Raw genomic sequence first — 109,383 nt, 5'->3', positions numbered from 1 at the left:
ATGGCCCCAGACGCGGTGTTCGCGTCCACGTTCACCAGGATTGTTCGCGGTCCGACCCGCTGAGCCGGCACCGGCAACGTTCCCTCACGGAACCACCGATACGCGGTCTGCGGATGCACACCCTGCGCCCTCGCCCACTCCGTCAGATTCACACCCTGAGAACGACACTCACTCATACGTGGTTACGCTCACTCCCTCAACTCTGAGGAACAGCAGGTGGATACCCCCAGCAGCTCCCCGAACGCCTCACTCCCCCGCGCCGTCACCTTCACCGCACGCCCCGAGCCGACCCGCCGCACCCATCCCCGCTCCAGGGCCGTCGCGCACAGCGCCGCGCCGAGGGCCCCGGCGAGGTGGGGCCGGCGCTCGGTCCAGTCCAGGCAGGTGCGTACGAGGGGCCGCCGGGTGCCCGCGGGCTGCCGGTAGTCCAGGGCGTCGGCCAGCCAGGCCCGGCCCGCCGGGGTCACAGCGATCCCGGAGTCCGTGTCGACCAGGCCGCGCGCCGTCATCGCGTCCGCCAGGGCCACGCCGAGCCGGCCCGCCAGATGGTCGTAGCAGGTCCGCGCCCGGGCCTCGGCGTCCTGGCGCACGGAGGCGCGCAGGTTGCCGGGGTAAGGCGTGCCGGGGTCGTACGCGGCCAGGGCCTCGGTCAGGGCGGCGGCCTCCGGGCCGGCCAGCCGGACATAGCGGTGGCGGCCCTGGCGCTCCTCGGCCAGCAGGCCGCCGGCGACGAGGCGGGAGAGCTGCTCGCTGGCGGTGGACGCGCTGACGCCCGCGTGCCGGGCCAGCTCACCGGCCGTCCAGGCGCGTCCGTCGAGCAGCGCCCGGCAGAAGGCGGCCCGGGTGCGGTCGGCGAAGAGAGCGGCCGTCTCGGCGAGAGGGGACATGCCCTCATGGTGCCGCAGGCACGGTTCGGCGGCCGCCGAAGTGTTCCGGCCCTAGCGTCGGAGCCATGAGTCACGCGACGTCACACGAGTTCAGCCGGTACGCCGAGGTACGGGCGGCGCTCGCCGACCCCGCGCTCGTCCCGGGGCCACCGGACCCCTGCGACGGGCCGCCCGGCGCGAGCGTCGCCTGGCTGCGGGCCACCGTGGCCAGGTTCGCCTCCGGCGAGCCGCACCGGCGGCGCCGCGCCCTGGTGGAAGCCGAACTCGCCCGCCTGGACCCCGCCGAACTGCACCGGGCGGCGACGACGGCCGGCCGGGGAAGCGGCCTGCGCACGCGCGTGGTGTGCGGCCTCGCCGCCGCCCTGGACATGCCGGAGCCCGAACGGATCGCCCAGGACGTGGCCGTGGTGGCGGATGCCTACTTCGGGGACGCGGGAGCGGCGCACGGCGCAGGCTGCGCCGGCTCCGGGGACGCCCCCTCCGCCGGCCGGACCGCCGCCGCGCCCGCCGATCAGGCCGTGGCCCGGCTCGTGGCGCTGCTGACGCCGGGCACGACGGACGAAGCCGGTCCGGAGGCCGTCGCCAACCGCATCGGGCTGCTGGTCCAGGCGTGTGCCGCGACGGCCACGCTGGTCGAGGCCGTCACGGCGGCCGGGCCGGGCGTACCGACGGCCCGGGTGCTGCGGGAGGACCCGCCGGTGCGCACCATGCGGCGCGTCGCCGCGCGCGCCACCCGGGTCGCCGGGCGGGAGATCGCCGAGGGCGATGTGGTGCTGCTGGACCTGGTGGCCGCCCAGCACGGCCGCCCCGTGCCGCTCACCTTCGGCGCACCGCCCCGGGTCTGCCCCGGCAGGGCGCACGCCCTGGCCCTGGCCGATGGACTGCTCGGGCGCCCGCTGACCCCGTTCGCCCGGCTCCACCACCGGGGCGGCGCGCTGCTGCTGCCCAACGCCTGGGACCACGCCTCCGCCGCCGCCCTGGTCGCGGAGGGGTTCGAGGCGGTCGGCACCACGAGTCTCGGCGTGGCCGCGGGCCTCGGGCTGCCGGACGGGGCGGCGGCCACGAAGGAGGCGACCGTGGACCTGGCCCGCCGGCTCGGGCGGGGGTCGTTCCTGTTCAGCGTGGACGCCGAAGGGGGCTTCAGCGACGACCCGGCCGAGGTCGCCGTGCTGGCCCGCCGGCTGTACGAGGCGGGGGCGGCGGGGATCAATCTGGAGGACGGCCGGCCGGACGGCACTCTGGCCCCCGTCGAGCTGCACGCCGCGAAGATCGCCGCCGTCAAGGCGGCCGCGCCCGGACTGTTCGTCAACGCCCGCACGGACACCTACTGGCTCGGGCGCGAGCGGGAGCGGACCGCGGACCGTCTGGCGGTCTACGAGCAGGCCGGCGCGGACGGGGTGTTCGTGCCGGGGCTCTCGGACCGGGCGGGGATCGCCGCCCTCACCGCCGCCCTCGTCACCCCGCTGAACGTGCTGTTCTCCCCGGCGGGGCCCGGCCTCGCCGAGCTGGGCGCCCTGGGCGTGCGCCGGGTCAGTCTCGGCTCGCTGCTCTACCGGGAGGCGCTGGCCGGGGCCGCCGCCACCGCCGCCGCGATCCGTGCCGGGCGGGCGGTGGATCGCGGGGCGCTGTCCTACGCCGAGGTGCAGGCGCTGGCGCCGGGAGCGGCGTCAGGGGGTCGCGGCGGAGACGACGTAGACGACGGGTGACATCGGGTCGGTCATGTCGACGGTGATGTCCTGGGTGGGGCGCGGGTCCTCGTTGGTGTGGGTGGTGCCCGCCCAGGAGACGCCGTCACCGAAGTACCAGCCGGCGATCTTCGTGTCGCGTGCGCCGATGGTGACCTTCCCGGCCTCCAGGGCGGCGCGGCCGGTGCCCACGTCTGTCAGGAACCGGTCCAGGCCGGCCGACGTCGTGCGGAACTGCGCGTACATCCGGCTGGCCTTCCAGTTGTTGGTCTCGTAGTACTGGACCTCCGTGGCGTAGCCGGGGATCGGCACCTCGAAGATGCGGCGCAGCATCCGGGACGGCCAGCCCGCCCGCAGGCCCTGCGCGGCGGCCTCGGCGGCCTTGTCCTGGCCGGAGCGGCGGCTCTGGCCGGCCGAGATCAGCAGGTACCCGGCGGGGACGCCGATGAGCAGCACGATGATGGTCGCCGTGATCAGGCGCCGCCGGATCAGATGGCGGCGGGTCTCGGGCGGCCGCCCGTCACCCTCTTCCGGCGGCGTGGACTGGCGCGGCACGACGGGGTGCTCGGCTGCGGTCATGGGTCTGGGGGTCCCTACGAAGTGCGGGTGTTGCGGGTGTTGCGGATGGTGCTCGCGGCCTGGTCGTAGATCTGGGCGTACCGCTCGTACCGCTCGACGCGGCGGCGGTTGGTGCGGCGGAAGCGGCGGGCCACCAGCCGGGCGAGGTCGGCCGCGCCGACCATACCCGCCTCCGGGCCGAGCTGCGCCTTCGCGATGCGGGCCTCGGGGCGGTAGCCGCGGCCGGTGAGGTGGCGTTTGAAGGCGTCCCTGGCCGGTCCGATGAGCAGGTCGTCGGCGGCGCTGACACCGCCGCCGATGACGAAGCAGGAGGGGTCGAGCGCGGCGGCCAGGTTGGCGATGCCGACGCCGAGCCACTGGCCGATGTCCTGGAGGAGTTCGACGCACATCGCGTCGCCCTCGCGGGCCAGTTCGGTGATGAGCGGGCCGGTGATGTCGGGGATGTTCCCCTTGACGCGCTCGATGAGGCCGTGGGCCACCGGGGAGTCGGCGGCGGCCAGCTCGCGGGCCTCGCGGACGAGGGCGTTGCCGGAGCTGTACTGCTCCCAGCAGCCGCGGTTGCCGCAGGGGCAGCGGTGGCCGCCGGGCACGACCTGCATGTGGCCGAACTCACCGGCGACGCCGTACTTGCCGCGCTTGACCTGGCCGTCCTCCAGGATGGCGCCGCCGATGCCCGTACCGAGGGTGATCATGACGAGGTGGTCCTCGCCGCGGCCGGCCCCGAAGCGCCACTCGGCCCAGGCGGCGGTGTTGGCGTCGTTGTCCACCATGACCGGGACGACGAGCCGGGAGGCCAGGGCGTCGCGCAGGGGCTCGTCGCGCCAGGCCAGGTGCGGGGCGAACAGCACCTTGGAGCGGTCCGCGTCGACCCAGCCGGCCGCGCCGATGCCCACGGCGTGCACGTCGTGCCGGTCGGAGAGGTCCAGGACCAGCTCGACTATGGTGTCCTCGACGACCCTGGGGCTCTTGGACTTGTCCGGGGTCTCGGTGCGGACGGTCTCCAGGATCGTGCCGTCGGCGTCCACGACGCCGGCCATCACCTTGGTCCCCCCGATGTCGATGCCGACGGTGGGGACCCGGGGCGCCGTGAGGTGGGAGCGCCTTTCCCGGGTGCCCACGGTCCGCAGGACGGTCGCGCGGGCGGAGCCGCGGTGTGTGAAGTCGCGGTACGTGCTCATCGTCCCTGAGGGGTCTGGGGTGACCGGGTCAGGTGTGATCCCGGTGGCGGACGGCGCCCGTCTGCCCCGATTCTGCCACCCCGGGAGCGGCGGGGTCGCCGGGCGCCTTCGCTACACGGTCTCGTCGGGGCCCGGGCCGGAGGCGCGCTCCAGCTCGTGGCTCAGCTCCTCCAGCTCGCTGCCGCCCGCCATCTGGCGGGTCAGTTCGTCCAGCGTGACGCTCCCCTTGGTGTGGCTGCCGGCCATGGCGCCCCGCTTGAGCAGGACGAACCGGTCGCCGACGAGATAGGCGTGGTGCGGGTTGTGGGTGATGAGGACCACGCCGAGGCCGGCGTCCCGGGCGGCCGCGATGTACTTGAGGACCACCCCGGACTGCTTGACGCCGAGCGCGGCGGTCGGCTCGTCCAGGACCAGCACCTTGGCGCCGAAGTGGATGGCCCGGGCGATGGCGACGCACTGGCGCTCGCCGCCGGACAGGGTGCCGATGGGCTGGTCCACGTCGCGCAGGTCGATGCCCATGCGCAGCAGCGCCGAGTGGGTCGTCTCGCGCATCAGCCGCACGTCGAGGCGCTTGAAGGGGCCCGCGCCGGTCGTCGGCTCGGAGCCCAGGAAGAAGTTCCGCCAGACCGGCATCAGGGGGACGACGGCGAGGTCCTGGTAGACGGTGGCGATGCCCCGGTCCAGGGCGTCGCGCGGGTTGGCGAGGGTGGTCTCCTCGCCGTCCACCAGGAACCGTCCGGCGTCGTGCCGGTGCAGCCCGGCGATGATCTTGATGAGGGTGGACTTGCCGGCGCCGTTGTCGCCGAGCACGCAGGAGATCTCGCCCGCGTGCACCTGGAGCGAGACGCCTTCGAGGGCCTTGACGTTGCCGTAGTACTTGGCGACGTCGTCGAGCTCGACCAGCGCCTGCCGGCCGGTGTCCTGCGGCCCGTTCGGTGCCTTGGGGGCCGTCATTTCGTCGCCTCCGCGCGCTTGCGTACCCATGCGTTGAGCAGGGTGGCCAGGAGCAGCATCGCCCCGAGGAAGAACTTGAACCAGTCGGGGTTCCACTCCGCGTACACGATGCCCTTGCTGGTCATGCCGAAGATGAAGGCACCGACCGCGGAGCCGATCGCGGAGCCGTAGCCGCCGGTGATCAGGCAGCCGCCGATGACGGCCGCGATGATGTAGATCAGCTCGTTGCCGACGCCCTCGCCGGACTGGACGACGTCGTAGCTGAACAGCAGGTGCTGGCCGGAGACCCAGGCCGCGAAGGCGACGCCGAGGTAGAGCCCGATCTTCGTCCGGATCACCGGGACGCCGACCGCGCGGGCCGCGTCGGCCCCGCCGCCGACCGCGAAGATCCAGTTGCCGAAGCGGGTGCGGAGCAGGATCCAGGTGGCGACGGCGACGAGGCCGGCCCACCACAGGAGGGTCACCTTGAGTTCGACGCCGCCGACCGTCCAGTACGAGGCGAAGAGCTTGCGTGCGGAGGGGAAGCCCTCCATGTTGCCGATGGTCTTGGTCGAGACGCTTTTGCTGATCAGCTTGGTGAAGCCGAGGTTGAGCCCGGTCAGCATCAGGAACGTGCCGAGCGTGATGATGAAGCTCGGCAGTTTGGTGCGGGTCAGCATGAAGCCGTTGAACGCGCCGATGGCGAGCGTCACCAGCAGGGACACGAAGACGCCGACCCAGACGTTGGCCGTCATCTGGTAGCTGAACATCGAGGAGACCAGCGCGGAGCTGGTGACCATCACACCGGCGGAGAGGTCGAACTCGCCGCCGATCATCAGCAGCGCGACCGGCGCCGCCATGATCCCGATGGTGGAGGCCGCGTACATCACCGTGCCGAAGCTGGTGACGCGCAGGAAGCTGTCGGCGACGACCGCGAAGAAGAGGAAGACGGCGAGCGCGCCGACGACCGAGCCCAGCTCCGGGCGGCCGAGCAGTTTGCGCAGCGGTGAGGTGTGCAGCAGCCGCTCGTCGGTCCCGGCGGGGGACGACGAGCCGGACGCGGCGGTCATCGCGTTCCCCGGTCGGCGTACTCGGCGAGCTGGGCGGCGTCGTCGGACGTGACGATCTGCGGGCCGGTCAGGACCGGGCGGCCGCCGCCGAGGACGTTGCGGTTGTAGCGGTAGAGCCAGAGCAGGTCGACGGCCTCGTACCCCTGGAGGTAGGGCTGCTGGTCGACGGCGAAGCCGAGGGTCTTGGACTGGAGCGAGGCCGCGACCTTGGGGTTCAGGTCGAAGGTGTCGATCTCGGCCTTGCTGCCCGCGGTCTGCTTCGCCTTGACGGCGGCGTCCGCGAAGGGCGCGCCGAGGGTGACGACCGCGTCGATGTCCTTGTCGGCCTGGAGCTTCGCCTCGATGGACGCCTGCACGTCGGGCATGTTGGTGCCCTCCACGTACAGGTTCTGCATCCGGCCGTCGAAGGTCTTCTTCGCCCCGGCGCAGCGCTGCTCGTGGCCGACGTTGCCCTGCTCGTGCAGGATGCACAGGGCCTTCTTGCGGCCGCGCGCGTTCAGCTCCTCGCCGACTGCCTCGCCGGCGATCGACTCGTCCTGGCCGATGTGGGTGAGCGCGCCGTACTTCTTGGACTCGGCGGAGCCCGAGTTCACGGTGATGACGGGGATGCCGGCCCGGGTGGCCTTGGCCACGACGTCCTTCATGGCGTCGGGCTTGGCGAGCGTGACGATCAGCCCGTCGACCTTCTTGTCGATGGCGGCCTGCACGAGCTGGGCCTGCTGCTGGCCCTCGTCGTCGTGCGAGTACAGGAAGTTGATGTTGTCCTTGTCGGCCGCCATCTTGGCGCCCTTCTGGACGATGTCCCAGAAGGTGTCGCCGTCGCCCGAGTGGGTGACCATGGCGAAGGTCCAGCGGGGTGTGTTCACCGCGGACCGGCCCTCGGCCGCGGCCTTGGCCGCACGCTCCTCCGCCCGCTTGCCGCCGGTGCTGCTGCATCCCATGAGGGACACCCCCAGCACCGCCGCAAGCACGGCGCCCATCGCACGTACCCCTGTCCGAACCCTTGCCACGACGCCGTGCCCTTCTTGTGCTGCTCGCTGTGCTGCTGGTGGAGCCGGGGGCCCTGTGGTCCCGGCCCGGCTGGGCAAGTATCCCCGAGCCCGCGCCGCCGCCGCCCGGAGGGGCGGGGAGCGTGTGTCGCAACGGGGCGCGTACGGTGCCGGGGCGGCCGCGGCCGTCACCGTGCGCCGGGCCTCTGTCACCGTACGAGAGCCGGGTGCGGATGTCACCGCCCCGGGCGCGGCTACGTGGCGGGCGCGGCCCCGTCTACCAGCGCACGGGGAGCCGGCGCACCCCGCGGATCAGCGTCCCGGGCAGCCAGTCGAGCGGGGCGCCGTCCGGGTCGGCTTCGAGGCCGGGGCAGCGCTCCAGCAGCATGCGCAGGGCGATGCGGCCCTCCATCCGGGCCAGCGGCGCGCCCATGCAGAAGTGGATGCCGTGTCCGAAGGCCAGGTGGCCCTGGGTGTCGCGGCGGATGTCGAAGCGGTCGGGCTCCGGGTAGCGGCCGGGGTCGCGGTCGGCGCCGGCGAGCGAGACGAGGACCGGATCGCCCCTCTCGATCACCCGGGAACCCGTCTCGACCCGTTCCCGGGCGAAGCGGAGGGTGGCCGTCTCCACCGGTCCGTCGTAGCGCAGCATCTCCTCCACCGCCCCGTCCAGCAGCCCGAAGTCGGCGCGCAGCGCGGCCAGCTGGTCCGGGTGGGCGAGCAGGGCGCGGACCCCGTTGGATATCAGGTTGACCGTCGTCTCGTGGCCGGCGACGAGCAACAGGAAGGCCATACCCACCAGTTCGTCGGGTGACAGACTGTCGTCGTCGTCGTGGCGGGCCGCGATCAGCGCGCTCATCAGGTCGTCGCCGGGTGCGCGGCGCTTGTCCTCGATCAGCTCGCCGAGGTAGGCGCCCATGGCGCGGAGCGCCTCGCCCTCCTCCTGCGCGCCGGCGGGCGCTATCACACCGTTGGACATCTTGCGGAATGCGGACCGGTCCAGGTCCGGCACGCCGATCAGCTCGCAGATGACGGTCATCGGCAGCGGGAAGGCGAGCGCGTCCACGAGGTCCGCCCGCCCGGCGGGCAGCATCGCGTCGATCAGCCCTCCGGTGATCTCCTCCACGCGGGGGCGCAGCGCCTCGATCCGGCGCGAGGTGAACTCCCGGGCGACCAGCTTGCGCAGCCGGGTGTGGTCCGGGGGGTCCATCCCCAGCATGTTGGCGTTGACCGAGGCGCCGCCCCCCTCGCCGGGCAGCGACCGCCAGTCCTTGCCGAAGCGCTGGTCGGCGAGGACGGCCCGGCCCTCGTCGTAGCCGACGACGAGCCAGGCGAGGTCGAACTCGTCGGTGCGGATGGTGTGCACGGGCCCGGCCGAGCGCAGCTGCGCGTAATGGGGATACGGGTTCGCCGTGAAATCGGCCAACCCCCGCAGATCTACGTCGACTTCGGACATGGCCCCGCCCTCCCGGTCGGATCGCGCCGATCCCCGGGACCGGCCCGCTCAGCGTAGAGCGCGGGTTCCGGCGCCTTCCCCCTGTCTCATGCCGGTCTCGAGCCGCTCTCGTCGTCGAGCAGACCGGCGTCGTGGACCAGCAGGGCGATCTGTACGCGGTTGTCGTAGCCGAACTTGGCGAGGATGCGGGAGACCTGGGTCTTCACCGTGGCGACGCTGAGGCAGAGCGCGGCGGCGGTCTCGGCGTTGGAGCGGCCCTGTCCGACCGCGACGGCCACCTCGCGCACCGGCCGACACGGCGGCGGGGCCCCGGCCGCCAGTCTCGCCGTCATGAGGAAAGTCTGCGAGACGGTCGGATTCCTGCTCTTCGTCCAGGGGGTCACCGGGCTGCTCCACGAATGGCTCGACTGGTTCCGCTTCTTCAGCCTGGTGCAGCGGCTGCCGTTCGTCGCCGCGTACCCGCTGTTCGCGAGCATCGTGCTGCTGGTGGCGGGGGCGGCCGTGATGATCGCGTCGGACGCGGTCAAGGAGTGAGGCGGACCGGGGCGTGATCCGGTCAGGGCGCGGCCGGGTCCGCGCTGCGGCGCCCCCAGGCCGTGCCCGCCAGCACCAGCACGGCGCCCGCGACCCCGGCGAGGCCGAGGCGTTCGCCGCCGATCGCGATGCCGACGGCGGCGGCCCACAGCGGTTCCGTACCGAGCAGCAGGCTGACCCGGGACGGGGAGGTGCGGCGTACGGACCACATCTGCACGAAGAACGCGAACAGCGTGCAGAACACCGACAGGAACAGCAGCCCGCCCCACTCCCGCACGCCGAACCCGGCGGCGACGGTCCACGGCGTCTCACCCGTCCCCGGCGCGGCGGCCAGCAGGGCGAAGACGGCGACCGCGCCGCCGAGCTGGACGGTCGTCAGGGAGAGCGAGTCCGCCGACCTGACGGACCTGACGCGGGCCATCAGCAGGACGTGCAGGGTCCGGGCGAACGCGGCGGCCAGCATGAGCAGGTCACCGGCCGAGGGGCTGGTGAATCCACCGCCCTGGGTCAGGAGCACCACGCCCGCGACGGAGAGCCCGGCGGCCGCGAGGAAGGCCCCGGTCGGCCGGGTCCGCGTCACGGCGGCTTCGGCGAGCGGGGTGAGGATCATGGTGAGGCTGATGATGAGCCCGGCGTTGGTGGCCGAGGTGTGCACGATGCCGTACGTCTCCAGCAGGAAGATCCCGCTGAGCACGAGGCCGAGCAGCCCGGCCCCGCGCCACTGGGCCGCGCTCAGCGCCCGCAGCCGGTGCCATCCCGCGACGACCAGCACGGGCAGCACGACGGCGAACCGCAGCACGAGGACGGCGACGACGGTCTGCGGTGTGGTGATGCCCTTGGCGGCCAGGTAGCTGGAGCCCCAGACCACCGCGACCAGCAGCACGGGCAGATCGGTGAGCCAGGCCCGGCGCGGCGGGGCGAGGGCGGGCACGGGTACGGCGGCGGACGACACCTGGATCTCCTGTTGCTGCGGAGGGACGGCGGGGAGACGGCACCGGCTCGCACCTGGGAACCATCACGCTACCGGGCGCCCTCCTACAATGACGGCCCCGGGGGCGGGTCCGAAGGCAGCCGCCCGCACCTCACGGAGCGCGGAGGCACCGGATGGCCGGAACACGTCAGGACGGAAGGGTCGAACGGGGCAATCGCACCCGGCAGCTGGTCCTCGCCCGGGCGGCCGCGGTCGCCTCGGTGGAGGGACTCGAAGGGCTGTCCCTCGGCCGGCTGGCCACGGACCTGCGGCTGAGCAAGAGCGGAGTGTTCGCGCTCTTCGGCTCCAAGGAGGAGCTCCAGCTGGCGACCGTGCGGGCGGCCGTCGCGATGTACGACGAGCATGTCGTGCGCCCGACGCGCGGCACACCCGCCGGCCTGGGGCGCGTCCGGCAGCTGTGCGCCTCCTGGATCGCCTACTCGCAGGACCGGGTCTTCCCCGGCGGCTGCTTCTTCTACGCCGCGCTCGCCGAGTTCGACGCCCGCGAGGGCGCGGTGCACGACGCGCTCGCGGCCGCGCAGGCCGGCTGGTTCTCCTTCGTGGAGCGGCGGATCGAGGAGGCGCGGGCACTGGGCGAGATCCGCGACGACTGCGACGCCGCCCAGCTCGCCTTCGAGATCATCGCGTTCCTGGAGCTGGCGAACGGCGATTCGGTGCTCCGTGGCAGCTCCGAGAGCTACACGAGGGCGTGGCGCGCGATCCTGGGACGGCTCCGGGCGGTGGCGGTGGACCCGTCGTCGCTTCCCGCCGACGCGTAGGACCGGCGCTCAAGGTGTTCCCTCCCGCCACGCAAAACTAATAGCACGATCGTTCGTCCAGTTGTAGTGTCACGGATGTCCGCTCCGGAGACCCGCTGCGGTCGACCGAACCGTGCCAGGAGGAGACCGACCATGCCGCACGTTCTCTGGAGTACGCAGTGGCGGCCGGGCGCCGCCGCCGGGGCCGTGGGGCCCGGGTCGGAGGTGGTCGTCGGGGTCACCGAATTCGTCACGCACCGCTCCTGGAGCACGTTCTCCGTAGGCGCCGAGGGCATGCGGCTGCGCCGTACCTGGCCCCGGACACCCGGCGCGGTCGGCATGTGGCTGTGGGCGGACCTGAGCCCACGGATGAACCGTTCCGGTTCGATCACCGTCTGGACCGCCCACGAACACCTGCTGGGCTTCGTCGCCCGCCCCGACCACCGGCGGATCGTCCGCGCCCACCGGGACCGCGGCACCCTGCGCTCGGCGACCTGGACGGCCCCGTTCACCAGCCGCTCCGCCGTGTACGACTCCGCGTGGCGGCTGGTGTCCGGGGCTGCTCCGTGGCCCGCCACCGCTCCCTGACCCCCACCACCCCCGCACCACCCGGCGAAAGGACCCCGACCATGGACATCATCCGGCTCGACCGGATCGCGGTGCTGGAATCCGTACGCGTCGTCGACCGCGCCGGCCCCGGCGACTGGGACCGCCCCACCCCCTGCGACCGCTGGACGCTGCGCCTGCTGGTGGAGCACATGGGCACCCAGCACCTCGGGTTCGCCGCCGCCTCGCGGGGCGAGGGAGCCGATGGAGCCGCCTGGGCGCCCCGGCCGGCCGGGAACGATCCGGCCGCCTGGTATCGCGGGACGGCCCGGACCGTACTCGACGCGTTCGCCCGGCCGGAGGCGTCGGCCCGGCGGTTCACGCTGCCGGAGGTCAGCACGGATGCGACGTTCTCCGCGACCACCGCGATGGGGTTCCACTTCATCGACTACGTCGTGCACTCCTGGGACGTGGCCGCGGCGCTCGGCCTGCCCACCGCCCTGCCGGAAGCCGTGACGGAGGCCGCCCTGCCCCTCGCCCTGCGGGTACCGGACGGGCCGGCGCGCGAACGGCCGGACGCCGCCTTCCGGCCCGCCCTGGCCGCAGGCCCGCGGACGGGCCGCGCCGACCCGCTCGCCCTCACCCTGGCGGCACTCGGCCGCTCACCGGACTGGCGCCCGCCGCAAGGGGGTTGACCTTACCGGAGTTGGCGTCCGTTTCCCGCCGGTTTCCGGCCCGCCGAAGGACTTCCCTGGTTCCTGTCAGCACGACCGGCAACGAACAGGAACCCCGATGAACAGCACCGTCAACACCGGCCGCACCGCGCTCGTCACCGGCGGCAGCCGCGGCATCGGCGCCGCGACCGCCCTGCGGCTCGCCCGGGACGGCGCCGATGTGGCGCTGACCTACGCCCGGGACGAAATGGGCGCCCAGGAGGTCGTCCGCGCGATCGAGGCGACCGGCCGCCGCGCGGTCGCCCTGCGCGCCGACGCGGCCGACCCGGAGGCCGCCGCCTCGGTGGTGCACCGGGCGGCCAAGACGTTCGGCCGGCTCGACATCCTGGTGAACAACGCGGGGATCGGCGTACTCGGCCCCATCGCCGGCCTCACGCCCGCCGATGTCGACCGGGTCCTCGCCGTCAACGTGCGGGCGGTCTTCCTCGCCTGCCGGGCCGCGGCCGATGCAATGGAGCGCGGCGGCCGCATCATCTCCCTCGGTACGGCCCTGAGCCGGCACGCGGGCGGCCCCGGCGCCACGCTCTACGCGATGAGCAAGTCCGCGCTCTCCGGGCTGACCAAGCCGCTGGCCCGTGAGCTCGGCCCGCGCGGCATCACCGTCAACCTGGTCCAGCCCGGCGCGGTGGACACCGACCTCAACCCCGCCGACGGCCCGTTCGCGGACGGGCAGCGCGCGGCGAACGCGCTGGACCGGTTCGGCACTACGGCCGAGGTGGCCGCGCTGATCGCGTACCTGGCCGGTGAGGAGGCCGCCTTCGTCACCGGCGCCGAACTGACCGTGGACGGCGGCCACTCGGCCTGACTGTGGCAGGGTGGGGGCACCGGTGACGCCCGAAGGAGGCACCATGTCCGCGCCGCACGAGCAGGACGACCGCCCGCCGCACGAGCTGTTCGGCTTCCGCATAGCCCGGCGCGGATACGACCGCGACCAGGTGGACGCCTATGTCACACAGCTCCGCACCGGTGCCCCGCCGGCCGCCGCCCCGGCCTTCGAACTGGTGCGCCGGGGCTACGACCGGCACCAGGTCGACGAGGTCATCACCCGGTTGCACCGCGAGGCGGGGCAGGGGCGGTAACAGGACCCCGGGCCGCCGCCCTCCCGTTCTGCCGTGTCCCCCCGCCCCGCCTACGCTGGGCGGGGGCATCCCGCGCGACGGTGAACAGGCGAGAAGGGAAGATCATGTCCGGTATCCCGGAGCACACCCTGAACGACGGCCGTACGATCCCGGCGGTCGGGCTCGGCACCTACCCGCTGGACGACGACGCGGCGGAGAAGGCCGTCTCCGGCGCCCTGGGCCTCGGTTACCGGCTCGTGGACACCGCGCTGAACTACGGCAACGAGACGGGTACGGGGCGCGGCATCGCCCGCAGCGGGGTGCCGCGCGAGGAGGTCATCGTCACGACGAAGGTGCCGGGCCGGCACCACGGGTACGAGAAGACGCTCGCCTCGTTCGAGGAGTCCCGCGGCAATCTCGGCCTGGACTACGTGGACGTCTACCTCATCCACTGGCCGCTGCCCCGGGTCGGTCTGTACGTGGACACCTGGCGGGCGCTGATCAAGCTGCGCGAGGACGGTCTCGTGCGCTCGATCGGGGTCTCCAACTTCACCGCGGAGCACCTGGAGCGGCTGGAGAGCGAGACGGGGGTGCTGCCCGCCGTGAACCAGATCGAGCTGCATCCCCGGCTGCCCCAGGAGGAGCTGCGGGCCTTCCACGAGGCCAAGGGGATCGTCACGGAGAGCTGGAGCCCGCTGGGGCGCGGGCGCGACCTGCTGACCGACCCGGACGTGGTGGCCGTCGCCGAGGCGCACGGCGTGACCCCGGGGCAGGTGGTGCTGCGCTGGCACACCCAGCTCGGGGCCGTACCCATCCCGAAGTCGGGCGATCCGGGGCGTCAGCGCGAGAACCTGGACCTGTTCGGCTTCGAGCTGACGGCCGAGGAGCTGGCCCGGATCTCCGGCGGGCAGCGGGAACGGTTCGGCGGCGACCCCGAAGTGCACGAGGAGTTCTGAACCGCCCCCGGGGCCCGTTGGGTCAGCCGCCGAGTTCGGCGTGGCGGGCGGCCAGCCGGGCGGCGCCGCGTTCGGTCAGAGAGCCGAAGAGGCGCAGCCGCGAGATCCCGCCGTCCGGGAAGATGTCGATCCGGACCTGGTCGGCCCGGACGGGCCCGGGCAGGACGAAGCGGTGGTTGGTGTCGGGCTGCAGCCGGGTCCGGGGCAGCAGCCGGGTCCACGCGCCGCTCTGCGCGTCGCGGGCGGTGAGGCCCGCCCAGCCGGCCGCGTTGCCCTTCAGATACGCGGTGTCGATCTCCACGGCCCGGATCTCCGCCTCTTCGACCAGGTGGTAGTGGATCCAGTCGTTGCCCCGGTCGCGCCGGCGGCGGGTCTCCCAGCCGTCGTCCATCTTGTGGGACCCGCCGGGCTGGATGGTGTTCGTCGCCGGGGAGTAGAAGCGGTCGGAGGCGTCCTCGACCCGGCCGCCGTTCTCCAGGGCGACGACGTCGAAGGTGGCGAGCGCGGCCAGCCAGGCGGGGTCGGGGGCCACCTCGCCGTACACCCGGAGCCGGGCTATGCCGCCGTCCGGGTGCTGGCACAGCCGCAGGTGGGTGAAGCGCCGCTCCACGTCGACGGGGAAGGCGTTGGCCGCGTGGCCGCCGACGGCCGTACGGGGGACGAGCGTCGTCCACTTCACGTCGGGTGCGAGCAGTTCCTCCGGGGAGGGCGAGCCGGGCAGCGAGACGGCCTCGACGGAGACGGCCTGCGGGTAGTTGCCGCGGAAGTGGGCGGTGTCCACGACCAGGCCGCGCACGATGCCGGGGGCGCCGAGGCGGATCAGCGCCCAGTCGTGGTCCTCGTCCGCCGGGTGGGGCCGGTCCGCGCTCGCGCCGCGTCGGCGGCGGGTCTCCCAGCCGTCCATGATCTTGCCCTTGTGCCCGAAGCGCTCCGGGTCGAAGTGGGCGGGCTCCGGCTTCAGCAGGTTCTCGCGCTCCGCGAAGAACTCGTCGTTGGCGGCGGTCACACCCGCGCCGAGCCGCCGGTCGGCGAGGTCCACGAGGTGGGTGAAGGGGTGGTCGGCGGTGCGGTAGTCGGCGTACGGGTCGCCGCCGCCGTACGGGTTCGCGTCGCCGGTGAAGTGTGCTGTCGCGGTCATGCTCGGTTCTCCCTAGTCCTGAGGCGGCCGGTGGGTTCGGCGAGGACGCCGTCGGCGGCGATGCGCACGCCGCGCAGCCAGGTGGAGCGCACCACGCCGTGCAGGGTGCGGCCGGCGTAGGCGGTGACCTGGTTGCGGTGGAAGAGCCCGGCCGGGTCGACGGTGAAGGTGGCGTCGGGGGCGAGGACGGCGAAGTCGGCGTCGCGGCCGGCCTCGATCGCGCCCTTGCGGTGCAGTCCGGCCAGGGCGGCGGGGGCGGCCGACATCCAGCGGGCGACGTCGTCCAGGGTGTGGCCGCGCCTGCGGGCCTCGGTCCAGATGGCGGGCAGGCCGAGCTGGAGGGAGGAGATGCCGCCCCAGGCGGAGGCGAAGTCCGGCGTCTTGAGGTCGGTGGTGCAGGGCGAGTGGTCGGAGACGATGCAGTCGATGGTGCCGTCGGCGAGCCCCTGCCACAGCAAGTCCTGGTTGGCGGCCTCCCGGATGGGCGGGCAGCACTTGAACTCGGTCGCCCCGTCGGGGACCTCCTCGGCGGTGAGGGTGAGGAAGTGCGGGCACGTCTCGACGGTGAGGCGCACGCCCTCGCGCCGGGCGGCGGCGATCAGCGGCAGGGCATCGCTGGAGGACAGGTGCAGGACGTGGACGCGGGCGTTCAGCCGCCTGGCGTGGGCGATGAGCCCTTCGATCGCGGTGTTCTCGGCGTCGCGCGGCCGGGACGCGAGGAAGTCGGCGTAGGCGGGGCCGCTCTGCTGCGGCGCGGACGCCAGGTGGTGGGGGTCCTCGGCGTGCACGATGAGCAGTCCGCCGAAGCCCGCGATCTCGGCCATCGACCGGGCCAGCTGCTCCTGGTCCAGCTCGGGGAACTCCTCGACGCCGGAGGGCGACAGGAAGCACTTGAAGCCGAAGACCCCGGCCTCGTACAGGGGGCGCAGGTCCTTGACGTTCGTGGGGACGGCGCCGCCCCAGAAGCCGGTGTCGACGTGCACCTTGGGCTCGGCGACCCGCTGCTTGACGCGCAGGTGCTCGACGGTGGTGGTGGGCGGCAGCGAGTTGAGGGGCATGTCGAGCAGCGTGGTGATACCGCCGGCCGCGGCGGCGCGGGTGGCGGTCCAGAAGCCCTCCCACTCGGTGCGGCCGGGATCGTTCACATGGACGTGGGTGTCGACGAGGCCGGGCAGCAGGACGTCGTCGCCGAAGTCCTCGACGCGGGCGCCCGAGGGCGGCTCGGTGTCGTACGGCAGGACGGCGTCGATGGTCCCGCCGGTGACGGCGACCGCTGCGGGCCGGGTCCCCCCGGGGGTGACGACGCGCGTCGAGCGCAGTAGCAGCTTCACGTCCGTACCGGACACCCGTGCTCCTCATTTCGCGAATTCAACGAACTGTTGAAGGAGTCTTCACTCGGGGACGCGGCCCGTCAAGACCCGGCCCCGCTCCCCGGGCGCCGCGCAGGCCGCTCTGGAGGTTTCCACAAAGTAGAAGGTTCATTTCGGAGTGCGGAACGTAGAATAGGCCGGAGGCGGCTTCACCGGAGCGTCGCACGGCGTGCGGACACCCGGACAAACGGGCGCTGACCGGCCATGACGGCCCCTGTCGGCAGTGGGCCGATCGGAAAGGGCCCGGTAGGCTGCTGCCTTGCTCCTCCGCTTCGAAAGGACCGTTGACGTGCCGCCGTCCCACGCCAGCACTTCCGACTCCAAGCCCGCCGCTTCCAGCGGCGGTGTGCAGTCCCTTGAGCGCGCCTTCGATCTGCTGGAGCGGATGGCCGACGCGGGGGGCGAGGTCGGCCTGAGCGAGCTCTCCGCGAGCAGCGGGCTCCCGCTGCCCACGATCCACCGCCTGATGCGCACGCTGGTGGTCTGCGGTTACGTACGCCAGCAGCCCAACCGGCGTTACGCGCTCGGCCCCCGCCTGATCCGGCTCGGCGAGTCCGCCGCCCGGCTGCTCGGCACCTGGGCCCGCCCGTATCTGGCCCGGCTGGTCGAGGAGACCGGCGAGACGGCCAACATGGCCCTGCTCGACGGCGACGAGATCGTGTACGTGGCGCAGGTGCCGTCCAAGCACTCGATGCGGATGTTCACCGAGGTCGGCCGCCGGGTGCTGCCGCACTCCACCGGGGTCGGCAAGGCGCTGCTGGCGCACACCCCGCCGGACGAGGTGCGCGCGCTGCTCGCCCGGACCGGGATGCCCGCCGCGACCGAGAAGACGATCACCACGCCGGACGGCTTCCTGGACGCGCTGGACCAGGTCCGCCGGGTGGGATACGCGGTGGACGACAACGAGCAGGAGATAGGGGTCCGCTGCCTGGCGGTCTCGGTGCCCGACTCCCCCACCTCGGCGGCGATCTCGATCTCCGGTCCGGCCGGCCGGGTCACCGAGGCGGCCACCGAGCGGATCGTGCCGATCCTCCAGCAGGCCGCCAAGGAGCTGTCCGACGCGCTGGCCAGCAGCGGACCGGCCGGCTGAGACACGGGGTACGAGAAGGGGCCCGGAGCCGCAAGCTCTGGGCCCCTTCTCGTACCCGTGTCAGGCCGGGGCCGCCGCCGTCAGCCGGCCGTCGAGCATGGTGACCGTGTGGTCCATCCGGTCCAGGTGGGTGCGGTCGTGGGTGACCAGGACCGTCGCCGTGGAGCGCTGCCGGGTCAGCGAGACGAGCAGGTCGAGGACGGCCGCGCCGCGTTCGTGGTCCAGCGCGCTGGTCGGCTCGTCCACGAGCAGGAGCGCCGGGTCGTTCATCAGGGCCCGGGCGATGTTGATCCGCTGACGCTGCCCGCCGGAGAGCTGGTGGGGTCTGCGGCCGGCCTGACCGGCGAGGCCGACCGCGTCGAGCAGTTCGAGCGCCCGCGAGCGGGCGGCCCCCGCCGGGCCGCCGGACAGGTGGGTCATGACCTGGAGCTGTTCGACGGCGGTCAGGGACGGCAGCAGGTTCGGCTGCTGGAAGACGATGCCGATCCGCTCGCGGCGCAGCGCCGCCTTCTCCGCGCGGCCGAGCCCCGTGGTGTCCGTACCGGCGACGACGACCGCGCCCTCGTCGGGGGCCACCAGGGTCGCGGCCACCGCCAGGAGGCTCGACTTGCCGGAGCCGGAGGGGCCGACGACGGCGGTGAGGGTGCCGGCGGGCACGTGGAGCGCGACGCGGTCCAGGGCGGTCAGGCGCCCGTCGCCGTCCGGGTAGGTGAGGGTGACATCGGTGAGCGTGAGGGTCATCGGGCACTCCCGAGCGCGGTGAGCGGGTCGACGGAGGTGATCCGCCGGATGGACAGGGCGGCCCCGGCGGCGCCGAGGGCGATGAGCACGGCGGCCGGGACGAGGACGGTCGCCGCGTCCAGGACGAAGGGCACGGCCCCGCCGGAGACCAGGGCGCCGATGCCGGAGGCGAGGGCGGTGCCGAGCCCGGTGCCGAGGGCGAGCATCACGACGGCCTGCCCGAGCGCGTCCCGGAGCAGATACGGGGTGGAGGCGCCCAGTGCCTTGAGGACGGCGACGTCACCGCTGCGCTGGATCGTCCAGACGGTGAAGAACGCGCCGATGACCAGGGCGGAGATGGCGAAGAGGAAGCCGCGCATCAGCTGGAGGGAGCCGTTCTCGGCCTGGTAGGAGCCGATGGCGGTCAGCGAGTCGTCGAGCGTGAGCGTGCGGGTGCCCGCAGCCTTGTCGCCGGCGGCGAGGTCGGCGCCCGAGGTGGTGGTCAGGGCGATGACGGTGGCGTCGCCGCCCGCGCCGCCGCCGGTGCGCTGCCAGTCGGCCAGCGCGGTCCACACGACCGGCGTGTGGCTGTAGGAGGCGTCGCCCGCGACGGCGGCGACGGTGACCTCCTGGCCGCCGATCCGCAGCCGGTCACCCGCGTGTGCGGCCAGCTCGTCCGCACCGCCCCGCGAGAGGACGACCTCGCCCGGTGCGACCCGGGTGCCGGGGGGCGTCAGACCGCTGCCGGGCTCGACGCCGAACGCGGAGACGGCCGCCGTCCGCTTCCCTCCGTCCGCGGCGGCGTTCAGGGTGCTGATGCCGAGGGGTTGCGCAGCCTCGACGCCGGGCCGCCCGGCCCAGTCGCGCCAGGCGGACTCCTCGACGGCCGAATCGGTGAAGGACACCGACCGGCCGTCGGGCGGGGCGGCGAAGGCCAGGTGGTCGGCGTTCAGCCCGGTGACGGCCGAGGTGTTCTCCCGGGCCAGCCCGGCGGTCAGGCCGGACAGCAGGCCCACGAGCAGCGTGATCAGGACCACGACCGAGCCCATGAGGGCGAACCGGCCCTTGGCGAACCGAAGATCTCTCCATGCGACGAACATGACTCCAGCGTCCTTTTCCCCGGCCCCGGAAACATCGCCCGCGGGCTGGTGACGACATCAACCTTTCGATTGACCGGCCCCGGGCGGCCCGCGCCTACGCTGGAACCATCATGGAAACCCGCGCTCATCCCCCGGTCGCCGCCGCGCTGCGGCTGTGTCTGCACGGTCTGATGCTGGGCCTGCTGGCGCTCGCCGCCGCCAAGGCCGTCAGCGACGGGCGCCCGCACCCCGGCGCGGTGATCGCCGCCGCCTGCGTGCTGGCGGCGGTGTACGCGGCGGGGGCGGCGGCCCGGTTCGTGCAGCCGGGGACGCGGGCGGGCGCGGGGTGGCTGGCGGTGCTCGGTGTGCTGTGGGCGGCGCTGCTGGTGCTGTCGCCGGACGCGCTGTGGGTGGCCTTCCCGCTCTACTTCCTCCAGCTGCACCTGCTGCCGATCCGCTGGAGCCTGCCCGCCGTGGCGGTGACGGCCGCCGCCGCCATCGCGAGCTTCCTGCTGCACGGGCAGGCGGTCACGCCCGGCACGTTCATCGGCCCGCTGCTCGGCGCGGCCGTCGCCGTCGCCACGGTCCTCGGCTACGAGGCGCTGTTCCGGGAGAGCGAGCGGCGCCGCGAGCTCATCGAGGAGCTGGTGGCCACCCGCGCGGAGCTGGCCGAGGCGGAGCGCACCGCCGGGACCCTCGCCGAGCGCGAGCGGCTGGCCCGCGAGATCCACGACACCCTCGCCCAGGGCCTGTCCAGCATCCAGCTGCTGCTGCGCGCCGCCGAACGGACCCTGCCCGAGGGCGCCCCCGCCGCCGCCCATGTCCGCCGGGCGCGCGAGGCGGCGCAGGACAACCTCGCCGAGGCCCGGCGCTTCGTCCGCGCGCTGACCCCGCCGGACCTGGCGAACGGCTCCCTGGCGGCCGCCCTGGAACGGCTCTCGGCCCGTACCACCACCCCCGCGCTCACCGTGCAGTTCGCCGTGAGCGGGACACCGGTCGAGCTGCCCACGCCGTACGAGGTGGCGCTGCTGCGGACCGCCCAGTCGGCGCTGGCCAACACCGTGCGGCACGCCGGGGCCCGGCGGGCGGAGATCACGCTGAGCTTCATGGACACCTCGGTGTCGCTGGACGTGGTGGACGACGGGCACGGCTTCACGCAGGAGGACCCGGCGGCCGGCGCCACGGAGTCCGGCGGCTTCGGGCTGCCGGCCATGCGCTCCCGGGCCCGTTCGCTCGGCGGCACCCTGAGCGTCGAGTCGGCGCCCGGCCAGGGCACCGCCGTCGCGCTCACGCTGCCGCTCCCCGTCGGCCGGACCGGGCAGGACGCGGCATGAGCGCCCCGGTCAGGCTGCTGCTCGCCGACGACCACCCGGTGGTGCGGGCGGGGCTGCGGGCGGTGCTGGACACCGAGCCGGACTTCCGGGTCGTCGCCGAGGCCGCCACCGCCGAGGAGGCGGTCGCCCGGGCCGCGGCGGGCGGGCTCGACGTGGTCCTGATGGACCTCCAGTTCGGCTCCGGCATGCACGGCTCGCAGGCCACGGCGGCGATCACGGCGGCGCCGGACGCGCCCCGGGTGCTGATCCTGACGACGTACGACAGCGACGCGGACATCCTGGCGGCGGTCGAGGCGGGGGCGGCGGGCTATCTGCTGAAGGACGCGCCGCCGGAGGAGCTGGCCGCTGCGGTCCGTACGGCGGCCGCCGGCCGCTCCGCCCTGGCGCCGGCCGTCGCGCACCGGCTGATGGACCGCATGCGGACGCCCGCCCAGGCGCTCACCAAGCGCGAGCTGGAGGTGCTGCAACTGGTCGGCGAGGGCCTGTCGAACGCGGAGATCAGCAAGCGGCTCTTTCTCAGCCAGGCGACCGTGAAGTCCCACCTGGTGCACATCTACGCCAAGCTCGGCGTCGATTCGCGCACGGCCGCCGTGGCGGCGGCGACGGCCCGCAGGCTCATCCGCCGCTGAACGCGCCGCCGTGTCCCGTCAGCGCGGCGGCTCGCCGAACAGGTCGACGGCGACACGTACGTCCCGCAGGGCCGCGGCCAGGGCGCTGACCGAGCCGATCGCCCCCGCGATCAGCAGCAGCGAGCGGCGGAGCCGGGGGATCTCGGGCGCCCCGCTGAGCGCCATCGCGTCCAGCGCCGCGAGTTCGTCCTCGGCGATGGCCCGGTCGGGGAACTGCGCGGGATGTCCGGCCAGGGCCCGCCGGAGCCGGGAGACCGCCGTACGCAGCTCCGCCACTCTGGGGTCCTCACCGCTGCCGGTCACCCGCGCCTGCCCCACGCTCTTCAACACAGCTCCCCCTCGCACACCTTTGTGCCAGTGTTCCGACCGGCCCCCGTACCGCGGTCAAGTGTCCGGGGGTGCGGGCAAGTTAACGCCATGAAAGGTGTCGGGCGCCACTCCGCGGACGCAACACACGCCGTACGGGTGGCGAGCCCTGGGCGGGAGCGTCCGCCGTGGGGTATCCAGGCGGCATGACAAGCACACCGCACATCCCTCGCAACGAGGCCCCCGTCGTCGCCGGGCTGCTGCTCGCGGCGGGTGGCGGACGCCGGCTCGGCGGCCGCCCGAAGGCCCTTCTGGAGCACCGCGGCGGCCTGCTGGCCGACCACGCGGTACGCGCCCTGCGCGAGGGCGGCTGCGGCCCCGTCCATGTGGTGCTCGGCGCGGCGGCCGGCGAGGTGCGGGAGCGGGCCGCCCTGGACGGCTGCACGGTGAGCGTCAACGAGGAGTGGACCGAGGGCATGGGCTCCTCGCTGCGGGCGGGGCTCGGCGCCCTCGCGGCTACGGGCGCGGACGCGGCTCTCGTCCTGCTGGTCGACCAGCCGGGCATCGACGCGCGGGCGGTGGCCCGGGTGCGTGCGGCTTGCCGGGGCCGGACGAGCCTGGTGGCGGCCTCGTACGCGGGGGAACGCGGCCATCCGGTGCTGTTCGGGGCGGATCTGTGGGCGGGCATCGCGGCGGGAGCGGTGGGCGACCAGGGGGCACGGGCCTACCTGCGGGCGCACCGCGATGCGATCACGCTCGTCGAGTGCTCGGACGTGGCACAGGCGTACGACATCGACACTCCGGCGGACCTGTCCCACCTGGAGTGAACACGCTGGCACGCTGCGCCAGCACTCCGCCACTTCTGTCGACCCGGAGAATCTCGACATCAACAAACCATTGAACTTCCACCATGAGGAAACTACTATCCACTGGTCAGAAGCCCTCTGCACCTCAGACGGCGGCCGCAGCCGCATCCCGGAGCCCTGGCACGCCGTGCCGTTTCAGGCGACCCGGCGGCCGTGAACGCCGTCCGCACCGCCCGCTGAAGGAGTGACAGCTCATGTCCGCACCAGCGCCGTCCTCGCTGGCCATCGTCGATGCCGAGCCCCTGCCCCGGCAGGACGAGGTCCTCACCCCCGCGGCCCTCGCGTTCGTGGCCGAGCTGCACCGCCGGTTCACGCCCCGCCGCGACGAGCTGCTCGCCCGGCGCGGCGAGCGCCGTGCCGAGATCGCCCGCACCTCCACGCTGGACTTCCTCCCGGAGACCGCGGCGATCCGGGCGGACGACTCCTGGAAGGTCGCGCCGGCCCCGGCCGCGCTGAACGACCGCCGGGTGGAGATCACCGGTCCGACCGACCGCAAGATGACCATCAACGCCCTGAACTCGGGCGCGAAGGTCTGGCTCGCCGACTTCGAGGACGCCTCCGCCCCCACCTGGGAGAACGTCGTCCTCGGCCAGCTCAACCTGATGGACGCCTACAACCGGTCCATCGACTTCACCGACCCGAAGTCCGGCAAGTCGTACGCGCTGAAGCCGGCCGACGAGCTCGCGACCGTCGTCACCCGCCCCCGGGGCTGGCACCTGGACGAGCGCCACCTCCAGCTCGACGGCACCCCGGTGCCCGGCGCCCTGGTCGACTTCGGCCTCTACTTCTTCCACAACGCGCAGCGCCTCATCGACCTCGGCAAGGGCCCGTACTTCTACCTGCCGAAGACGGAGTCGCACCTGGAGGCCCGCCTCTGGAACGACGTCTTCGTCTTCGCCCAGGACTACGCCGGCATCCCGCAGGGCACCGTCCGCGCCACGGTCCTGATCGAGACCATCACCGCCGCGTACGAGATGGAGGAGATCCTCTACGAGCTGCGCGACCACGCCTCCGGGCTGAACGCCGGCCGCTGGGACTACCTCTTCTCCATCGTCAAGAACTTCCGTGACGGCGGCGCCAAGTTCGTCCTGCCGGACCGCAACGCGGTGACGATGACCGCACCGTTCATGCGGGCGTACACCGAACTCCTCGTCCGCACCTGCCACAAGCGCGGCGCCCACGCCATCGGCGGCATGGCCGCCTTCATCCCCTCCCGCCGCGACGCCGAGGTCAACAAGGTCGCCTTCGAGAAGGTCAAGGCCGACAAGGACCGCGAGGCGCACGACGGCTTCGACGGCTCCTGGGTCGCCCACCCCGACCTCGTCCCGATCGCCATGGCCTCCTTCGACGCGGTCCTCGGCGAGAAGCCGAACCAGAAGGAGCGGCTGCGCGAGGACGTGTCGGTCGCGGCCGGCGACCTGATCGCCATCGACACCCTGCACGCGAAGCCCACCTACGAGGGCCTGCGCAACGCCGTCGCGGTCGGCATCCGCTACATCGAGGCATGGCTGCGCGGCATGGGCGCGGTCGCCATCTTCAACCTGATGGAGGACGCGGCCACCGCCGAGATCTCGCGCTCCCAGATCTGGCAGTGGATCAACGCGGACGTGGTCTTCGAGAACGGCGAGCACGCCACCGCGGACCTGGCCCGCAAGGTCGCCGCCGAGGAACTGGCCGCGATCCGCGCCGAGACCGGCGACGAGGTCTTCGCCGCCGGCCGGTGGCAGGAGGCGCACGACCTGCTGCTCCAGGTCTCGCTGGACCAGGACTACGCGGACTTCCTGACGCTCCCGGCGTACGAGCGGCTGCGCTGACGTCCCCGCGTTCCCCGCCCCTCCCCCGGTGTACGCCTCCGGGGGAGGGGTTCTCGCGTGGGCGCGGGCGCCTCAACCGACGCGGATCGAGGTGACCTCGTGGACGAGCGCCGCGCTCGTCGCCGGTCCGTTGCAGGTCAGCTGGTGCGGGGGCGCCCGGTGCGCGGTGACCTCGACGTCGTAGGCGGTCGCGCGGGGCGCGGGGCCGGCGACGCGGACCAGCCAGTGGGGCCCGGCCCGGGAGGTGCCGGTGACCGTGTAGTCGTGCCGGCCGGCCGGACCGAAGCGGGCGAGTACGGCGGCGACGGCCGCCTGCTGGGGCGGAACGAGGTCGGTGTAGCCGCGCAGGTGCTCGGCGTGGATGCGGTCGGTGAGGTGCTGGTCGACCACGGCGACGGACGAGGGGGCGTCGAGGCCGCCGTAGTAGACGCCGTCGGGTGCGACGAGGACGTTGGCGGCGAACCGGTCGCCGCCCACGTGCGTGCACTCCCACACCAGGTCGGGCCACCGCTCGCCCAGGGCGCGGGCCACCGGCCGGCCGCGTACGGCGCAGCAGGTGTCGTGCCGGCCGTGGGTGCAGACCAGGACGACGGGTGGGTGGCCGGGTTCGCCGGGCGCGCCCAGGGCGTCGGCCGCCCGGGCCAGGTCCTCGTCGTGTTCCCAGGTGCCCCACTGCTGGCGGTGGGCGCCGGTGCGGTCGTACCGCAGTACGGCCCAGCGCCGGGGTCCCGCGTCCCTGGTGCGGCGGCCGTGGCGCCTGATCAGGAGGATCCGGGCCCGCACCGCCCGGGCCGCGTCGAACAGGAGGGCCTTGGCGGCCGGGTCGAGGGCGAGACCGTCGAAGCCGTTGGCCGGCCAGGAGCCCCCGTACTCGACGAGGACCCAGACCAGGCCGTACGGGGCGGTGCCCGGGAGCGCGTCGCCGCGGGCCCGGGCGGCGTCGGCGCAGAGGAAGCGTTCCGTCCCCGTCACGCGCTCACCGCTGCGGTGTCACTGCGTGTCCGGTACGAGGACGCCCGCGCGCAGCAGCCTCCCCGCGCAGGCGAGGCCGAGGTCGCCGGCGGTGCGCACCTCGCCGGCGAGCAGGCGGGCCAGGGCCGGCAGGTCGACCTCCGGGAAGTCGAGCCAGCCCACGCGGGTGACCAGGCGCCGGCCCTCCAGCCGGGCTTCCAGCGCCTCCCGGAGCCGGACCGGGGTGCCGGGGCCGAGGCCGTTGACGGCGGCGAGCTGGGCCAGCGGACCGAGGGGTGCGGGGCGGCCCCGGCCCCGGTGTGCGCGGTGGAACCGGGGGGCGGGGTCGGCCTCGGTGACGGCCGCGAGGAGGCGTTCGCGGACCGGGGCGGTCGCCTCGTCCGGCCCCGTGGCGCCCAGCGGCAGGGAGCCGCGCATCCAGGGGTCGTCGCGCAGTTCCGCGAGCGCGGAGCGCATGAGCTGTTCGGCCAGGGCGTACCGGGTCCAGGCGTGCACGCCGAGCGTCAGGTGGACCGACACCTCGCCCTGCGCCTCCGCGGCGTGCAGCCAGCCGCGCGGCAGGTAGAGGACGTCGCCCGGTTCGAGCACGGTGTCGGTGTGCGGCTCGCCCTGCGCGGCCTCGGCGACGGCCTGCCGGTGGTCGGTCCAGGGCTGGTCGCGCAGCGGGTCGGGGTGCACGGGCCGGTGGATGATCCAGCGCTTGGTGCCCTCGATCTGGAGCACGAAGACGTCGTGGACGTCGTAGTGGGCGTCGAACCCCCGGTTCTGCGGCGGGGTGACGTAGGCGTTGGCCTGCACCGGGTGTCCCAGCTCGGCGGCCAGTCGGGCGGTGAAGTCGCCGACGGGCGCCCAGGTGCGCTGGAGGGCTTGCAGGACGAGGGTGGCGCCGTCGGCGAACTCCCGCCACAGGGCGGTGTCGTCCACCTGGTCGGCGATGGTGGCGCCCACGCCGGCCGGTGCGGTGAACGAGGCGTCGGGCAGCGTGGCGCCGTTCTTGGCGACGCGGAGGAACGGCGTGCGCAGCCCGCGCCGTGAGACGAGTTCGTCCACGGCGCGGGCGGAGAAGAGATCGGAGAAGTCACTGGCCCGGCGGGTGAGCAGCGCCGTGCGCGACCAGATGTGGCGGGCGAAGTCCTCCCGGCTCAGGCCGGTCGCCAGGCGTGTTTCCAGGACCCCGGGGTCCGCCGTCGCGGTCCCGGGGTCCTGGATGCCGGCCGGGGAGGTGCTCAAGAACGGTTGCCGGACGCGTCCGCGCCGCCGTCGGCCCCGCCGTCGTGGACACCGGGCGTACCGGCCGCACCACCATCCGCCGGGCCCTCGGCACCACCATCCGCACCACCGTCATGAACACCCGGCGTACCGGCCGCACCACCATCCGCCGGACCCTCGGCACCACCATCCGCACCACCGTCATGAACACCCGGCGTACCGGCCGCACCACCATCCGCCGGCCCCTCGGCACCACCATCCGCACCACCGTCATGAACACCCGGCGTACCGGCCGCACCACCATCCGCGGGGCCTTCGGCGCCACCGTCGGCGCCGCCGTCATGGACGCCGGGGGTGCCCGCCGCACCACCGTCCGCGGGGCCTTCCTGCTGGTTCGGGTCCTGCTCGGGGCTGGTCATATTTCCTCCCGCGCATCGAACGGCTGGGTCCCGGGCCCGTACCGGGCCCGGTTGTCAGACACGGCGGTACCGCAGCGGCACCGCCGTGTCCAGCCTACCGCTATGGGCGGTAAGTATCGATTTGAGGGGAAGGGTCCTGTACGGGTTACTTCAGCCCGTTGTCCAGGGCGCCCATCAGCGTCCCCTGGGAGGTGTCGCCCGACATCTCCCAGACCATGACGCCCAGCAGGCCCTTGTCCTTCACGTAGTCGGTCTTCTTGCCGATGGACCAGGTGTCGTCGAAGGACCACCACTGGTTGCCGGTGTAGCCGTACGTCGAGATGGACTGCTCGTCGTGATGGACCGTCATCGCCGGATAGGCGCCGATGAGGTTCGAGTAGCCCCGGGTGCCGGCCTCCTCGGCGAACTGGCCGGGGGCCGCGCCGCCCGCCGGCTGCCATTCGCCCGCCGCGCCGCCGTCGGTGACGTTCTGCCAGCCCCGGCCGTAGAACGGGATGCCGAGGGTCAGCTTGCGGGGCTCGACGCCCGCGTCCGTGTACGCCTTGACGGCGGTGTCCGCGCTGAAGTGGAAGTCGTACGGGTCCTGCTCGTCGTTGTAGAGGTTGGCCTGGTGGCCGGTGCGGTCCGGCTCCCAGGAGTTGTCGCTGCCGGAGCCGTGGAAGTCGTAGCCCTGGACGTTGGCGACGTCGAGCGAGTCGAAGACCTCGGACAGGTCCCAGCCCTCGTCGATCTTCTGCGGGTCGGCGGGGGTGAAGGCGGTGAGGAGGCGGTGGCCGCCGCCGAGCGCGTCGAGCTGCTTGCGGAACTCGGCGAGCAGCAGGGTGAGGTTGTCCTTGTCGTCGGGCGAGTAGTGGTTGCCGGGGTGTCCGGTGCCGGTGCCCGGCCACTCCCAGTCGATGTCGAAGCCGTCGAAGATGCCGGCCGCGCTGCCGGGGCCGCCCGCGCCGTTGTACTCGGGCAGGTTGCCCTTGATGTACATGTCGATGCAGGAGGAGACGAACTTCTTGCGGGCGGCGTCGGTGGCGGCGACGTCGGAGAAGTACTTGGAGTAGGTCCAGCCGCCGAGCGAGACCACGATCTTGAGGTCGGGGTGCAGCTGCTTCAGCTTCTTCAACTGGTTGAAGTTGCCGCGCAGCTTGCCCCAGCCGTCGTCCGCGACCCCGTCCACGGACTGGGCGGCGCTGAACGGGCGGGCGTAGTCGGCGTCCGCGTCACCGGCTCCGGTGCCCTGCTCCGGGTCCTCGGGGTCGGCGGTCGTGCCCTTGGTGACGCCGTTGAGGCAGGTGAGGTTGTTGGGGTCGATGTTGGCGAAGGCGTAGTTGACGATGTCGAGCTTGTCGGCGGCGCCGGAGGTCTCCAGGTTCTTGACGAAGTACTGGCGGCCGTAGATGCCCCACTGGACGAAGTAGCCGACCTTGGCGTAGTTGCCGGCGCCGACGATGTCGTCGGTCTTCACGGTGAGCGCGTTGCTCGCGGGCGAGGTGTTGTCGGCGGGGTCGCGGGCCTTCACGGTGAAGGTGTACGAGGTGGACGGCGACAGGCCGCCGACGGTCGCGGTGGTCGTGGTGCCGGAGACCGTGGTGGCCAGCGCGGAGCCGCGGTAGAGGTCGTAGGCGGCGACGCGCTGGTTGTCCGTCGCGGCGGTCCAGGCGAGCGTCACGGACGAGGAGTCGGTGGCGGTGGCGTGCAGGGCGCCGGGGGCCGTCGGGGCGGAGGTGTCGGTGGCCGGGTCGACGGTCGTCACGGTCAGCGGGGCGCTCTCGGCGGAGACGTTGCCCCGGGTGTCCTTGGCCCGGACGGTGAAGGCGTAGGCGGTGGCCGGGGTCAGGCCGGTGACCGTGGCGCTGGTCGCCGCCGTGGCGGAGCCGACGACCTCGCCGGCCGCCAGGATGTCGTACGAGGCCACGGGGAAGTCGCCCGCGGTGGCGGCCGTCCAGGAGAGCGACGCGGTACGGGCGGTGACATCGGTCTGCTTCAGCCCGCCGGGGACCCCGGGGGGCGCGTCGGCGGAGCCGTCGCACTTGTCGCCGTTGATCCGGCAGCCGGTCGGTGCGGTGATCGGGCCGGTGGCGACGTACCAGAAGCTGTACGGCTCGGTGGTGCTGTGCGCGGCGACCGTGCCGTTGTAGTGGGCGTTGACCGCGGTGATGTGGCGACCCTGGGTGGTGACGGTGCCGTTGTACGAGGAGTCGATGGTGACCCCGGCGGGCAGGTCGAACTCCAGGCTCCAGCCGGTGACGGCGGTGTCGGTGTCGTTGTGCAGGATGTAGGTCCCCTTCCACCAGGGGCCGTTGTCGGCCGAGGTGAAGGTCGCCGTTAGCTTGCCCGCCGCGTGGGCGGGGACAGCCTGCAGGGACAGGAGCGTGAGGAGCAGTCCGAGAACGGCGAGCAGTGCGGTCGCCGTTCTCCGTCTGAGTGGCATGTGCTCGAACATGGTTCTCCCTTGAGGCAGGGACCGGTGAGGCGGTCCTCGGGGAGGTGCGGATGTCGTTCCATGGAGCACAGGGGAAGGTAATTGGTCTGGACCAAGTCGTCAATAGGTACAGACCAATTGCGGCCGACCGGCCGGGCGGCCGCCACGCGCCCGGCTGCCGCTTCGTCAGTCGCCGAGGACGACCGTGCGCGCCGCCGAGAAGTCGCCCCATTTGCCGTCCGGCAACTTGGCGCGGATCTTCATCGAATACCGGGTGCCGCGCGGGTCGGTGACGGTGAGCCGGTAGTGCGCACGGCCGGCGGGCGGCTCGCCTCCCCAGACGATCGTGGTGGTCAGCCGGCCGTTCATGTAGAGCTGGTACGCCGGGATCTCGCCGCCCGTCTCCGGCTGCTTCCAGTCCAGGTCGACGGCGTACTCCTTGCCCTCGGCCTTCGCCGTGATCCGCAGGTCCGTGGGGGCGGTCGAGGCGGGGGCGCCGGGGGCGGAGGCGGTGGTGACGTCGATGGCGTTGCTGTCGGCCGACGAGATGTCGGCCGCGTCGCGGGCCCGGACGGTGAAGGTGTAGACCGTGCCGGGGCGCAGCCCGGTCAGCCGCGCGGTGGTCTGTGTGCCGGGCACGCTGTGGATGCGCGAGTCCTCCTGGTAGATGTCGTACGCGGTGACGCCGACGTCGTCCGTGGAGCCGCCCCAGGACAGGGTCGCGGCCCGGCCGCCGTCCGCCTTGCCGCGCAGTTTCACCGGCCGGGTCGGGGCCTCGTGGTCGGCGGGGGTCGGGGCGGGGGTGGTGACAGAGGCGGCGGCGCTCGGCGCGGAGAGGTTGCCGGCCGCGTCGCGGGCGCGGACGGTGAACGTGTAGGCGGTCGAGGCGGTCAGCCCGTCGATGTCGATCATCACCCGGTTCGCCGGGACGGACTTGACCTTCTTGCCCTTGCGGTAGACCTCGTAGCCGGTGACGCCCGTGTCGTCCGTGGCCGCCTCCCACATGACGTGCGCGGAGGTGGCGCTGCTCGCCTGAGCGGTCACCCCGTGCGGCGCGGTGGGCGCCTTGGTGTCCGCCCGGTCTTCGGAGCCGCAGGCCGTCAGCGCGGCGAGGAGCAGGGCGGCGGAGCAGGCCAACGCGGCAGGTGTGTGGGGGGATCGCACGGTCTTGCCTTCCATCCGGCAGCAATGGTCCAGACCTGTATCGCACGGGGCGGGGGCCGCCGACAAGAGGACGGAGCGGAACCTTCCGCAATGTGCCGGTGTGCACCTGCCCCTTACCGGCGACGGCGGCTGACGTACCGTCGGCCCATGCTGTGCATACGAGGTGTGGTGCTACCGGAGCGTGAGGAGCGGTCGTTCTGGGTCGAGGGCGAGGTGCTGCGGGAGGGCGAGCCGCCGGGCGGCTTCGCCGGCCGGAACGCCGAGGCCGTCGTCGACGGAGGCTGGCTGCTGCCCGGACTCGTCGACGTACACACGCACCCCGGGGCCACCGAGCCGGGCACCCCCTTCGACGAGAAGCTGCTGCGCGAACAGCTGCGGGCGCACCGGGACGCCGGGGTCCTCGCGGTGCGCACGCCGGGCACGGCCGCACGGATGCCCGCGTGGGTGGACGCAGATCCGGGGCTGCCCCGGGTCACGTCGGCGGGGCGGTGGCTGGCCACGCCCGGCAGGTTCATCCCCGGCTTCGGCCGGGACGTGAGCGAGGCGGACCTCGTCCGGGCCGCCTTGGAGGAGTCGGCGGCCTCGTCCGGCTGGTGCAAGGTCGTCGGGGACTGGCGGGCGGACGAGCCCGCGGTGCCGCTCGCGCTGCTCACCGAGGTGGTGGCCGCCGTGCACGCGGCGGGCGGCAGGGTGGCGGTGCACTGCCAGACCGCGGAGGGCACCCGCAACGCGGTGCTCGCGGGCGCGGACAGCCTGGAGCACGGCATGCATCTGGACCCCGCGCTGCTGGACCGGATGGCCGCACAGGGAACCGCGTTCGTGCCGACACTGGCCGTGTTCGCGGCGGGCGTGGACGCGATGCGGGCGCGGGAGCCCAGCGTGCGCCGGGATCTGTGGCTGGCCGGATGGGACACCATGTTCGACAATGTCCGGGCCGCCCACGAGGCGGGCGTCACGGTGCTGGCCGGCACCGACTCGTTCCCCTGCGGGACGGTCGCGGGCGAGGCGTCCTGGCTGGCACGGGCCGGGCTGCCCGCCGAGGCGGCGCTCGGCGCGGCGTCCTGGACGGCACGGTCCTGGCTCGGCCTGCCCGGCCTGGTCGACGGCGCACCGGCCGACCTCGTCGCGTACGCCGGCGACCCGACCGCCGATCCGGCGGTGCTGGATCACCCGAGCCGGATCGTTCTGCGGGGACGCGTCGTGCGCTGAGCGACGGGTCCGGGACGCCCGGGAGGACGTGACCCGGGCCGTACCGGCCCGCCGGGGCGGGGTCGCGGCGCCCGCTCGCCGACCCCTGTCCGCGTGAACGGCCACGGGCCGCGCGGTCAGCTGGTGAAGAACTCCGTGATCCGCTGGGCGACCTGCTCGGGGTCGGTCTCGTGCGGGCGGTGGCCGCCGCCGAGGGTGACGAGGTGGCAGTCCGGGATCATCGAGGCCATGTCCTGGAGCCGGGCCTGCGGCATCGTGCTGGCGGGCCCGCCGGCGAGCAGCAGCGTGGGGGCGACGATCTCGCCGAGCCCCTGCGCCCAGGCCGGGTCGGGCTCGGCCAGCTGGGCGTGCACGGCCGCGAGCGCGGCCTCGTCGTAGTCGACCGGCCCGTCCGGCGCGGCGGCGGGACCGGCCGCGCCGGGGAACGGCGGCGGGGTCTCCACCAGCACCAGCCGCTCCACCCGGTCCGGGTGCTCCTGGGCGAGGAGGTGGGCGACGACCCCGCCCATGCCGTGGCCGACGACGCCGGCCCGGTCGATCTCGCACTCGTCCAGGAAGCCGAGGACGTCCTCGCGCATCGCGTCCAAGTCGTAGGCGTCGGGCCAGTCGCTCTCCCCGTGGCCGCGCAGGTCGATCGCGTACACCCGCCATTCCCGGCCCAGCAGACTCCCGGCCGCCTCCCAGCTCGCGGCGCTCGCGCCGAGACCGTGCAGCAGTACGACGGGCGAGCCGAACGGGTCGCCCCAGGTCCGGTACGCCAGCCGCACATCGCCGACGTCCACCACAGACTGATCATCCATGCCCCCGACGCTACCGCCGAATGCGCCGACTCCATCCCACCCGCCTGGCAGGCTGAAGCGGTGAAGCTCACCCCGCGCTCCCTGATCGCCTCCCTCGCCGCTCTCCTCATGACCGTCACCGTGCTGTCCGGCTGCGCCCAGGCCGGGCCCGCCGGCTCCTCGGGCAAGGGGGCGACGGGCCCCGGGCTGTCCGATCCGGTGAAGAAGGACATCGCCATGCAACTGGTCTCCAGCGCGGAGAACTCGACGCTGGACTGGAAGGCGCAGTACCGCTACATCGAGGACATCGGGGACGGCCGGGGTTACACGGCGGGCATCATCGGCTTCTGCTCCGGGACCGGCGACATGCTCAGCGTGGTCGAGCGGTACGCGCGGTCCCGGCCGGGCAACGCACTGGAGCGGTTCCTGCCGGCGCTGCGGAAGGTGAAGGGGAGCGACGCGCACACCGGGCTCGGCCGGCCGTTCACCCGGGCCTGGGCCGAAGCGGCCGGTGACGCGAGGTTCCGGGCCGCGCAGGACGCCGAGCGGGACCGGTCCTACTTCGACCCGGCGGTGAAGCAGGGCAAGGCGGACGGTCTCGGCGCGCTGGGGCAGTTCATCTACTACGACGCCTATGTGATGCATGGAGGCGGCGACGCGGAGGGCACCACCGGCTTTCGCACGATCCGTCGCCGGGCGCTCGCCGAGGCGGACTCCCCGGCGGAGGGCGGCGACGAGGGGGCCTATCTCGACGCGTTCCTCGACGCCCGCGTCGCCGCACTCCGCAAGGAGCCCGCGCACAGCGACACCAGCCGGGTCCAGACGGCCCAGCGGGTCTTCCTGCGCGAGGGCAGATTCGGCCTGGAGACCCCGCTGCGGTGGAAGGTCTACGGCGACAGCTACGTGATCGACGGCCGCGGCTGAACCTCGTTCCCCCACCCCGGAACGACGAACTCCCTTGGAGGACAGGTGTACGCTCCCCACAAGCGCACCGCACGTCGCGCCACTTGGTCCCTGCGTGTCGGGCTCGTCGCGCTCGGGCTCACCCTCACCGCGGTGCCCGCCACCGCCTTCGCAGGCACCGCTCCCGCCTCCGTGGCGGCCCACCGCCAGGAGGCGGCCGTGACCGGGCTCGACGATCCCGCGAAGAAGGACATCGCCATGCAGCTGGTGTCCAGCGCGGAGAACTCGACGCTGGACTGGAAGGCGCAGTACGGCTACATCGAGGACATCGGGGACGGCCGGGGCTACACGGCGGGCGTCATCGGCTTCTGCTCCGGCACCCACGACATGCTCGGCCTGGTGGAGCTGTACACGCGGCGCGAGCCGGACAACGTACTGGCCGGATACCTCCCGGCGCTGCGGGAGGTGGACGGCACCGACTCGCACGACGGCCTGGACCCGGGCTTCCCCGACGCCTGGAAGACGGCCGCCCAGGACCCGGCGTTCCGGCAGGCCCAGGACGACGAGCGCGACCGGGTGTACTTCGACCCGGCCGTGGGCCGGGCCAAGAGCGACGGTCTCGGCACGCTCGGCCAGTTCATCTACTATGACGCCATCGTGATGCACGGCGACGGCGGCGACAGCACGAGCTTCGGCTCCATCCGGCAGCGGGCCCTGGCGCGGGCGGCGACTCCGGCGCAGGGCGGCGACGAGGTGGCCTGCCTCGACGCCTTCCTGGACGCGCGGGTGTGGGCCATGGAGCAGGAGGAGGCCCACTCGGACACCAGCCGGGTGGACACCGCGCAGCGGGTGTTCCTCAGGAACGGCAACCTGAACCTGGACCCGCCGCTGGACTGGCAGGTCTACGGCGACAGCTTCCACATCGGCTGAACCGCGAGGTGGCGCGTACGGCCGTGACCGTACGCGCCACCTCCTCGCCGACGAGCCGTCAGTGGGCGGCGACCTCGACCGCCTTGACCGGGTCGTGGCCGCCGGGCGCGGTGCCGGCCTCGGCCTCCGGCTTGCGGCCCAGGTGGTTGAAGGCCAGGTTCAGGACGATCGCCACGACGCAGCCGGTCGAGATCCCCGAGTCCAGGACGACCAGGAGGTCCTTCGGGAAGGCGTGGTAGAAGTCCGGGGCCGCGATCGGTATCAGCCCGACGCCGACCGCCGCCGCGACGATCAGCGCGTTCTCACCCTTCTCCAGGGCGGCGCCGGCCAGGGTCTGGATGCCGCTGGCGGCGACCGAGCCGAACAGTACGACGCCCGCGCCGCCGAGCACCGGCAGCGGGACCAGCGCGATGACGGAGGCGGCCACCGGGACCAGGCCGAGCAGGATGAGGATGGCGCCGCCCGCGGCGACGACGAAGCGGCTGCGGACCTTGGTCATCGCGACCAGGCCGATGTTCTGGGCGAACGCGCTGCACATGAAGCCGTTGAACAGGGGGCTGACGGCGCTGCCGAGGGTGTCGGCGCGCAGACCGCCCTCGATGGTCCGCTCGTCGGCCGGGCGGCCGACGATCTTGCCGAGGGCCAGCATGTCCGCCGTGGACTCGGTCATGCAGACCAGCATCACGATGCTCATCGACACGATCGCGGCGATCTCGAACTGCGGTGCCCCGAAGTGGAACGGGGTGGGGAAGCCGAGGGCGTCGGCCTCCTTGAGGGCGCCGAAGTCGGTGATGCCGACGGGGATCGCGATGAGGGTGCCGGCGACGAGCCCGAGCAGGATCGCGATCTGCTGGAGGAAGCCGCGCAGGAGCTTGCGCAGGGCCAGCACGATGACCAGGGTGACCGCCGCCATCGTGATGTTGGTGGTGGAGCCGTAGTCGTGGGCGGTGGCGTTGCCGCCCTGGGACCAGTTGAAGGCGACCGGCAGCAGCGAGACACCGATCAGGGTGATGACCGTGCCGGTGACGACGGGCGGGAAGAAGCGGACCAGTTTGCAGAAGTAGGGGGCGAGGACGAAGCCGAGGAGGCTCGCGACGATGATCGCGCCGAAGATGACGGCGATGCCGTCGTGCCCCCGGTCCTTTCCGATCGCCACCATCGGGGTCACCCCGGCGAACGAGACGCCGTTGACGAACGGCAGCCGGGCGCCTATGCGCCAGAAACCGAGCGTCTGGAGCAGGGTGGCTATGCCCGCGGTGAACAGGCTCGCCCCCATCAGGAAGGCGGTCTCCTTCGGGGTGAGGCCCACTGCGGGCCCCACGATCATGGGCGGGGCCACCACGCCCGCGTACATCGCGGCCACGTGCTGGAGGCCGCTGGTGAACATCCTCAGCGGGGGAAGCGTTTCGTCGACCGGATGCTTCCGGTCGGACGGGGCCGTCACCGGCTCGCCGTCGGGGTGGGTGGTCGCACATGCGTCGTTGCGAAACCTGGGCGTGGCTGCCACAGCGGTTCCTCCGGTCGGGTACACGTCTGCGGTGACGTGGGTGTCAGGGAGGTGGTCCCGGGGCCGGTCCGCCGGACCGGGCCCCGTGTGATGCGGTGGTGCGGATGGGGCTGGTCGTGCAGCTGGTGCGGCAGCTTTGAGCGCCGGTACGGGAGGCGCGTGCGTCTGGGCAGCGCCTCCCGTACCGGTTGCCGCGGACCCCGCTCGGGTCCGCGGCGGCCGGGCCGAGGGCCGTCCCCCTCGTCCGGCCGGTATCAGGGGGGTGTTTCACCGGTCGTGGCCGGCTCCCCCGGGATCACCGGGCCCGTCAGGCTCCGGCGGCGATCTGCGCGAGGCGGCGGGCCTCGTCGCGGGTGGCGCGGGCGATGGCGTCCTCGTCCCCGGTGACCAGGCGGCCGGACTCGACGACCGGCTTGCCGTCGACCAGCGAGAGGGTGACCGGGGCGGCGGCGCCGAAGACGAGCGCGGTGACCGGGTCGGCGATGGAGGCGTGGGCGAGGGTGTCCAGCTTCCACAGCACCAGGTCGGCGAGCTTGCCGGCCTCCAGGGAGCCGGTCTGGGCGGCGCGGCCGAGGACCTGAGCGCCGCCGTAGGTGCCCAGGCGCAGGGCCTGACGGGCGTTCAGAGCGCGTTCGCGGTGCGGGCCGAGGCGGTTGATGAGGAGGGCGTTGCGCAGTTCGGTGTGGAGTTCGCCGGACTCGTTGGACGCGGTGCCGTCGACGCCGAGGCCGACCGGGACGCCGGCGGCGAGCATGTCCGGGACGCGGGCGATGCCGGCGGCGAGGCGGGCGTTGGAGGACGGGCAGTGGGCGACGCCGGTGCCGGTGCGGGCGAAGGCGGCGATGTCGGAGTCGTTCATGTGGACGCAGTGCGCCATCCACACGTCGTCACCGAGCCATCCGGTCGACTCGAAGTAGTCGGTGGGGCCCATGCCGAACAGCTCGTGGCAGAACTTCTCCTCCTCCACGGTCTCCGAGCCGTGCGTGTGCAGCCTTACACCCTTGCGGCGGGCCAGTTCGGCGCCCTGGCGCATGAGTTCGGTCGATACGGAGAACGGCGAGCAGGGCGCGACGGCGACCTGGGTCATCGCGTCGAAGGAGGTGTCGTGGTACGTGTCGACGGTCGCCTCGGTGGCGGCGAGCGCGCCCTCCAGGGTCTCCACCGCGAAGTCCGGCGGCAGCCCGCCGTCCTTCTCGCTGCGGTCCATGGACCCGCGCGCGAGGGTGAACCGTACGCCCAGGTCGCGGGCGGCGCCGATGATGGCGCCGGACAGGTCGCCGGAGCCCTTCGGGTAGACGTAGTGGTGGTCCATCGCGGTGGTGACGCCGCCGAGGGCCATCATGGCGAGCGAGCCCTGCGCGGCGGCGCGGGCCATCGGCTCGTCGACGCGCGCCCACGTCGGGTACAGGGCGACCAGCCAGTCGAAGAGGTTGTTGTCCGTGGCCAGGCCCCGGGTGATCCACTGGTAGAAGTGGTGGTGCGTGTTGATCAGGCCGGGCGTGACGAGGTGCCCGGTGCCGTCGATGCGGCGCACCACGTTCTCCAGGCCCGCGGGTGCCCGGCCGGCGCCGACTGACTCGATGCGGTTGCCTGCGACGACGACGTGGCCCGAGGCGTACTCGGTGTCGGCGGCGTCCACGGTCGCGATCGAGCAGTTCTCGATGACGATGCGTTCCACCCGGTCGGGGGCTGCCGGTGCTGCCATGGTGCTTCCTTCTCTCATCTGCGGTGTGGGCACGGCAGGACCCTAGGAGGATTTGAGTGCCACGGCGGTGCGGCCGTGGGTGCCGAGATGGTGGAAGAACAGGTTGAGCAGGACGGCGACGAGCGCTCCCGCGCTGATTCCGGAGCCCAGGACGGTCTGGGCCCAGGACGGGAAGTCCGCGTAGAAGCCGGGCGCGGCGAGCGGGACGATGCCCGCGCCGAGGGCCACGGCGACGAGGATGATGTTGGAGCTGTCGTCGAGTCCTGCCTCGGAGAGCGTGCGGATGCCGCTGACGGCGATGGAGCCGAACAGGACGATGCCGGCGCCGCCGAGTACGGGCATGGGGACGAGCGAGACGACCGCGCCGAGCACCGGGAAGAGCCCGAGGACCAGCAGGGCGGCGCCCGCCGCGGCGACGACGTAGCGGCTGCGGACCTTCGTCAGCGAGACCACGCCCACGTTCTGTGCGAAGGCGCTCGTGGGGAAGCCGCCGAAGACGGGGCCGATGAGGGTGGCGAGGCCGTCGGTGCGCAGCCCGCGGGTGAGGGTGCGGCCGTCGGTGCGGCGGTCGCAGATCTCACCGACGGCCGGCATCCCGGCGGAGGACTCGGTCATCAGGACGAGCATCACGATGCACAGCGAGAGGATCGCGGCGGGCCGGAATTCGGGCGCTCCGAAGGCGAACGGGGTGGGCACCGCCGCGAGCGGGGCGTCGCGCAGCGCGGTGAAGTCGGCGAGCCCGAACGGCACGGAGGCCAGCGTACCGGTCAACAGCCCCATGAGCAGAGCCACTTGACGCAGGAATCCGCGTCCGAAGCGCTGGATCAGCAGGATGACGACGAGGGTGAACGCGGCGAGCGCGAGGTACTTCATGGCGCCGAAGTCGGCGGCCGTCTTGTCGCCGCCCTGCGCCCAGGAGACGGGTACGGGCATCAGGGTGACGCCGATGAGAGTGATGACGACCCCGGTGACCAGCGGCGGGAAGAACCGCAGGAGCCTGCCGAAGAACGGCCCGACCGCCAGACAGAACACTCCGGCGACGAGCACCGCCCCGTAGATGGCGGGCAGTTGGTGTCCGGGCGCGTTGGTCTCGGCGATGGCGAGCATGGGGGCTATGCCGGCGGAGGAGGCCGCGTTGACGAACGGCAGCCGGTTGCCGGCGAGGCCGCCGATGCCGAGGGTCTGCAGGAGGGTGGCGCAGCCCGCGATCAGCAGGCTCGCGGCGATCAGCCGGGTCATGCCCGCGGCGTCGAGGCCGACGGCCTGCCCGATGATCAGCGGAGGGGTGACGACGCCCGCGTACATGGCGGCGATGTGCTGGAGCGCGGCCGGCAGGAGCCGCGAGGGGGTGAGCTTCTCGTCCACCGGATGGACCGCGCGCTCCGGCGGGGTGGGACAGGGGCCTTCTGCTTGCGCGGGACCAAGTGCAGGCGTTGCCATGGGTTTTCCCTCCGGTCCGGCCGGCTCCCGTCCGCTGCGGACGGACGGGAACCGGCGCGGCGCCGCGTCAGAGGTTGGTCATGTCGACCGGGATCTGCGACTCGACGCCGTCGCGCAGCACGGTGGCCTCGATGAGTCCGTACGGACGGTCGGCCGCGAAGTAGACTGCACCGTCGGCGGTATCGTTCTTCAGTCCGAACGGCTCCAGGTCCACGAGGAAGTGGTGGTTGTTCGGCAGCGAGAACCGGATCTCGTCGATCTCGCTGCGGTTGTTGATGATGCGCGAGCCCATCTGGTACAGCGTCTGCTGGAGCGAGAGGGAGTACGTCTCGGCGAAGGCGTGGAGCATGTGCTTGCGCGCCTGCTCGTAGGACTTCTCCCAGTTCGGCATCCGCTGCTCGTCGCTGGTCCAGTTGTAGCGCCAGCGGGCGGAGACGTCGGTGGCCAGAATGCGGTCGTACGCCTCCTTGAGCGTCGTGTACTTGTCCTTGACGTAGCCCCAGAACTCGGAGTTGGTCGAGTTCAGCACGGTGAGGTCCTTGAGGCCGGACATGACCTGCCACTTCTCACCGTCGAAGGTGATCTGGGCGGTGCGTATCTCCTGGTTCCTGCGCACGAAGGAGTGCTTGACCTCGTCGGACCCGATGAACCGGGAGTTCGCGTCGGAGGCGGCTATGCGGTCCCAGGCGTACTCCTCGATGCGGATGCGCGCGGTCTTGATCGGCTCCTGCGAGGTCACGAAGTGGCGGGCGAGGTGGATGCCGAACTGCTCGGCGGATTCGATGCCGTGTTCCTTGGCGAAGGCGAACACCGTGTTCTTGGTGGTGTCCGTGGGCAGCACGTGCGCGTTGGAACCGGAGTAGTGGACGTCGTCCATCTCGCCGGACAGGGCGACCGAGACGTTCAGGTCCTTGATGTGGTGGGTGTCGCCGTCCCGCGTTATCTTGACGACGCGGTTCTCTGCTTTGCCGTACTGGTTCTGGCCGAGAATCGTGGGCATGTGTCTGCTAGCTCCCTCGGTATACGGAGTAGCCGAACGGGTTGAGCAGCAGCGGTACGTGGTAGTGCTCGCCCGGGGTGACGGCGAATGTGATCGCCACCTCCGGGAAGAACGCGCCGCTGTCCCTTACGCGGGGGGCGTCCTGCTGCGCCTCGGCTTGCTTCTTGGCGGTGAAGTACGGCTCGGTCTCGAAGTCGAGCCGTACATGGGTGGTGCCTTCCGGCAGGGCCGGCAGGTCCTTGCAGCGCCCGTCCGCATCGGTCGCGGAGCCGCCGAGCGCCACCCAGTCCGCGTCGCCGCCCGAGCGGGCGGCGAGCGAGACGGCGACGTCCGCGGCGGGGCGGCCGATGCTGGTGTCCAGAATGTGGGTGGACACCGATGCGGTGGCGAAGGTGCTCAAGACCTTTCCTCTCCTTCTGTCAGGTCGTGTCCGGCCATGCACCGCCGGACACGGCCTACGCGTCTTCCGTGACGAGACGGGTGAGCCGGATGCGGTTGATCTTGCCCAGTTCGGTGCGCACGATCCCCCGCTCCTGCTCGGGCGGGTTCCCGATCCGGGACTTCACCGCGTCGCGCATCTGCTCACCGGTGGCCCCGGTGGCGCAGATCAGGAAGACATGTCCGAACCGCTCCTGGTAGGCCAGGTTGAGTTCGAGCATTTCGGCCTTGAGCTCCTCGGTGGCGCCGGCCATCCCCCGCTGTTCGCGGGAGGAGGTCGGGTCCCCGGGCTTCGGGCGGCCGATCGGCGGGTGACCGGCCATGGCCTCGGCCAGGTCCTCCGCGCCGAGGGCCGCCGTGGCGGTGTCGCTCGCGGAGAGCAGGGCTTCGGTGGTGGCGTACGGGCGGCGGGAGAGGATCGCTCTTCCCCATGCCGCACTGGCACAGACCTCGTGCAGTGCGGCGGCCGCCTCGTGGTCCGCCAGGGTGTTGAACCGGGCGAGGCCCGGCGTGGAGCTCGAAGTCACGGGAGCCTCCGTGGCTGTTCCTCGCTGTGCGTTGGTCGGGCTGCGGATAGCTAACGCCCTCGGCAACACGACGTCAACAGTTTGTTGAAATTCCGTTCACGCAGAAGGCGGCCGCCCGGTGATCCGGACGGCGGCCCGATCGATCCTGTGTCGCCCGCCTGCGCCTGAGCGCCCAACTACGCGCCCTTGGTGCCGTTCTCACGGTTGAGGTAGTTGTAAACGGTGAACCGGGAAACCCCCAGGGCCCCCGCCACCGTCTCGACGCCGTGCCGTACGGAGAAGGCACCGCGTGCCTCCAGGAGCCGGACCGCCTCCTGTTTGGCCTTGCGGTCCAGCTCGGCGAGCGGCATGCCGTGCCGGCGCTCCATCGCGGCCAGGATGTGGTCCAGCGACTCCGACAGCTGCGGCAGCCGGACCGCCACGACGTCCTCGCCCTCCCAGGCCAGCACGACGTCGTCGGCGCGCGCGTCCCCGGGGCCGAGGAGTTCGGCGCCCATGGCGTCGGCGAGCGGCTTCACCGCGGCGACGAGGGGATGGTCCACCGGTCCGGTCACCTCGGGTCCTCTCCGATGACGTTGACCTGGAGCGAGACCCGGGTGGCACCCGATGCCAGCGCCTGGCGCAGCAGGCCGTCCACCGCCGTGAGCACCTCGTCGGCGCCCCCCTCCGCCGTGTTGCCGAACGGGCCGACGTCCACGGCGTCCAGCTCGGCGGCCTGGATGACCTCGCGCGCGACGACCGCGTGCGCGGGCGCCTCGTCGAGATCGAAGGGCTCGGTGGTGAACTCCACTCTCAAGCGCACTGTGCCTCCCTGATGCGTTCCACCGCCGGGGCGACCCGCGGCTCGGCCACGACCCTAACGCCCCGGCGACACCCCCCTACATCGGCAGCACGCAGACCGCGGCCGGTTCCGCGAAGGCCGTGCCCACGGGCTCCAGGGCGCCGGTGGCCGCGTCGACCCGGAAGGCGGTGACCGTGCCGGACTTCTGGTTGGCGGCGAAGAGCAGGCTCCCGTCCGGCGAGAACGCGGTGTGCCGGGGGAAGTCGCCGCCCACGGGGACGGTGTCGAGCAGGCGCAGCGCGGCCCCGCCGTCCTCGATCGCGTACCGGGTGATGCTGTTGTGCCCCCGGTTGGCGAGGTACGCGAAGCGGCCGTCGGAGGTGACGAGGAACTGGGCGGGGTAGCTGGTGCCGGTGCCCGTGCCGGTGGACTGCGGGCCGCCCGGGGTGAGGGTGCCGGTGGCGGGGTCGTAGCCGCAGACGACGGCGGTGTTGTCGACCTCGCAGGCCAGGTACGCGTGGCGGCCGTCCGGATGGAAGGTGAGGTGGCGGGGGCCGGCGCCGGGGCGCAGGGCGGCGTACGAAAGCTGCTCCAGGGTGCCTCGCGCCTCGTCCAGCCGGTACGTGTAGACCGTGTCGGTGCCGAGGTCGACGGCCAGGACGTGGTTGCCGTCGGGGGCCGTGACGATCTGGTGGGCGTGCGGCCCGTCCTGGCCGGGTCCTGGCGCGGGCGAGCTGTGGGCGACCAGGTCCGTGCGCTCCCCCACCGATCCGTCGGCGGCCAGCGGGTGCACGGCGACGCTGCCGGAGGTGTAGTTGGCGCTGAACAGCCAGCGGCCGCCCGGGTGGACGGAGAGGTGGCAGGGTCCGGCGCCGCCGGTGGGCCGGGTGCCCAGGACCCGGAAGGTGCCGTCGTCGGCGAGGGCGACCGCGGTGACGCCGCCGTTCTGCTGCTCGTCCACGGCGTAGAGGGTGCCGCCCGTGGGGTGGAGCGCGAGGTAGGAGGGGTTCTCGACGCCGGTGACGACGGTGCGGGCGGTGATGCTCCCGGTGCTCCGGTCGTACGAGGCGACGCCGATGCCGGTGCCGCCCGGGCTGGTCGAGGTGTAGGTGCCGAGGAACAGGGTGGCGGTGCGGCGGGTCGCGGGGTGTGCGGGGTGCGGCGGGCGGCCGGGGCGGTGGTGGGCGGGGCGCGGGAGGCTGGGGGCGGCGGCGAGGGCGCCGCCCGCCAGGAGTGCTCCGAGCAGGGTGCGGCGGCTGGTGGGGGATGTCATGCGAGGCACCTCGTGGGGTCGGTTGCGTCGGATGTGTCAGCCACAGTGGCCCTCCCCCGGGGCCGCCGCAAGAGGCGCACCGGCCATTGCGCAGGGCGCAACGCCGGGCGCCTCTCGGGCGGGTTCGGGGCGCCGTCAGTCACCGGACTGGATGTCGCCGCGCGTGGAGGAGGTGATCGGCTCGCGCTGGGCGAAGTCCCCCGGCGGGATGCCCGGGTGGTGGCCGCCCTCGACGGGCTGCACGGCGGCGGCCGGGCCGAGGGCCAGCCGGGAGACGATGCGGTAGCGGTCGCCCCGGTAGAGCGAGTGCACGTACTCGACGGGGCGGCCGGTGGTGTCCGAGGTCAGCCGCTCGAAGAGCAGGGCCGGCGACAGCTCCGGCACGTCCAGCAGGCGGGCCTCGGCGCGGGTCACCACGGTCGGCTCGATCGCCTGGACCGCTTCGTGGACGTGCACGTCGTGGCGCTCGCGCAGGTGCTCGTACAGGTCGCCGCTCTCCAGCTCCTCGGCGGACAGGCCGGGCACGAGTTCGGCCCTGATGTGCAGGTGCTCGATGGCCATCGGGGCGCCGTCGACCAGCCGGAGCCGGGCCACGTACACGATGTCGGCCGCCGGTGACATGCGCAGCTTGCGGCCGACCCGGGCGCCGGCCTGGAGGGTGGTGAACTCCAGCAGCCGGCTCGACCAGGTCCCGGCCGCCTGCGGGACCGACAGGGCGAGGTCGGCGGAGATCAGCTCCTGGGTGATCTTCTCGGGCGCGACGAACATGCCCCGGCCGTGCTCGCGTACGAGGAGTCCGGCCGCGACGAGCTCGTCCACCGCGGCGCGCAGGGTGGGGCGGGAGACGCCGAGCGTGGCGCACAGGGACCGCTCCGATGGGATGGCGTCGCCCGGCCGCCGCGACTCGATCAGTTCCAGAACGGCGTCCCGGGCCCGCTCCCGTTTGAGCACCGTCCCCGATGCGTCGGCGTCCATGTGCTGCCCCCTCCTGACGGCGTACATCCTTGACCACTTGCCGGACCAGCCAGCCCAACTGGACCAGTGGTCAGGTGGATTGTAGCCGGTGCCGAGTCAAACCTCGCGGGTCGATTCTCGCGAAGATCACCAAATTCCCCTGATACCAAGGGGGTTGACGGCCCCATTGGTCTATGCCACCTTCATCCACCAACAAGAGGTGAGCTGTCCAGCGGCCTTCACTGGTCAGGTGGTCAGGTCCTGTTCTCCAGAGGTGAACCGTGAAGTACCGCTTGCTTGCCGGTGGGTCCGTGCTCCTGATGGCCGCCGTACTCAGCGCCTGTGGCTCCTCCGACGACTCGTCCGGGAAGTCCGGTGACGGCCGGACGGGCATCGACGTCTGGCTGATGCGCGACAGCGTCTCGGCGCAGTTCCGGAAGGAGTTCGTCAAGGGCTTCGAGGACGCGCACCCCGACATCAGGGTCCGGGTCCAGATCCAGGAGTGGGACGGCATCGGCGAGAAGATCACCGCCGCGCTGGCCAGCAACGACGCGCCGGACGTCATCGAGAGCGGCAACACCCAGGTCGCCCAGTTCGCACAGAGCGGCGGGCTCGTCGACCTCAGCGACAAGGTCGGGGAGCTCAACGGCAAGGACTGGCTGCCGGGGCTCGCCGAGCCGGGGGCGTACGAGGGCAGGCAGTACGGCATCCCGTACTACGCGGCCAACCGGGTGGTCGTCTACCGCACCGACCTGTTCGAGAAGGCGGGCATCGACGCGTCCGCGATCAAGACGCGCGACCAGTGGATCACCGCCACCGGCAAGCTCAACAAGGGCCGCACCCAGGGCATCTACCTGCCCGGCCAGATGTGGTACGCCCTGGCCGGCTTCGTCTGGGACGAGGGGGGCGACCTCGCCACCGAGTCCGGCGGCACGTGGAAGGGCGCCCTGGACACCCCGGAGGCGCTGCGCGGGATGGAGTTCTACGAGAAGCTCCAGGCGCTCGGCAAGGGGCCCAAGGACTCCGACGAGGACGACCCGCCGCAGGCCGATGTGATGGCCCAGGGCAAGGTCGCCCAGGTCGTCTCCACCCCGGGCGGCGCCAACGTCGTCATCGAGAAGAACCCGGACCTCAAGGGGAAGCTCGGCTTCTTCCCGATTCCCGGCAAGAGCGCGGACACTCCGGGCGCCGTCTTCACGGGCGGCTCCGACCTGGTGATCCCCACGGCTTCCGGCAAGCAGGAGGCCGCGCTCACCTTCATCAAGGAACTCACCGGCGACACCTGGCAGAAGAAGCTCGCCGTCGCCATGAGCTACGTGCCGAACCGGACCACGCTCGCCTCCGCGGTGGCCGGTGACCCGGGCGCCGCCGCGATGGCGGCCGGCGCGGCCAACGGCCACGCCACGCCCAACACACCGGGCTGGGCCGCCGTCGAGGCGGAGAACCCGATCAAGGACTACATGGCCGCCGTCCTCACCGGCCGCGACCCGGCGAAGGAGGCCGCCAAGGCATCCGCCGACATCACCCGGGCCATGAACACCGATTCCTGACCCGCCGCCCCGCCCAACCGTCCGAACCATCGAGAGGAGGCGTGCCGTGTCGGTCATCCGGGAACGGACCGCACCCCCCAGTCCCCTGCGCCGGGCCGTACCCGGCACGTCCGGGCCGCCGCCCCGCCCCCGCCGGCGGCGGTCCGGGGAACCGCGCGGCCCGTGGCCGTACGCCCTGATCGCCCCGGCGGTGGGCGGCATGCTCTACCTGCTGGTCTATCCGCTGCTGCGGGCGGTGCTGATCTCGCTCCAGGACTTCCGGCTGCGCCAGCTGATCACGGGCGACGCCGAGTTCGTCGGACTGCGCAACTACCGCACGCTGCTGTCCGATCCGCGGTTCTGGGAGGTGGTCCGGCGCACTTTCCTGTTCATGGCGGTCAACGTGGTCCTGATCATGGTGATCGCGACGCTCGTCGCCCTGATGACCGAGCGTCTCGGCCGGTTCGGCCGCACGGTGGTGCTCAGTTCGCTGGTGCTGGCCTGGGCGATGCCGGTGATCGCGGCCACCACGGTCTTCCAGTGGCTGTTCCACTCCGAGTTCGGCATCGTCAACCATCTGCTGACCGGGGCGGGCTTCTCCTCCTTCGACCGCTTTCCGTGGTTCGCGCACGGCACCGCGGCCTTCGCCATCCTCGTCCTGCTGGTCGTCTGGCAGTCGGTGCCGTTCGCGGCGATCACGATCTACTCCGCGCTGACCACCGTCCCGGCCGAGCTGTACGAGTCGGCGCGGCTGGACGGGGCGAGCGCCGCGCGGATCTTCCGCTCGGTCACCCTCCCGGTGCTCCGGCCGATCTTCCTGCTGGTCTTCTCGCTGGAGGTGATCTGGACGTTCAAGGCGTTCGTCCAGATCTGGGTGATGACGCGAGGCGGCCCGGGCGACGCGACCACCATCCTGCCCGTGTACGCGGTGCAGACCGCGCTCGCCGGCCAGCGCTACGACCTGGGCTCGGCCGCCTCGATGGTCACCGTGGTCCTGATGTCCGGAGTGCTCGTCCTCTACTTCCGCCAGATGCTCCGCCAGGAGGACGAGATCCGATGAGCCGTGCCCGTACCCCGCTCATGCGGCGGCTGCCGCTGAACACCGCCGCCGTACTGACCGTCCTGGTCTGCCTGTTCCCCGTCTACTGGATGATCTCCACCGCGTTCAAACCGTCCCGGGACATCCAGTCCACCGATCCGCAGCTCTTCCCGCACACCTGGACCCTCGACCACTTCCGGACCGCCGTGCAGGCCGACGGGTTCGGGCTCTTCTGGCGCAACAGCATCCTGGTGACGGTGAGTTCGATCCTGCTCGCGCTGGTCGTCGCGCTGGCGTCGGCGTACGCGGTGGCCCGGCTCCGGTGGAAGGGCCGGCGGCAGTTCATGCTGATGGTCTTCATCGCCCAGATGGCGCCGTGGGAGTCGCTGATCATCCCGATCTACATCATCTCCCGCGACACGGACATGCTGGACCGGCTGCCCACGCTCACCCTCGTCTACTTCATGGTCACCCTGCCGTTCTCGGTGATCGTGCTGCGCGGCTTCATCGGGACGATCCCGCCGGAGCTGGAGGAGGCGGCCCAGGTCGACGGGTGCACCAGGACCGGCGCCTTCCGGAAGGTGGCGCTGCCGCTGCTGGCGCCTGGGCTCATGGCCACCTCGCTGTTCGGCTTCATCACCGCCTGGAACGAGTTCGCGTACGCCAACTTCCTGATCATCAAGCACCAGGACAGCCGCACCCTGCCGGTCTGGCTGTCCTCCTTCCAGAACACCTTCGGCACCGACTGGGGCGCCACCATGGCCGCCTCCACCCTGTTCGCCCTGCCCGCGCTGGTGGTCTTCCTGCTGCTCCAGCGCCATGTCACCTCCGGCTTCGCGGCCGGCGCCGTCAAGGGCTGACCGACGACCCAGCTCCCACCCCGGAGGTCCCGCATGCCCGCACCCCGCCCCGAACACTCCCTCGTCCCCCGGCCGCACAAGGTCTCCTCCCGCCCCGGCCGCTTCACCCTCGCCCCGGACACCTCGATCCGCGCCTACCCCGGCGCGGAGGACGCGGCCAACCTGCTGCGCACCCTGCTCGCCCCCGCCACCGGGCTGCCGCTGCCCCCCTCCGCCACCGGCCGCATCGTGCTGGCCCTGGACCCGCAGCTGAGCGGCCTCGGCGAGGAGGGGTACGGGCTCACCATCGGCCCGGACACGGTCCTGCTGCGGGCGGCCCGGCCGGCCGGCCTGCTGTGCGGGGTCCAGACGCTGCGGCAGCTCCTGCCCGCCGAGACACTGTCCGGGGCGGACCGGCGCGGCGGGCCGTGGACGCTGCCCTGCGTGGAGATCAGCGATGTGCCCGCGCACCCGTGGCGCGGCACGATGCTGGACGTCGCCCGGCACTTCCAGCCGGTCTCCTACCTGCGCCGGTACGTGGACCTGATGGCGCTGCACAAGCTCAACACGCTGCACCTCCACCTCACCGACGACCAGGGCTGGCGGATGCCCGTCGCCGCCTACCCGAAGCTCACCGGGATCGGTGGCCACCGCAGCCAGTCGATGGCGGGGCCCCCGGGCGGCGTTCCCGAGATGTTCGACGGGGTGCCGCACTCGGGGGCGTACACCCGGCAGGAACTGCGCGACCTCGTCCGGTACGCGGCGGCGCGCGGGGTGCGGGTGGTGCCGGAGATCGAGATGCCGGGCCATGTGCGCGCGGCCCTCGCCGCCCATCCGGAGCTGGGCAACGATCCCTCGCGGCGGCTGGGCGTGTGGACCCGCTGGGGCGTCTGCGACACGGTGTTCGGCGTCCACGAGGAGGTCTTCGACTTCTGCCGGACGGTGCTGGAGGAGGTCATGGACGTCTTCCCCTCGCCGTACATCCACGTCGGGGGCGACGAGTGCCCGACGACCGAGTGGGAGAACAGCCCGGCCGCCCGGGAGCGGGCCGCCGCGGAGGGGCTGGCGGACGCGCGGGCGCTGCACGGCTGGTTCATGGGCCGGATCGGGTCCTTCGTGACCGAGCGGGGCCGCACCCCGGTCGGCTGGGCGGAGACCGGCACCGAACTCCCCCTCGAATTCACCGTGATGACCTGGCGCGACCCGGCCCACGCCCGCGCCGCCGCCCGCCGCGGCCACCAGGTGGTCGCCGCGCACTACCGGGCCACCTACCTCGACTACGCCGAGTCCGCCGATCCCGGCGAACCGCTTGCGCAGCCGGGCCCGCCGGTCGGCCTGCGCACGGTCCACGGCGACCGGTCGCTCACCGACGACTGGGACCCGGCCGACGCCGGCCGGCTCCTCGGTACGCAGGCCCAGTTGTGGACCGAGTACGCGCGCACCCCGGACCGGATCGAGTACCGGACGTATCCGCGGCTGTGCGCGCTGGCGGACCGCGCCTGGTCGGGCGGCCCCGGCGACTGGCCCGGATTCGTCTCGCGCCTCGGCCCGCACCTGGCCCGGCTGGACGCCCTCGGCGTCCGCTACCGGCCCCTGAGCCCAAGGCCGCTCACGGCAGCCTCCCCAGGAACAGCGCCACCCCAGTGAACACCCGATCGAATACCCACTCCCCCACGACCGTTCCGGAAAGGAACAGGCAGATGAAGCCACTCGCGAAGAGCCGGATGCGCGCTGCCGCCGCGGCCGCCGTCACCGTGGCGCTGGGCTGTACGGCACTGGCCGCGGTCCCCACGACGGCGAGCGCCGCCGACGGACCGCTCGCCGTGCAGTACCGCACCGGCGCGTCCGGGGCCACGGCCGACCAGAGCGAACCCTGGCTGAAGGTGCGCAACACCGGCAGCGGGTCCGTGCAGCTCAGCGACGTCAAGGTCCGCTACTACTTCAAGGGCGAGGCGGCGGGCGACGCCTACCGGTTCGCCTGCTCCTGGGCGGTGAAGGGCTGCGGGAACATCACCGGGACCTTCGGCACGCTCGCGTCCCCGACCGCCACCGCCGACCGCTACCTGGAGATCGGCTTCACCTCCGGCGCGGGCTCGCTGGCACCGGGTGCCGACACCGGTGACATGCAGCTGCGGTTCTACCGGTCGAGCTGGCAGCCGCTGGTGCAGAGCGACGACTACTCCTTCGGCGCCGGCGCGACCGCGTACGCCGACTGGTCGAAGGTGACCGCGCAGCTGGGCGGGGCCACGGTCTGGGGCCAGGCCCCCGAGGGCAACACCCCCACCGACCCCACCGACCCGACCGACCCGACCGATCCGCCGGAGGACGCGCCGACGCTCTTCGACGACTTCGACTACAGCGGCCACACCGATCCGCAGATCGCCGCGCACGGCTGGAGCGTCCGCTCCAACTCCGGTGGGCCCGGGGTGCCGGGCGCCACCTGGGCGCCGGAGAACGTCACGTTCGCCACCGAGAGCGGCAACTCCATCATGAACCTGGAGACGTCGACGGCGGGCAGCGGTGAGTCGACCAAGCAGACCGAGATCCTGACCCAGTCCATGAAGTTCCGCAACGGCACCTACGCGGCGCGGGTGAAGTTCGAGGACGCGCCGAAGTCGGGCCCGGACGGCGACCACCTCGTCCAGACGTTCTTCACCATCAACGACCTCAAGGCGCCGATGGCGGACGACTACGCGGAGTACGACTTCGAGTACCTGCCCAACGGCGGCTGGGGCGAGAGCGGCAACATCCTGTACACGACCTCGTGGGAGACCTACCGGCCCGACCCCTGGGAGGCCGTCAACGAGCACACCGAGTCCCGGCAGAGCTACGCCGGCTGGCACGACCTGGTCGTGACCATCGACAACAGCGAGATCACGTACTCCATCGACGGCCAGGTGTTCGGCACGCACGGCGCCGCGTACCTGCCGGAGCGGGGCATGTCGATCAACTTCAACCAGTGGCTGATCGACCTGGCCGGGCAGACGAGCACGGCGCCCCGCGCGTACGACCAGCAGGTGGACTACGTCCTGCACGTGAAGGACCAGGTGCTCACCCCGGCCCAGGTGAACGCCCGGGTCAGCGCCTACCGCGCGGCGGGGACGACGTTCCAGGACACGGTTCCGGCCGGGTGAGCCGGTAGCACGACGAGCGGGCGGGGCGGACGGCCGAGGGGCCTCCGCCCCGCCTTTCGCCTGTCCGGAGCGGGGTGAGGCCCCTCCTGACCGGGTCGAATTCCGGGCAGCCCCTTGACAGCCCCGCCACCCTTTGGGCAATCTTCCGTTAAGCAGAAACTAACTTCCGCAATACGGAAGGAGCGCCGAAACCCTCATGGGCTACCCGGACCAGCGCTTCGATGTGAACCTCTCGATCCTCTTCACGGAACTCCCGCTCCTGGAGCGGCCCGCGGCAGCCGCCGCGGCCGGCTTCACCGCGGTCGAGCTGTGGTGGCCTTGGGTCGAGACCCCCACCCCCGAGCAGGCCGAGCTCGATGCGCTCAAGAAGGCGCTCGACGACGCCGGCACGCAGCTGGTCGGCCTGAACTTCTACGCCGGACAGCTCCCCGGCCCCGACCGCGGCGCGCTCTCCGTGCCCGGTACGGAGTCGGACCGCTTCCGGGCCAATATCGAGGTGGCGGCCGGCTTCGCCGCCTCGGTCGGCTGCAAGGCTCTCAACGCGCTCTACGGCAACCGGGTCGACGGCGTCGACCCCGCCGCGCAGGACGAACTGGCCCTGGAGAACCTGGTGCTGGCGGCCCGCGCCGCCGACCGGATCGGCGCGGTGCTGCTGATCGAGACCCTGAACGCGCCGGAGTCCCCGCGCTACCCGCTGGTGAGCGCAACGGCCGGGATCGAGGTCGTGGACCGGGTCAACGCCGCGACCGGCCTCGGCAACGCGAAGTTCCTGCTGGACCTGTACCACCTGTCGATGAACGGCGAGAACCTGAGCCAGGTCATCTCCGCGTACGCCGACAAGACCGGTCACGTCCAGATCGCCGACAACCCGGGCCGCGGCGCGCCCGGCACCGGCTCCCTCCCCCTGGAGCAGCACCTCGACGTGCTGACGAAGGCCGGATACGAGGGCTGGGTCGGGCTGGAGTACAAGCCCGGCGACCGCCCGAGCGCCGACTCCTTCGACTGGCTCCCGGCCGCCGCGCGGCCCGCCCCCTGAGGGCGGCGGGAGCCCCCTGTACACGCTGATCGGAAGGCACCCTCATGAGCAACAACCTCCCCAAGGTTGCGTGGATCGGTCTCGGCATCATGGGCTCGCCCATGTCCGAGAACCTGATCAAGGCCGGGTACGACGTCACCGGTTACACCCTGGAGCGGGACAAGGTCGACCGGCTGGCCGCGGCCGGCGGCACCGGCGCCTCCTCGATAGCCGAGGCGGTCGGGGACGCGGACGTGGTCATCACGATGGTGCCCGCATCCCCGCAGGTCGAGGCCGTCGCGTACGGCCCCGACGGCATCCTGGAGAACGCGAGGCGCGGCGCACTGCTGATCGACATGTCCTCGATCACTCCGCAGACCTCCGTGGACCTCGCGAAGCGCGCCGCCGAGAAGGGCATCCGAGTCCTGGACGCCCCCGTCTCCGGCGGTGAGGCCGGTGCGATCGAGGCCGTGCTGTCCATCATGGTGGGCGGCGAGCAGGCCGACTTCGACGCGGCCAAGCCGCTGCTCGAAGCGCTCGGCAAGACCATCGTGCTGTGCGGCCCGCACGGCTCGGGCCAGACGGTGAAGGCCGCCAACCAGCTGATCGTCGCGGTCAACATCCAGGCGTGCGCCGAGGCCGTGGTCTTCCTGGAGAAGTCCGGCGTCGACCTCACCGCCGCACTCGACGTCCTCAACGGCGGCCTGGCCGGCTCGACGGTCCTGACCCGCAAGAAGGACAACTTCCTCAACCGGGACTTCGCCCCCGGCTTCCGGATCGACCTGCACCACAAGGACATGGGCATCGTCACGGACGCTGCCCGCAACGTCGGCGCGGCGCTGCCGGTCGGCGGTGTGGTCGCCCAGCTCGTCGCCTCGCTGCGCACGCAGGGCGACGGCGGCCTGGACCACTCGGCGCTGCTGCGCTCGGTCGAGCGCCTCTCCGGTCTGCCCGTCCAGGGCTGATCCCGGCCGCTCCCCTCCCCTCCACTCCCCAGACTTCCGGACGGTGCCGGCGCTGACACCTGTCCTGTCGCGCCCAGGCGCCGGCACCGTCCGGAACACCCTCCTCACCCTCCCACCACGAATTTCAACAAACTGTTGACGCCGTGCGCGGGGCGTACTTACGCTCCGGACACACCCCGCACTCCGGCCCCAGGCCGTCGCAGTTCAGCAGCCCCCGTACGGAAGGTCGCCCCGACACCATGACGCAGCGTGTGCTTACGACCGAGTCCGGCGCCCCGGTCGCCGACAACCAGAACTCCGCCACCGCGGGTGCCGGAGGCCCGATCCTCCTCCAGGACGGCCACCTCCTGGAGAAGCTCGCCCGCTTCAACCGGGAGCGCATCCCGGAGCGCGTGGTGCACGCCAGGGGCTCCGGCGCGTACGGCTACTTCGAGGTGACCGACGACGTCACCGCCTTCACCCGCGCCGACTTCCTCTCCGAGGTGGGCCGCCGCACCGAGACGTTCCTGCGCTTCTCCACGGTCGCCGACTCGCTGGGCGGCGCGGACGCGGTGCGCGACCCGCGCGGCTTCGCGCTCAAGTTCTATACGAACGACGGCAATTACGACCTCGTCGGCAACAACACCCCGGTCTTCTTCATCAAGGACCCGATCAAGTTCCCCGATTTCATCCACTCACAGAAGCGCGACCCGTTCACGGGCCGTCAGGAGCCGGACAACGTCTGGGACTTCTGGGCGAACTCCCCCGAGGCCACGCACCAGGTCACCTGGCTGATGGGCGACCGGGGCATCCCCGCCTCCTACCGCCACATGAACGGCTTCGGCTCCCACACCTACCAGTGGACGAACGCCGCGGGTGACGCGTACTTCGTGAAGTACCACTTCAAGACGAACCAGGGCGTGCGCTGCCTCTCCGCCGACCAGGCCGCCGAGCTCGTCGGCAAGGACGCCAACTCGCACCAGACGGACCTGCTCCAGGCCATCGAGCGCGGCATGAACCCGTCCTGGACGCTGTACGTGCAGCTCATGCCGGCCGCCGAGGCCGCGGACTACCGCTTCAACCCGTTCGACGTGACGAAGGTCTGGCCGCACGCGGACTACCCGTTGCAGCGGGTGGGCCGGCTGGTGCTGGACCGCAACCCGGACAACGTCTTCGCCGAGGTCGAGCAGGCCGCGTTCTCCCCGAACAACTTCGTGCCCGGCATCGGCCCGTCCCCGGACAAGATGCTCCAGGGCCGCCTGTTCGCCTACGCGGACGCACAGCGCTACCGCCTGGGCATCAACCACACCCAGCTCCCGGTGAACGCTCCGCGCGCGACGTCCGCCGACAACTACGGCCGCGACGGCCTCCACGCCACCCGCTACGGCTCGCGCCACGACAAGAACTACGAGCCCAACTCGTACGCGGGCCCCGCCCAGACGGACACGGTGCTCTCCGCCCCGCTGCCCGTCCAGGGCTGGACCGGCACCCACGAGGCGCCCGCCCACACCAAGGACGACGACTTCTTCCAGGCGGGCGAGCTGTACCGGCTGATGTCCGCCGACGAGAAGGCCCGGCTGATCGCCAACATCGCGGGCGGCCTGTCCCAGGTGACCCGGGACGACGTCATCGAGAAGAACCTCGCCCACTTCCACGCGGCCGACGCCGAATACGGCAAGCGCGTGGAGGAGGCGGTCCGCGCCCTGCGCGAGGACTGAACCTCCCCCGAACCCTGCCCGCGCCGACGCGTCCACCCGGATGAGGGGTAATCGCACGGCACGGGCAGGACGAGGCCGCGGCGGTGGCGCGATGCCAGTGCGGTGGTACGTGGGCGGGCGGCCCGGGTTTCCTGACCTGAAGGAACCGGACAACCCCCCTTCGCGCCGCCGCCGCGGTCCCTGTTCTTTTCCCTGAACCAGGGCGTGGAGCACGGATACGGTCCCGTACTCCACGCCCTTTCATGTGTCAGAGGACGACGTCGACGGCGTCCAGCAGGACGGCGGTGCTCGCCTCGGGGTCGTGGTTCATGGTGAGTGCTTGGTGGGGGAGCTGGGCCAGGTGGCCGGCGAGAGCCTTGGTGGAAGATTCGGCGGGCAGGAGCCCGAAGACGTCCGGGTACCGGTCCTCGGTGGCCGAGCCGAAGAAGTCGGCGTCGGTCACGCCCCGGGCTGCCGTGTTCAGTGCGGGGGCGGCACCCGGAACGATCTCCGGGAAGAGGATTCCGACGACGTACCCTTCGGTGGCCAACGTCAGCCCGAGCCAGGATTCCAGCTGGTCGGGAAAGAACTGCGGCTTCATCTCGGCTCCCGACGTCTTCCACAACGGGGTGCGGTCGCCGGTGAGAAGCGCGTCGGTCACCTTCTGCTTCTGGGTGGGATGCATCTGTTCACCGGCCCGGACACGGGCTCGCACGGGCTCGTACCAGCCGAGTGCGTCGAGCAGCCCGAAGCCGATGGCGGCGGCGCTGGGCCAGGGCAGGACGCGGATGACTTCGCCGTCGCAACGGGCGAACACGCGGTCGTTGGCCAGGAGATGGAGGCCGGTACGGGCGAGCAGAAACCCGGTGGTCGTCTTGCCGGCGCCCTTGTTTCCCAGCGCGAGGAGCGTTGCGCCGTCCGTGGGCCGTGTGACGGCCGATGCGTGGAGGATCTGCCAGCCGTCGGCGAGGAGCTGGCCTCGGACGACCTCCCTGGCAAGACGGGCCGTGGCGGTGGCAACGGCCGTCTCATCGGCACCGACGATGCGCATACGGTCGGCGCCCGGGTCCCGTGCGTAGGACAACCCGTCGTCCGGCTGCGTAGCCGTGACAAGTCCGGTCCCGTCGCGGATGACCAGCATCGGGGCGGTGGCGTACGTGACCTCTTCCGGCCGCCCGGCCAGCACGCGGGCTCCGAGCGCGGCGTGCTGTTCCTCATCGACGTCGGCATGGATCACCGGACCGATGACCGTGCCCGGGTCGACGTCCGAAGCCGTCCACCACTGGCCCATGTACCGGCTGACCCAGTCAGTGATGGCCGAGGTGTGGCTGATGACGGTGACCGATTGGTGCTCGGCCGTCGTGATGCGGGTCGCGAAGGTCATGACGCGGACAACTCCTTGAAGGTCGAGCAGAGGTGGTGGTAGGCGGCCTGCAGCTTGGCTTCTGCGGCTGCGAGATCACGCTTCTCCCCGGCGTCCAAGCGCGGCAGGCACACGGTGGGGCGCCCCGAGGAGAAGTGCAACGGCATTCCGAGATAGGTGCCGTCCCGAGGTGCGGACAGCTCGATGACTCCGTCCGTGACGCCCAGAACAAGGGCGAGTGCGGCCACGACGGCAGCGGCAGGACCGGACCGGACCCGGCCGATCCCGGCAGCGATACGGCCGGGCCGGGCGGCCATCTCCGCCCGGATCGCCTGCACGGGGATGCGGACGGCCCGTCCGTTGACGGTGGTGGAGGAAGCGCAGATCACCGCCAGGTCCCCGTGCTCGCCGATCACATGCCCGCGTACGGCCTGGGCCGGCACCCCCATCCTCCGGGCCAGGATGAGCCGGTACCGGGCGGTGTCGGTGCTGGAGCCGATCCCCCACACCCGCGTACTGCCGGACGCCTCCGCATACAGGCGGGTCATCACGTCGACGGGGTTGGTCACCACGACGACCGGTCCGGAGAACCCGACCAGTTCCCGGGCGAGGCGCCGGATCATGAATCCATTGGCGGTGAGGCCGGCCATGCGGATGTCTGTCGTGTGACCGTTGGTGAAGGCGGCTCGCGGGCAGAGCACAAGGGCATCGCACGACTTCATTCGGGCGAGGTCGGCCCGGCGCGCTCGAACGGGTGACGCGTTGACGAGGCTCATGTCCTCCAGATCCGTGACAAGCCCGTCGGCGCTGCGTCCGTGGAGGGACGCGACCATCACGGTGTCGCACCAGCCTGCTTGGACCAGGAGCCCACCCACACCCTGGCCGACGACCCCGGCGCCGATGATGCCGATGGCCGTCACCGGATCGCTGCCTGCGCGACGTGGGCCAGGCACAGTCGCCACAGGTCACGCCCGGAGCGTAGGGGAACAAGCGCGGAGGTGCAGAGATCGAGCATCCAGCAGACAGCTCCGGCCCTGGCGACCACGGCCGCTCCGTTCCGAGTCATCGGCAGACCCGTCGGGTGGGAGAGGTATGTGGTCAGGATGTTGGTGGTGTCCATCAGCCACAGGGTGACGAGCTGCCGCAGAAGCGCACTCTTGTCCGAGACGGACAGGTGTGCAGCCGCAGCGTCCGCATAGAGCGCGACTTCGTCCAGAACCACGCGGACGGTGTCTACTCCAGGTTGGCGGGCGACCAGGTCGAGGAAGAGGCGGGACAGAAGCTTGGCAAGGTCGGCGCAGGGCGGATTACGCATCAGGCCCGGGTCGATGAACGTGGGCCGTCCGCCATCGGTCGGGAACAGCACATGCTCCGGTTTGAGGTCTCCGAAGACGACCGGTCGCGTCAACGAGAAAGCGGCAGAGGCATTGGCCCGACGCAGGCGAAGGACGATCTCCCGAAGCAGGTTGCCGTCAGGGGACCGGCCCAAGTACGCCGCGCCGCTGACGTCGTTGAACTTCCGTAGGAAGGTCCCGGGGACTGACCTCTCAATAATCGGCGCACGGTCGACCAGCGCGACGACGTCGCGTCCGCGCAGCACCAGCGCGAGTTCTTGGCGTACGAGGTACAGGAGGCCGGCCGTACGCCCCGGCGACGCCGCGACCAGTTCGGCAAGGGTCGCTCCGCGAACGTACTCGGTGAACAGCACCCCGGGCCGGTAGCCGAGAACCCTAGGCACCCGCAGCCCGGCGGTGGCGAGCACCCGGAGCTGATTGGCCTCCCTTTCGAGGAGGGTGCCAGGTCTGGCGAGGTAGGCACGCTGGGCGGCCTTGGCAGTCGGCCAGTCGCCGCCCCGTCCCCGAACGACGGAGACGAGCGACATACCGAGCAGCTCAGTCTTCGCGTACAGAGCGCCGCCATCGACGGTGAGCTGTTGTACATGGCTGGTGACGCTCGGGATGACAGGGCCGAGCTGAACAGCGGAGGTCGGCCACAGCTCGTGAGCGGCCGCCGCGATGTGCTCGGCCGCATAGTCGGCCACCAGTTCCGGCCTGGGGGCCCGTACGGCGTCGGGATACAAGGCGCTCGTGGCGGGTGGATACATGGGGCACTCATTTCTTCCGGATCGACCGGTACGAGGGAGTTGACCGCGTGGCACATCAGTCGCCGGGCGGGGCCGAGCCTGCCGAAGCGGAGATCCGCTGCAACGTGTCCGCGAGGAGCAGCGCGTCGTCGGCATCCAGATAGTCGAAGCGGATGCGGTTGCCGCCGTGCCGGCTTCGGCAATGTCCGCAGATGGGTACCGACTCGACAAGCAGCACCTGGCCGATCGCGGAGATCACCCGCCCCAGTTCCCGGGCGAACCGCTCGTGGTCGTGCCAGTCCCCGAGATCGAGGTCGCGCACAACCAACTCGTCACCGCCGAGACTGCGGTAGAGCAGCGTGGCAGCGTCTGTATCGAACATACCGATGTCAATGAGGGACGTGCCCCCCACGGTCTGGATGTCCAAATGCCGCTCGACGCCGATGTGCGCCAGCGCGCGGTACAGCTGCAATGCCGCATTCTGCACCGTGGTCAGACGCGCTTCGACCAGCCTCCCGAGGGCCCGGACCTCCTGCTCTGAGGGCAGCGTGAGAAGCAGCTCGTGGCCGGGGCACGGGAGGGGCTGTTCAAGGCGTGCCACGTCGGCGGTGATGCCTTCGGTGAGCAAGCGGGCCCGCACGTCTCCGTGTGTCCAGGGGTGGGCGGCCGAGGGAGCCAACCGCAGGCGGCACCCACCCGGCGCGGGGCCTTCTTCCAGCTCGACGCCGAGACCGGCGTACTCCAGGACAGGCTTCAGCGCGCAAGCCGGGGCCGCCGCGGTAGTCAGCAAGTTCGTCATCGGATAGTCCTCGTGAGGTAGGTCGAACACCTGCTTGTGTGTGCGGTGGCAAGCCGCTCGATGGCGTACTGCGCGGGCGGAAGACGGTGTCCGCAGCTCGTTGGCGCAGTCGCCCAGTCAGTCGGTCGGCACACTCAGAGATCCTTGATGCCGACGAGCACGCGACCGATCAAATTCGAGTCGTCCCGTGCGTCCTTGGGCGCCCGGAGGCCATTCGATGCGGGCCGCCCCGGGGCCGACACCGAAGCATCGTGGTCCTCATTCGGCCCCGTGGCAGCGCGCGCGATCTCGGCCCACACCACTTTGCCCGGCGCGCTACGAGCCGGGTAGTACCCCCAGGCCCTACTCATCGCCGCCACGATGAAGATTCCTCGCCCGCCCGTCGCATAGACGCCGACCTCCTTCAGAACGGGCGGCCTCGGATCGCGGTCCCACACCGACAGCCTGACGGCGCCGGACACGGCCTCCAGCAACAGCTCGAAGGTCTGCACGCTGCTCTGCGACGAGAACGGCGGCGCCGGCTCCTCTCCGTCCTCCGAGTGCCGCACGGCGTTGGTCGCCAGCTCCGACACCAGGAGCTGCGCCGTCTTAACGACGTCGGCGGACACTCCCCAGCCCGAAAGAACATCGGCAGTGTGCAGCCGCGCCAGAGCCACGGCGTTGGGCGTATCCGCCAACGCGAGCCGGCTTCTCCGGGGCTGCTGTTCGTGGGGCATGGCAAGCCTCCTGAGTTGAGCAATGAACTCGTGGAACAACTGCGTGTGGTCTCAAGACCCGCTCCGCTCCCAGTAGCTCTTCAGGGCGGAACGAGCCGTCACCAGCCGCTCGCAATGAGTGACCGACACCCACATAACTCCCCTCCGCCGAGGGCTGGTTAGGGCGTTCACCTGCTCGCCCAACGGGCTCACCTAGGGCGTTTTGACCTGGCCTTTACCTGGTGGGCCTAGAGCCCGGCGGCTACCGTGCCCGCATGGACGCGATCCGCAACACCGTCCTTGAGACGTGGATGACCGAGCATGGATACAGCTCCAACAGCCTTGCTGATGCCGTGAATAGTGCCGTCGAAGAGCTGACGGGACGCCCAGGCGGGCTCGACGGGTCATCGGTCAGGGGGTGGAAGGCAGGCCGAGTTACTTGGCCGAAGTCAGCAACCCGTACCGCTCTCGAAAGCGTCACCGGATTACCCGCCGTCGCTTTAGGGTTCGTGCCACGGGGCCGGCCCTCGCCCACCCCCGCTTCATCGCAGCAAGAGGAGTCCGACATGAAGCGCCGCACCCTCGTCGGCGGCATCGCTGCGGCAGCTGCCGCAGCGGCAGCCCCGGGGACCGCGTCACCACGCCGGATCGGCATGAGCGACGTCAACCGGCTGAACAAGCGCTTCGCCGAGATCATCGCCAACGACCACCGCCACGGCGGGCAACCCCGCATCGAGGAACAGGCCACCGCGCTCGCCGACGAGGCACTCAACCTCCAGAACGCGGGCAGTGCCACGCAGCGAGTACGCAACAGTCTTTACGCCTCCGGAGCCGCATTCCGTTCGTCCGCGATGTGGGCAGCCATCGACGGCCGACGCTACGAGGCCGCGAAGGCGCACATGCGCGAGGCCCAGGCCCTCGCGGAAATGTCGGGGGACCAGGCGATCAAGTTCCGCATCTGGAGTCACGCGGGCACCATGTACCGGCACATGGGCCGCCCCGCCGACGCGATCGCCGCCAACGATGTCGCCCGCAACCTGCATCTCACCCGCCGCGACCCGCTGTTCGCGTCCCTCGGCCTGGCCCGCCAGGGAGCCATCCACGGCACGGCACAGAACCGGACCGAGACCCGTCGCGCGTTCGAGCAGGCACAGGACGCCATGCTGCGCGCAGATCCTGCTGACCACCGGCCGGTCTGGCTGCTCGCCTTCTATGACCAAGCCGAACTGGACTCCCTGGCTCTCTCCGCGTACCTGGCGCTCGGCGATTACCCGACCGCCGAATACCACGCCCACCGGTGCCTGGCATCGCTCCGGCCTCACATGGTCAGGTCTCGTGCCATCGCCACGACCCGTCTCGCTCACGCCCTCCTGTCGCAGGGGGCCGCCGACGCCGCAACGGCCACCGCCATGGAGGTCCCCGCAGACGCCGCCACCCGCCACGCCCGCGTGTCGCGCATGCTCCAAGAGTTCGGGGCCGCCCTCCGCGCCACCGCACCGCGCAGCACCACCGTCCAGACCTGGACCGACCACACCATCACCTGGAGGACGGCCGCATGACCACAGCACCCACCACCGAACTGCGCACCTTCACCAACTTGGACACGATCCGCGGCGACCTCCTCGATGTGTACGCCGAGGTACGCGCCCCTCTGCTCCACCTGCCGAACTACGCGGTCACAGCCTTCGGCGAACGCATCGACCGGCACTCCACCGAACCCGGATTCACAGCAGTCCTCGCGTACGCGGACAACCAACCGGTCGGCTACGCGTACAGCAACACCATCGAGCACGGCGACCGCTACTGGCAGCGCACCAGCCCCGCTCCGGCACAGCAGTACACCGAGCGCCCGGCCATGGCCCTCAAGGAGATCGGCGTCCGCCCGGCCTGGCGCAAGACCGGCACCGCCCGACGCATCCACGACACCCTCCTCGCTACCGGCGACGAGCCGTACGTCACGCTCATGGTCAACGCGGCGGCCGGCGACGGAAAGGTCCACGCGCTCTACAGATCATGGGGCTACAAGGACATCGGCCAGAGCCAGCCATCACAGGCCTCGCCGGTCCTCGCCGTGATGATCCGTGTCACCGCTGAACCGGAAGACGGGCACCGCAGAAGCTGACCCCGGGTTCCAGTCTCGGAGTCTTGCCCCTGGGCATGCCGTCCTGGCGTCGACGCCTCCTCGTACAAGAGCGACGGTCGCGCGCGACCGCAACGTCCTGCACCTTCCGTTCTGGTCCATCGGCGCCAGAATCCTGGAGACATCCATGACACGCCCGTACGTCCTACTCTCCGCATCAGTATCGATCGACGGCCACCTCGACACCCGTCCGGGCGAGGACCGGCTCATGCTGTCCAACAAGGCGGACTTCGACCGGGTCGACTCCGTACGCGCCGGCGTCGACGCCATCCTCGTCGGCGCCGGGACACTACGCGCCGACAACCCTCGCCTCCTGGTCAACTCGGCACAGCGCAGGGCGGACCGGCTGGCTTCCGGTCAGCCGGAGTACCCGCTGAAGGTCACCGTCACCGCAACGGGAGACCTGGACCCGGACTGGAAGTTCTGGCACCACGGCGGGGACAAGCTCGTCCTGGCCGCCGGCGACGCCGCCACCAGCAAGGCCCGCGCCAATCTCGGCGACCTGGCGACGGTCCACACCATCCCCACCGAGGCCGTATGGCCGGCTGCCCTCGATGCCCTGGGTGCTGTGTTTGGCATCAACCGGCTCATGGTGGAAGGCGGCGGCACCGTCCACACCCAACTCCTGTCGGCGGGGCTGGCCGACGAACTCCAGCTCGTGGTCGCCCCGCTGCTCGTCGGCCAGCCGGACGCGGTACGCATGCTCGGCCCGGCCACCTACCCCGGCGGCCCCGCCGCGCGCCTGCGGCTGCTGGAAACTCGCCAGATCGACGACGTGGTACTCCTGAGGTACGCCCCCAAGGACACTTCGACGGAGCCACGATGAGCACCACGCCCCCCTCACCCGACGCCCCGGGCGCAGGCCGCGAACCGAACGCCGCAGATGGCAGATGGCTCGCCCGCGCCTGCGAGCTGGCCGCCCTGTGCCCGCCCTCGGAAACCGCGTTCAGCGTGGGCGCGGTAATCGTCGCCGCAGACGGAACCGAACTCGCCGACGGCTACTCCCGGCAATCCGATCCACACGACCACGCCGAAGAAGCAGCCCTGGCCAAGCTGCCATCCCAGGACCCTCGCCTCACCACAGCCACGATCTACAGCTCCCTGGAACCCTGCGCAAAACGAGCCTCCCGCCCCCGCCCCTGCGCCCAGCTCATCGCGGAATCCGGCCTGCGACGTGTAGTAACGGCCTGGATCGAACCAGACACCTTCGTCCCCAACGCAAACGGAACGAAGGCACTCGAAGCCGCCCATGTAGCAGTCGTGACGATGCCCGAGTACGCGGCTGCCGCACAGTCCCCCAATCAGCATCTGCTTTGAGTATCAGCCATGACAGCGCCCCGACTCCATGCGGCGTTCCTCATAGATCCTGCAGTCGGCTGCTGCAATGCAGGTGATCGGTGCCCTTCTGGTTGTGGGGTGCCTCTGGTTTGCATCCTGGCGGGGCGAAAGCCGAAAGAGCACCTGCGGACATGCGCAGGTGCTCTTTGGAGTCAGGGCCGCAGGCCCTTCGGGTCAGGCTCCGGCATAGGGCCTGATCGCCGTCGGGGCGTGTGACGGGTCCGATGCCACGTCCTCGAACTCGTTGACCGAGGCGATGTCCGTGCCGCTCATCGCGATGTTCGTGACGCGTTCCAGGATCGCTTCGACCACCACCGGCACCCGGAACTCCGCCGCCAGCTTCTTCGCTTCCTCGAAGGCCGGGAGGAGGGCGTCCGGTTCGGTGACGCGGATCGCCTTGCAGCCCAGGCCCTCGACGACCTTGACGTGGTCGACGCCGTAGACGCCCAACTCCGGGGAGTTGAGGTTCTCGAACTCCAGGTTGACCTGGAAGTCGATGTCGAAGTTGCGCTGGGCCTGGCGGATCAGGCCGAGGTACGAGTTGTTGACCAGGACGTGCACGTACGGGATGCGGTGCTGGGCGCCCACCGCAAGCTCCTCCAGCATGAACTGGAAGTCGTAGTCGCCGGAGAGCGCGACGACCGAGCCCTCGGGGTCGGCGGTCGCGACGCCCAGGGCGGCCGGGATGGTCCAGCCGAGGGGGCCGGCCTGGCCGCAGTTGATCCAGTGGCGCGGGCGGTAGACGTGGAGCATCTGCGCGCCCGCGATCTGGGAGAGGCCGATCGTCGTGACGTACCGGGTCTCCGGGCCGAACGCCCGGTTCATCTCCTCGTACACCCGCTGCGGCTTCAGCGGCACGTTGTCGAAGTGCGTACGGCGCTGCAAGGTCGCGCGGCGCTCCTGCGTGGACGCGGCCCAGGCCGAGCGGTCCTTCAGCCTGCCCGCCGCCTTCAGCTCGCGGGCCACCTCCACGAACAGCTCCAGCGCGGCCTTGGCGTCGGAGGCGATGCCGAGGTCCGGGGCGAAGATCTTGCCGATCTGGGTGGGCTCGATGTCGACGTGGACGAACGTGCGGCCCGCCGTGTAGACGTCGAGCTTGCCCGTGTGGCGGTTGGCCCAGCGGTTGCCGATGCCGAGGACGAAGTCGGACTCCAGGAAGTTCGCGTTGCCGTAGCGGTGCGAGGTCTGGAGCCCGACCATGCCGGCGTTCAGCTCGTGGTCGTCGGGGAGGATGCCCCAGCCCATGAGGGTGGGGACGACCGGGACGCCGGTCAACTCGGCGAACTCGACGAGAAGTTCCGACGCGTCGGCGTTGATGATGCCGCCGCCCGCGACGAGCAGCGGGCGCTCCGAGGCGTTGAGCATGGCCAGAGCGCGCTCGATCTGCTTGCGCGAGGCGGCGGGCTTGTGCACCGGCAGCGGCTCGTACAGGTCGGGGTCGAACTCGATCTCGGTGAGCTGCACGTCGATCGGCAGGTCGATGAGGACCGGGCCGGGGCGGCCGGTGCGCATCAGGTGGAATGCCTGCTGGAAGACGCCCGGGACCTGCGCGGCCTCCAGGACGGTGGTGGCGGCCTTGGTGACCGGGGCGGCGATGGAGGCGATGTCGACCGCCTGGAAGTCCTCCTTGTGGAGGACGGCGGTCGGCGCCTGGCCGGTGATGCACAGGATCGGGATCGAGTCCGCGATGGCCGAGTACAGGCCGGTGATCATGTCGGTGCCGGCGGGACCCGACGTACCGATGCAGACGCCGATGTTGCCCGGGCGGGCCCGGGTGTAGCCCTCCGCCATGTGGGAGGCGCCCTCGACGTGGCGGGCGAGCGTGTGATGAACCCCGCCGGCGGCCTTGAGGGCCGCGTAGAACGGGTTGATCGCCGCGCCCGGCACACCGAACGCGTTGCTGACGCCTTCGCGCTTGAGGATCTCGACTGCCGCGCGGGCAGCGGTCATACGAGGCATTGAGTGCTCCTGCTCGGACCTGGGTGGAGTCGGGCTCTGTCGCGCCACCTGAGAGCACCAATTCCGTATTACGGAAGGTTGATTCTGCTATACGGAAGTTAATTTAAAGCGCGCCCGGACTGCCGTCAAGAGAGGCGGCCCCGGGGGCGAACGGCTGCGCGGACAGTGGCGCGAAGTGCCGCAAGTGGCTCCCCCGGAGGTCACTCTTGATGGAGCATGGGGGTACGGAGCGGAGCCGGCCCGGAGCGCGGGCCCGGCCGCTTCCGCGCGGTCCGGAAGGAGCCCCGGGTGGATTCAGTGCCGGTACGGTGCCCGGCCTGCCGCCGCGACCACGCGTACGTGACGCCCGTCTACCCGTGCCCGTGCGGCGCGCCGACCGCCCCGCCGCTGCTGCGCGGCGCCCCCGTCACCCCGATCACCCACCGCACCTGGAACGACGACTGGGTGACGGTGCGCTGCCGGGGCTGCGGGCGGCACGACCAGTGGCCGCAGCCCGAGCTGTGCTGCCCGTGCGGGGCGGTGCTGCGGGTGCCGGTCCGGCCTGTGGCGTCCGCCGGGCGGGCGGCGGACGCCGCGTCCCGGCCGGTGCGGCCCGCGCACATACCGCTGCCGCGCACGGCGGCGGCCCCGCGGCCGGCGTTCCGCCCGCTGACGATCCGCACCGCGCGCGACGCGGTCGGCGCGGCGGCGCTCTATCTGACGTGGCTGGGCTTTCGCGAGGTCACCCAGCCGGGGACCCGCCCCGCGTCCCGGATCGACCTTCGGGCCGCCGGGCTGATCGCCCAGGTCGACGCCACCACCCGCCCGACGCCCCTGCGCGACGTCGAGTGCTTATGGCTCAACGCGCTGAACAGCTCGGTGTCCGGGGTCCTCTTCTCGCTCGCCGGCTACGCGCCGGACGCCCGGGAGCGCGCGGACGGGCTCCGCATCCCGCTGTTCGTCATGGATCTCACCGGGACCCCGCAGCCGGTGAACGGCGCGGCGGACGAACTCGTCAGCACCGGCGCCTGATCGCACACCCGTACCTTTTCGGACGCGTGGCGGCCACGACGTGCCGTACCTCACAGGAACCGCCCGGCCACCGTGCGTGTGATCCGTCACGTTCTGGCCAACGGCGACCGAACCGGGGTTCGTTGTCAGTGCCGGGCCCTAAAGTGGAGCGCATGGTCTTAACTCCACGGACTCCCCCGACCGCGCCCGCGTACGCCCCCGCGCCTTCGGTCCAGTCGGCGCACCTCGCCGCCCTGGAGGCCAACGAGGCGATACGGGCGCTCGTGGACGCCCGCGCGGGCCAGGACTGGTCCCCCGTGGAGTCCGCCGCGTACGAGGTGCTGCTCATCGAGTGGGCCGCCGCGACGCGGGCCGCTGCGGGCGACATCATCGAGGCGGCCTGAGCGAGCGCTACCTCCGGTAGTTCTCCCGCAGCTCGATCTTGCGGACCTTGCCGCTGACAGTCATCGGGAAGGCGTCCAGGATCTGGAGCAGGCGCGGCACTTTGTAGTGCGCCAGCTGCCCGTCGCAGAAAGCCCGTACGTCCTCCAGGGCCGGCGGGTCGGCCGGGTCGGCGGGGATGACGCAGGCCAGGACCTCTTCGCCGTAGTGCTCGTCCGGCACGCCCACCACCTGCACATCGGCGATCTTGGGGTGGCGGTACAGGAACTCCTCGATCTCGCGCGGATAGACGTTCTCGCCGCCCCGGATGATCACGTCCTTGATGCGGCCGACGATCTGCACGTAACCGTCCTCGCGCATCACCGCGAGGTCCCCGGTGTGCATCCAGCGCCCCGCGTCGATCGCCTCGGCGGTCCGGTCGGGCTGGTCCCAGTAGCCGAGCATCACGCTGTAGCCCCGGGTGCACAGCTCGCCCGACACCCCGCGCTCCAGCGTCACCCCGGTCGCCGGGTCGACCACCTTGACCTCGATGTGCGGCATCACGCGGCCGACGGTGCCGGTGCGGCGCTCCAGGTCGTCGTCGCGGCGGGTCTGGGTGGAGACCGGCGAGGTCTCCGTCATGCCGTAGCAGATGGACACCTCCTCCATGTGCATCTCGGCCACGACCCGCTTCATCACCTCGACCGGGCAGGGCGATCCGGCCATGATCCCGGTGCGCAGCGAGGACAGGTCGTACGAGGCGAAGTCCGGCAGGTTCAGCTCCGCGATGAACATGGTGGGCACCCCGTACAGCGAGGTGCAGCGCTCCTGCTGCACGGCACGCAGCACGGCGGCGGGTTCGAACGAGGGGCCGGGGATCACGATGCAGGCGCCGTGCGAGGTGATGCCGAGGTTGCCCATCACCATGCCGAAGCAGTGGTAGAAGGGCACCGGCAGGCAGACCCGGTCCTGTTCGGTGTAGGCGACCAGCTCCCCGACGAAGTAGCCGTTGTTGAGGATGTTGTGGTGGGAGAGGGTCGCGCCCTTGGGGAAGCCGGTGGTACCGGAGGTGTACTGGATGTTGATCGGGTCGTCGCAGGACAGCTCCGCCTCGCGCGCGGCTAGCTGAACGGACGTCACCGCGTCCGCTGCGGCGACCAGTTCGTCCCAGGAGTCGTCCCCGATGTAGTGCACGGCGCGCAGGGCGGGGCAGTTGGCGCGGACCTCGTCCACCAGGGCCCGGTAGTCGCTGGTGCGGTGCGCGAGGGAGGCGACCAGGAGGGAGATCCCGGCCTGCTTGAGCACGTACTCCAGCTCGTGGGCCCGGTAGGCGGGGTTGATGTTGACCATGACGGCACCGATGCGGGCGGTGGCGTACTGCACGAGCACCCACTCGGGGCAGTTGATCGCCCAGATGCCGACCCGGTCCCCCTTGGCCACGCCCGACGCCATCAGCGCCCGCGCCAGCTCGTCCACGGCCGCCCCGAACCCGGCGTACGTCCAGCGCCGTCCGGACGGTACGTCGACCAGCGCCTCGCGCTCCGGCCAGGCCGCGACCGCCCGGTCCAGGTTGCGGCCGATGGTGTCGCCGAGCAGGGCGGTGGTGCCCGTGCCGTGCGCGTACGAAAGCTCCGTCATGCCAGGTCCCCCTCGGCGTACTCGGTTCCGGTGCCCCGGGCGGTGCGCTCGCGCAGTTCGATGCGGCGGATCTTGCCGGACACGGTCTTGGGCAGTTCGGCGAACTCCAGCCGCCGGATGCGCTTGTACGGGGCGAGGACCGCCCGGGAGTGCGCGAACAGCACCTTGGCGGTCTCCGGCCCGGGCTCCCAGCCCGCGGCGAGCACCACGTACGCCTTGGGCACGGAGAGGCGTACCTCGTCGGGTGCCGGGACGACCGCCGCCTCGGCGACCGCCTCGTGCTCCAGCAGGGCGCTCTCCAGCTCGAACGGGGAGATCTTGTAGTCGGACGCCTTGAAGACGTCGTCGGCGCGGCCCACGTAGGTGATGTAGCCGTCCTCGTCGCGGGAGCCGATGTCACCGGTGCGGTAGTACCCGCCGGCCATGGCCTCGGCCGTGCGCTCGGGGTCGCCGTGGTAGCCGGTCATCAGGCCCACCGGGTGCGCCGACAGGTCGAGGGAGATCTCACCCTCGACCGCGCCGGGCTCCCCGCTCACCGGGTCGAGCAGGACCACCTTGAAGCCCGGGCTTGGCCGCCCCATCGAGCCGGCCTTGAGGACCTGGCCCGGGCTGTTGGCGACCTGCACGGCGGTCTCCGTCTGGCCGAAGCCGTCGCGGATGGTGACGCCCCAGGAGCGCCGGACCGCCTCGATGACCTCGGGGTTGAGCGGTTCGCCCGCCGCGACGACCTCGCGCGGCGGGGTCTTCAGCTGGGACAGGTCGGCCTGGATGAGCATGCGCCACACGGTCGGCGGGGCGCAGAAGCTGGTGATGCCGGAGCGGTCCATCTCGGCCATCAGCCGGCCCGCGTCGAACCGGGTGTAGTTGAAGATGAAGACGGTCGCCTCGGCGCTCCAGGGAGCGAAGAGGTTGGACCAGGCGTGCTTGGCCCAGCCGGGCGAGGAGATGTTGAGGTGGACGTCGCCGGGCTTGAGCCCGATCCAGTACATCGTCGCCAGGTGGCCCACCGGGTAGGACACATGGGTGTGCTCGACCAGCTTGGGGCTGGCAGTCGTGCCCGAGGTGAAGTAGAGCATCAGCGGCTCGTCGGCGTCGGTCTCGCGGTCCGGCGTGAACGTACGCGGCGCCTCGTCGGCGCCCGCGTAGGAGAGCCAGCCCTCGGTCTCCTCGCCGACGCAGATCCGGGTGTAGCCGCCGGGCACCTCGCCGAACTTCGCGGTGTCGGCGTCCCGGACCAGCACGTGCCGGACCCGGCCGCGCTCGACCCGGTCGCGCAGGTCGGCGGGGCCCAGCAGCGGGGTCGCCGGGATGACGACGGCCCGCAGCTTCATCGCGGCGAGCGCGGTCTCCCACAACTCGACCTGGTTGCCGAGCATGACGAGGATGCGGTCGCCCTCGCGCACTCCTTGGGCGCGCAGCCAGTTCGCGGCCTGGTTGGATCGGGCGGACATCTCGGCGAACGACGCCTCGGTGCGCCGGCCGTCCTCCTCCACGATGTGCAGGGCGGTGCGGTCGTTGTCCCGGGCGATGACGTCGAACCAGTCGAGCGCCCAGTTGAAGTGGTCCTGGCGGGGCCACCGGAAACCTTCGTAGGCCGCGGTGTAGTCCTCGCGGTGCCGGAGCAGGAAGTCCCGGGCGGCCCGGAACGTCTCCGTCGCACTGGTTTCCGGCATGTGCCCTCCTCGTTGCCGACCCGACCGGTCCCTTCGGTCCTCACATGATGTAAACAGTGACCCAGGTCTCACCACCCCCGGACGGGGGTGTCGCGGGGCCGCCGTTCACCGGGGGCCGTACAGAGAGGCGTCAGCGTGCCGGAATCCGTGGATGCGTTCGAGATGCAGGCGGCGCTGCTGCGGCTGCGCCGCACGAGCGGGCTGCCGGTGGCGTTCGGCGGGCTGCTCTCCGACACCCGGCACGCCAGGATCGCCGAGGTGAACGGGGCGCAGACGACGGCGCTGCGCGGGCTCGTGATCTCCTCGGGCAGCGGGCTGGGCGGCAAGTCCATGGCGCTGTCCCGGCCGTGTGCGGTGACCGACTACCGCTCCTCGCGCCACATCAGCCACGAGTACGACACCGCGGTCGCGGCGGAGGGCCTGCGCTCGGTGGTCGCCGTCCCGGTCGTCGTTCGCCGCGAGGTGCGGGGCGTGCTGTACGGGGCGCTGCGCGAGCCGCTGACGCTCGGGGACCGCACGTTCGACGCGGCGGTGGCAGCCGCCCGCGACGTGGAACAGGCGCTCGCGGTCCGGGACGAGGTGGGGCTCCTGCTGGCCGCGTCCCGGCGGGAGCAGGCCACGGCTTCCGGGGCGGCGCCGGGTGCCTGGGAGGACGTCCGGGAGGCGCACCGCGAGCTGCGCGCCCTGATGCCGAAGGTCGCCGACCCGGCGCTGCGCGACGAGTTGCTCGCGGTGTGCGGGCGGCTCGCCTCGGCGACCGGCACCCCGGCACCGGGGGCGCGGGAGGTCCAGCTCGCGCCGCGCGAGATCGATGTGCTGGCGTGTGTCGCGGCGGGCGCCACCAACTCGGTGGCGGCGGAGCGGCTGGGGCTGCGCCCGGAGACGGTGAAGGGCTATCTGCGCTCCGCGATGCGCCGGCTCGGGGCGCACACCCGTCTTGAGGCGGTCGTCGCGGCCCGGCGTGCGGGGCTGCTGCCGTAGCGGACGGACCGTGCGGGGCTGCTGCCGGGAGCGGACGGGCCGTGCGGGGCTGCTGCCGGGAGCGGACGGGCCGTGCGGGGCTGCTGCCGTAGCGGACGGACCGTACGGAGCCGCCGCCGGGAGCGGAGGGACCATGCGGAGCGGCCGCCAGGAGCGGACGGACCGTGCGGAGCCGCCGCCGGGAGCGGACGGGCCGTGCGGCGCCCCGGTCAGCGGTCGAGGTTCACGAACCGGCCGAACCGGATGTCGTGGCCGTTGCCGTCGGTGGCGGACGGCGCCGTCGCGGAGAGCAGGGCGGCCGCCTCGTCCGTCACGGCGTCGCGCTCGGCGGCGGTGAGCGGGCGCAGTTCCTGGACGGTGACGACGGCCGGTGCGTCGCGCGGGGTCTTCTCCAGCCGCCAGAGCGCGGCGAGGAAGCCGTCCACCAGCACGCTGCCGTAGGTCTGGTTGCCCACCCCGTTGAGCCCCTTGAGGTGGGGCGGGATGACCCGGGTGCGGTCCGCGTGGCCGAGCAGGACGTTGTCGAACTCGGGCAGGAAGCGGGGCGGGGCGGGGGTGTCCTCGGTGGGGCGCGGGGCGTCGGGCAGGTCGAAGAGTTCGACGCCGTTCTCGTCGCGGAAGGTGATCAGCCGGGGCCGCAGCCGCTCGAAGACCTCGCCCAGCCGGGTCAGCCCGGCCCAGGTCTGCGTGTCCTTCACGGATGCCGGGCCGAACGCGCCCAGGTAGCGCAGTACGACCGCGTCGAGCCCGGGGGCCGCGTCGGCCGAGCGGCCGAGCCAGTGCTCGGCGGTGGTCAGCGCGACGCCGCCGCTGCGGCCCCAGACACCGCGCGGGGTGACCTGGACCAGCGGCAGCACACAGCGTGCGGCCGTGCTCAGGGCCCTCGGATCGGCGTCGGGCCACTCGGTGCGCAGCCGGTCGCGGATCTCCTTCGGGGTGCGGGGTGACTCCTCGACGTACGCCCTGCACGCCTCGCGCAGCCGGTCCAGGTCCACGCCGGTGAGCCGCTTGCGGAAGATGCCGAGCTCCCGGTCGCAGGCGGGCTGCATCAGCGGGCGCAGGGCCAGCGCGTCGGCGGCGGTGTGGGTGTGGATGGTGGAGCGCAGGGTGACCAGGCGGGCGACCTCGCGGGACTCCATCAGTCCGGCCAGCTCGGCCGGCCGGAACCCCTCCAGCCGCGCCAGGAGCTGGTAGTACGGCGGCTTGGTGTTCTGCGCCTGGAGGCCGACGAGGTGGGCGACGGCGTCCTTCGCGCTCATCGCGGCCCGGCGCAGCAGCAGCTGGCGCTCCAGGGTCGCCCGCCCCAGCGCCCTGGGCGAGAGCACGGGGACGGGCGCGGTGCCTGCGGAGGTCTTCGTGTGCGCGGCCATGGACGGCACGCTACGCGGTCATCAGGTCGGGTTCGTTCCTCATGGGGCCACCCTGGCAGAGGCCGCCATGCCGTGGTGCGGAGGAAGCCGGGATCGGGCCGGGACGGGCCGCATGATGGTCCGGTGATCGCCGTCCTGTTCGCCATTCTGACCGCCCTCAGCAACGGTTCCGCCTCCGTCCTCCAGCGCCGCGCCGCCCTTGAGGTCCCGCACACCGAGGCCATGCGGGTGTCGTTGATCGGGCATCTGCTGCGCCAGAAGGTGTGGCTCGCGGGGATCGCCCTGGTGATCGTGGCCGCCGTCTGCCAGGCGGTGGCGCTGGCCACCGGCCCGATCTCGGTGGTCCAGCCGATCTTCGTGATCGAACTTCCGGCGACGCTGCTGCTGGCCGGGTTCATGATGCGGGCGCGGCTGCCCCGGACCGTCTGGCTCGGGGTGGCGGCCGTGACGGCGGGCCTGGCCCTCGGCATGGCGTCGGCGGCGCCGGGCGGCGGGAGCAATTCGGTGCACGGGGCCGGGTGGGTGCCGGCGCTGATCCTGACGGGCGTGTTCGAGGCGCTGCTGATCGCCGGGGCGCTGGCCACCCGGGGCGATGTCCGGGCCGCCCTGCTGGCCACGGCCGCCGCCTGCGCCTACGCGCTCACCGCCGCGCTGATGAAGGACGCCATGGCACGGCTCGACGGCGGGGGCGGTGCCGGGGCGCTGTTCAGCGCGTGGCAGCTGTACGCCACCGCGGTGGCGGGCGTCGGCGCGCTGTTCCTCCTGCAGAACGCGCTCCAGGCGGGCACACTCGTCGCCGTGCAGCCGTGTCTGACCCTGGGCGACGCCCTGATCAGCGTCCTGTACGGGGTGACCCTGTTCGGTGAGGATCTGCGCACCGGCTGGTGGGTGCTCCCCGAGCTGCTGGCTCTCGGGCTGATCGCGGCGGGCTGCGTGGAGCTGGCGCGCTCGCCGCTCGCCTCCGGGAACGCGACGGCCCCGGCCCGCGCGCGCCGGGTCGACTGACCGGGCGCCCACGGGCCGGGGCTGCGCCGTACGGCTCCCGCCAGGCGTTACTTGCTGATCGCGAAACGCATCAGGGCGTGCTCGTCGCCCTGCTTGATCTTGCCCGTCTCGTTGACCACCTGGAGCTTCCAGCCGGCGCCGACCCGCATGGCCTTCGCCACGGCGCAGCCGTTGTCGGTGGTGAGCAGGCTCGGCCAGATGTCGGCGACCTGCTGGCTGCTGCCGCCCGTGGCGTCGTACACCTTGAAGCTGATGTTGCGCGCGTTCTGGAAGGCGCTGCCCTTCTTGTACGCGGCGGCGATGAAGACGATCGCCGTGACGTTCGGCGGCACCTTGGCGAAGTCGACGGTGACCGTCTCGTCGTCGCCGTCGCCCTTCCCGGTCTGGTTGTCACCGCTGTGGATCAGCGAGCCGTTGCCCAGCGGGTCCAGGGAGTCCAGGCCGGCCAGCCGGACCGGGTCCGCGCCCTGCATCGCGACGGCGATGAGGTCGAGGTCCGTGCCCTTCTTCTGACGCAGCTTCCCCATCAGCCCGCCACTGCTGCCGACGGTGGGGTCCCAGGAGACGCCGATGGACAGGTGGGTGACTCCGTCCAGGTCCGCCGGGCCGTCTTCCTTGTTCAACGTGATCATGCGTGATCCTCTTCGTGGCGAGATTCCTACAGGGTGAGTCTGCCTGGTGTCCTTCCGGAGCCGCCCACCAGGGGCAAAATTTCGACCAAGTGTGGGACGCGCAGGGCCGGATTGTCGTGCCTCGGCACGATGTACGCGCGGGTGTGCTCGTGATAGGCGCGGGCTCCCCTCACACACGCGCAGGGGCGGTAGTGGGGTTCTCAGCCGTTCACGCGGCCTGTTCGCGCACCACCAAGGGCGTTCCGAGACGCTGATGGCCGCCACTGGCGAGCATGCGCACCTCCGCGTGGTCGCTGATCTCGGCGCGGACGATGCCGGTCTCGTCCTCGTAGACGGGGTGTCCGCCGGCTCCGCTCTGTGCCGTCCGGTGGACGGTCACCGTGTCGTCCTCCACCGCGGACGACTGGAACACGAGCTGATAACTCTCGGGATAATCCATGACGGCTCTCCAGACGACCTCTCATGGCCTCTCGTGGCCGGCCCATCGTTGCGGGCGCCCGGTGGGCGTCCCCGGCCCGGCCTGCACTCTCCCCCGGCCTGCACTGTCCATGGTCGCGCACACCTCACCCGAATGCAGGCCCACCCGGCGCGCCCTGCGGGGCCGGGCCCCGGCTGCCTATGCTGAAGGGGAGCCCCGTCACGGGAAGGGGAGCGCCATGGATGATGCCGACCGGGGCGACGACGTCTATCAGGTCGGCACCGCACGCGCCGGGCGGCTCACCCGTGACCTGGATGTGAACGAGCCGGACAGCATGGCGGGCGAGGACGTCGGGATCGACGGGGCGGCGGCCCCGGCCGAGGAGGCCGCCATGCACGTCATCGCGGACGGCCCGGACGGGACGTAGCGGCTCCCCCGGAATCCCCTTACCCCGGAGGTAATCGACGGCCCTCGCGCCGTCGGACATCGTGTTCCTCACGAGCACAGCGCTCCCGGCCCACCGGCCGGAAGCACGACGAGAGGACCTCACGATGACCGCGTACGACGACGCCGTGCAGCGCTACTTCGCCGCCTGGAACGCCGCTCCCGAGGAGCTGGAGAAGGCCGTCGCCGCGGCGTTCACCGACGACGCCACGTACACCGACCCGCTGGCCGACGTCCGGGGCCACGAGCAGCTGGCGGCGGCCATCTCGGGTGCGCGGCAGCAGTTCCCCGGGTTCGTCTTCCGGCCGGCCGGGGCGGTGGACGGGCACCACGCCCTCGTCCGCTTCAGCTGGGAGCTGGTCGCCCCGGACGGCTCGGCGCCCGTCGCCGGTTCGGACGTGGTGGCCCTCACGGGCGACGGGCGGATCAGCTCGGTCAGCGGCTTCCTGGACCGGGTGCCGGCCGCCTGATCACGCGGCGGGGTGCGAACGGCGGCGCAGGGCCGGGTCGGTGAGGTCCGCCGGGTGGTAACCGGCGTCCCGGGACGAGAGGTTGGTGCCGGGCGGGACGATCTCGTCGATCCGGTCGAGCACGTCCTGGCTCAGCCGCACCCGGTCCGCGCCGAGCTGGCTCGTCAGCTGCTCCAGGGTGCGCGGGCCGATGATCGCCGAGGTGACGGCGGGGGTGTTCCAGCACGAAGGCCAGGGCGAGCCGGACGAGGGTGAGCCCGGCCTCGTCGGCCAGCTGGGCGAGCGCCTCGGCGGCGTCGAGCTTGGCGGCGTTCTCCGGCGATGCGATGTCGAACCGCTCGGCCTGCCGCTCGGCCCGGCTGGAGGCGGGCTGGCCGGCCCCCTTGCGGTAGCGGCCGGAGAGCCAGCCGCCGGCCAGCGGGCTCCAGGACAGTACGGCGAGTCCGTAACGCCGCGCGGTGGGCAGCACCTCGCGCTCGATGCCCCGGGCGAGGATCGAGTACGGGGGCTGCTCGGCGACGACGCGTTCGTGTCCGCGCCGCTCGGCGGTCCACTGGCCCTCCACGATCGCGGGCCGGTCTCCCGGACCTCGGCGGCCTCCTGCTGGGCGTGCCAGTTGGCGGGGAACAGGCCGCGGCGGCTGCGCAGCGCGATCAGCCAGAGCAGCGGGCCGACGACCAGTGCCACGACGGTCAGCAGGGGGGAGAGGACCGCCATGAAGGCCAGCGAGAACAGGGACATCAGCGCGTTGCCCGTGAGGTTGGGCAGGAACTGCAGCAGGGTCTGGATGAGGGTGATGTCGGAGAGGGACCGGCTCACCACCTGTCCGGTGCGCAGATCGTCCTGCTGGGCGCCGCCGGGCCGCAGCAGCGCCGCGAACGCGTCGTTGCGCAGGTCGTACTGCACCCCCAGGGAGAGCCGGCCCGAACGGTAGCGGCGGGTGAAGCTCGCGCCGGAGCGGAGCGCGGCGAGCGCGGCGAGCAGCCCGGTCCAGGGGGCGAGCGATGCGGTGGCGCCGGCCGCCACCCCGTCCACCACGTGCCGCAGCACGAGGGGCAGGGTGGCGGTGGCGACGGCGGCGGTCACGGCGGCGCCGAAGGCCATGAGGAGATCGGTGCGGTGCCGCAGGCAGTAGCCCGGCAGCCGCCGCGCCCGGCCGGGCGGCGGCTGCCGGACCGTACCCGTACCGGTCCCCGGATGCGGACAGTCCGTCACCGGGCCTCCGCCAGACCGATGCCGAAGTGGCCGTCGCTCAGGTCGACTCCGTCGAAGAGGCGGTTGGCGGGCCGGGGCAGCCCGTAGTGGCCGCGCAGGGTGCTCGCGGTGTACTCGGTGCGGAACAGGCCGCGCTCCTGGAGGATCGGCACCACCCGGTCCACGAAGACCTCCAGGCCGGAGGGGAGGACGGCGGGCATGATGTTGAAGCCGTCGGCGGCCCCGCTGTCGTACCAGTGCTCGATGGTGTCGGCGACCTGCTCGGCGGTTCCGGCGAAGGTGCGGTGGCCGCGTCCGCCGCCGAGCCGTCCGATGAGCTGCCGTACGGTCAGCTTCTCGCGCCTGGCCAGCTCCACGATGAGGGTGTAGCGGCTCTTGGCGCCCTCGATCTCGTCCTCGGTGGGGATGTCCTCGGGGAGTTCCGCGTCCAGGTCGAGGTCGTCGGGGGCGATCTTCAGCCGCTTGGCGAGCTGCAGCTTGGCGTACTCGGGGACGATGAGGCCCTCCAGCTCGGCGTCGAGCGCCAGCGCCTCGGCCTCGGTGTCGCCGATGACGGGCACGATGCCGGGCAGGATCTTGATGCCGTCCGGGTTGCGGCCGACGGCCCGGGCGCGCTCCTTGACGTCCTTGTAGAACGCGATGCCCTCCTCCAGCGTCTGCTGGGCGGTGAACACCGCCTCCGCGTACCGGGCCGCGAAGTCCTTGCCGTCCTCGCTGGACCCGGCCTGCACGAGCAACGGGTAGCCCTGCGGCGGGCGTTGGACGTTCAGCGGACCGTCGACGCGGAAGAACTCGCCCCGGTGCCCGATCTGCCGCACCCGCTCGGCCAGGGCGTGCACGCCGCGCTCCTTGTCGGCGATCACCGCGTCGTCGGCCCAGCTGTCCCAGAGCTTGGTGGACACCTCCACGAACTCGCCGGCCCGCCGGTAGCGGTCGCGGTGCAGCGGGGTGTCGTCCAGGCCGAAGTTGCGGGCCGCGTCGGCGCCCGCTGTCGTGACGATGTTCCAGCCGGCCCGGCCGCCCGAGACGTGGTCCAGCGAGGCGAACCTGCGGGCCAGGTTGTACGGCTCGTTGTAGCTGGTGGACGCGGTGGCGATGAGGCCGATGTGGCGGGTGGCGCCGGCGAGTGCGGTGAGCAGGACGGTGGGTTCCAGCTTGGCCGCGGGCCGGCGTCCGGGATCGCCCATCAGGACGGGGCTGTCGGCGAGGAACAGGGAGTCCAGCCTGCCGCGTTCCGCGATCCTGGCGAGGTTCTTGTAGTGCTCGATGTCGGAGTCGGCCCCGGCCGGGCTCTCGGGCAGCCGCCAGGACGCCTCGTGGTGGCCGGTGGACATGAGGAAGGCGTTGAGGTGGAGCTGCTTGCGGTCAGGCGTGCGGGCCATGGGAGTCCTTCGCTTCGGTACGAGGGTGGGGGTGCTGGGGCTGTGTCCGGGGCTGGGACCGTGTCCGGGGCTGTGTCCGGGGCTGGGGCTGGGCGACCCCGAGCGCGGTGAGCAGGGTGTCGCGGTACTCCTGGAACCGGGGGTCGCGGCGGGAGCGCGGGGTCGGCAGCTCGATGGTGAGGTCCACGGAGATCCGGCCGTCCTCCAGGACCAGGACCCGGTCCGCGAGTTCGACGGCCTCGTCCACGTCGTGGGTGACCAGGAGCACCGCGGGGCGGTGGCGTTCGTAGAGTTCGCGCAGCAGGTCGTGCATCTTGATCCGGGTCAGCGCGTCCAGGGCGCCGAACGGCTCGTCGGCGAGGAGGAGTCCGGGTTCGCGGACCAGGGCGCGGGCGAGGGCGGCGCGCTGTTGTTCGCCGCCGGACAGCTCGTGCGGCCAGGAGCGGTCCCGGCCCTCCAGGCCGACTTCGGCCAGGGCGGTGAGGCCGCGTTCGCGGGCCCCGGGCCCGCGCAGCCCGAGGGTGACGTTGTCGATCAGCCGGAACCAGGGCAGCAGCCGGGAGTCCTGGAAGGAGAGCGAGACCCGGTCGGGGACGGTGAGTTCGCCGGAGCCCTCGACGGTGTGGTCGAGGCGCGCGACGGCCCGCAGCAGGGTGGACTTGCCCGAGCCGCTGCGGCCGAGCAGTGCGGTGAACTCGCCGGGTGCGACGGTGAGGTCGAGTCCCTTGAGGATGTGGCGGTCGCCGAAGCGGCGGACCAGGTCGCGGGTGCGGATCGCGGGGCGCTGCGGGAGGGCGGTGGCGCGGGGGCCGGTCAGCCCGCCAGGGTGCGTCGCCATGACAGGACCTTCCTCTCGACGGCGCGTACCGCCGCGTCCGATGCGAAGCCGAAGATCCCGTAGGCCACCAGGCCCACGATGATCACGTCGGACTGGGCGTACTGCTGGGCCTGGAACATCATGTAGCCGATGCCGCTGGTGGCGTTGATCTGCTCGACCACGATCAGTCCGAGCCAGGAGGCGGTGACTCCGAGGCGCAGCCCGACGAAGAAGCCGGGCAGCGAGCCGGGCACGACGACCTTGCGGATGAACTGCGCGCGGCTCAGGTCGAGCCCTTCGGCGAGTTCGACGTACCGGCTGTCGATGCCGGTGAGCGAGGCGTACGTGTTGATGTACATGTTCACCGCGACGCCGAGCGCGATCACGGTGACCTTCATCTGCTCGCCGATGCCCAGCCAGAGGATCAGCAGCGGGAGCATGGCCAGGGACGGGATGGCGCGCTTGATCTGGAGCGGCCCGTCCAGGAGGTATTCGCCGGTGCGGCTCAGTCCGGCGGCGACGGCGAGGACGACGCCGGCGGTCACACCGAAGAACAGGCCGAGTCCGGCGCGCTGGAGCGAGATGAGGACGTTGTCCTGGAGCCGGCCGCTGGAGACGAGGTCGGAGGCGGTGGACAGGACCGTACCGGGCCCGGACAGGATCCGGGGGTCGAGGTAGCCGATGGCGGAGGCGAACCACCACAGGGCGATGACCAGCACCGGGCCGATCAGCCGCCCGAAGGGGATGGCGCGGCCGGGCCCCAGCCGTCTGCGGGCCGCCCTCGGGGCGGGGGCGGGCGCCTGTGTGTCCTCCTTCGCGGGTGCGGCGGCCGTGCTGACCGGTCCGGTGGTGCGGGTGTTCGTCAGCAGCTCGGTCATGACGTCTCCCGGTACTGGGCGGGTACGGCCTTGGCCGCCAACCCCTCGAAGCGGCGGTCGAACAGCTCGGTGGCGTCCTGCTCCGGCACGAATCCGCCGGCGGCCATCAGGTCGGCGGTCTCCTGCTCCCAGGCGATCGCCTTGTCCCAGCCGACCGGGAACTGCGGTTTGTGGAGCGAGGCGACGATGCGCTTGCCGTCCTGCCTGGAGACGCCCTGGTCCTTCACGTAGTACGTGTCGATCCACTCGTCGGTGTTCTCCCACGCCCAGACCTGGCCCCGGGCCCACAGCGGGATGAAGCTGCGGACGGCCGCCGCCTTGCTCCGGTCGTTCAGCACCTCGTTGGGCGCCCAGAGCACCGAGAGCAGGTCCACGACGTCCGTCTTCACGCCGCGCGCCCCGTCCTCGCCGTACTGGGTGAGGTACTTGGTGAGGGTGGGCTCGCCCAGCGGGGCGACGTCGACCTGCTTGGACTGCAGGGCGGTGAGGAACTGGGTGCTGGGCAGGGCGACCAGCTCCACGTCCTTGTTGGCGATGCCCGCCTGCTTCAGTGCCCGCAGGACGACGACGCCCTGGGCCTGCCCCTGGGAGAAGCCGATCTTCTTGCCCCGGAAGTCGGCGACGGACCGGATGTCGGAGCCGGGGGCGGTGGCGAAGACGTACGAGGGGTTGTTCCGCACCTGCACCGCGACGATCTTCGCGCCGACGTCGATGGCGCGGGCCTGGATCGGCGGAATTCCGGCGTTGACGGCCAGGTCGATGGAATGGGCTCGGAATCCCTGGATGATATCGGGTCCGGCACTCAGATTGGGCCATTGCGAAACGGTGAAGGGCAGGTCCTTCTCCAGTCCGGCGGGACCGAGTTGGAGATGCGTCGTGCGGACGGCTATGGAGAGTTTCGTACCCGGCGGTGGCGCCCCGGAAGGGAGTTTTCCGGCCGGCTCGGCGCTCGCCGCGGATTTCGCCTGCGGTGAGCAGGCGGCGAGCGTACCGATGAGGGCTGTGCCGGTGAGGGCGAGGAACGATCTGCGGCCGAGCGCCGGGTACGTGTGGTGGCGTGACATGGGTGAGTCCTGATCTGTGGTCTGCGGGCGCCGGGGGCGGTCAGAGGGAGTGGTAGGCGCCGTCGTGGAAGAGCAGCGGGCTGCGGCCCTCGTCGAGCCAGGCGTCCACCACCCGGGCGATGACGATGCGGTGGTCTCCGGCCGGGACGATCTGCTCGGACTCCACCCGCAGCCGGCCGGCCACCCCGTCGAGCGCGGGTTCGCCCTCGGGCAGGCGGTGCCAGCGGGTGGGGGTGGCGAAGCGGTCGATGCCGCTGGTCGCGAACGTGGTGGCCAGGGGCTGCTGTTCGGCGCCGAGGAAGTGCACGACGGCCGTACGGGCCTGCTCGAAGTGCGGCCACGACGAGGTGGTGGTCCCGATGCCGAAGGAGATCAGCGGCGGGTCGAGCGAGAGCGAGGTGAGCGAGGTCGCGGTGAAGCCGACGGGCCCGCGGCCCGCGTCGGCGGTGATGACGACGACCCCGGCGGGGTAGCGGCGGAACGCCTGCTTGAAACGGTCGGGGGCGATCCCCGCCGGGGCGGGGGCGGCGGCCGGGGCCGCGTACGAGGGCACAGTGACGGTCATCGTCTCTCCCGTGATGGAAAGTCGGAAAGCCGGAAAGGAGGGCGGCGGGGCGGAAATCGCCTGGCCGCACGGAGACGCGCACGGAAATGCGCACGGCGAGGCGCGCGGCGGCGCAGAACGTTCGCCGAATTTCAGCGGGTATTTACCGGAGGCCCGGACAGCGGCCGCGACACAGCAGCCGGACGCCCGTGGGCGCCGGCGCGGACGAGCGGAAGAGGCGCGTCACCGAGGACGCTTTCCCTGAATTCCGCTGTCGGCTGGTCATGAATCCATCATCCCGTCGGGGTTCGCACCCGGTCAACAATGCAACTGACTGAATTAAGTCGGATTACGGAACGGGCCCGGGACCAGGGCGGGTTCAGGACACCGCGGGCAGCGCGGGCCAAGGCCCCAGCGGGTCCGTGTACAGCGAGCCGAGCGCCACCGCGCCGCCCGCCGTGGCCAGCACCGAGCCGGTGAAGCTGCTCGGCACCACGGCCCGCTCGGGGTCGTCGCACACCCAGGAGCGCTCCGCCACCTCCGCGCGCAGATCGGCCAGGCACTCCGGTATCCGGCCGGTCCCCGGCTCGACCACGATGAGCACCTCCGGGTCGAACATGTCCAGCAGCAGGGCCGCGGCCCGCCCCACCAGCCGGGCCCGCCGGCGGAACAGCGCCACCGCCCGCGCCTCCCCGGCCAGCGCCTGGGCCAGCAGCTCCGGGAAGGACCCGGTGACCAGCCCCTGGGCGGCGGCGCGCCGCACCATGGCCCGCTCGGAGACCTCCGACTGGAGGCAGCCGGTCCGCCCGCAGGAGCACGGCTCCGCACCGCCCGACCCCCCGGCGCCCAGCGGCAGATGGGCGACGCTGCCCGCCCCCGAGCGCGGGCCCCGGTGCATGGCGCCCTCGGTCGCGAAGGCGGCGTCCACGACCGCGCCCACGAAGAGCAGGACGGTGCTGGTCCGGGTCGACTCCTGGCCGAACAGCTGCTCCGCCCGGGCGAGGGAGCGCGAATGGCTGTCCACGTGGACGGGCAGCCCGGTCGCGGCGGCGAGCAGGTCGCGGGCCGGGACGTCGCGCCAGCCGAGCTGGGGGTGCGCAACGATGACGCCGCTCGCCGGGTCCACGCGGTGGCCGGTGGCCAGGCCGAGGGCGAGGACGGTGCGGCCGCCGGCGTGCGCGGCCACCAGCCGGGGCAGCCGGGCGGCGAGGTCGGCGAGCAGGCGGTGGGGTTCGGTGGTGCGGTGCGGCTGCCGGTCCTCGGCGACGATCCGGCCGCGCAGGTCCATCAGCGAGAGGGTGGAGTGCGCCACGGCGATGTGGGCCCCGGCCACCAGATAGGTGCCGGTGTCGATCTCGACGGGGATGTGCGGCCGGCCGAGCCCCTTGGCCCGGCGGTCTCCGCGCTCTCCCGGACCAGGCCCCGGGCGAGGAGTCGGCCGACGTGCCCGCTGACGGAGGCGGGCGAGAGTCCGGTGAGGCGGGCGACGGTGGACCGGGCGACCGGGCCGTGGTCGAGGATCGCCCCGAAGACGGAACCGGTGCCGGTGGGCCGGCGGCCGGGCGGCGGGGCGGGTATGTCGGCGCGGCGCAGCGGGGCGGTGCGCGGTTCGCGGGGGCGGCGGGCGGGGGCGGACAGACTCTTCACAGTGTCTTCCAGGTCCTCGGGGGCGGCGATGGGCTCGGTGTCGGGGCGGCACTGGGCTCGGGACCTCGGGAACCGGGAGGGTGGTCCGGGCCGGCGCGGGCGTGGTGCCTCAGGCGCGGTGACACACGGCGGAGCACACACGCTTCAGGTCGATATGACCTCGCGTCGTCAGGTGTGCGGATCGCTGCATGCCGCGCAACGTAGCCGGACCGGAGCAACCCGGTCAAACCATCGCCGCATCATGGACAGTCCCGCTCGCGACCGAACGTTTTCCGGAATTCACCCCTGATGCCTTGTCACCGTCCGTTCTACGCGCATAGCTTGTGCTCCCTCACCACACTCTGAGGGGCAGTTACCGTGCGCATATCCACACCCCGTTCCGTCCTGCTGGCCGGCGCGGTAGCCGTGACGCTCTCGGCGACCGCGCTGCCCGCCGCCTTCGCGGCCCCGTCGTCGACCGCCGTGATCTCCGAGGTGTACGGGGGCGGCGGCAACTCCGGTGCGACGCTCACCCGTGACTTCATCGAGCTGGCGAACGCCGGCTCCGCCGCGTACGACCTGTCCGGCTTCAGCGTCCAGTACCTGCCGGGCGCCCCGTCGGCCGGTTCGCAGTGGCAGGTCTCGGCGCTGACCGGTTCGGTCGCCCCCGGTGACCGCTACCTCGTCGCCGAAGCGGCGGGCACCGGCGGCACGGTCGCCCTGCCCGCCCCGGACGCCACCGGCACCGTCGCGATGGCCGCCGCGAGCGGCACCGTCGCCCTGGTCTCCGGGACCACCCCGCTGACCTGCAAGACGGCCGCCGACTGTGCCGCCGACACCCGCATCGTGGACCTGGTCGGCTACGGCACCGCCGTCGTCCGGGAGGGCGGCGGACCGGCCACGGGCGCCTCCGCCACCGCCTCCGTGGCGCGCGCCGCCTCGCTCGCCGACACCGACGACAACGCCGCCGACCTCTCCTCGGCCGCCCCCACCCCGGTCAACGCGGCCGGGGAGACCTCCGGCGGCGGCGAGGACCCCGGCGACCCGGGCAACCCGACCGAGCCCGGCACCGTGCGCGTGCACGACGTCCAGGGCACCACCCGGGTCTCCCCGCTGGACGGGCGGGCCGTCACCGGGGTGCCCGGTGTCGTCACGGCGGTGCGTGCCTCCGGTTCGCGCGGGTTCTGGATCCAGGACACCGCGCCGGACGCCGACCCGCGCACCGCCGAGGGCGTCTTCGTCTACACCGGCTCCGCCGCCCCGGCCGTCTCGGTGGGCGATTCGGTGCTGGTCAGCGGCACGGTGGACGAGTACTACCCGTCGACCACCACCCAGTCGGTCACCGAGATCACCTCGCCCCGGGTCACGGTCCTGTCCTCCGGCAACGCACTGCCCGCCCCGGTGGTGCTGAACGCCAAGGCGGTGCCTTCGCGGTACGTCCCCTCGGCCGGCGGCGGCTCGATCGACGCGCTGCCCCTGGAGCCGTCGAAGTACGCCCTGGACCTGTACGAGTCCCTGGAGGGCACCCGGGTCCGGATCGCCGACACCCGGGTGACGGGTGCGACGACCGCGTACGGAGAGGTGTGGGTCACGGTCGAGCCGAAGCAGAACCCCACCCGGCGCGGCGGCACGCTGTACTCCTCGTACACCGGCCAGAACACCGGCCGGATCAAGGTCATGTCGCTGGACGCGGACAAGCCCGTGCCCACGGCGAACGTGGGGGACGTGCTGTCCGGTGCCACCTCCGGCGTCCTGGACTACGACTCCTACGGCGGCTACAACCTCCAGGCCACCCAGCTCGGCACGCTCACCGACCACCACCTGCGCCGCGAGGTCACCCGGAGGCAGAAGGGCAAGGAGCTGGCCGTCGCCACCTACAACGTGGAGAACCTCGACGCACTGGACGAGCAGGCGAAGTTCGACACGCTGGCCGAGGGCGTCGCGGTCAACCTCTCCTCCCCCGACATCGTGTCCCTGGAGGAGATCCAGGACGACAACGGCGCGGTCAGTGACGGCACGGTCGGCTCCGAGGCGACGCTGAAGCGGTTCACGGACGCGATCGTGGCGGCGGGCGGCCCGCGCTACTCCTGGCGCTATGTCGCCCCGCAGGACGGCAAGGACGGCGGCGAGCCGGGCGGCAACATCCGCAACGTCTTCCTCTTCAACCCCAAGCGCGTCGACTTCGTGGACCGTCCGGGCGGCGACGCGACGACGCCCGTCGCCGCCGTACGGACGAAGAAGGGGGTCACCCTGTCGGTGTCGCCCGGCCGGATCGCCCCGGCCAGTGCCGCCTGGGACGACAGCCGCAAGCCGCTGGCCGGCGAGTTCCGCTTCCGCGGCGAGTCGGTCTTCGTCGTCGGCAACCACTTCGCGTCCAAGGGCGGCGACCAGCCGCTGCACGGCCGCTACCAGGAGCCGGTGCGCAGCTCGGAGACCAAGCGCGTGCAGCAGGCGAAGGAGGTCAACACCTTCGTCAAGTCGCTGCTCGCGGCGGACAAGTCGGCCCGCGTCGTGGTCCTCGGCGACCTCAACGACTTCGCCTTCTCGCCCACCGTGGGCGCGCTGACCGCCGGCAAGGTCCTCAAGCCGCTGATCACCACGCTGCCGAAGAACGAGCAGTACAGCTATGTGTACGAGGGAAACTCGCAGACCCTCGACCACATCCTGACCAGCCCCGGGGTGCGCCGCTTCGACTACGACGTGGTGCACATCAACGCGGAGTTCGCCGACCAGGCGAGCGACCACGACCCGCAGATCGTGCGGCTGGACGTGAACGCCCCGGACCGCGGCCACCACGGCCACCACTGATCCGGGCGGGCAGGCGGCTCAGCCGCCCGCCCGCGGCAGTGCCGGACCTGCCGCGCCCGCGCGCGGGCGCGGCAGCGAGGCGAGCGGCCGCAGCGCGGGGGCGGCCTCCAGCGGCCGGTCCGTGACGAAGCGGGCCACCAGGTCCGCCACGTCGTCGGCGCGTTCCAGGACGACCCAGTGGTCGGACTCGCCGATGGTCAGGAAGCGGCTGCCCTCGATCGTCGCCGCGAAGGCCCGCTGGCGCTGCGGCGAGGTCACGGTGTCGTGCTCGCCCGCGAAGACGAGCGCGGGCACCCCGCTCAGCCCGCCGGAGAAGTCGGGCCGGCGCTCCAGCGCCCGGCGCAGCGACCTCTCGGTGTGCGGGGAGTGCGTGAGCGCGTGCACGAAGGACCGGCGCACGTAGCGCAGGGCGAGCTCCCTGCGGTGGACGGGGCGCTCCGGGTCCAGGCACATCAGCGCCTCGGCCGTCAGCCGGGCCAGCCCCTGCGCGTCCCCGGCCTCCAGCCGGTCGACGGCCCGGCTCCACTGGTCGCGCTGGGCCCGGCTGATGTGCGCCGGTACGCCGCCGAGGGCCAGGCGGGCGATCCGTCCGGGGTCGCGCCGGGCGCAGCCGAAGGCGATCGAGGCGCCGTAGGAGAAGCCGAAGAGGTTGACCCGGTCCGCGCCCAGGTCGTCGATGATGCCGGTGACGGCGGCGTACAGGAGGTCGTCCGCGGTGCCGGGCGGCAGCGGGTCGGCGCCGCCCATGCCGGGCAGGTCGGCGGTGACGACACTGGCGTGCGGGCCCAGGTGTTCGTCCATCTGCGGCCAGCCGTACATCCCCTGGAGCGCGCCGCCGAGGACGATGACCGGTTCGGTGACGGGCGCGGGCTGCGGCAGGACGCGGTAGCGGTAGCGCAGTCCGTCCAGCGAGAGGGTCCGGACGATCTCGTCGGGCATGGTCATCGGTCCTTCGGTGGTCAGGCCCTGGTGAGGACGAGGGCGGCGTTGTGGCCCCCGAAGCCGAGCGAGGTCTTGACTGCGGCGTCGAACGCCGCCGGCCTGGCCTCCTTGCTCACCACGTCGACCGGGATGTCCGGGTCGGGGGCGTCGAGGTTGACGGTGGGCGGGACCAGGCGGTGCTGGAGGGCGAGGACGGTGAGCGCGGTCTCGATGCCGCCGGCGGCGCCCAGGGTGTGGCCGGTCATCGCCTTGGTGGAGGTGACGAGGGGGTGCTCTCCCAGGACCCGGCGCAGCATGGTCGTCTCGATCAGGTCGTTGGAGACGGTGGAGGTGCCGTGGGCGTTGACGTGGCCGATGTCGGCGGCGCAGACCCCGGCGTCCGCGAGGGCGGTGCGCAGGGCCCGTTCGATGCCGAGGCCGTCGGGGTCGGGGGCGACGGCGGAGTACGCGTCGCTGGAGGCCCCGTATCCGGCGATGTGGGCGCGGACGGCGGCGCCCCGGGCGCGGGCGTGCTCGGGGCGTTCCATGACGAGGAGTCCGGCGCCCTCGCCGACGACGAAGCCGTCGCGGTGGGTGTCGAAGGGGCGGCAGGCGGCCCGGGGGTCGTCGCGGCGGGTGGAGACGGCCTTCAGCCGGCAGGCGCTGGCGATCAGGAGCCGGGAGCAGACCGATTCGGCGCCGCCGGCGACGACGATGTCGCAGGCCCCGGTGCGCAGCATCTGGTGGGCGGTGCCGATGGCGACGGTGCCGGAGGAGCAGGCGGTGGAGACGGCCTGGCTGGGGCCGCGGGCGCCGAGGTCGGTGGCGACGCTGCTGGCGGCGCCGTTGACGACGGCGAGCGGGGCGAGCTTGGGCGAGACGCGGCGGGCGCCGCGTTCGGTGAGGGCGGTGTGCTGTTCGTCGTAGAAGGGCAGGCCGCCGTGGGCGGAGCCGATGACGACGGCGACCCGGCCGCTGTCCCAGACGGCGGGGTCCAGGCCGGCGTCGGCGACGGCCTCCCGGGCCGCGATGACGGCGAGGTGCGAGAAGCGGTCCATGAGCCGGTGCGCGGCCACCCCGAGCACGGCCCGGGTGTCGAGGTCGGTGACGCTGTACATGAAGTCGCAGGGCAGGCCGTGCAGTTCGGCCCGGTGCGGCACGCAGGGTGTGGCCGCGGGGTCGTTCACCGCGCGCCAGGTGGCCTCGGCGCCGACGCCCGCCGAGGTGACGAGCCCGATCCCGGTGACGGCCGCGGCGAAGGGCGGGAGGCGGTACGGGGCCGTCACGCGGCGGCCTTGCGGTGCACGGCGTCGACCAGATGGCCGACGGTGTCGCGCGAGGTGAGCTGGACGTCGTCGAGGTCGATGCCGAGCCGGTCCTCGATGAGGAGACGCAGTTCCTCCAGGGCGAGCGAGTCCAGGCGGAGCTGACGGAGCGGCACGTCGGGGCGGATCGCCACGGGGTCGGTTCCGAAGTTCGCCGTCAGCAAGGTGCTGATCTCGTCTGCCGTGCTCATGCTCATCGGGCACTTCTCCGCTGTCGTACGCGGTGACGCCTTGCCGCGTGAGATGTGAGTGCCATCGGGGACGCCGGCTGGTCCGGAGTTCTCTGTTATACGCCCTGGCGGCGGCGTGCCCGGTCCGCGTTCCCCCGTGCGGTGGGGGGCTGTCCAGGTGTACGAATCCCGGAGAGCGCACTCCGGGCCGCCGGGCCCCAACTCCGTCGGAGTGAACGGAGGTTCGACACGCGCGGAGCATGATTGTCATACCTTCAATGGCTCTCTACCGTGAGCAGGCTTCGCGGCCACCGGGCCGGCCCCGCTACAGGCCCGGGGCCGCTCTCCTTCCCCACAGAGCAGGAGCAGGTATGCCCACACGCGCCGCCCGCCTCAAGGCCCGCGCATCCCTCCTGGCGGCCCTCACCGCCACCGTCCTGGCCGCGACCGGCACCCCGGCCCTCGCCGCGACGGACACCGGGCGCCCGCTGGACCGGGCGTTCGAGCGGGCCGCCGAGGAGTTCGACGTACCGCGTGATCTGCTCGCCGCCGTCGGGTACGGCGAGACCCGCCTCGACGGCCACTCCGGGCGCCCCAGCCAGGCGAACGGCTTCGGCGTGATGCACCTGGTCAGCAACCCGGCCCACCACACGCTGGAACGGGCCGCCGCCCTCACCGGCGAACCGCTCGCCGCCCTGCGCTCCGACAACCGCGCCAACATCCTGGGCGGCGCCGCCGTACGGACGGGCCGGCCGCCGCCCTCTACGCCGACACGGTCTACACCTTCCTGGTGGACGGCCTGGACGCCGTCACCCCGGGCGGCGAGCGGATCACGGTGACCGGCCGCCCGGTCTCGCCGCACAAGGACGGCGTCGCCGCCGCGGACACCGGCACCCGCAGCGCCGACTACCCGGCCGCGCTCTGGGTGCCGGCCGACCCGAACAACTACACCACCGGCCGCACGGCGAAGATCGACAAGGTGATCATCCATGTCACCCAGGGCTCGTACGCGGGCTCGATCAGCTGGTTCCAGGACCCGGTGTCCGAGGTGAGCGCGCACTACGTGGTGCGCTCGTCGGACGGCCAGATCACCCAGATGGTCCGCGACGCCGACACCGCCTACCACGCGCGCAGCGCCAACGCCTCGGCGCTCGGCATCGAGCACGAGGGCTTCATCGACGACCCGACCTGGTTCACGGACGCGATGTACCGCTCCTCGGCCGCGCTGACCGCCTCCCTGTGCGACAAGTACGGCGTCCCGAAGGACCGGACGCACATCATCGGGCACAGCGAGGCCCCCGGCAACGACCACACCGACCCCGGCCCGTACTGGGACTGGAACCGCTACATGGAGCTGGTCAAGGGCACCGGCACGGGCGGCGGGAGCCGGGACGGGCTGAGCTTCGACACGTACACCACCCAGCGCGACGGCTCGGTGGGGCCGCAGGTCAAGGCCCTCCAGCTGCTGCTGAACGAGCAGGGCCACCCGGTGGGTGAGGCGGACGGCAGCTTCGGGCCGGCCACCGCGGGCGCGGTGACGTCGTTCCAGGCGGCGCACGGTCTGACCGCCGACGGGATCGTGGGCCCCGCGACCTGGGCGGCGCTCCAGGCGGGCCGCTGACGGGCCGCCGGCTTGACGAGGCGCCCGCGCACGGCGTAGGTGTCGCGTATGAGAGTCGGAGAGGCACGTGCCGCCGCCGCGCACTGGGTGGCTGCGCACGCCCGTCCCGGACGGGACTACCGGGGGGCGTACTTCAGCGGGTCGACGGTCGGACGGCCGGACGACGCGGTGCTCCCGGCCTCGTCGGACGTGGACGTGGTCGTGGTGACGGAGGGGGACGAGGCTCCGGCCAAACCCGGCAAGCTCCTCCACGAGGGCGTCCTGCTGGAGATCACCTACGTGCCGTGGGCCGAGCTCCGCGACCCCGATGCCGTGCTGGGCTCGTACCACCTGGCGGGCAGCTTCCGCCGTGACACGGTCATCGACGACCCCACGGGGCGGCTGCGCGCGCTGTACGCCTACGTCGCGCCGCGCTTCGCCGAGCGGGCCCGGGTGCGCCTGCGGTGCCTGGACGCCCGGCACCGCGTCGAGAGCCGGCTCGCCGCGCTGGACACCTCGCAGCCCTTCCCCGCCCAGGTGATGGCCTGGCTGTTCCCTACCGGGGTCACCACACACGTCCCGCTGGTCGCCGCCCTGCGCAACCCGACCGTCCGGCTGCGCTACCCCGCCGCGCGCGACGTCCTCACGGCCTACGGGCACCGGGAGCTGTATCCGGAACTGCTGGCGCTGCTGGGCTGCGAGGGGGTCTCCGCGCGGCAGGTGAGCCGCCATCTGGCCGAGCTGACGCGGACGTTCGACGCCACGGTCCCGGTGGCGCGCACCCCGTTCTTCTTCAGCAGCGACCTCACCGAGCGGGCGCGCCCCATCGCCCTCGACGGCAGCCGGGAGCTGATCGACGGGGGCGACCACCGCGAGGCGGTCTTCTGGATCGTCGCGACCTTCGCCCGCTGCCACACCGTGCTGGGCGCGGACGCCCCCGCCCTGCACGCCGAACGCCTCCCGGCGTTCCGGGACGCCGTCGCGGAACTCACCGGCATCACCGGCACCCCGGACCTGCTCGCCCGGCGCGAGGAGGTCCTGCGCTTCGTACCCCGGCTGTGGACGGTCACCGAAGAGGTCCTGGCGGCCAACCCGGACATCGGCGCTTAGGAACTCTCTCTGCTACTTTGCCCGCGTGTCTCTTCCTCGTGCGTAGGACCCCGTCCCGACCGCGCCCGGCGTACCGGGTGCGGCGCTACGGTGTCCCCGCATGCCCGCAGCGCCCCGAACTCGCGCTGCCCTCCCGAGGAAGACCATCGTGTCCACGCCTTCGTCCGCGCCCTCGCGCGCACCTTCGTACGCCGCCGTTCTGCGCGTCCCGCACGCCGCACGCACCTTCGGTGCCGCGCTGCTCGGGCGGCTCTCCTACGGAATCGCCCCCCTCTCCCTCCTCCTCGCCGTCAAGGACGCCACCGGCTCCTACTCCGCCGCCGGTGGTGTGATGGCCCTGTTCGGGGCCGCCAGTGTGTCCCTCTCCCCCGCCCGGGCCGGGCTGATCGACCGGTACGGGCCGCGCCGCGCGCTGCCGCCGATGGCGGGGCTGTACGCGGCACTGCTCGCCGTACTCGCCCTGGTCACCTGGCGGCCGGGCGCCCCGCCCCTCCTCCTCGGGACGCTCGCCACGGCGGCCGGTGCCTGCACACCGCCGCTCGGCCCGGTCATGCGGACGCTGTGGAGCAGCCTCGTCCCCGACCGGGAGCTGCTGCGGCGCGCGTACAGCCTGGACGGGGTCGCCGAGGAACTGACGTACGTCACAGGCCCGTTGCTGGTGGGGGTCGTGGTGGCCGTCACCGGTCCCGCGGCCGGTGTGCTGGCCGGTGCGGTCCTGCTGGCCGTGGGGGCGGGGGCGCTGGTGTCGTCGCCCGCCGTGCCGCGCGGGAAGGCGGACGGCGGACCGCAGGCCGGTGCCTCCCCCGCGCCCTCGCTGCGGCTGCGGGCCGTTCCGGCGCTGCGGCACGCCGTGCTGGTGACGGCCGCCGTGGGACTGTGCCTCGGGGCGCTCGACCTGCTGGTGGTGGCCCTCACCGAGGAGTTCCACCGGGCACCGGCGGTGACCTGGGTGCTGGCCGCGCTGTCGGCGACGAGCGCGGTCGGGGGTCTGGCCTACGGGGCGCTGCGGTGGCGTGCGCCGCTGGGGGCGCGGCTGCGGGTGATGGCCGCCGGACTGGGCGCCGCGGTGGCGGTGGCCGGGCTGGCGGGAGACCTCTGTGTGCTGATCGCCGTGGTCGCGGTGGCCGGTCTGTTCGTCGCCCCGGCCCTCACGACCGCCTATCTGATGGCGGACGAGTCGGCGAGCGCCGCCCACCGCACCCGGGCCGGGGCCTGGGTCAACACCGCGTTCAACGCGGGCTCCTCGGCCGGCACCGCCGCGGTGGGGCTGCTGGTGGACCGGCTGCCGCTCGCCCTCTGCTTCGCCGTGTCGGCGGCTCCGGTGCTGCTGTGCGCGGCGGCGGTCAGGGGTTCCGGTGCCCGCCGCCCCCGGACCGGGGCGGCGGGTGCGGCGGAGGGGGTCAGCGGAGCTTGATCGCGCCGCCGTCGGCCATCAGGGTCTGGCCGGTGATGTAACGGGCGTCGTCGCTCGCCAGGAACGCGATGACGGGGGCGACGTCCTCGCGCGGGTCGCCGAAGCGGCCGAGGGGGACCTTGGCCGCGGAGAGGGCGTACTGCTCGGGGTTGGCCTCGGCCCAGGCGGCGACGCCGGCGGTCTTCGCCATCGGGGAGACGACGTTGACCCGGATCTGGTCCGCGGCCCACTCGTTGGCGACGACCCGGCTCAGCCCGCGGATGGCCTCCTTGCCGGCCGCGTACGACGCCTGGTTCGGCTGGCCGTCGATGCCCGCGCCCGAGGCGAAGTTGACGACGGCGCCCTGGGCCTTCCGCAGCTCGGGGTAGGCGGCGAGCATGAAGTTGCGGGTGGCGAACAGGCCGGTGTCCAGGGCGAGTTTCCAGTCGTCGTCGGTCTGCTCGGTGAACGGGCGCACCCGGGAGGCGCTGGCGTTGTTCACCAGGATGTCCAGGGCGCCGAAGCGCTCGACGGCCGTGGCGACCGCCCGGTCGGCGACCTCACGGTCCGAGACGTCGCCCCGCAGGAACGCCACCGCGTCCCCGAGCCCGGCCACGAGAGCGTCCCCGGCCTCCTGCTGGAGGTCGACGACCACCACGCGGGCGCCCCGCTCGACGAAGAGCCGGGTGACGGCCTCGCCGATGCCCGAGGCACCTCCGGTGACGAGGGCGACCTTGTTGTGCAATGTCATTGCGCTGTTCCTTCGACTCGCTGTGTCCGGCCCCCGCACCGACCTTTTTATGCATCATACACTTCTTATGTATGCTGCATATTAGTGGACCGGGGCACCGCACGCGAAGGCGGCCGCCCACCCGTCTCCGGCTGCGCGGCCGCCTCGTACAAAATCTCAGCGGGTCACTTCAGGCCGAAGGCCCGGATGATCTCCTGGTCCACGGCGAGCCCGCCGCCGGCCTCGGCGTGCGCCTTGAGCGAGACCGCGGCGGCGCCCTTCTTCGGGGTCTTGAACCGGGCGGTCCAGGAACCGGCCCCGTCCTTCTTGAGCTGCACCGCGCTCCAGCTCTTCCCGTCGTCGTAGCTGACCGACAGCGCGGCCTTCTTCGCCTTCACGGCGCCCTCCAGCCACTCCTGCGTGGTGGACGACAGGCCGATCTCGGTCCACTTGCCCGCCCGCACGTCACCGGCCAGGTCGGTGGCGACGTCGTAGTCCAGCTGGAGCATCGGGACGTCGACCTGGTACGGGCCCTCCGGGTCGTTCGCGCCCGAGACGAACGACCACTCCGAGTGGGTGCGCACGGACGTCTTCCAGGTGTCCGCGTCACGCGAGGCGTCGAGCACCAGCCGGTAGGGCAGCTCCTCGGCGGGGAGGTCCCCCACGTAGCCGGCGCGGCCCGGGGACTCGTCGAGCAGCTTGTCGCCCTGGTAGACCGCGACCTTGCCGGTGTCGTACTCCTTGTCCGGCATGGAGCCCGAGTGACCGGCCCCGCCGTCCGTCCACGGTGTGATGTTGTACTGGATGTCGCCCCACTGCGAGCGGTTCGGCCCCCAGTAGGCGGTGCCCAGGCGCGGGCGGGTGATGGGCGCGAACCACTGGGCCCTCGTGGTGCTGCCGGCCCGGTAGTCCATCTCGCCGCCGCGCTCCTCCAGCGCGGTGTCGGTGCCCTCGGCGTTGTACTGCGCGTGGTCCTCGTACCAGAACGAGGCGCCCGGCAGCGGGGTGACCCACTCGGTGCGGGTCGCGGGGTACTTCTCGTACTCCGCGAAGCCGATGCCGAAGCCGTAGTCGGGGATGTCGTAGCGGTAGCCGCCGCCCACGGCGTCCCGGTGGCCGTAGAAGGTGTTCTCCACCTTCGCCAGCTGACGGGTGGCCGGGGCGAAGGCGAGTGAGCGGTCGGGGACCGTGCCGTCGTGGCGGTCGACCAGGTCGTAGACGTAGCTCGCGTACTTGTGCTGCTCGACGGTCACCTTCTTGCCGCGCTGGGCCGCCTTGATCAGGCTCTCGCCGGCGATCCGCTGGACGGTGGCGACCGGTATGGCGAGCGTGGTGCCGTAGTCGCCGTAGGACTCCATCAGCCGGCCGTCGCCCGGGTTGACGACGAACAGCGCCTTCGCGCCCGCGGCGGCCCGGTCGGCCGGGGCCACCGCGTCACTGCCGCGGATGACGACGGCCTTGCCCCTGGCGTCCACGCGCTTGTAGTCGGCGGCGGAGCCGTTGCCCGCGAAGACGCTGCGGAGCTTGAGCCTGCTGTCCTCGGCGACCGGCGAACCGTTCTGCACAGCTACCGGGACGTCCCGGCCGTCGGCCGTCAGGTCGATCAGCTTCTCGCCCTGGCGCCAGCGGGTCAGGAACGAGAAGCTGCCCTGGGTGACCTTCTTGGTCGGGCTCGCCCACAGCTGGTCGTACGTCAGCGGGATCTGGTAGGCGTCGCGCTGGACGGTGCCGTCCGGTGCGGTGCGTGCCATGTCGTAGCGCAGCTGGCGGGTCTCGGTCTCCTTCGGCGTGCGCACGCCGACCTTGTGGGCCTTCGACGCGTCGAGGGTGACCGTGACGGGTTTGTCGAGCATGATCTCGGGGGCCGCCAGGAAGGCGAGGGCCTGCGAGTCGGCGGTGTCGCCCTTGACGTCGGCGGCGGTCCAGGCGGTGTAGTCGCCCGGGGGCAGCCGCAGTGTGGTGTCACCCGCCACCTGCACCGGCGACAGGTTCGGGTCGCCGAGGGCGCCGAGGACGACGACGCCGTCCATGGGCTTGCCTGCGCGGTCACGCAGCCGGAGCGTGAGGTCGTACAGCTCCTGCTCCTTGTTCAGGGCGAAGCCGGTGTGCGCGACGACGGCCCCGGAGGCGTCCTTCGCCAGGACCTGCCCCGAGAACGTGGTGCCCGGCTCCGTCTTCGACGGGTCGAGCGTGAGGACGGCCTCGGCGGTCGTACCGGCCGGGACGGTCAGCCGCTCCACCGACAGCGTGTACGCGTCCGGCGCGCCGTCCGTCGTCAGGCCGAGGGTGACGTCCTCGGCCCCGGTGTTGCGGTAGGTGATGGTCCGCTCGGTGAGCGGGTCCGATGCGCTGTGCGGCCAGTCGTACGCGGCGACCGCGACCGAGCCCGTGGCCTCGATCGTCATATCGACGGCGGCCTTCACGTCGAGCCGGCCGGTGCCCTGCTCGTACGGGGTGTAGTCGGGCAACACCTTGGAGGAGGTCATCAGCGCGTCCTTGATGCGCTGGCCGGTCCAGTCGGGGTGGCGCTGCTTGAGGATGGCGGCGGCGCCCGCGACGTGCGGGGTCGCCATCGACGTGCCGGACATCGACTGGTACATGCCCTCGATACCGGGGACCGACTGCGAGGCGGCGGCGTTGATGTCCACGCCCGGTGCGGAGAGGTCCGGCTTCAGGCCGTAGGAGCGCACCAGCGGGCCCATGGAGGAGAAGTCCGCGCGGCCGTCCTGCTTGTCGACGGCGGCGATGGTGAGCGCCTTGTCCGCCGAGCCGGGCGAGCCGACGGTGCCGGCGCCGTACGCGTTGCCCGCGGCGATCACGAAGAGCGGGCCGCCGTCCGCCGAAAGGGAGTTGACGGCCTGGGACATCGGGTCGGTGCCGTCGTCGGGGATGCTGGAGCCGAGGCTCATGGAGACAACGTCGGCGCCCTCGGCCTTCGCCCACTCCATCGCCTCGATGATGCCGGAGTCGGCGCCCGAGCCCTCGTCGCTCAGCACCTTGCCGACGAGCAGGCCGGCGGCCGGGGCGACGCCCCTGTTGAGGCCGTCGGACGCGGCGCCCGAACCGGCGATGGTGGAGGCGACGTGCGTGCCGTGGCCGTTCTTGTCGTCGACCTCCTCGCCCGGCACGAAGCTCCTGGTCTCCAGGATGCGGTCCTTGACGTCCGGGTGGCCGGCGTCGATGCCGGTGTCCAGGACGGCGACCTTGATGCCCTTGCCGTCGTAGCCCTCGGCCCATGCCTGCGGGGCGTTGATCTGCGGCACGGAGTCCTTGAGCGCGGCCTCGGCGCGGCCGTCGAGCCACAGCTTGCCGATGCCGTTGTCCAGCGAGCGGGCCGTGGAGGTGCGCGCGATGTCGTCCCAGAAGGCGCGCGCGGTGTCCTTGCCCGCCTTGAGGGCGGCGCCGTGGATGGACTCCAGCTTCCGGACGGCCTTGCTGCCGCGCGGGGCGGCGGGCAGCGAACGGGCCTTGCCCGCCGGGTAGGTGGCGATCAGCGGGATGCCACCGGTCCTCTCGTCGTCGTAGCCCATCTTCGCGAGCGCCGAGACGTTGAAGAGGCGGCGGTCGAGCCTGCCGGCCGCGAGCAGGCTCCGGGCCTCGTCGGGCAGCACGTAGACGTCGTCCCCGGCCTGCTGGACGTGGACGCCGCCGGTAGCGCCCTCGGGGCGGTCCACGGTGACCGTGTCCTGGTTGCCCGCGCCATCGGCGAAGTGGACGACGTCACCGGTGACGAGGGTGATGTCGTAGCGGTGGACGGGCGTCGCGGAGGGGGTGGTCGCGGCGGTGGCGGTGGCCGCGGAGGCGGTGCCCGTGACGGGGAGCAGGGCGCCGCTCACCAGGGCGGCCGAGGTGGCTATGAGGAGGGTTCTGCGTCCGGGGCGGGCGGATCTCACCCGGCCGGAGGCGGTGGAGGGGGTGAATGTCATGCAGCTGATCTACCGGTAAACCGGCTGCCGCGGTCCCGTCCACGCTTGGCGTGAATATGCCGTGGCGGCAACCCGCCGGTCCTGACCGAGCCCCACCGAGGGCGAGTTCAGGCCACGGAGCCGATCCGCCCGGCCGGCGGCAGCCCTCCGGGGTGGTGGATCGGGGTGTGGGCGCCGGTCAGGGGTGCACCGCTGCCGCCGCGCCGGACGGCGACGATCTCGGCGGCGATCGACAGGGCGGTCTCCTCGGGCGTACGGGCTCCGAGGTCGAGGCCGATCGGCGAGTGCAGGCGGGCCAGCTCCAGTTCGGTGACGCCGGCCTCGCGCAGCCGCTCGTTGCGCTGGAGGTGGGTGCGGCGCGAGCCCATCGCACCGACGTAGGCGACGGGCAGCTTCAGCGCCGCCTCCAGGAGCGGCACGTCGAACTTGGCGTCGTGGGTGAGGACGCACAGGACGGTGCGGGCGTCGACGGTGGTCGCGGCCAGGTAGCGGTGCGGCCAGTCGACCACCAGCTCGTCGGCCTCCGGGAAGCGGGCCTTCGTGGCGAAGACGGGGCGGGCGTCGCACAATGTGACGTGGTACCCGAGGAACTTCCCGGCCCGCACCAGGGCCGAGGCGAAGTCGATGGCCCCGAACACGATCATCCGGGGCGGCGGGACGCTGGATTCCACGAGCAGGGTGAGCGGCTGCCCGCACCGCGAGCCGTCCGCCCCGATGGTGAGGGTGCCGGTGCGGCCCGCGTCGAGCATGGCCCTGGTTTCGGCCACGGCGGTGCGGTCCAGCTCGGGGTGGCCGCCGAGCCCGCCCTCGCTGCGGCCGTCGGGGTGGACGAGCAGGGGCCGGCCCAGCAGTCCGGCGGGCCCTTCGGTGATCCGGGCGACCGCGGCCGCCTCCCCCCGTGAGGCGGCCGCGAGCGCGGCGGCGAACACCGGCCGGACGGGGTCGTCCGCCCGGACCGGGGTCACCAGGATGTCGATGACGCCGCCGCAGGTCAGGCCGACCGCGAAGGCGTCCTCGTCGCTGTAGCCGAAGCGTTCGAGGACCGTGGTGCCGTCGTCGAGCGCCTGTCGGCACAGTTCGTACACCGCGCCCTCCACACACCCGCCGGAGACCGAGCCGATCACCGTGCCGTCGCGGTCGACGGCCAGCGCGGCCCCCGGCTGCCGGGGCGCGCTGCCGCCGACGGCGACGACGGTGGCCACGGCGAAATCGCGTCCCTGCCCGGCCCAGCGGTCGAGCTCTTCGGCGATGTCCAGCATCTCGGTCTCCTTGGCGGGTGTGGGCGGCGGATCAGCTGACGCCGAGCCAGCTCTCGATCGGGTGCAGGGCGAAGTAGACGAGGAAGATCACCGTCAGGCCCCACATGAAGGCGCCGACCTCGCGGGCACGGCCCTGGGCGGCCTTGATGGCGGCGTACGAGATGACGCCCGCCGCGACACCGGTGGTGATGGTGTACGTGAACGGCATCAGGACCACCGTCAGGAAAACCGGGATGGCCACGGCCCGGTCGCTCCAGTCCACGTGCCGGGCGTTCTGCATCATCATGGCGCCGATGACCACGAGGGCGGCGGACGCCACCTCGGCGGGCACGATCGCGGTGAGCGGGGTGAAGAAGAGGCAGGCGGCGAAGAAGAGGCCGGTGACGACGGAGGCGAGGCCGGTCCTGGCCCCCTCGCCGACGCCGGTCGCCGACTCCACGAATACGGTCTGCCCGGAGCCGCCGGCGACGCCGCCGATCGCCCCGCCCGCGCCGTCGATGAACAGCGCCTTGGACAGGCCCGGCATCCGGCCCTTGTCGTCGGCGAGCCCGGCCTCCGTACCGACACCGATGATGGTGGCCATCGCGTCGAAGAAGCCGGCGAGCACCAGGGTGAAGACGATGAAGCCGACGGTCATCGCGCCGACGTCGCCCCAGCCGCCGAACTCGATGTCCCCGAACAGCGAGAAGTCCGGCGAGGAGACCGCGGAGCCCTTGAGCTCGGGCGGGCCGCTGCTCCAGATCTTCGGATCGACGTCGGCGACCTTGTTGATCACGACGGCGACGACGGTGCCGACGGCGATGCCGATCAGGATCGCGCCGGGGATGTTGCGGGCCTGGAGCATGAAGATCAGCAGCAGGGTCACCGCGAAGACGAGGACGGGCCAGCCGGCGAGTTCACCGGCCGGGCCGAGGGTCACCGGGGTGGCGGCGCCCTTGCCGACGAAGCCGGCCTTGTAGAGCCCGATCAGGGCGATGAACAGGCCGATGCCCATCGTGATGCCGTGCTTCAGCGGGAGCGGGATCGCGTTCATGATCAGCTCACGCAGACCGGTGACCACCAGCAGGCAGATCACCAGCCCGTACATCACGCACATGCCCATGGCCTGCGGCCAGGTCATTTCGGGGGCGACCTGCGAGGACAGGACGCCCGAGACGCTGAGGCCCGCGGCGAGCGCGAGCGGGACCTTGCCGACGAACCCCATGAGCAGGGTGGTCGCCGCCGCCGCGAGCGCGGTGGCGGTGATCAGGCCAGGCTGGCTGAGCAGGTTGTCGTCGACGTCCTTGCCGCCGAGGATCAGCGGGTTGAGCAGCAGGATGTACGCCATGGCCATGAAGGTCGTGACGCCGCCGCGCACTTCGCGCGCCACGGTCGAGCCGCGCTCGGATATGTGGAAGTACCGGTCGAGCCATGATCTGCCGGCGGGGACGCGCGAGCCGGGGCCCGCGTCCTCCGCACCGGTCTTCGGCTGCACTGACTGCTGGGTCATGATGCCTGACTCCCAAGGTTCACAGGGGCACCCGCGATGAAGAATCGATATGCGGGATTTGGGATGACTGCGCTGGCGGCACGACCCGGGGGACGGCCCGAGACGAACTGTTCATGCAGGAAGGGAACGGAACGGCTACCGCTGTTCCGGTGCGGGGGGCCGGCGGGGGCCGCGAGCGGTGCGGGACCCCGGGCTCCGGGCGGTGCGGGCCGGGAAGTGTGACGTTCACCGGAGGCGTGCACCGCCCGGAGAGCTGTGGCGGAGCAGCCGTCAGACGCCGGTGAGGTGTTCGGGCCGCACCGGCGTGCGGTTGAGCTCCAGGCCCGTCGCGTTCCGGATCGCCGCGAGGACGGCCGGGGTGGACGACAGGGTGGGGGCCTCGCCGATGCCGCGCAGCCCGTACGGGGCGTGGTCGTCGGCGAGTTCGAGCACGTCGACCGGGATGGTCGGCGTGTCGAGGATGGTGGGGAGCAGGTAGTCCGTGAAGGAGGGGTTGCGCACCTTCGCGGTCACCGGGTCGACGATGATCTCCTCCATGACGGCGATGCCCATACCCTGGATGGTGCCGCCCTGGATCTGGCCGACGACCGACAGCGGGTTGAGCGCCTTGCCGACGTCCTGGGCGCAGGCCAGTTCGATGACCTTGACCAGGCCGAGTTCGGTGTCGACCTCGACCACCGCACGGTGCGCGGCGAAGGAGTACTGGACGTGGCCGTTGCCCTGTCCGGTGCGCAGGTCGAAGGCTTCGGTGGGGCGGTGGCGCCACTCCAGCTCGATGTCGACCGCCTCGTCCTCCAGCACGTCGGCCAGGCCGGCCAGCACTTCGCCGCCGTCGGTGACGACCTTGCCGTCCTCCAGGAGGAGTTCGGCGGTGGCCCAGGCGGGGTGGTACGTGCCGAACTTGCGGCGGCCCATCTCCAGGACCTGTTCGCGCACGGCCTCGCAGGAGTTCTTGACCGCGCCGCCGGTGACGTACGTCTGGCGGGAGGCGGAGGTCGATCCGGCGGAGCCGACCTTGGTGTCGGCGGGGTGGATGGTGACCTGGGCGACGCCGAGTTCGGTACGGGCGATCTGGGCGTGCACGGTGACGCCGCCCTGCCCGACCTCCGCCATGGCGGTGTGCACGGTCGCGACGGGTTCGCCGCCGATGACCTCCATGCGCACCCGGGCGGTGGAGTAGTCGTCGAAGCCCTCGGAGAAGCCGACGTTCTTCAGGCCGACCGCGTAGCCGACGCCGCGCACGACGCCCTCGCCGTGGGTGGTGTTGGACAGGCCGCCGGGCAGCGCCCGTACGTCCGGGTGCTCGCCTGCGGTCTCCCACTGGCGCTCGGGCGGCATCGGCATGGCCTTGACCCGGCGCAGCAGTTCGGCGACCGGGGCGGGCGAGTCGACCTGCTGTCCGGTGGGCAGTAGGGTGCCCTGCTCCATGGCGTTGAGCTGCCGGAACTCGACGGGGTCCATGCCCAGTTCGGCGGCGAGCTTGTCCATCTGCGCCTCGTAGGCGAAGCATGCCTGGACCGCGCCGAAGCCGCGCATCGCGCCGCACGGGGGGTTGTTGGTGTAGAGGGCGAGCGCCTCGATGTCGACGTCCTCGATGACGTACGGGCCGACGGCCAGCGAGGAGGCGTTGCCGACGACGGCCGGCGACGCGGAGGCGTAGGCGCCGCCGTCGAGCACGATGCGGCACTTCATGTGCGTGAGCTTGCCGTCGCGGGTGGCGCCGTGCTCGTAGTGGAGCCTTGCGGGGTGGCGGTGGACGTGCCCGAAGAAGGACTCGAAGCGGTTGTAGACGATCTTCACGGGCTTGCCGGTGCGCAGGGCCAGCAGGCAGGCGTGGATCTGCATCGACAGGTCCTCGCGGCCGCCGAAGGCGCCGCCGACGCCGGAGAGCGTCATGCGGACCTTGTCCTCGGGCAGGCCGAGCACGGGGGCGATCTGGCGGAGGTCGGAGTGCAGCCACTGGGTCGCCACGTACAGGTCGACCCCGCCGTCCTCGGCGGGTACGGCCATGCCGGACTCGGGGCCGAGGAATGCCTGGTCCTGCATCCCGAAGTAGTAGTCGCCGGTGACGACCACGTCGGCACGGGCCTTCGCCGCCTCCGCGTCGCCGCGGACGATCGGCTGGCGGTGGACGATGTTGGGGTGCGGCACGTGACCGATGTGGTGGTCGTCGCGGCCCTCGTGGATGAGGGGGGCGCCGGGCGCGGTCGCGGAGGCTTCGTCGGTGACGACGGGCAGTTCGCGGTAGTCGATCCTGATCTTGGCGGCGGCGCGGCGGGCCGTCTCCGGGTGGTCGGCGGCGACGAGCGCGACGGGCTCGCCGTGGTGGCGGACCCGGCCGTGGGCGAGGACGGGGGTGTCCTGGATCTCCAGGCCGTAGTTCTTCATCGCGGCCGGCAGGTCGTCGTAGGTGAGCACCGCGTAGACGCCGGAGGTGGCCAGCGCCTCGGAGACGTCGATCGAGACGATCTCCGCGTGCGCGACGGTGGAGCGCAGGGTGTGACCCCAGAGCATGTCCTCGTGCCACATGTCCGAGGAGTACGCGAACTCGCCGGTGACCTTCAGGATTCCGTCGGGGCGCAGCGTGGACTCGCCGATGCCGCCCTTGGTTCGGGTGCCCTGGTTGATGTTGGTGGGGGAACCGGTAACGCCCATCGTCTAGACCGTTTCTTCCGCGCGGGCGGCCGCGAGGCGGACCGCGTCGAGGATCTTCTCGTAGCCGGTGCAGCGGCAGAGGTTGCCGGAGAGCGCCTCGCGGATGTCCGCGTCGGACGGCTGCGGGGTGCGCTCCAGGAGCTCGTCGGCCGCGACCAGCAGGCCGGGGGTGCAGAAGCCGCACTGGACGGCTCCGGCGTCGATGAACGCCTGCTGGATCGGGGAGAGCTCCCCGGTGTCGCGGGTCTCCTCGCCGGCCGGCTCGGCCTTCCAGCGCCGGGCCTTGTCGAGCGCGGTGCCGCAGGCGCCGGAGGCGCAGCCGGTGCCGGGGTGGGCGTCGGCGCGGTGGGCGGCGAAGTCGGCGAGCCCTTCGACGGTGACGACGTCGCGTCCCTCGACCTGGCCGGCGGCCACCAGGCAGGAGCAGACGGGCACGCCGTCGAGGCGGACCGTGCAGGAGCCGCACTCGCCCTGCTCGCAGGCGTTCTTGGAGCCGGGCAGCCCCATGCGCTCGCGCAGGACGTAGAGGAGGGACTCGCCCTCCCAGACGTCGTCGGCCTCGTGGCGGCGGCCGTTGACCGTGAAATTGACGCGCATGATCAGGCGGCTCCTTCGGTGCTGCGGCCGTTGCCGCGGTACGACTCCCAGGCCCAGCCGAGGGTCCGGCGGGCCATGATCCCCACCGCGTGCCTGCGGTAGCTCGCGGTGCCGCGCACGTCGTCGATCGGGTTGCAGGCGCCGGCGGCGAGGGTGGCGAACTGCTGGGCGACGGACGGCGTGATGATGGTGCGGCTGTCCCAGAACCCGCCCTCCTCCAGGGCGGCGTTCAGGAACTCCTCGGCCTCCTTCGCCCGTACGGGTGTCGGGGCGGCCGATCCGATGCCGGTGCGGACCGTGCGGGTCTCGGGGTGCAGGGCCAGGCCGAAGGCGCAGACGGCGATGACCATCGCGTTGCGGGTGCCGACCTTGGAGTACTGCTGGGGCCCGTCGGCCTTCTTGATGTGCACGGCCCGGATCAGCTCGTCCGGTTCGAGTGCGTTGCGCTTGACGCCGGTGTAGAAGGCGTCGATGGGGATGAGCCGGGTGCCGCGTACGGACTCGGCCTCCACCTCGGCGCCGGCGGCGAGCAGGGCGGGGTGGGCGTCACCGGCGGGGGACGCGGTGCCCAGGTTGCCGCCGATGCCGCCCCGGTTGCGGATCTGCGGCGAGGCGACGGTGTGCGAGGCGAGCGCGAGACCGGGCAGCTCCGCGCGCAGGTGCTCCATGATCCGGCTGTACGGGACCGAGGCGCCGAGCCGGACGCTCTCCTGGCCCACCTCCCACTCGGTGAGGTCACCGATGCGGTTCAGGTCGAGGAGGTACTCGGGCCGCCGGTGGTCGAAGTTGATCTCGACCATCACATCGGTGCCTCCGGCGATGGGAACAGCCGTCGGGTGCTCGGCCTTGGCGGCGAGCGCCTCCTCCCAGCTTGCGGGGCGAAGGAAGTCCATGCTGGCTCTCTTCTTCTCATCGGGTTGTGCGCCGGGGCTGGGTGACGGCCGGCCCTCGAACTCGTTCATGACTTGTTCACGCGCTGTGCGGCCCAGTACACAAGCCCTGCTCCACCTGGTGCAGTCACCGAACCCATGAAGGAGTTGGCTGCTCTCCGCTCACGTCTTGTAGATTCGAACGAATGGCGGGGAGCGACAACCTCACCGCAACACCCAGGACTCCCCCGTACCAACGAAAGAGATCGGCGGCGACGAGATGCGGCTGCGCGCACTGCTGGAGAACGACGCGCTGGGCCTGCGGCTGCTCGGCGGCGACGAGGAGCTGGACCGGTCGGTCCGCGGCGTGATGACCACCGACCTGCGCGACCCCAGCCGCTACCTCACGGGCGGCGAGCTGGTCCTGACCGGTCTGGTCTGGCGCCGGGACGCCCAGGACTCGGAGCCGTTCGTCCGCATCCTGGCGGGCGCCGGGGTGGCGGGGCTCGCGGTGGGCGAGGCGGAGCTCGGCGCCATCCCGGACGATCTCGTCGAGGCGTGCCGCCGGCACCGGCTGCCGCTGTTCGCCGTCCACGAGACCGTCGCATTCGCAATGATCACCGAGTACGTGGTCCGTCAGGTCTCCGGCGAACGGGCCGGCGATCTGGCGGCGGTGGTGGACCGGCACCGCAGGCTGATGACCTCGGGTCCGGCGGGCGGCGGCCCGGAGGTGGTCCTCGACCTGCTCGGCTCCGACCTGGACCTGCACGCCTGGGTGCTCTCCCCCACCGGCCGGCAGATCGCGGGCGCGGGCGCCCCGCTGTCCGCGGCCGCCGGGGCCGAGCTGGCCGGGCTGCATCTGGCCGCGGTCCGCTCCGGTCGCCGCGCCCCGCACCGGGCCGCGCTCGCCGGGACCACGTATTCGCTCTTCCCGATCCGGAACAACGGCAGGGGCGCCGCACCGGCCTCCCGCGATGTGCGGGAGTCGGTGCTCTCCGACTGGCTGCTGGCCGTGGAGGCCGACGCGGGCGACTGGCCGGCCGAACGGCTCGACCTGCTCCAGGGCGTCACCCAGCTGATCGCCGTGGAGCGCGACCGGCGCGACGCGGCCCGCACGGTGCGCCGCCGGCTCGCCCAGGAGGTCCTGGAACTGGTCCAGGCCGGCGCCGCGCCCGCCGAGATCGCCGCCCGGCTGCGCGTCGCCACCCCGGTCCTGCTCCCCGGCCTGGGCACGGCCCCGCACTGGCAGGTGGTGGTGGCCCGCGTCGAGTGGGAGGGGGGCGCCGCGCCCGGCAACGCCGGCTCCCCGGTGGCTGGCGGCCCGGTCGCCCAGGCGCTGCTGGAGGAGATCCTGGTCGACCCGGCCGTGACGGGCCCCGACTCGGCGGACCGGATCGCCGTCGCCCATACGGGTGACGAGGCCATCGCCCTGGTGCCGCTGCCCGCCGCACCGGCCCGGCCGGCCGGCGCGGAGGGGACCGCGGACGGGCCGGAGGCGGATGCCCCGCAGGATGGGCCGGCCCTGCACGCCGACGCGCTGCTGACCGCCGTCCGCGCCCCGCTCTCCGCGGGCCTCGCCGACGACGGCCGCCTGACACTGGGTGTCAGCGCCTCGGTGCACTCGGCCGAAGGGCTGCGCGGCGCCCTGGAGGAGGCCCGGCACGCCCGCCGGGTCGCGGCGGCCCGCCCGGGCCGGGTCTGCGCGGCCGGGCACCACGAGCTGGCCTCGCACGTACTGCTGCTGCCGTTCGTCCCGGACGACGTGCGCCGGGCGTTCACCGCACGGCTGCTCGACCCGCTGCGCGAGTACGACCGGCGCCACCGCGCGGAGCTGATCCCGACCCTGGAGGCGTTCCTGGACTGCGACGGTTCGTGGACCCGCTGCGCGGCCCGGCTGCACCTCCACGTCAACACGCTGCGCTACCGGGTCGGGCGAATCGAGCAGTTGACGGGGCGTGATCTCGCGCGCCTGGAGGACAAGCTCGATTTCTTCCTCGCCCTGCGTATGAGCTGAACTCCGGGCCCGGCCGGGCCCCCGCGTCCTCCCACTTGATTGTGAAAAGTTTCACCTGACATTGCCTCGCCCTCTTGGCCCGGCGTGCCATTCCGTGCTGTGATGCGGGCCATACTCAACAGCTCGATGGCGCGCTCGGGGAGGGCAATGTGGCGCAAACCGCCATGTCTGGTTCCGGAACGACAGCCGATGACGATCCGCCGCTCCAGACCGCGGTATGGCGGCTGCGCTCACGCGCCTGCTGGACGGACGCCGCGGCTCTGCTCGAACACGACGCCGCCACGGACCCGGCGGCGGCCCTCCAGCGGACGGCCCTGCTGACCGAGCGGTGCCTGTACACCGGGCAGGGCTGGACCGACGCCGAGGACGCCCTGCGCACCGCCGAGGCCATGGCCCACGACGACGCGGAGCGCGGCGCGGCCGCCTGCGAACGCGGCTATCTCGCGTACGCCTCGACCCTGCTCGGAGTGCGGGACCGGGCCGACGAGGCGCGGGTGGCGCTGAGCCGGGCCGCCGCCCTGCTCTCCCCCGCCGCCCCGGGCCGGCCGCTGCTCGACTTCCGGCGGGGCCTGATCGCGCAGAACATCGCCGACTCCCCGCAGGCCGCCCGCGCCGCCTACCGCCGGGCCCATGCCGGCGCCACCGCCCAGAACGACGCGCTGCTGCTCTCCTCCACCTGGCGCCATCTGGCGTTGATCGCCCTGCGCGAGGGCGAGCTCGCGGAGGCCCGGCACGGCTTCGCGGAGTCCCTGCGGATAAGGGAGGAGCTGGGCTACCTGGTCGGTACGGCTCCGGCGCTCATCGCGCTGGCCGACGCCGAGTCCGAGCCCGAGACGGCGACCCGGCTGCGGGCCGAGGCGGGCCGGCTCTTCCGGCTGCTGGGCGGTGTGCCGACCTGGCTGGGCCCGCATCTGGACCCGCCGCCGCCCCAGACCGTCGAGGCGAACTGAGACCGGGCGCCGGCCCGAAACCCGTACCGGGTCAGCCGTCGGCGCCCGCGAAGTGCTCCCGCACCAGCGACTGCACGACGGTCACGTCCTGGGCGATCAGGGCGTCGAGCAGTGCGGTGTGCTCGGAGGCGTCGGCCAGCAGGTCGGCGCGGCGGGTGACCGGGTTGTCCACCAGGGGCCACTGGGAGCGGCGGTGCAGGTCGTCGGCGACCATGACGAGCCGGCCGTTCCCGGCGAGCGCGAGGACCGCACCGTGGAAGGCCCGGTCCGCCTCCGCGTAGCTCGCCCGGTCGCCGACCGCCGCCGCGGCCACGGTGGCGTCGGCCAGCGGGCGCAGCGCGCACCAGCGGGCGGGCGGGACGGTGCGGGCGAGCCGCAGCATGACGGGGACTTCGATCAGGGCCCGTACCTCGGCCAGCTCGGCCAGCTCGCGCGGTCCGCGTTCGGCGACCCGGAAGCCGCGGTTCGGCACGACTTCCACGGCTCCTTCGACGGCCAGCTGCTGCATCGCCTCGCGCACGGGCGTCGCGGAGACCCCGAAGCGGGCGCCGAGCACGGGGGCGGAGTAGACCTGGCCCGGGGCCAGATCGCCGTCGACGAGGGCGGCGCGCAGGGCGTCCAGGATCTGGCCGCGCACCGAGTGCCGGCGGACCTGGGCCCGGGGGGCGACGGGCGGTTCCTCGCCGTGGGTGTGCTCACCGCGGGCCTGCTCGGGCACCCGCATGGACGAGGCGGCGGGCACGGCTGCGGCGGCCCCGTACGGCGGCCGCACCTCCTCACGTGCTCTGCCCCGCTCCACGGGCACCTCCTCGGCCGGCCACGGGCACGGCTCGCGCGTCTCGCGCCCTGTGTGCACGATATGCGCAGGAGACCTCAGTTCAAACATCGATCCGGTCGGGTAAGGTAAGGCTTACCTGCTGACGATCGTGATTCGGTGGTCCCCGCATGACCCTGCCCGCCCTGCTCCCCGCAGCGACGGCCTCCGCCGTGGCCGACGCGTACGCGCGCCTGACCGAGGTCTTCCCCGGGATGCGCGCCGAGATCCTCGCGGACGGCCAGAGCGCCCCCGGCGGTCCCGGCTGGGTGGGCGCGCACGAGCTCGCGGCCGGCGGCGAGGCCCTGGACACCTTCCTCTCCTACGACGACGCCCAGGTCCAGCGGGACTACGGGCAGCAGGCCCGCCCGGACGTGATCGCCAGCTTCGGCCTGCACCGCTACGCGTGGCCGGCCTGCCTGCTCGTGACGGTTCCGTGGTTCCTGCACCGCCGGGTGCCGCGCATCCCGGCCGAGGACGTCTCGTTCCAGCGGGCGCTGGGACACCTGACGCTGCGGGTGCGGGAGTTCGCGTGCCTGCCCGGCGATCCGGCGGCGGCGCTGCCGGGCGCGCGCGTGGTGGCCGACGAGGCGGCGCTGCGCGCCGAGGTGCTCGACGCGGTGGCCGAACACCTCGGCCCGGTGCTCGACGGCTTCCGGCCGCGCATGCGGCGCGGCAAGCGGGCCCTGTGGGGCATGGCGACCGACGAGATCGTCGAGGGCCTCTGGTACATCGCCCACCTGCTGGGCGAGGAGCAGCGCGCCATGACGGAGCTGGAGGCGCTCCTGCCGGGCACCACCAAGCCGTACGTCGGCACGGCGGGCTTCCGCGAACTGACCGGTCCGAACGGCGAGTCGCTGCCCACCCGCGACCGGGCGAGCTGCTGCCTGTTCTACACGCTGCGCCCCGAGGACACCTGTGTCACCTGCCCGCGCACCTGCGACGAGGAGCGGATCCGCAAGCTGACGCCCGCTCCCTGATCCACACCACCCGAAAGGGTGGCTTGGATTCGAACACATTGCGCGGCCCACTGAGGAGTGTTCGACCAGATCGCGGATATCGGCGGACTCAGCCACCCCGTTGGCGTTCTCTTGCCCCGAAACCGCCTGGACGTGAGGGGATCTCCGCCACGATGGCGCGGAAAACGCCCTACGCGACGCAAGGGACCGCGCATGAGACTGACCGACATATCGCTTGACTGGCTGCTTCCGGGCGCCGTGCTGCTCGTGGGGGTCATGGCGGCGGTGGCGGTCGTCGCGCGCGGCAAGCGCGCCTCCGGCACATCCGCGGCCGACGACTCCTGGGAACGCAGCGAGGAGCGGCGCCGGCGCAAGGAAACGCTCTACGCCACCGCTTCGTACGTTCTGCTGTTCTGCTGTGCCGCGGTCGCCGCCGCGCTCTCCTTCCACGGGCTCGTCGGCTTCGGCGAGCAGAACCTCGGCCTCTCGAACGGCTGGGAGTACCTGGTGCCGTTCGGCCTGGACGGGGCGGCGATGTTCTGCTCGGTCCTCGCCGTACGGGAGGCCAGCCACGGGGACGCGGCGCTCGGCTCCCGGCTGCTGGTGTGGACCTTCGCCGGTGCCGCCGCCTGGTTCAACTGGGTGCACGCACCGCGCGGCGTGGACCACGCGGGCGCCCCGCACTTCTTCGCGGGGATGTCCCTCTCGGCCGCCGTGCTCTTCGACCGGGCGCTGAAGCAGACCCGCCGGGCCGCGCTGCGCGAACAGGGCCTGGTGCCCCGGCCGCTGCCGCAGATCCGGATCGTGCGCTGGCTGCGCGCGCCCCGGGAGACCTTCGGCGCCTGGTCGCTGATGCTCCTCGAAGGCGTACGCACGCTGGACGAGGCGGTCGACGAGGTACGCGAGGACCGCCGTGAGAAGGAGCAGAACCGTCTCCGAAGAAGGGACCAGGAGAAGCTGGACCGGGCGCACATCAAGGCCCTGAACCGGCAGAACCGGGCCTGGAGCCGGGTGGGCCGGGGCGGCGGCCCCTCGGTGGACGTGCAGGCGCTCGCGCCGGGCTCCTCGCAGTCCGTCGCGGAGCCCGCCATATCCGAGCCGGGTCAGCTGCCCCTGCGGCCCCGGCCATCCCTGCAAGCCGTGAACCACTCGAACTCGGCGAGCGTCCCTGAACTGGGCGCGAGTGAACCGCAGGCGGTCGATCTCACCGCCGAGGACGACACCCGGGCCCTGCCCCGGCTCGATTCGCTGGAGCAGAAGCTGAAGGACCTGGAGCAGCAGTTCGGCTGACAGGCGGGACGGCGGTTGCGCGGGAAACGGCCCTGGCGGTCCGGAAGGATTGTCAGGGCCGTTCGCCGTCCAGCTCGAACCAGACCACCTTGCCCAGGGCGCG

95 protein-coding genes and 8 pseudogenes (1 of these 103 running past the window's edge) are annotated in these 109,383 nt (G+C 72.3%); 41 read left to right on the top strand and 62 right to left on the bottom strand.

Annotation, left to right across the window (positions count from 1 at the left end; translation table 11 throughout):
* Positions 1-152 (bottom strand): annotated as a pseudogene (locus E6R18_RS08315) (IS607 family transposase); the annotation flags it as partial.
* A 36-nt stretch (positions 153-188) separates the two neighbouring features.
* Entirely contained in the window at positions 189-887 is a 699-nt protein-coding gene (locus E6R18_RS08310; protein WP_136316194.1) for a winged helix-turn-helix domain-containing protein, read from the bottom strand.
* A gap of 65 nt (positions 888-952) precedes the next feature.
* On the opposite strand from E6R18_RS08310, the gene E6R18_RS08305 reads away from it, so the two are divergent.
* Complete coding sequence (locus E6R18_RS08305) at positions 953-2,593, top strand: isocitrate lyase/phosphoenolpyruvate mutase family protein (protein WP_136316193.1); 1,641 nt, start codon at positions 953-955, stop codon at positions 2,591-2,593.
* Here E6R18_RS08305 and E6R18_RS08300 read toward each other — a convergent pair.
* The 7 genes and pseudogenes from E6R18_RS08300 to E6R18_RS08270 all read right to left on the bottom strand — a co-directional run.
* A complete protein-coding gene (locus tag E6R18_RS08300; RefSeq protein ID WP_136316192.1) occupies positions 2,555-3,151 on the bottom strand; it encodes a hypothetical protein in 597 nt (198 codons plus the stop codon). The two genes, E6R18_RS08305 and E6R18_RS08300, sit on opposite strands and share 39 nt — an antisense overlap.
* Positions 3,152-3,165: 14 nt before the next feature.
* Positions 3,166-4,329, bottom strand: coding sequence for an ROK family glucokinase (locus E6R18_RS08295; protein ID WP_136316191.1), 1,164 nt, complete (start codon positions 4,327-4,329; stop codon positions 3,166-3,168).
* A 111-nt stretch (positions 4,330-4,440) separates the two neighbouring features.
* Positions 4,441-5,283 carry an ATP-binding cassette domain-containing protein gene (locus E6R18_RS08290; protein WP_136316190.1) on the bottom strand — a complete coding sequence of 281 codons (843 nt, stop codon included), beginning with the start codon at positions 5,281-5,283 and terminating at the stop codon, positions 4,441-4,443.
* On the bottom strand, positions 5,280-6,332 hold the full coding sequence (locus E6R18_RS08285; RefSeq protein ID WP_136316189.1) for an ABC transporter permease: 1,053 nt from the start codon (positions 6,330-6,332) through the stop codon (positions 5,280-5,282). The genes E6R18_RS08290 and E6R18_RS08285 overlap by 4 nt, the downstream gene beginning before the upstream one ends.
* On the bottom strand, positions 6,329-7,312 hold the full coding sequence (locus E6R18_RS08280; RefSeq protein ID WP_136316188.1) for a sugar ABC transporter substrate-binding protein: 984 nt from the start codon (positions 7,310-7,312) through the stop codon (positions 6,329-6,331). Before E6R18_RS08280 ends, E6R18_RS08285 begins: the two co-directional genes overlap by 4 nt.
* A 286-nt stretch (positions 7,313-7,598) precedes the next feature.
* Positions 7,599-8,774, bottom strand: coding sequence for a cytochrome P450 (locus E6R18_RS08275; protein WP_136316187.1), 1,176 nt, complete (start codon positions 8,772-8,774; stop codon positions 7,599-7,601).
* Between the two features lie 86 nt (positions 8,775-8,860).
* Positions 8,861-9,058, bottom strand: a pseudogene (locus tag E6R18_RS08270) (LuxR C-terminal-related transcriptional regulator); the annotation flags it as partial.
* Positions 9,059-9,104: 46 nt separating this feature from the next.
* On the opposite strand from E6R18_RS08270, the gene E6R18_RS08265 reads away from it, so the two are divergent.
* On the top strand, positions 9,105-9,308 hold the full coding sequence (locus E6R18_RS08265; protein WP_136316186.1) for a hypothetical protein: 204 nt from the start codon (positions 9,105-9,107) through the stop codon (positions 9,306-9,308).
* 22 nt (positions 9,309-9,330) lie between these two features.
* On the opposite strand, the gene E6R18_RS08260 is transcribed toward E6R18_RS08265, so the two are convergent.
* The gene (locus tag E6R18_RS08260; protein WP_136316185.1) at positions 9,331-10,260 is read right to left on the bottom strand and encodes a DMT family transporter; all 930 of its coding nucleotides are present in this window, start codon (positions 10,258-10,260) and stop codon (positions 9,331-9,333) included.
* A gap of 152 nt (positions 10,261-10,412) precedes the next feature.
* Between E6R18_RS08260 and E6R18_RS08255 the strand changes: the two genes are divergently transcribed.
* From E6R18_RS08255 to E6R18_RS08230, 6 genes are all read left to right on the top strand, one after another.
* Entirely contained in the window at positions 10,413-11,057 is a 645-nt protein-coding gene (locus E6R18_RS08255) for a TetR/AcrR family transcriptional regulator (protein ID WP_136316184.1), read from the top strand.
* Positions 11,058-11,189: 132 nt separating this feature from the next.
* Positions 11,190-11,624, top strand: coding sequence for a hypothetical protein (locus tag E6R18_RS08250; protein ID WP_136316183.1), 435 nt, complete (start codon positions 11,190-11,192; stop codon positions 11,622-11,624).
* 41 nt (positions 11,625-11,665) lie between these two features.
* Positions 11,666-12,277, top strand: coding sequence for a TIGR03086 family metal-binding protein (locus E6R18_RS08245; protein WP_136316182.1), 612 nt, complete (start codon positions 11,666-11,668; stop codon positions 12,275-12,277).
* Positions 12,278-12,374: 97 nt separating this feature from the next.
* The gene (locus E6R18_RS08240) at positions 12,375-13,121 is read left to right on the top strand and encodes an SDR family oxidoreductase (protein WP_136316181.1); all 747 of its coding nucleotides are present in this window, start codon (positions 12,375-12,377) and stop codon (positions 13,119-13,121) included.
* A gap of 43 nt (positions 13,122-13,164) precedes the next feature.
* Entirely contained in the window at positions 13,165-13,395 is a 231-nt protein-coding gene (locus E6R18_RS08235; protein ID WP_136316180.1) for a DivIVA domain-containing protein, read from the top strand.
* A 104-nt stretch (positions 13,396-13,499) separates the two neighbouring features.
* On the top strand, positions 13,500-14,330 hold the full coding sequence (locus E6R18_RS08230; RefSeq protein ID WP_136316179.1) for an aldo/keto reductase: 831 nt from the start codon (positions 13,500-13,502) through the stop codon (positions 14,328-14,330).
* 22 nt (positions 14,331-14,352) lie between these two features.
* On the opposite strand, the gene alc is transcribed toward E6R18_RS08230, so the two are convergent.
* Positions 14,353-15,468, bottom strand: a complete 1,116-nt coding sequence (gene alc / locus E6R18_RS08225) for an allantoicase (protein WP_136316178.1) — start codon at positions 15,466-15,468, stop codon at positions 14,353-14,355.
* Positions 15,465-16,814, bottom strand: a complete 1,350-nt coding sequence (gene allB, locus E6R18_RS08220; RefSeq protein ID WP_136316177.1) for an allantoinase AllB — start codon at positions 16,812-16,814, stop codon at positions 15,465-15,467. Before allB ends, alc begins: the two co-directional genes overlap by 4 nt.
* Before the next feature lie 313 nt (positions 16,815-17,127).
* Here allB and E6R18_RS08215 point away from each other — a divergent pair, with 313 nt between their 5' ends.
* On the top strand, positions 17,128-17,928 hold the full coding sequence (locus tag E6R18_RS08215; RefSeq protein WP_136316176.1) for an IclR family transcriptional regulator: 801 nt from the start codon (positions 17,128-17,130) through the stop codon (positions 17,926-17,928).
* A 60-nt stretch (positions 17,929-17,988) separates the two neighbouring features.
* Here the strand turns inward: E6R18_RS08215 and E6R18_RS08210 are convergent, their stop codons facing one another.
* The gene (locus E6R18_RS08210; protein ID WP_136316175.1) at positions 17,989-18,669 is read right to left on the bottom strand and encodes an ABC transporter ATP-binding protein; all 681 of its coding nucleotides are present in this window, start codon (positions 18,667-18,669) and stop codon (positions 17,989-17,991) included.
* Complete coding sequence (locus E6R18_RS08205) at positions 18,666-19,748, bottom strand: ABC transporter permease (protein WP_136316174.1); 1,083 nt, start codon at positions 19,746-19,748, stop codon at positions 18,666-18,668. The genes E6R18_RS08210 and E6R18_RS08205 overlap by 4 nt, the downstream gene beginning before the upstream one ends.
* Before the next feature lie 110 nt (positions 19,749-19,858).
* Between E6R18_RS08205 and E6R18_RS08200 the strand changes: the two genes are divergently transcribed.
* Complete coding sequence (locus E6R18_RS08200; protein WP_136316173.1) at positions 19,859-21,061, top strand: sensor histidine kinase; 1,203 nt, start codon at positions 19,859-19,861, stop codon at positions 21,059-21,061.
* A complete protein-coding gene (locus E6R18_RS08195; RefSeq protein ID WP_136316172.1) occupies positions 21,058-21,690 on the top strand; it encodes a response regulator transcription factor in 633 nt (210 codons plus the stop codon). The genes E6R18_RS08200 and E6R18_RS08195 overlap by 4 nt, the downstream gene beginning before the upstream one ends.
* 18 nt (positions 21,691-21,708) lie before the next feature.
* Here E6R18_RS08195 and E6R18_RS08190 read toward each other — a convergent pair whose 3' ends face one another.
* Complete coding sequence (locus E6R18_RS08190; protein ID WP_206308238.1) at positions 21,709-22,008, bottom strand: DUF5955 family protein; 300 nt, start codon at positions 22,006-22,008, stop codon at positions 21,709-21,711.
* A gap of 194 nt (positions 22,009-22,202) precedes the next feature.
* Between E6R18_RS08190 and E6R18_RS08185 the strand changes: the two genes are divergently transcribed.
* Both E6R18_RS08185 and aceB read left to right on the top strand, forming a co-directional pair.
* Positions 22,203-22,823 (top strand): nucleotidyltransferase family protein, encoded by a 621-nt coding sequence (locus tag E6R18_RS08185; protein WP_136316170.1) that lies wholly within the window; start codon positions 22,203-22,205, stop codon positions 22,821-22,823.
* Between the two features lie 233 nt (positions 22,824-23,056).
* Positions 23,057-24,676 carry a malate synthase A gene (gene aceB / locus E6R18_RS08180; protein ID WP_136316169.1) on the top strand — a complete coding sequence of 540 codons (1,620 nt, stop codon included), beginning with the start codon at positions 23,057-23,059 and terminating at the stop codon, positions 24,674-24,676.
* Between the two features lie 72 nt (positions 24,677-24,748).
* Here the strand turns inward: aceB and E6R18_RS08175 are convergent, their stop codons facing one another.
* The 5 genes from E6R18_RS08175 to E6R18_RS08155 all read right to left on the bottom strand — a co-directional run bounded on the left by E6R18_RS08175 (position 24,749) and on the right by E6R18_RS08155 (position 30,868).
* Positions 24,749-25,648 carry a sucrase ferredoxin gene (locus E6R18_RS08175; RefSeq protein ID WP_136316168.1) on the bottom strand — a complete coding sequence of 300 codons (900 nt, stop codon included), beginning with the start codon at positions 25,646-25,648 and terminating at the stop codon, positions 24,749-24,751.
* 18 nt (positions 25,649-25,666) lie between these two features.
* Complete coding sequence (locus E6R18_RS08170) at positions 25,667-26,878, bottom strand: cupin domain-containing protein (protein ID WP_136316167.1); 1,212 nt, start codon at positions 26,876-26,878, stop codon at positions 25,667-25,669.
* Positions 26,875-27,276, bottom strand: coding sequence for a BatC protein (locus E6R18_RS08165; RefSeq protein ID WP_136316166.1), 402 nt, complete (start codon positions 27,274-27,276; stop codon positions 26,875-26,877). Before E6R18_RS08165 ends, E6R18_RS08170 begins: the two co-directional genes overlap by 4 nt.
* Before the next feature lie 145 nt (positions 27,277-27,421).
* Positions 27,422-29,710, bottom strand: a complete 2,289-nt coding sequence (locus E6R18_RS08160) for a glycosyl hydrolase family 18 protein (RefSeq protein WP_136316165.1) — start codon at positions 29,708-29,710, stop codon at positions 27,422-27,424.
* Between the two features lie 165 nt (positions 29,711-29,875).
* Positions 29,876-30,868: a fibronectin type III domain-containing protein gene (locus tag E6R18_RS08155; RefSeq protein ID WP_136316164.1), complete on the bottom strand. Its 993-nt coding sequence runs from the start codon at positions 30,866-30,868 to the stop codon at positions 29,876-29,878.
* A 132-nt stretch (positions 30,869-31,000) separates the two neighbouring features.
* Here E6R18_RS08155 and E6R18_RS08150 point away from each other — a divergent pair, with 132 nt between their 5' ends.
* Positions 31,001-32,062: an amidohydrolase family protein gene (locus E6R18_RS08150; RefSeq protein WP_240799641.1), complete on the top strand. Its 1,062-nt coding sequence runs from the start codon at positions 31,001-31,003 to the stop codon at positions 32,060-32,062.
* Between the two features lie 116 nt (positions 32,063-32,178).
* Here the strand turns inward: E6R18_RS08150 and E6R18_RS08145 are convergent, their stop codons facing one another.
* Complete coding sequence (locus E6R18_RS08145; protein WP_206308236.1) at positions 32,179-32,862, bottom strand: alpha/beta hydrolase; 684 nt, start codon at positions 32,860-32,862, stop codon at positions 32,179-32,181.
* A 60-nt stretch (positions 32,863-32,922) separates the two neighbouring features.
* On the opposite strand from E6R18_RS08145, the gene E6R18_RS08140 reads away from it, so the two are divergent.
* Together E6R18_RS08140 and E6R18_RS08135 are read left to right on the top strand one after the other, a co-directional pair.
* Complete coding sequence (locus E6R18_RS08140; protein WP_136316163.1) at positions 32,923-33,765, top strand: chitosanase; 843 nt, start codon at positions 32,923-32,925, stop codon at positions 33,763-33,765.
* A gap of 45 nt (positions 33,766-33,810) precedes the next feature.
* On the top strand, positions 33,811-34,674 hold the full coding sequence (locus E6R18_RS08135) for a chitosanase (RefSeq protein ID WP_136316162.1): 864 nt from the start codon (positions 33,811-33,813) through the stop codon (positions 34,672-34,674).
* A 58-nt stretch (positions 34,675-34,732) separates the two neighbouring features.
* Here the strand turns inward: E6R18_RS08135 and E6R18_RS08130 are convergent, their stop codons facing one another.
* From E6R18_RS08130 to E6R18_RS08085, 10 genes are all read right to left on the bottom strand, one after another.
* Entirely contained in the window at positions 34,733-36,118 is a 1,386-nt protein-coding gene (locus E6R18_RS08130; RefSeq protein WP_168712297.1) for a nucleobase:cation symporter-2 family protein, read from the bottom strand.
* 370 nt (positions 36,119-36,488) lie between these two features.
* On the bottom strand, positions 36,489-37,886 hold the full coding sequence (locus tag E6R18_RS08125) for an 8-oxoguanine deaminase (RefSeq protein WP_136316161.1): 1,398 nt from the start codon (positions 37,884-37,886) through the stop codon (positions 36,489-36,491).
* Between the two features lie 42 nt (positions 37,887-37,928).
* The gene (locus E6R18_RS08120) at positions 37,929-39,326 is read right to left on the bottom strand and encodes a nucleobase:cation symporter-2 family protein (protein ID WP_136316160.1); all 1,398 of its coding nucleotides are present in this window, start codon (positions 39,324-39,326) and stop codon (positions 37,929-37,931) included.
* Between the two features lie 67 nt (positions 39,327-39,393).
* The gene (pucL, locus tag E6R18_RS08115) at positions 39,394-40,326 is read right to left on the bottom strand and encodes a factor-independent urate hydroxylase (protein ID WP_136316159.1); all 933 of its coding nucleotides are present in this window, start codon (positions 40,324-40,326) and stop codon (positions 39,394-39,396) included.
* 7 nt (positions 40,327-40,333) lie between these two features.
* The gene (gene uraH / locus E6R18_RS08110; protein ID WP_132900977.1) at positions 40,334-40,726 is read right to left on the bottom strand and encodes a hydroxyisourate hydrolase; all 393 of its coding nucleotides are present in this window, start codon (positions 40,724-40,726) and stop codon (positions 40,334-40,336) included.
* A 55-nt stretch (positions 40,727-40,781) separates the two neighbouring features.
* The gene (gene uraD, locus E6R18_RS08105) at positions 40,782-41,291 is read right to left on the bottom strand and encodes a 2-oxo-4-hydroxy-4-carboxy-5-ureidoimidazoline decarboxylase (RefSeq protein WP_136316158.1); all 510 of its coding nucleotides are present in this window, start codon (positions 41,289-41,291) and stop codon (positions 40,782-40,784) included.
* Between the two features lie 176 nt (positions 41,292-41,467).
* Positions 41,468-41,845, bottom strand: a complete 378-nt coding sequence (locus E6R18_RS08100) for a helix-turn-helix domain-containing protein (RefSeq protein WP_136316157.1) — start codon at positions 41,843-41,845, stop codon at positions 41,468-41,470.
* A complete protein-coding gene (locus tag E6R18_RS08095; RefSeq protein WP_136316206.1) occupies positions 41,842-42,081 on the bottom strand; it encodes a hypothetical protein in 240 nt (79 codons plus the stop codon). Before E6R18_RS08095 ends, E6R18_RS08100 begins: the two co-directional genes overlap by 4 nt.
* A gap of 88 nt (positions 42,082-42,169) precedes the next feature.
* The gene (locus tag E6R18_RS08090) at positions 42,170-43,345 is read right to left on the bottom strand and encodes a lactonase family protein (RefSeq protein WP_136316156.1); all 1,176 of its coding nucleotides are present in this window, start codon (positions 43,343-43,345) and stop codon (positions 42,170-42,172) included.
* Between the two features lie 135 nt (positions 43,346-43,480).
* Positions 43,481-44,320: a GntR family transcriptional regulator gene (locus E6R18_RS08085; RefSeq protein WP_136316155.1), complete on the bottom strand. Its 840-nt coding sequence runs from the start codon at positions 44,318-44,320 to the stop codon at positions 43,481-43,483.
* 260 nt (positions 44,321-44,580) lie between these two features.
* On the opposite strand from E6R18_RS08085, the gene E6R18_RS08080 reads away from it, so the two are divergent.
* From E6R18_RS08080 to E6R18_RS08045, 8 genes are all read left to right on the top strand, one after another.
* A complete protein-coding gene (locus E6R18_RS08080; RefSeq protein ID WP_136316154.1) occupies positions 44,581-45,849 on the top strand; it encodes an extracellular solute-binding protein in 1,269 nt (422 codons plus the stop codon).
* A gap of 46 nt (positions 45,850-45,895) precedes the next feature.
* Positions 45,896-46,888, top strand: a complete 993-nt coding sequence (locus E6R18_RS08075; RefSeq protein ID WP_136316153.1) for a sugar ABC transporter permease — start codon at positions 45,896-45,898, stop codon at positions 46,886-46,888.
* Positions 46,885-47,727 (top strand): carbohydrate ABC transporter permease, encoded by an 843-nt coding sequence (locus tag E6R18_RS08070; protein WP_136316152.1) that lies wholly within the window; start codon positions 46,885-46,887, stop codon positions 47,725-47,727. Before E6R18_RS08075 ends, E6R18_RS08070 begins: the two co-directional genes overlap by 4 nt.
* A gap of 33 nt (positions 47,728-47,760) precedes the next feature.
* A complete protein-coding gene (locus E6R18_RS08065) occupies positions 47,761-49,353 on the top strand; it encodes a beta-N-acetylhexosaminidase (RefSeq protein WP_136316151.1) in 1,593 nt (530 codons plus the stop codon).
* A 53-nt stretch (positions 49,354-49,406) separates the two neighbouring features.
* Complete coding sequence (locus E6R18_RS08060; RefSeq protein WP_136316150.1) at positions 49,407-50,840, top strand: cellulose binding domain-containing protein; 1,434 nt, start codon at positions 49,407-49,409, stop codon at positions 50,838-50,840.
* 196 nt (positions 50,841-51,036) lie between these two features.
* Positions 51,037-51,876 (top strand): TIM barrel protein, encoded by an 840-nt coding sequence (locus tag E6R18_RS08055; RefSeq protein ID WP_136316149.1) that lies wholly within the window; start codon positions 51,037-51,039, stop codon positions 51,874-51,876.
* A gap of 44 nt (positions 51,877-51,920) precedes the next feature.
* The gene (locus E6R18_RS08050; protein WP_136316148.1) at positions 51,921-52,820 is read left to right on the top strand and encodes a 2-hydroxy-3-oxopropionate reductase; all 900 of its coding nucleotides are present in this window, start codon (positions 51,921-51,923) and stop codon (positions 52,818-52,820) included.
* Positions 52,821-53,059: 239 nt separating this feature from the next.
* The gene (locus E6R18_RS08045; RefSeq protein WP_136316147.1) at positions 53,060-54,517 is read left to right on the top strand and encodes a catalase; all 1,458 of its coding nucleotides are present in this window, start codon (positions 53,060-53,062) and stop codon (positions 54,515-54,517) included.
* Between the two features lie 247 nt (positions 54,518-54,764).
* Here the strand turns inward: E6R18_RS08045 and E6R18_RS08040 are convergent, their stop codons facing one another.
* From E6R18_RS08040 to E6R18_RS08020, 5 genes are all read right to left on the bottom strand, one after another.
* Positions 54,765-55,880, bottom strand: a complete 1,116-nt coding sequence (locus E6R18_RS08040; RefSeq protein WP_136316146.1) for a hypothetical protein — start codon at positions 55,878-55,880, stop codon at positions 54,765-54,767.
* A complete protein-coding gene (locus E6R18_RS08035) occupies positions 55,877-56,779 on the bottom strand; it encodes a lactate dehydrogenase (protein WP_168712296.1) in 903 nt (300 codons plus the stop codon). The genes E6R18_RS08040 and E6R18_RS08035 overlap by 4 nt, the downstream gene beginning before the upstream one ends.
* On the bottom strand, positions 56,776-57,963 hold the full coding sequence (locus tag E6R18_RS08030) for a phosphotransferase (protein WP_136316145.1): 1,188 nt from the start codon (positions 57,961-57,963) through the stop codon (positions 56,776-56,778). Before E6R18_RS08030 ends, E6R18_RS08035 begins: the two co-directional genes overlap by 4 nt.
* Before the next feature lie 55 nt (positions 57,964-58,018).
* Complete coding sequence (locus tag E6R18_RS08025) at positions 58,019-58,741, bottom strand: hypothetical protein (RefSeq protein WP_136316144.1); 723 nt, start codon at positions 58,739-58,741, stop codon at positions 58,019-58,021.
* A 134-nt stretch (positions 58,742-58,875) separates the two neighbouring features.
* On the bottom strand, positions 58,876-59,457 hold the full coding sequence (locus E6R18_RS08020; protein WP_136316143.1) for an ATP-binding protein: 582 nt from the start codon (positions 59,455-59,457) through the stop codon (positions 58,876-58,878).
* A gap of 632 nt (positions 59,458-60,089) precedes the next feature.
* On the opposite strand from E6R18_RS08020, the gene E6R18_RS08015 reads away from it, so the two are divergent.
* The 3 genes and pseudogenes from E6R18_RS08015 to E6R18_RS33980 all read left to right on the top strand — a co-directional run bounded on the left by E6R18_RS08015 (position 60,090) and on the right by E6R18_RS33980 (position 62,893).
* Positions 60,090-60,995, top strand: coding sequence for a hypothetical protein (locus tag E6R18_RS08015; RefSeq protein ID WP_136316204.1), 906 nt, complete (start codon positions 60,090-60,092; stop codon positions 60,993-60,995).
* Positions 60,992-61,558: a GNAT family N-acetyltransferase gene (locus E6R18_RS08010; RefSeq protein WP_136316142.1), complete on the top strand. Its 567-nt coding sequence runs from the start codon at positions 60,992-60,994 to the stop codon at positions 61,556-61,558. The genes E6R18_RS08015 and E6R18_RS08010 overlap by 4 nt, the downstream gene beginning before the upstream one ends.
* A gap of 145 nt (positions 61,559-61,703) precedes the next feature.
* Positions 61,704-62,893: pseudogene (locus tag E6R18_RS33980) on the top strand (dihydrofolate reductase family protein).
* A gap of 195 nt (positions 62,894-63,088) precedes the next feature.
* Here E6R18_RS33980 and gcl read toward each other — a convergent pair.
* Positions 63,089-64,864: a glyoxylate carboligase gene (gcl, locus tag E6R18_RS07995; RefSeq protein ID WP_136316139.1), complete on the bottom strand. Its 1,776-nt coding sequence runs from the start codon at positions 64,862-64,864 to the stop codon at positions 63,089-63,091.
* 297 nt (positions 64,865-65,161) lie between these two features.
* Here gcl and E6R18_RS07990 point away from each other — a divergent pair, with 297 nt between their 5' ends.
* Together E6R18_RS07990 and E6R18_RS07985 are read left to right on the top strand one after the other, a co-directional pair.
* On the top strand, positions 65,162-65,884 hold the full coding sequence (locus E6R18_RS07990) for a hypothetical protein (RefSeq protein ID WP_136316138.1): 723 nt from the start codon (positions 65,162-65,164) through the stop codon (positions 65,882-65,884).
* Between the two features lie 152 nt (positions 65,885-66,036).
* Positions 66,037-66,267 (top strand): hypothetical protein, encoded by a 231-nt coding sequence (locus E6R18_RS07985; RefSeq protein ID WP_136316137.1) that lies wholly within the window; start codon positions 66,037-66,039, stop codon positions 66,265-66,267.
* Between the two features lie 7 nt (positions 66,268-66,274).
* On the opposite strand, the gene E6R18_RS07980 is transcribed toward E6R18_RS07985, so the two are convergent.
* Together E6R18_RS07980 and E6R18_RS07975 are read right to left on the bottom strand one after the other, a co-directional pair.
* Positions 66,275-67,882: an AMP-binding protein gene (locus tag E6R18_RS07980; protein WP_136316136.1), complete on the bottom strand. Its 1,608-nt coding sequence runs from the start codon at positions 67,880-67,882 to the stop codon at positions 66,275-66,277.
* Positions 67,879-69,555, bottom strand: a complete 1,677-nt coding sequence (locus E6R18_RS07975) for an AMP-binding protein (RefSeq protein ID WP_136316135.1) — start codon at positions 69,553-69,555, stop codon at positions 67,879-67,881. Before E6R18_RS07975 ends, E6R18_RS07980 begins: the two co-directional genes overlap by 4 nt.
* A gap of 135 nt (positions 69,556-69,690) precedes the next feature.
* Between E6R18_RS07975 and E6R18_RS07970 the strand changes: the two genes are divergently transcribed.
* On the top strand, positions 69,691-70,536 hold the full coding sequence (locus E6R18_RS07970; protein ID WP_168712295.1) for a helix-turn-helix transcriptional regulator: 846 nt from the start codon (positions 69,691-69,693) through the stop codon (positions 70,534-70,536).
* Positions 70,537-70,745: 209 nt separating this feature from the next.
* Here the strand turns inward: E6R18_RS07970 and E6R18_RS07965 are convergent, their stop codons facing one another.
* On the bottom strand, positions 70,746-71,906 hold the full coding sequence (locus E6R18_RS07965; RefSeq protein ID WP_136316134.1) for a winged helix DNA-binding domain-containing protein: 1,161 nt from the start codon (positions 71,904-71,906) through the stop codon (positions 70,746-70,748).
* Positions 71,907-72,029: 123 nt separating this feature from the next.
* Here E6R18_RS07965 and E6R18_RS07960 point away from each other — a divergent pair, with 123 nt between their 5' ends.
* Positions 72,030-72,911, top strand: coding sequence for a DMT family transporter (locus E6R18_RS07960; protein ID WP_136316133.1), 882 nt, complete (start codon positions 72,030-72,032; stop codon positions 72,909-72,911).
* Between the two features lie 47 nt (positions 72,912-72,958).
* Here E6R18_RS07960 and E6R18_RS07955 read toward each other — a convergent pair whose 3' ends face one another.
* Both E6R18_RS07955 and E6R18_RS07950 read right to left on the bottom strand, forming a co-directional pair.
* Complete coding sequence (locus tag E6R18_RS07955; RefSeq protein ID WP_136316132.1) at positions 72,959-73,543, bottom strand: TerD family protein; 585 nt, start codon at positions 73,541-73,543, stop codon at positions 72,959-72,961.
* A gap of 208 nt (positions 73,544-73,751) precedes the next feature.
* Entirely contained in the window at positions 73,752-73,982 is a 231-nt protein-coding gene (locus E6R18_RS07950) for a DUF6296 family protein (protein ID WP_136316131.1), read from the bottom strand.
* 250 nt (positions 73,983-74,232) lie between these two features.
* Here E6R18_RS07950 and E6R18_RS07945 point away from each other — a divergent pair.
* A pseudogene (locus E6R18_RS07945) lies at positions 74,233-74,388 on the top strand (DUF5709 domain-containing protein); the annotation flags it as partial.
* 124 nt (positions 74,389-74,512) lie between these two features.
* Positions 74,513-74,875 (top strand): nuclear transport factor 2 family protein, encoded by a 363-nt coding sequence (locus E6R18_RS07940; protein ID WP_136316129.1) that lies wholly within the window; start codon positions 74,513-74,515, stop codon positions 74,873-74,875.
* Here E6R18_RS07940 and E6R18_RS07935 read toward each other — a convergent pair.
* The 8 genes and pseudogenes from E6R18_RS07935 to E6R18_RS07900 form a co-directional block, all read right to left on the bottom strand.
* Positions 74,876-75,446: pseudogene (locus tag E6R18_RS07935) on the bottom strand (aldo/keto reductase); the annotation flags it as partial.
* 89 nt (positions 75,447-75,535) lie between these two features.
* Positions 75,536-75,979: pseudogene (locus E6R18_RS34735) on the bottom strand (ABC transporter transmembrane domain-containing protein); the annotation flags it as partial.
* Positions 75,980-76,086: 107 nt separating this feature from the next.
* Complete coding sequence (locus E6R18_RS07925; RefSeq protein ID WP_136316128.1) at positions 76,087-77,472, bottom strand: LLM class flavin-dependent oxidoreductase; 1,386 nt, start codon at positions 77,470-77,472, stop codon at positions 76,087-76,089.
* Complete coding sequence (locus E6R18_RS07920; RefSeq protein WP_240799639.1) at positions 77,456-78,310, bottom strand: ABC transporter ATP-binding protein; 855 nt, start codon at positions 78,308-78,310, stop codon at positions 77,456-77,458. Before E6R18_RS07920 ends, E6R18_RS07925 begins: the two co-directional genes overlap by 17 nt.
* The gene (locus E6R18_RS07915; protein ID WP_136316127.1) at positions 78,286-79,167 is read right to left on the bottom strand and encodes an ABC transporter permease; all 882 of its coding nucleotides are present in this window, start codon (positions 79,165-79,167) and stop codon (positions 78,286-78,288) included. Before E6R18_RS07915 ends, E6R18_RS07920 begins: the two co-directional genes overlap by 25 nt.
* The gene (locus E6R18_RS07910) at positions 79,164-80,231 is read right to left on the bottom strand and encodes an ABC transporter substrate-binding protein (RefSeq protein WP_136316126.1); all 1,068 of its coding nucleotides are present in this window, start codon (positions 80,229-80,231) and stop codon (positions 79,164-79,166) included. The genes E6R18_RS07915 and E6R18_RS07910 overlap by 4 nt, the downstream gene beginning before the upstream one ends.
* 40 nt (positions 80,232-80,271) lie before the next feature.
* Entirely contained in the window at positions 80,272-80,796 is a 525-nt protein-coding gene (locus E6R18_RS07905) for a flavin reductase family protein (RefSeq protein WP_136316125.1), read from the bottom strand.
* Positions 80,797-81,154: 358 nt separating this feature from the next.
* Positions 81,155-82,422, bottom strand: a pseudogene (locus E6R18_RS07900) (ROK family transcriptional regulator).
* A gap of 357 nt (positions 82,423-82,779) precedes the next feature.
* Here E6R18_RS07900 and E6R18_RS07895 point away from each other — a divergent pair.
* Entirely contained in the window at positions 82,780-85,209 is a 2,430-nt protein-coding gene (locus E6R18_RS07895) for an endonuclease/exonuclease/phosphatase family protein (RefSeq protein WP_136316124.1), read from the top strand.
* Between the two features lie 18 nt (positions 85,210-85,227).
* Here the strand turns inward: E6R18_RS07895 and E6R18_RS07890 are convergent, their stop codons facing one another.
* The 3 genes from E6R18_RS07890 to E6R18_RS07880 are packed head-to-tail and all read right to left on the bottom strand — an operon-like array spanning position 85,228 to position 87,646.
* Positions 85,228-86,148 (bottom strand): alpha/beta fold hydrolase, encoded by a 921-nt coding sequence (locus E6R18_RS07890; RefSeq protein WP_136316123.1) that lies wholly within the window; start codon positions 86,146-86,148, stop codon positions 85,228-85,230.
* Positions 86,149-86,168: 20 nt separating this feature from the next.
* On the bottom strand, positions 86,169-87,416 hold the full coding sequence (locus E6R18_RS07885) for a beta-ketoacyl-[acyl-carrier-protein] synthase family protein (protein ID WP_136316122.1): 1,248 nt from the start codon (positions 87,414-87,416) through the stop codon (positions 86,169-86,171).
* Positions 87,413-87,646, bottom strand: coding sequence for an acyl carrier protein (locus tag E6R18_RS07880; RefSeq protein WP_168712294.1), 234 nt, complete (start codon positions 87,644-87,646; stop codon positions 87,413-87,415). The genes E6R18_RS07885 and E6R18_RS07880 overlap by 4 nt, the downstream gene beginning before the upstream one ends.
* 350 nt (positions 87,647-87,996) lie before the next feature.
* Here E6R18_RS07880 and E6R18_RS07875 point away from each other — a divergent pair.
* The 3 genes and pseudogenes from E6R18_RS07875 to E6R18_RS07865 all read left to right on the top strand — a co-directional run.
* Positions 87,997-89,240, top strand: a pseudogene (locus E6R18_RS07875) (N-acetylmuramoyl-L-alanine amidase); the annotation flags it as partial.
* A gap of 54 nt (positions 89,241-89,294) precedes the next feature.
* On the top strand, positions 89,295-90,335 hold the full coding sequence (locus E6R18_RS07870) for a hypothetical protein (RefSeq protein WP_136316120.1): 1,041 nt from the start codon (positions 89,295-89,297) through the stop codon (positions 90,333-90,335).
* Between the two features lie 148 nt (positions 90,336-90,483).
* On the top strand, positions 90,484-91,749 hold the full coding sequence (locus E6R18_RS07865; RefSeq protein WP_240799638.1) for an MFS transporter: 1,266 nt from the start codon (positions 90,484-90,486) through the stop codon (positions 91,747-91,749).
* Here E6R18_RS07865 and E6R18_RS07860 read toward each other — a convergent pair.
* The 7 genes from E6R18_RS07860 to E6R18_RS07830 form a co-directional block, all read right to left on the bottom strand.
* Positions 91,736-92,479 carry an SDR family NAD(P)-dependent oxidoreductase gene (locus E6R18_RS07860; protein ID WP_136316118.1) on the bottom strand — a complete coding sequence of 248 codons (744 nt, stop codon included), beginning with the start codon at positions 92,477-92,479 and terminating at the stop codon, positions 91,736-91,738. The genes E6R18_RS07865 and E6R18_RS07860 overlap by 14 nt on opposite strands.
* A gap of 164 nt (positions 92,480-92,643) precedes the next feature.
* Positions 92,644-96,384, bottom strand: coding sequence for a S8 family serine peptidase (locus tag E6R18_RS07855; RefSeq protein ID WP_136316117.1), 3,741 nt, complete (start codon positions 96,382-96,384; stop codon positions 92,644-92,646).
* 107 nt (positions 96,385-96,491) lie between these two features.
* The gene (locus E6R18_RS07850) at positions 96,492-97,643 is read right to left on the bottom strand and encodes an XdhC/CoxI family protein (protein ID WP_136316116.1); all 1,152 of its coding nucleotides are present in this window, start codon (positions 97,641-97,643) and stop codon (positions 96,492-96,494) included.
* A gap of 31 nt (positions 97,644-97,674) precedes the next feature.
* A complete protein-coding gene (locus tag E6R18_RS07845) occupies positions 97,675-99,132 on the bottom strand; it encodes an NCS2 family permease (RefSeq protein WP_136316115.1) in 1,458 nt (485 codons plus the stop codon).
* 270 nt (positions 99,133-99,402) lie between these two features.
* Positions 99,403-101,787 (bottom strand): molybdopterin cofactor-binding domain-containing protein, encoded by a 2,385-nt coding sequence (locus E6R18_RS07840; RefSeq protein WP_136316114.1) that lies wholly within the window; start codon positions 101,785-101,787, stop codon positions 99,403-99,405.
* Between the two features lie 3 nt (positions 101,788-101,790).
* Positions 101,791-102,384: a (2Fe-2S)-binding protein gene (locus E6R18_RS07835; RefSeq protein ID WP_136316113.1), complete on the bottom strand. Its 594-nt coding sequence runs from the start codon at positions 102,382-102,384 to the stop codon at positions 101,791-101,793.
* A gap of 2 nt (positions 102,385-102,386) precedes the next feature.
* Complete coding sequence (locus tag E6R18_RS07830) at positions 102,387-103,277, bottom strand: xanthine dehydrogenase family protein subunit M (RefSeq protein ID WP_136316112.1); 891 nt, start codon at positions 103,275-103,277, stop codon at positions 102,387-102,389.
* 256 nt (positions 103,278-103,533) lie between these two features.
* On the opposite strand from E6R18_RS07830, the gene E6R18_RS07825 reads away from it, so the two are divergent.
* Together E6R18_RS07825 and E6R18_RS07820 are read left to right on the top strand one after the other, a co-directional pair.
* Positions 103,534-105,267, top strand: a complete 1,734-nt coding sequence (locus E6R18_RS07825) for a PucR family transcriptional regulator ligand-binding domain-containing protein (RefSeq protein WP_136316111.1) — start codon at positions 103,534-103,536, stop codon at positions 105,265-105,267.
* Between the two features lie 164 nt (positions 105,268-105,431).
* Positions 105,432-106,217 (top strand): hypothetical protein, encoded by a 786-nt coding sequence (locus tag E6R18_RS07820; RefSeq protein WP_136316110.1) that lies wholly within the window; start codon positions 105,432-105,434, stop codon positions 106,215-106,217.
* Between the two features lie 31 nt (positions 106,218-106,248).
* Here the strand turns inward: E6R18_RS07820 and E6R18_RS07815 are convergent, their stop codons facing one another.
* A complete protein-coding gene (locus E6R18_RS07815; RefSeq protein WP_136316109.1) occupies positions 106,249-107,016 on the bottom strand; it encodes a GntR family transcriptional regulator in 768 nt (255 codons plus the stop codon).
* 146 nt (positions 107,017-107,162) lie between these two features.
* Between E6R18_RS07815 and E6R18_RS07810 the strand changes: the two genes are divergently transcribed.
* Positions 107,163-108,011 carry a (2Fe-2S)-binding protein gene (locus E6R18_RS07810; RefSeq protein ID WP_136316108.1) on the top strand — a complete coding sequence of 283 codons (849 nt, stop codon included), beginning with the start codon at positions 107,163-107,165 and terminating at the stop codon, positions 108,009-108,011.
* 192 nt (positions 108,012-108,203) lie between these two features.
* Positions 108,204-109,280 carry a DUF2637 domain-containing protein gene (locus tag E6R18_RS07805; RefSeq protein ID WP_136316107.1) on the top strand — a complete coding sequence of 359 codons (1,077 nt, stop codon included), beginning with the start codon at positions 108,204-108,206 and terminating at the stop codon, positions 109,278-109,280.
* 52 nt (positions 109,281-109,332) lie between these two features.
* On the opposite strand, the gene E6R18_RS07800 is transcribed toward E6R18_RS07805, so the two are convergent.
* On the bottom strand, positions 109,333-109,383 hold the end of the coding sequence (locus E6R18_RS07800) for an ATP-binding protein (RefSeq protein ID WP_136316202.1). Its footprint extends 315 nt past the window's final position; the window shows 51 of its 366 coding nt (coding positions 316-366); the start codon falls outside the window, past its right edge; the stop codon is at positions 109,333-109,335.

The organism is Streptomyces sp. A1277 (genome assembly GCF_004795015.1).
Lineage (GTDB): Bacteria > Actinomycetota > Actinomycetes > Streptomycetales > Streptomycetaceae > Streptomyces.
The sequence above is the reverse complement of the archived record's forward strand: the minus strand, read 5'-3'. Positions and strand labels throughout refer to the sequence as shown.

What these genes read in the sequence shown, in the direction of transcription:
- E6R18_RS08310 (WP_136316194.1), bottom strand. Translation starts at nt 887, where the DNA reads ATGTCCCCTCTCGCCGAGACGGCCGCTCTCTTCGCCGACCGCACCCGG.
- E6R18_RS08305 (WP_136316193.1), top strand. Translation starts at nt 953, where the DNA reads ATGAGTCACGCGACGTCACACGAGTTCAGCCGGTACGCCGAGGTACGG.
- E6R18_RS08300 (WP_136316192.1), bottom strand. Translation starts at nt 3,151, where the DNA reads ATGACCGCAGCCGAGCACCCCGTCGTGCCGCGCCAGTCCACGCCGCCG.
- E6R18_RS08295 (WP_136316191.1), bottom strand. Translation starts at nt 4,329, where the DNA reads ATGAGCACGTACCGCGACTTCACACACCGCGGCTCCGCCCGCGCGACC.
- E6R18_RS08290 (WP_136316190.1), bottom strand. Translation starts at nt 5,283, where the DNA reads ATGACGGCCCCCAAGGCACCGAACGGGCCGCAGGACACCGGCCGGCAG.
- E6R18_RS08285 (WP_136316189.1), bottom strand. Translation starts at nt 6,332, where the DNA reads ATGACCGCCGCGTCCGGCTCGTCGTCCCCCGCCGGGACCGACGAGCGG.
- E6R18_RS08280 (WP_136316188.1), bottom strand. Translation starts at nt 7,312, where the DNA reads ATGGGCGCCGTGCTTGCGGCGGTGCTGGGGGTGTCCCTCATGGGATGC.
- E6R18_RS08275 (WP_136316187.1), bottom strand. Translation starts at nt 8,774, where the DNA reads ATGTCCGAAGTCGACGTAGATCTGCGGGGGTTGGCCGATTTCACGGCG.
- E6R18_RS08265 (WP_136316186.1), top strand. Translation starts at nt 9,105, where the DNA reads ATGAGGAAAGTCTGCGAGACGGTCGGATTCCTGCTCTTCGTCCAGGGG.
- E6R18_RS08255 (WP_136316184.1), top strand. Translation starts at nt 10,413, where the DNA reads ATGGCCGGAACACGTCAGGACGGAAGGGTCGAACGGGGCAATCGCACC.
- E6R18_RS08250 (WP_136316183.1), top strand. Translation starts at nt 11,190, where the DNA reads ATGCCGCACGTTCTCTGGAGTACGCAGTGGCGGCCGGGCGCCGCCGCC.
- E6R18_RS08245 (WP_136316182.1), top strand. Translation starts at nt 11,666, where the DNA reads ATGGACATCATCCGGCTCGACCGGATCGCGGTGCTGGAATCCGTACGC.
- E6R18_RS08240 (WP_136316181.1), top strand. Translation starts at nt 12,375, where the DNA reads ATGAACAGCACCGTCAACACCGGCCGCACCGCGCTCGTCACCGGCGGC.
- E6R18_RS08235 (WP_136316180.1), top strand. Translation starts at nt 13,165, where the DNA reads ATGTCCGCGCCGCACGAGCAGGACGACCGCCCGCCGCACGAGCTGTTC.
- E6R18_RS08230 (WP_136316179.1), top strand. Translation starts at nt 13,500, where the DNA reads ATGTCCGGTATCCCGGAGCACACCCTGAACGACGGCCGTACGATCCCG.
- alc (WP_136316178.1), bottom strand. Translation starts at nt 15,468, where the DNA reads ATGACCGCGACAGCACACTTCACCGGCGACGCGAACCCGTACGGCGGC.
- E6R18_RS08210 (WP_136316175.1), bottom strand. Translation starts at nt 18,669, where the DNA reads ATGACCCTCACGCTCACCGATGTCACCCTCACCTACCCGGACGGCGAC.
- E6R18_RS08205 (WP_136316174.1), bottom strand. Translation starts at nt 19,748, where the DNA reads ATGTTCGTCGCATGGAGAGATCTTCGGTTCGCCAAGGGCCGGTTCGCC.
- E6R18_RS08200 (WP_136316173.1), top strand. Translation starts at nt 19,859, where the DNA reads ATGGAAACCCGCGCTCATCCCCCGGTCGCCGCCGCGCTGCGGCTGTGT.
- E6R18_RS08195 (WP_136316172.1), top strand. Translation starts at nt 21,058, where the DNA reads ATGAGCGCCCCGGTCAGGCTGCTGCTCGCCGACGACCACCCGGTGGTG.
- E6R18_RS08185 (WP_136316170.1), top strand. Translation starts at nt 22,203, where the DNA reads ATGACAAGCACACCGCACATCCCTCGCAACGAGGCCCCCGTCGTCGCC.
- aceB (WP_136316169.1), top strand. Translation starts at nt 23,057, where the DNA reads ATGTCCGCACCAGCGCCGTCCTCGCTGGCCATCGTCGATGCCGAGCCC.
- E6R18_RS08165 (WP_136316166.1), bottom strand. Translation starts at nt 27,276, where the DNA reads ATGACCAGCCCCGAGCAGGACCCGAACCAGCAGGAAGGCCCCGCGGAC.
- E6R18_RS08160 (WP_136316165.1), bottom strand. Translation starts at nt 29,710, where the DNA reads ATGTTCGAGCACATGCCACTCAGACGGAGAACGGCGACCGCACTGCTC.
- E6R18_RS08155 (WP_136316164.1), bottom strand. Translation starts at nt 30,868, where the DNA reads ATGGAAGGCAAGACCGTGCGATCCCCCCACACACCTGCCGCGTTGGCC.
- E6R18_RS08150 (WP_240799641.1), top strand. Translation starts at nt 31,001, where the DNA reads ATGCTGTGCATACGAGGTGTGGTGCTACCGGAGCGTGAGGAGCGGTCG.
- E6R18_RS08145 (WP_206308236.1), bottom strand. Translation starts at nt 32,862, where the DNA reads ATGGATGATCAGTCTGTGGTGGACGTCGGCGATGTGCGGCTGGCGTAC.
- E6R18_RS08125 (WP_136316161.1), bottom strand. Translation starts at nt 37,886, where the DNA reads ATGGCAGCACCGGCAGCCCCCGACCGGGTGGAACGCATCGTCATCGAG.
- E6R18_RS08120 (WP_136316160.1), bottom strand. Translation starts at nt 39,326, where the DNA reads ATGGCAACGCCTGCACTTGGTCCCGCGCAAGCAGAAGGCCCCTGTCCC.
- pucL (WP_136316159.1), bottom strand. Translation starts at nt 40,326, where the DNA reads ATGCCCACGATTCTCGGCCAGAACCAGTACGGCAAAGCAGAGAACCGC.
- E6R18_RS08090 (WP_136316156.1), bottom strand. Translation starts at nt 43,345, where the DNA reads ATGACATCCCCCACCAGCCGCCGCACCCTGCTCGGAGCACTCCTGGCG.
- E6R18_RS08085 (WP_136316155.1), bottom strand. Translation starts at nt 44,320, where the DNA reads ATGGACGCCGACGCATCGGGGACGGTGCTCAAACGGGAGCGGGCCCGG.
- E6R18_RS08070 (WP_136316152.1), top strand. Translation starts at nt 46,885, where the DNA reads ATGAGCCGTGCCCGTACCCCGCTCATGCGGCGGCTGCCGCTGAACACC.
- E6R18_RS08065 (WP_136316151.1), top strand. Translation starts at nt 47,761, where the DNA reads ATGCCCGCACCCCGCCCCGAACACTCCCTCGTCCCCCGGCCGCACAAG.
- E6R18_RS08060 (WP_136316150.1), top strand. Translation starts at nt 49,407, where the DNA reads ATGAAGCCACTCGCGAAGAGCCGGATGCGCGCTGCCGCCGCGGCCGCC.
- E6R18_RS08055 (WP_136316149.1), top strand. Translation starts at nt 51,037, where the DNA reads ATGGGCTACCCGGACCAGCGCTTCGATGTGAACCTCTCGATCCTCTTC.
- E6R18_RS08050 (WP_136316148.1), top strand. Translation starts at nt 51,921, where the DNA reads ATGAGCAACAACCTCCCCAAGGTTGCGTGGATCGGTCTCGGCATCATG.
- E6R18_RS08045 (WP_136316147.1), top strand. Translation starts at nt 53,060, where the DNA reads ATGACGCAGCGTGTGCTTACGACCGAGTCCGGCGCCCCGGTCGCCGAC.
- E6R18_RS08040 (WP_136316146.1), bottom strand. Translation starts at nt 55,880, where the DNA reads ATGACCTTCGCGACCCGCATCACGACGGCCGAGCACCAATCGGTCACC.
- E6R18_RS08030 (WP_136316145.1), bottom strand. Translation starts at nt 57,963, where the DNA reads ATGTATCCACCCGCCACGAGCGCCTTGTATCCCGACGCCGTACGGGCC.
- E6R18_RS08025 (WP_136316144.1), bottom strand. Translation starts at nt 58,741, where the DNA reads ATGACGAACTTGCTGACTACCGCGGCGGCCCCGGCTTGCGCGCTGAAG.
- E6R18_RS08020 (WP_136316143.1), bottom strand. Translation starts at nt 59,457, where the DNA reads ATGCCCCACGAACAGCAGCCCCGGAGAAGCCGGCTCGCGTTGGCGGAT.
- E6R18_RS08015 (WP_136316204.1), top strand. Translation starts at nt 60,090, where the DNA reads ATGAGCGACGTCAACCGGCTGAACAAGCGCTTCGCCGAGATCATCGCC.
- E6R18_RS08010 (WP_136316142.1), top strand. Translation starts at nt 60,992, where the DNA reads ATGACCACAGCACCCACCACCGAACTGCGCACCTTCACCAACTTGGAC.
- gcl (WP_136316139.1), bottom strand. Translation starts at nt 64,864, where the DNA reads ATGACCGCTGCCCGCGCGGCAGTCGAGATCCTCAAGCGCGAAGGCGTC.
- E6R18_RS07985 (WP_136316137.1), top strand. Translation starts at nt 66,037, where the DNA reads ATGGTCTTAACTCCACGGACTCCCCCGACCGCGCCCGCGTACGCCCCC.
- E6R18_RS07980 (WP_136316136.1), bottom strand. Translation starts at nt 67,882, where the DNA reads ATGACGGAGCTTTCGTACGCGCACGGCACGGGCACCACCGCCCTGCTC.
- E6R18_RS07975 (WP_136316135.1), bottom strand. Translation starts at nt 69,555, where the DNA reads ATGCCGGAAACCAGTGCGACGGAGACGTTCCGGGCCGCCCGGGACTTC.
- E6R18_RS07965 (WP_136316134.1), bottom strand. Translation starts at nt 71,906, where the DNA reads ATGGCCGCGCACACGAAGACCTCCGCAGGCACCGCGCCCGTCCCCGTG.
- E6R18_RS07955 (WP_136316132.1), bottom strand. Translation starts at nt 73,543, where the DNA reads ATGATCACGTTGAACAAGGAAGACGGCCCGGCGGACCTGGACGGAGTC.
- E6R18_RS07950 (WP_136316131.1), bottom strand. Translation starts at nt 73,982, where the DNA reads ATGGATTATCCCGAGAGTTATCAGCTCGTGTTCCAGTCGTCCGCGGTG.
- E6R18_RS07940 (WP_136316129.1), top strand. Translation starts at nt 74,513, where the DNA reads ATGACCGCGTACGACGACGCCGTGCAGCGCTACTTCGCCGCCTGGAAC.
- E6R18_RS07925 (WP_136316128.1), bottom strand. Translation starts at nt 77,472, where the DNA reads ATGGCCCGCACGCCTGACCGCAAGCAGCTCCACCTCAACGCCTTCCTC.
- E6R18_RS07920 (WP_240799639.1), bottom strand. Translation starts at nt 78,310, where the DNA reads ATGGCGACGCACCCTGGCGGGCTGACCGGCCCCCGCGCCACCGCCCTC.
- E6R18_RS07915 (WP_136316127.1), bottom strand. Translation starts at nt 79,167, where the DNA reads ATGACCGAGCTGCTGACGAACACCCGCACCACCGGACCGGTCAGCACG.
- E6R18_RS07910 (WP_136316126.1), bottom strand. Translation starts at nt 80,231, where the DNA reads ATGTCACGCCACCACACGTACCCGGCGCTCGGCCGCAGATCGTTCCTC.
- E6R18_RS07905 (WP_136316125.1), bottom strand. Translation starts at nt 80,796, where the DNA reads ATGACCGTCACTGTGCCCTCGTACGCGGCCCCGGCCGCCGCCCCCGCC.
- E6R18_RS07890 (WP_136316123.1), bottom strand. Translation starts at nt 86,148, where the DNA reads ATGCCCGACGAGATCGTCCGGACCCTCTCGCTGGACGGACTGCGCTAC.
- E6R18_RS07880 (WP_168712294.1), bottom strand. Translation starts at nt 87,646, where the DNA reads ATGAGCACGGCAGACGAGATCAGCACCTTGCTGACGGCGAACTTCGGA.
- E6R18_RS07870 (WP_136316120.1), top strand. Translation starts at nt 89,295, where the DNA reads ATGAGAGTCGGAGAGGCACGTGCCGCCGCCGCGCACTGGGTGGCTGCG.
- E6R18_RS07860 (WP_136316118.1), bottom strand. Translation starts at nt 92,479, where the DNA reads ATGACATTGCACAACAAGGTCGCCCTCGTCACCGGAGGTGCCTCGGGC.
- E6R18_RS07855 (WP_136316117.1), bottom strand. Translation starts at nt 96,384, where the DNA reads ATGACATTCACCCCCTCCACCGCCTCCGGCCGGGTGAGATCCGCCCGC.
- E6R18_RS07850 (WP_136316116.1), bottom strand. Translation starts at nt 97,643, where the DNA reads ATGCTGGACATCGCCGAAGAGCTCGACCGCTGGGCCGGGCAGGGACGC.
- E6R18_RS07845 (WP_136316115.1), bottom strand. Translation starts at nt 99,132, where the DNA reads ATGACCCAGCAGTCAGTGCAGCCGAAGACCGGTGCGGAGGACGCGGGC.
- E6R18_RS07840 (WP_136316114.1), bottom strand. Translation starts at nt 101,787, where the DNA reads ATGGGCGTTACCGGTTCCCCCACCAACATCAACCAGGGCACCCGAACC.
- E6R18_RS07835 (WP_136316113.1), bottom strand. Translation starts at nt 102,384, where the DNA reads ATGCGCGTCAATTTCACGGTCAACGGCCGCCGCCACGAGGCCGACGAC.
- E6R18_RS07830 (WP_136316112.1), bottom strand. Translation starts at nt 103,277, where the DNA reads ATGGACTTCCTTCGCCCCGCAAGCTGGGAGGAGGCGCTCGCCGCCAAG.
- E6R18_RS07825 (WP_136316111.1), top strand. Translation starts at nt 103,534, where the DNA reads ATGCGGCTGCGCGCACTGCTGGAGAACGACGCGCTGGGCCTGCGGCTG.
- E6R18_RS07820 (WP_136316110.1), top strand. Translation starts at nt 105,432, where the DNA reads ATGTCTGGTTCCGGAACGACAGCCGATGACGATCCGCCGCTCCAGACC.
- E6R18_RS07810 (WP_136316108.1), top strand. Translation starts at nt 107,163, where the DNA reads ATGACCCTGCCCGCCCTGCTCCCCGCAGCGACGGCCTCCGCCGTGGCC.
- E6R18_RS07805 (WP_136316107.1), top strand. Translation starts at nt 108,204, where the DNA reads ATGAGACTGACCGACATATCGCTTGACTGGCTGCTTCCGGGCGCCGTG.